This is a genomic window from Agromyces cavernae (assembly GCF_021044935.1).
In the GTDB taxonomy this organism is placed as follows: domain Bacteria; phylum Actinomycetota; class Actinomycetes; order Actinomycetales; family Microbacteriaceae; genus Agromyces; species Agromyces cavernae.
Window position 1 is genome coordinate 1 of record NZ_JAJNMP010000003.1, and the last position, 113,382, is coordinate 113,382.

Annotated in this window: 98 protein-coding genes, 1 tRNA gene and 1 other RNA gene (1 of these 100 only partly in view); 41 read left to right on the forward strand and 59 right to left on the reverse strand. The window is 70.5% G+C overall.

Going from position 1 to position 113,382, the window contains the following annotated elements; translation table 11 throughout:
* Nucleotides 1-124 precede the first annotated feature (124 nt).
* The 4 genes from LQ757_RS11335 to LQ757_RS11350 form a co-directional block, all read right to left on the reverse strand.
* The gene (locus LQ757_RS11335) at nt 125-1,951 is read right to left on the reverse strand and encodes an ATP-binding cassette domain-containing protein (RefSeq protein WP_231047358.1); all 1,827 of its coding nucleotides are present in this window, start codon (nt 1,949-1,951) and stop codon (nt 125-127) included.
* Nucleotides 1,952-2,285: 334 nt separating this feature from the next.
* Nucleotides 2,286-3,764: a malate:quinone oxidoreductase gene (locus tag LQ757_RS11340; RefSeq protein WP_308195621.1), complete on the reverse strand. Its 1,479-nt coding sequence runs from the start codon at nt 3,762-3,764 to the stop codon at nt 2,286-2,288.
* Nucleotides 3,765-3,990: 226 nt separating this feature from the next.
* The gene (locus LQ757_RS11345) at nt 3,991-4,431 is read right to left on the reverse strand and encodes a VOC family protein (RefSeq protein WP_231047359.1); all 441 of its coding nucleotides are present in this window, start codon (nt 4,429-4,431) and stop codon (nt 3,991-3,993) included.
* A 140-nt stretch (nt 4,432-4,571) separates the two neighbouring features.
* Nucleotides 4,572-4,988, reverse strand: coding sequence for a hypothetical protein (locus LQ757_RS11350; RefSeq protein ID WP_231047360.1), 417 nt, complete (start codon nt 4,986-4,988; stop codon nt 4,572-4,574).
* A gap of 114 nt (nt 4,989-5,102) precedes the next feature.
* On the opposite strand from LQ757_RS11350, the gene LQ757_RS11355 reads away from it, so the two are divergent.
* The 4 genes from LQ757_RS11355 (at nt 5,103) to LQ757_RS11370 (ending at nt 9,265) form a co-directional block, all read left to right on the forward strand.
* The gene (locus LQ757_RS11355) at nt 5,103-5,723 is read left to right on the forward strand and encodes a MerR family transcriptional regulator (protein ID WP_231047361.1); all 621 of its coding nucleotides are present in this window, start codon (nt 5,103-5,105) and stop codon (nt 5,721-5,723) included.
* A gap of 265 nt (nt 5,724-5,988) precedes the next feature.
* On the forward strand, nt 5,989-7,299 hold the full coding sequence (locus LQ757_RS11360) for an ABC transporter substrate-binding protein (protein ID WP_231047362.1): 1,311 nt from the start codon (nt 5,989-5,991) through the stop codon (nt 7,297-7,299).
* Between the two features lie 86 nt (nt 7,300-7,385).
* Nucleotides 7,386-8,360 carry a carbohydrate ABC transporter permease gene (locus tag LQ757_RS11365; RefSeq protein ID WP_231047363.1) on the forward strand — a complete coding sequence of 325 codons (975 nt, stop codon included), beginning with the start codon at nt 7,386-7,388 and terminating at the stop codon, nt 8,358-8,360.
* A complete protein-coding gene (locus LQ757_RS11370) occupies nt 8,357-9,265 on the forward strand; it encodes a carbohydrate ABC transporter permease (RefSeq protein WP_231047364.1) in 909 nt (302 codons plus the stop codon). Before LQ757_RS11365 ends, LQ757_RS11370 begins: the two co-directional genes overlap by 4 nt.
* Before the next feature lie 60 nt (nt 9,266-9,325).
* Here the strand turns inward: LQ757_RS11370 and LQ757_RS11375 are convergent, their stop codons facing one another.
* Nucleotides 9,326-11,092 (reverse strand): glycoside hydrolase family 35 protein, encoded by a 1,767-nt coding sequence (locus LQ757_RS11375; RefSeq protein WP_231047365.1) that lies wholly within the window; start codon nt 11,090-11,092, stop codon nt 9,326-9,328.
* 133 nt (nt 11,093-11,225) lie between these two features.
* Here LQ757_RS11375 and LQ757_RS11380 point away from each other — a divergent pair, with 133 nt between their 5' ends.
* Nucleotides 11,226-12,245, forward strand: coding sequence for a LacI family DNA-binding transcriptional regulator (locus LQ757_RS11380; protein ID WP_231047366.1), 1,020 nt, complete (start codon nt 11,226-11,228; stop codon nt 12,243-12,245).
* Between the two features lie 75 nt (nt 12,246-12,320).
* Here LQ757_RS11380 and LQ757_RS11385 read toward each other — a convergent pair whose 3' ends face one another.
* From LQ757_RS11385 to LQ757_RS11405, 5 genes are read right to left on the reverse strand one after another with little or no spacing between them, the layout of a single operon-like run.
* Nucleotides 12,321-13,079 (reverse strand): SDR family NAD(P)-dependent oxidoreductase, encoded by a 759-nt coding sequence (locus LQ757_RS11385; RefSeq protein WP_231047367.1) that lies wholly within the window; start codon nt 13,077-13,079, stop codon nt 12,321-12,323.
* Nucleotides 13,069-14,349 (reverse strand): ATP-NAD kinase family protein, encoded by a 1,281-nt coding sequence (locus LQ757_RS11390; RefSeq protein WP_231047368.1) that lies wholly within the window; start codon nt 14,347-14,349, stop codon nt 13,069-13,071. The genes LQ757_RS11385 and LQ757_RS11390 overlap by 11 nt, the downstream gene beginning before the upstream one ends.
* Before the next feature lie 2 nt (nt 14,350-14,351).
* A complete protein-coding gene (gcvPB, locus tag LQ757_RS11395; protein WP_231047369.1) occupies nt 14,352-15,968 on the reverse strand; it encodes an aminomethyl-transferring glycine dehydrogenase subunit GcvPB in 1,617 nt (538 codons plus the stop codon).
* Nucleotides 15,965-17,407, reverse strand: a complete 1,443-nt coding sequence (gene gcvPA, locus LQ757_RS11400) for an aminomethyl-transferring glycine dehydrogenase subunit GcvPA (protein ID WP_231047370.1) — start codon at nt 17,405-17,407, stop codon at nt 15,965-15,967. The genes gcvPB and gcvPA overlap by 4 nt, the downstream gene beginning before the upstream one ends.
* A gap of 7 nt (nt 17,408-17,414) precedes the next feature.
* A complete protein-coding gene (locus LQ757_RS11405; RefSeq protein ID WP_231047371.1) occupies nt 17,415-19,583 on the reverse strand; it encodes a beta-galactosidase in 2,169 nt (722 codons plus the stop codon).
* A gap of 204 nt (nt 19,584-19,787) precedes the next feature.
* On the opposite strand from LQ757_RS11405, the gene LQ757_RS11410 reads away from it, so the two are divergent.
* Nucleotides 19,788-20,444: a GntR family transcriptional regulator gene (locus tag LQ757_RS11410; RefSeq protein ID WP_231047372.1), complete on the forward strand. Its 657-nt coding sequence runs from the start codon at nt 19,788-19,790 to the stop codon at nt 20,442-20,444.
* A 337-nt stretch (nt 20,445-20,781) separates the two neighbouring features.
* Here the strand turns inward: LQ757_RS11410 and LQ757_RS11415 are convergent, their stop codons facing one another.
* From LQ757_RS11415 to LQ757_RS11445, 7 genes are all read right to left on the reverse strand, one after another.
* A complete protein-coding gene (locus tag LQ757_RS11415; RefSeq protein WP_231047373.1) occupies nt 20,782-22,509 on the reverse strand; it encodes an amylo-alpha-1,6-glucosidase in 1,728 nt (575 codons plus the stop codon).
* The gene (locus tag LQ757_RS11420; protein WP_231047374.1) at nt 22,509-23,459 is read right to left on the reverse strand and encodes a carbohydrate ABC transporter permease; all 951 of its coding nucleotides are present in this window, start codon (nt 23,457-23,459) and stop codon (nt 22,509-22,511) included. The genes LQ757_RS11415 and LQ757_RS11420 overlap by 1 nt, the downstream gene beginning before the upstream one ends.
* Nucleotides 23,456-24,445 (reverse strand): carbohydrate ABC transporter permease, encoded by a 990-nt coding sequence (locus LQ757_RS11425; RefSeq protein ID WP_231047375.1) that lies wholly within the window; start codon nt 24,443-24,445, stop codon nt 23,456-23,458. Before LQ757_RS11425 ends, LQ757_RS11420 begins: the two co-directional genes overlap by 4 nt.
* Nucleotides 24,442-25,680 carry an ABC transporter substrate-binding protein gene (locus LQ757_RS11430; protein WP_231047376.1) on the reverse strand — a complete coding sequence of 413 codons (1,239 nt, stop codon included), beginning with the start codon at nt 25,678-25,680 and terminating at the stop codon, nt 24,442-24,444. The genes LQ757_RS11425 and LQ757_RS11430 overlap by 4 nt, the downstream gene beginning before the upstream one ends.
* Before the next feature lie 178 nt (nt 25,681-25,858).
* Nucleotides 25,859-26,548: an SGNH/GDSL hydrolase family protein gene (locus tag LQ757_RS11435; protein ID WP_231047377.1), complete on the reverse strand. Its 690-nt coding sequence runs from the start codon at nt 26,546-26,548 to the stop codon at nt 25,859-25,861.
* Nucleotides 26,549-26,567: 19 nt separating this feature from the next.
* Nucleotides 26,568-27,623: an aspartate-semialdehyde dehydrogenase gene (locus tag LQ757_RS11440; protein WP_231047378.1), complete on the reverse strand. Its 1,056-nt coding sequence runs from the start codon at nt 27,621-27,623 to the stop codon at nt 26,568-26,570.
* Between the two features lie 117 nt (nt 27,624-27,740).
* Entirely contained in the window at nt 27,741-29,015 is a 1,275-nt protein-coding gene (locus LQ757_RS11445; RefSeq protein WP_231047379.1) for an aspartate kinase, read from the reverse strand.
* A 167-nt stretch (nt 29,016-29,182) separates the two neighbouring features.
* Here LQ757_RS11445 and LQ757_RS11450 point away from each other — a divergent pair, with 167 nt between their 5' ends.
* A complete protein-coding gene (locus tag LQ757_RS11450; protein WP_231047380.1) occupies nt 29,183-29,698 on the forward strand; it encodes a hypothetical protein in 516 nt (171 codons plus the stop codon).
* 56 nt (nt 29,699-29,754) lie between these two features.
* On the opposite strand, the gene LQ757_RS11455 is transcribed toward LQ757_RS11450, so the two are convergent.
* From LQ757_RS11455 to LQ757_RS11465, 3 genes are all read right to left on the reverse strand, one after another.
* Nucleotides 29,755-30,120: a YybH family protein gene (locus LQ757_RS11455; RefSeq protein WP_231047381.1), complete on the reverse strand. Its 366-nt coding sequence runs from the start codon at nt 30,118-30,120 to the stop codon at nt 29,755-29,757.
* 66 nt (nt 30,121-30,186) lie between these two features.
* Nucleotides 30,187-30,783: a recombination mediator RecR gene (gene recR, locus LQ757_RS11460; RefSeq protein ID WP_231047382.1), complete on the reverse strand. Its 597-nt coding sequence runs from the start codon at nt 30,781-30,783 to the stop codon at nt 30,187-30,189.
* Nucleotides 30,784-30,786: 3 nt separating this feature from the next.
* The gene (locus LQ757_RS11465; RefSeq protein ID WP_231047383.1) at nt 30,787-33,045 is read right to left on the reverse strand and encodes a DNA polymerase III subunit gamma and tau; all 2,259 of its coding nucleotides are present in this window, start codon (nt 33,043-33,045) and stop codon (nt 30,787-30,789) included.
* A 54-nt stretch (nt 33,046-33,099) separates the two neighbouring features.
* Here LQ757_RS11465 and LQ757_RS11470 point away from each other — a divergent pair, with 54 nt between their 5' ends.
* The gene (locus LQ757_RS11470; protein WP_231047384.1) at nt 33,100-33,495 is read left to right on the forward strand and encodes a TraR/DksA family transcriptional regulator; all 396 of its coding nucleotides are present in this window, start codon (nt 33,100-33,102) and stop codon (nt 33,493-33,495) included.
* 28 nt (nt 33,496-33,523) lie between these two features.
* On the opposite strand, the gene LQ757_RS11475 is transcribed toward LQ757_RS11470, so the two are convergent.
* From LQ757_RS11475 to ffs, 6 genes are all read right to left on the reverse strand, one after another.
* Complete coding sequence (locus LQ757_RS11475; protein WP_231047385.1) at nt 33,524-34,879, reverse strand: MFS transporter; 1,356 nt, start codon at nt 34,877-34,879, stop codon at nt 33,524-33,526.
* Complete coding sequence (locus LQ757_RS11480) at nt 34,876-35,502, reverse strand: ArsR/SmtB family transcription factor (protein ID WP_231047386.1); 627 nt, start codon at nt 35,500-35,502, stop codon at nt 34,876-34,878. Before LQ757_RS11480 ends, LQ757_RS11475 begins: the two co-directional genes overlap by 4 nt.
* A 299-nt stretch (nt 35,503-35,801) precedes the next feature.
* Nucleotides 35,802-37,028 carry an acetate/propionate family kinase gene (locus LQ757_RS11485; RefSeq protein WP_231047387.1) on the reverse strand — a complete coding sequence of 409 codons (1,227 nt, stop codon included), beginning with the start codon at nt 37,026-37,028 and terminating at the stop codon, nt 35,802-35,804.
* The gene (gene pta, locus LQ757_RS11490) at nt 37,025-39,163 is read right to left on the reverse strand and encodes a phosphate acetyltransferase (protein ID WP_231047388.1); all 2,139 of its coding nucleotides are present in this window, start codon (nt 39,161-39,163) and stop codon (nt 37,025-37,027) included. The genes LQ757_RS11485 and pta overlap by 4 nt, the downstream gene beginning before the upstream one ends.
* Nucleotides 39,164-39,172: 9 nt before the next feature.
* Nucleotides 39,173-40,528, reverse strand: a complete 1,356-nt coding sequence (locus LQ757_RS11495) for a DUF1254 domain-containing protein (RefSeq protein ID WP_231047389.1) — start codon at nt 40,526-40,528, stop codon at nt 39,173-39,175.
* Nucleotides 40,529-40,713: 185 nt separating this feature from the next.
* An RNA gene (gene ffs / locus LQ757_RS11500) (signal recognition particle sRNA small type) lies at nt 40,714-40,810 on the reverse strand.
* A 144-nt stretch (nt 40,811-40,954) separates the two neighbouring features.
* Here ffs and LQ757_RS11505 point away from each other — a divergent pair.
* The 3 genes from LQ757_RS11505 (at nt 40,955) to LQ757_RS11515 (ending at nt 42,871) form a co-directional block, all read left to right on the forward strand.
* Nucleotides 40,955-41,042 (forward strand) — tRNA-Ser (locus tag LQ757_RS11505).
* A 562-nt stretch (nt 41,043-41,604) separates the two neighbouring features.
* On the forward strand, nt 41,605-42,126 hold the full coding sequence (locus tag LQ757_RS11510; RefSeq protein WP_231047390.1) for a hypothetical protein: 522 nt from the start codon (nt 41,605-41,607) through the stop codon (nt 42,124-42,126).
* A gap of 154 nt (nt 42,127-42,280) precedes the next feature.
* Complete coding sequence (locus LQ757_RS11515) at nt 42,281-42,871, forward strand: hypothetical protein (protein ID WP_231047391.1); 591 nt, start codon at nt 42,281-42,283, stop codon at nt 42,869-42,871.
* Between the two features lie 43 nt (nt 42,872-42,914).
* Here the strand turns inward: LQ757_RS11515 and LQ757_RS11520 are convergent, their stop codons facing one another.
* Both LQ757_RS11520 and LQ757_RS11525 read right to left on the reverse strand, forming a co-directional pair.
* Nucleotides 42,915-43,529: a GNAT family N-acetyltransferase gene (locus tag LQ757_RS11520; RefSeq protein ID WP_231047392.1), complete on the reverse strand. Its 615-nt coding sequence runs from the start codon at nt 43,527-43,529 to the stop codon at nt 42,915-42,917.
* Nucleotides 43,530-43,543: 14 nt separating this feature from the next.
* Entirely contained in the window at nt 43,544-45,427 is a 1,884-nt protein-coding gene (locus LQ757_RS11525) for a helicase HerA-like domain-containing protein (RefSeq protein WP_231047393.1), read from the reverse strand.
* Between the two features lie 63 nt (nt 45,428-45,490).
* On the opposite strand from LQ757_RS11525, the gene LQ757_RS11530 reads away from it, so the two are divergent.
* On the forward strand, nt 45,491-46,072 hold the full coding sequence (locus LQ757_RS11530) for a TetR/AcrR family transcriptional regulator (protein ID WP_231047394.1): 582 nt from the start codon (nt 45,491-45,493) through the stop codon (nt 46,070-46,072).
* Nucleotides 46,069-47,319 carry a nucleotide disphospho-sugar-binding domain-containing protein gene (locus tag LQ757_RS11535; RefSeq protein WP_231047395.1) on the forward strand — a complete coding sequence of 417 codons (1,251 nt, stop codon included), beginning with the start codon at nt 46,069-46,071 and terminating at the stop codon, nt 47,317-47,319. The genes LQ757_RS11530 and LQ757_RS11535 overlap by 4 nt, the downstream gene beginning before the upstream one ends.
* A gap of 27 nt (nt 47,320-47,346) precedes the next feature.
* Here LQ757_RS11535 and LQ757_RS11540 read toward each other — a convergent pair whose 3' ends face one another.
* Nucleotides 47,347-47,823: a hypothetical protein gene (locus LQ757_RS11540; protein WP_231047396.1), complete on the reverse strand. Its 477-nt coding sequence runs from the start codon at nt 47,821-47,823 to the stop codon at nt 47,347-47,349.
* A gap of 67 nt (nt 47,824-47,890) precedes the next feature.
* Here LQ757_RS11540 and LQ757_RS11545 point away from each other — a divergent pair, with 67 nt between their 5' ends.
* The 4 genes from LQ757_RS11545 to LQ757_RS11560 are packed head-to-tail and all read left to right on the forward strand — an operon-like array spanning nt 47,891 to nt 51,469.
* Nucleotides 47,891-48,760, forward strand: a complete 870-nt coding sequence (locus tag LQ757_RS11545; protein ID WP_231047397.1) for an endonuclease/exonuclease/phosphatase family protein — start codon at nt 47,891-47,893, stop codon at nt 48,758-48,760.
* The gene (locus LQ757_RS11550; RefSeq protein ID WP_231047398.1) at nt 48,757-49,356 is read left to right on the forward strand and encodes a DUF2238 domain-containing protein; all 600 of its coding nucleotides are present in this window, start codon (nt 48,757-48,759) and stop codon (nt 49,354-49,356) included. Before LQ757_RS11545 ends, LQ757_RS11550 begins: the two co-directional genes overlap by 4 nt.
* A complete protein-coding gene (ligD, locus tag LQ757_RS11555; RefSeq protein WP_231047399.1) occupies nt 49,353-50,597 on the forward strand; it encodes a non-homologous end-joining DNA ligase in 1,245 nt (414 codons plus the stop codon). The genes LQ757_RS11550 and ligD overlap by 4 nt, the downstream gene beginning before the upstream one ends.
* The gene (locus tag LQ757_RS11560; protein WP_231047400.1) at nt 50,594-51,469 is read left to right on the forward strand and encodes an aminoglycoside phosphotransferase family protein; all 876 of its coding nucleotides are present in this window, start codon (nt 50,594-50,596) and stop codon (nt 51,467-51,469) included. Before ligD ends, LQ757_RS11560 begins: the two co-directional genes overlap by 4 nt.
* On the opposite strand, the gene menC is transcribed toward LQ757_RS11560, so the two are convergent.
* The 11 genes from menC to aceB form a co-directional block, all read right to left on the reverse strand.
* Nucleotides 51,459-52,646 carry an o-succinylbenzoate synthase gene (gene menC, locus LQ757_RS11565; protein WP_231047401.1) on the reverse strand — a complete coding sequence of 396 codons (1,188 nt, stop codon included), beginning with the start codon at nt 52,644-52,646 and terminating at the stop codon, nt 51,459-51,461. The two genes, LQ757_RS11560 and menC, sit on opposite strands and share 11 nt — an antisense overlap.
* The gene (locus tag LQ757_RS11570; protein ID WP_231047402.1) at nt 52,643-53,467 is read right to left on the reverse strand and encodes a hypothetical protein; all 825 of its coding nucleotides are present in this window, start codon (nt 53,465-53,467) and stop codon (nt 52,643-52,645) included. The genes menC and LQ757_RS11570 overlap by 4 nt, the downstream gene beginning before the upstream one ends.
* Nucleotides 53,464-54,738 (reverse strand): saccharopine dehydrogenase family protein, encoded by a 1,275-nt coding sequence (locus tag LQ757_RS11575; RefSeq protein ID WP_231047403.1) that lies wholly within the window; start codon nt 54,736-54,738, stop codon nt 53,464-53,466. Before LQ757_RS11575 ends, LQ757_RS11570 begins: the two co-directional genes overlap by 4 nt.
* A gap of 421 nt (nt 54,739-55,159) precedes the next feature.
* Nucleotides 55,160-55,909 carry a DUF559 domain-containing protein gene (locus tag LQ757_RS11580; RefSeq protein WP_231047404.1) on the reverse strand — a complete coding sequence of 250 codons (750 nt, stop codon included), beginning with the start codon at nt 55,907-55,909 and terminating at the stop codon, nt 55,160-55,162.
* A gap of 523 nt (nt 55,910-56,432) precedes the next feature.
* Entirely contained in the window at nt 56,433-57,413 is a 981-nt protein-coding gene (gene pucL / locus LQ757_RS11585; protein ID WP_231047405.1) for a factor-independent urate hydroxylase, read from the reverse strand.
* 3 nt (nt 57,414-57,416) lie between these two features.
* Nucleotides 57,417-57,758 (reverse strand): hydroxyisourate hydrolase, encoded by a 342-nt coding sequence (gene uraH, locus LQ757_RS11590; protein WP_231047406.1) that lies wholly within the window; start codon nt 57,756-57,758, stop codon nt 57,417-57,419.
* Between the two features lie 16 nt (nt 57,759-57,774).
* A complete protein-coding gene (gene uraD, locus LQ757_RS11595) occupies nt 57,775-58,281 on the reverse strand; it encodes a 2-oxo-4-hydroxy-4-carboxy-5-ureidoimidazoline decarboxylase (RefSeq protein ID WP_231047407.1) in 507 nt (168 codons plus the stop codon).
* Nucleotides 58,278-59,669 carry an allantoinase AllB gene (gene allB, locus LQ757_RS11600; RefSeq protein ID WP_231047408.1) on the reverse strand — a complete coding sequence of 464 codons (1,392 nt, stop codon included), beginning with the start codon at nt 59,667-59,669 and terminating at the stop codon, nt 58,278-58,280. The genes uraD and allB overlap by 4 nt, the downstream gene beginning before the upstream one ends.
* Nucleotides 59,669-60,532, reverse strand: coding sequence for a bifunctional allantoicase/(S)-ureidoglycine aminohydrolase (locus LQ757_RS11605; protein ID WP_231047409.1), 864 nt, complete (start codon nt 60,530-60,532; stop codon nt 59,669-59,671). Before LQ757_RS11605 ends, allB begins: the two co-directional genes overlap by 1 nt.
* Entirely contained in the window at nt 60,529-61,794 is a 1,266-nt protein-coding gene (locus LQ757_RS11610) for a DUF6986 family protein (RefSeq protein ID WP_372459656.1), read from the reverse strand. The genes LQ757_RS11605 and LQ757_RS11610 overlap by 4 nt, the downstream gene beginning before the upstream one ends.
* A gap of 2 nt (nt 61,795-61,796) precedes the next feature.
* Nucleotides 61,797-63,395, reverse strand: coding sequence for a malate synthase A (aceB, locus tag LQ757_RS11615; protein WP_231047410.1), 1,599 nt, complete (start codon nt 63,393-63,395; stop codon nt 61,797-61,799).
* A gap of 127 nt (nt 63,396-63,522) precedes the next feature.
* On the opposite strand from aceB, the gene LQ757_RS11620 reads away from it, so the two are divergent.
* The 3 genes from LQ757_RS11620 to xdhC are packed head-to-tail and all read left to right on the forward strand — an operon-like array spanning nt 63,523 to nt 68,224.
* Nucleotides 63,523-64,977: a xanthine dehydrogenase small subunit gene (locus LQ757_RS11620; protein ID WP_231047411.1), complete on the forward strand. Its 1,455-nt coding sequence runs from the start codon at nt 63,523-63,525 to the stop codon at nt 64,975-64,977.
* A complete protein-coding gene (xdhB, locus tag LQ757_RS11625) occupies nt 64,974-67,379 on the forward strand; it encodes a xanthine dehydrogenase molybdopterin binding subunit (protein ID WP_231047412.1) in 2,406 nt (801 codons plus the stop codon). Before LQ757_RS11620 ends, xdhB begins: the two co-directional genes overlap by 4 nt.
* Before the next feature lie 14 nt (nt 67,380-67,393).
* Nucleotides 67,394-68,224: a xanthine dehydrogenase accessory protein XdhC gene (gene xdhC / locus LQ757_RS11630; protein ID WP_231047413.1), complete on the forward strand. Its 831-nt coding sequence runs from the start codon at nt 67,394-67,396 to the stop codon at nt 68,222-68,224.
* On the opposite strand, the gene LQ757_RS11635 is transcribed toward xdhC, so the two are convergent.
* From LQ757_RS11635 to LQ757_RS11645, 3 genes are read right to left on the reverse strand one after another with little or no spacing between them, the layout of a single operon-like run.
* Complete coding sequence (locus LQ757_RS11635; protein WP_231047414.1) at nt 68,225-71,392, reverse strand: efflux RND transporter permease subunit; 3,168 nt, start codon at nt 71,390-71,392, stop codon at nt 68,225-68,227. It lies immediately after the preceding gene.
* A gap of 16 nt (nt 71,393-71,408) precedes the next feature.
* Nucleotides 71,409-71,867, reverse strand: coding sequence for an efflux RND transporter periplasmic adaptor subunit (locus LQ757_RS11640; protein WP_231047415.1), 459 nt, complete (start codon nt 71,865-71,867; stop codon nt 71,409-71,411).
* Nucleotides 71,864-75,097 (reverse strand): efflux RND transporter permease subunit, encoded by a 3,234-nt coding sequence (locus LQ757_RS11645; protein WP_231047416.1) that lies wholly within the window; start codon nt 75,095-75,097, stop codon nt 71,864-71,866. The genes LQ757_RS11640 and LQ757_RS11645 overlap by 4 nt, the downstream gene beginning before the upstream one ends.
* A 364-nt stretch (nt 75,098-75,461) precedes the next feature.
* Here LQ757_RS11645 and LQ757_RS11650 point away from each other — a divergent pair, with 364 nt between their 5' ends.
* From LQ757_RS11650 to moaA, 5 genes are read left to right on the forward strand one after another with little or no spacing between them, the layout of a single operon-like run.
* Nucleotides 75,462-75,869, forward strand: coding sequence for a TOBE domain-containing protein (locus LQ757_RS11650; RefSeq protein WP_231047417.1), 408 nt, complete (start codon nt 75,462-75,464; stop codon nt 75,867-75,869).
* Nucleotides 75,866-76,690, forward strand: coding sequence for a molybdate ABC transporter substrate-binding protein (gene modA, locus LQ757_RS11655; protein ID WP_231047418.1), 825 nt, complete (start codon nt 75,866-75,868; stop codon nt 76,688-76,690). The genes LQ757_RS11650 and modA overlap by 4 nt, the downstream gene beginning before the upstream one ends.
* Complete coding sequence (locus tag LQ757_RS11660) at nt 76,687-77,544, forward strand: ABC transporter permease (protein WP_231047419.1); 858 nt, start codon at nt 76,687-76,689, stop codon at nt 77,542-77,544. Before modA ends, LQ757_RS11660 begins: the two co-directional genes overlap by 4 nt.
* Nucleotides 77,541-78,701 carry an ABC transporter ATP-binding protein gene (locus LQ757_RS11665; RefSeq protein ID WP_231047420.1) on the forward strand — a complete coding sequence of 387 codons (1,161 nt, stop codon included), beginning with the start codon at nt 77,541-77,543 and terminating at the stop codon, nt 78,699-78,701. The genes LQ757_RS11660 and LQ757_RS11665 overlap by 4 nt, the downstream gene beginning before the upstream one ends.
* A 40-nt stretch (nt 78,702-78,741) precedes the next feature.
* On the forward strand, nt 78,742-79,863 hold the full coding sequence (gene moaA / locus LQ757_RS11670; protein WP_308195623.1) for a GTP 3',8-cyclase MoaA: 1,122 nt from the start codon (nt 78,742-78,744) through the stop codon (nt 79,861-79,863).
* A 204-nt stretch (nt 79,864-80,067) separates the two neighbouring features.
* Here moaA and LQ757_RS11675 read toward each other — a convergent pair whose 3' ends face one another.
* From LQ757_RS11675 to LQ757_RS11685, 3 genes are all read right to left on the reverse strand, one after another.
* Entirely contained in the window at nt 80,068-80,481 is a 414-nt protein-coding gene (locus LQ757_RS11675; protein WP_231047421.1) for a molybdenum cofactor biosynthesis protein MoaE, read from the reverse strand.
* 38 nt (nt 80,482-80,519) lie between these two features.
* Complete coding sequence (locus tag LQ757_RS11680) at nt 80,520-81,683, reverse strand: ThiF family adenylyltransferase (RefSeq protein WP_231047422.1); 1,164 nt, start codon at nt 81,681-81,683, stop codon at nt 80,520-80,522.
* Nucleotides 81,684-81,772: 89 nt separating this feature from the next.
* Complete coding sequence (locus tag LQ757_RS11685; RefSeq protein WP_231047423.1) at nt 81,773-83,182, reverse strand: HNH endonuclease signature motif containing protein; 1,410 nt, start codon at nt 83,180-83,182, stop codon at nt 81,773-81,775.
* A gap of 178 nt (nt 83,183-83,360) precedes the next feature.
* Here LQ757_RS11685 and LQ757_RS11690 point away from each other — a divergent pair, with 178 nt between their 5' ends.
* A complete protein-coding gene (locus LQ757_RS11690; protein WP_231047424.1) occupies nt 83,361-83,735 on the forward strand; it encodes a DUF1304 family protein in 375 nt (124 codons plus the stop codon).
* Here LQ757_RS11690 and LQ757_RS11695 read toward each other — a convergent pair.
* Nucleotides 83,716-84,210, reverse strand: a complete 495-nt coding sequence (locus LQ757_RS11695) for a DUF6194 family protein (protein ID WP_231047425.1) — start codon at nt 84,208-84,210, stop codon at nt 83,716-83,718. The genes LQ757_RS11690 and LQ757_RS11695 overlap by 20 nt on opposite strands.
* 43 nt (nt 84,211-84,253) lie before the next feature.
* Between LQ757_RS11695 and LQ757_RS11700 the strand changes: the two genes are divergently transcribed.
* From LQ757_RS11700 to LQ757_RS11725, 6 genes are read left to right on the forward strand one after another with little or no spacing between them, the layout of a single operon-like run.
* A complete protein-coding gene (locus LQ757_RS11700; protein WP_231047426.1) occupies nt 84,254-85,018 on the forward strand; it encodes a MerR family transcriptional regulator in 765 nt (254 codons plus the stop codon).
* A gap of 10 nt (nt 85,019-85,028) precedes the next feature.
* Entirely contained in the window at nt 85,029-85,277 is a 249-nt protein-coding gene (locus LQ757_RS11705) for a MoaD/ThiS family protein (RefSeq protein ID WP_231047427.1), read from the forward strand.
* A 15-nt stretch (nt 85,278-85,292) separates the two neighbouring features.
* Nucleotides 85,293-86,588 (forward strand): molybdopterin molybdotransferase MoeA, encoded by a 1,296-nt coding sequence (locus LQ757_RS11710; protein WP_231047428.1) that lies wholly within the window; start codon nt 85,293-85,295, stop codon nt 86,586-86,588.
* A 36-nt stretch (nt 86,589-86,624) separates the two neighbouring features.
* Nucleotides 86,625-87,872 (forward strand): molybdopterin molybdotransferase MoeA, encoded by a 1,248-nt coding sequence (locus LQ757_RS11715; protein ID WP_231047429.1) that lies wholly within the window; start codon nt 86,625-86,627, stop codon nt 87,870-87,872.
* A complete protein-coding gene (moaC, locus tag LQ757_RS11720; protein WP_231047430.1) occupies nt 87,872-88,348 on the forward strand; it encodes a cyclic pyranopterin monophosphate synthase MoaC in 477 nt (158 codons plus the stop codon). Before LQ757_RS11715 ends, moaC begins: the two co-directional genes overlap by 1 nt.
* 5 nt (nt 88,349-88,353) lie before the next feature.
* The gene (locus LQ757_RS11725) at nt 88,354-89,271 is read left to right on the forward strand and encodes an NTP transferase domain-containing protein (RefSeq protein ID WP_231047431.1); all 918 of its coding nucleotides are present in this window, start codon (nt 88,354-88,356) and stop codon (nt 89,269-89,271) included.
* 10 nt (nt 89,272-89,281) lie between these two features.
* Here LQ757_RS11725 and LQ757_RS11730 read toward each other — a convergent pair whose 3' ends face one another.
* From LQ757_RS11730 to LQ757_RS11740, 3 genes are all read right to left on the reverse strand, one after another.
* A complete protein-coding gene (locus LQ757_RS11730) occupies nt 89,282-89,788 on the reverse strand; it encodes a MogA/MoaB family molybdenum cofactor biosynthesis protein (RefSeq protein WP_231047432.1) in 507 nt (168 codons plus the stop codon).
* Nucleotides 89,785-90,519, reverse strand: coding sequence for a phosphatase PAP2 family protein (locus LQ757_RS11735; RefSeq protein WP_231047433.1), 735 nt, complete (start codon nt 90,517-90,519; stop codon nt 89,785-89,787). The genes LQ757_RS11730 and LQ757_RS11735 overlap by 4 nt, the downstream gene beginning before the upstream one ends.
* Nucleotides 90,520-90,611: 92 nt before the next feature.
* Nucleotides 90,612-91,898 (reverse strand): multidrug effflux MFS transporter, encoded by a 1,287-nt coding sequence (locus LQ757_RS11740; RefSeq protein WP_231047434.1) that lies wholly within the window; start codon nt 91,896-91,898, stop codon nt 90,612-90,614.
* Nucleotides 91,899-92,123: 225 nt separating this feature from the next.
* Here LQ757_RS11740 and LQ757_RS11745 point away from each other — a divergent pair, with 225 nt between their 5' ends.
* The 4 genes from LQ757_RS11745 (at nt 92,124) to LQ757_RS11760 (ending at nt 97,006) form a co-directional block, all read left to right on the forward strand.
* Nucleotides 92,124-93,464, forward strand: a complete 1,341-nt coding sequence (locus LQ757_RS11745; RefSeq protein WP_231047435.1) for a GNAT family N-acetyltransferase — start codon at nt 92,124-92,126, stop codon at nt 93,462-93,464.
* A 281-nt stretch (nt 93,465-93,745) separates the two neighbouring features.
* On the forward strand, nt 93,746-94,810 hold the full coding sequence (locus tag LQ757_RS11750) for a sugar ABC transporter substrate-binding protein (protein WP_231047436.1): 1,065 nt from the start codon (nt 93,746-93,748) through the stop codon (nt 94,808-94,810).
* A 127-nt stretch (nt 94,811-94,937) separates the two neighbouring features.
* A complete protein-coding gene (locus LQ757_RS11755; RefSeq protein WP_231047437.1) occupies nt 94,938-95,717 on the forward strand; it encodes an ATP-binding cassette domain-containing protein in 780 nt (259 codons plus the stop codon).
* Entirely contained in the window at nt 95,714-97,006 is a 1,293-nt protein-coding gene (locus LQ757_RS11760; RefSeq protein ID WP_231047438.1) for a sugar ABC transporter permease, read from the forward strand. Before LQ757_RS11755 ends, LQ757_RS11760 begins: the two co-directional genes overlap by 4 nt.
* Before the next feature lie 59 nt (nt 97,007-97,065).
* Here LQ757_RS11760 and LQ757_RS11765 read toward each other — a convergent pair whose 3' ends face one another.
* The 3 genes from LQ757_RS11765 to LQ757_RS11775 form a co-directional block, all read right to left on the reverse strand.
* The gene (locus LQ757_RS11765) at nt 97,066-98,190 is read right to left on the reverse strand and encodes an AI-2E family transporter (protein WP_231047439.1); all 1,125 of its coding nucleotides are present in this window, start codon (nt 98,188-98,190) and stop codon (nt 97,066-97,068) included.
* Between the two features lie 127 nt (nt 98,191-98,317).
* The gene (locus tag LQ757_RS11770; RefSeq protein WP_231047440.1) at nt 98,318-99,415 is read right to left on the reverse strand and encodes a glycerate kinase; all 1,098 of its coding nucleotides are present in this window, start codon (nt 99,413-99,415) and stop codon (nt 98,318-98,320) included.
* Nucleotides 99,412-100,155 (reverse strand): ThuA domain-containing protein, encoded by a 744-nt coding sequence (locus LQ757_RS11775; RefSeq protein WP_231047441.1) that lies wholly within the window; start codon nt 100,153-100,155, stop codon nt 99,412-99,414. Before LQ757_RS11775 ends, LQ757_RS11770 begins: the two co-directional genes overlap by 4 nt.
* A 124-nt stretch (nt 100,156-100,279) precedes the next feature.
* Between LQ757_RS11775 and LQ757_RS11780 the strand changes: the two genes are divergently transcribed.
* The 4 genes from LQ757_RS11780 to LQ757_RS11795 all read left to right on the forward strand — a co-directional run bounded on the left by LQ757_RS11780 (nt 100,280) and on the right by LQ757_RS11795 (nt 104,790).
* Nucleotides 100,280-101,344, forward strand: coding sequence for a LacI family DNA-binding transcriptional regulator (locus LQ757_RS11780; RefSeq protein WP_231047442.1), 1,065 nt, complete (start codon nt 100,280-100,282; stop codon nt 101,342-101,344).
* Nucleotides 101,345-101,504: 160 nt separating this feature from the next.
* Nucleotides 101,505-102,692, forward strand: coding sequence for a Gfo/Idh/MocA family protein (locus tag LQ757_RS11785; RefSeq protein ID WP_231048172.1), 1,188 nt, complete (start codon nt 101,505-101,507; stop codon nt 102,690-102,692).
* Nucleotides 102,692-103,909, forward strand: coding sequence for a dihydrodipicolinate synthase family protein (locus LQ757_RS11790; RefSeq protein WP_231047443.1), 1,218 nt, complete (start codon nt 102,692-102,694; stop codon nt 103,907-103,909). The genes LQ757_RS11785 and LQ757_RS11790 overlap by 1 nt, the downstream gene beginning before the upstream one ends.
* The gene (locus tag LQ757_RS11795; protein WP_231047444.1) at nt 103,906-104,790 is read left to right on the forward strand and encodes a sugar phosphate isomerase/epimerase family protein; all 885 of its coding nucleotides are present in this window, start codon (nt 103,906-103,908) and stop codon (nt 104,788-104,790) included. Before LQ757_RS11790 ends, LQ757_RS11795 begins: the two co-directional genes overlap by 4 nt.
* Nucleotides 104,791-104,903: 113 nt before the next feature.
* Here LQ757_RS11795 and LQ757_RS11800 read toward each other — a convergent pair whose 3' ends face one another.
* The 6 genes from LQ757_RS11800 to LQ757_RS11825 all read right to left on the reverse strand — a co-directional run bounded on the left by LQ757_RS11800 (nt 104,904) and on the right by LQ757_RS11825 (nt 112,503).
* Nucleotides 104,904-106,919, reverse strand: a complete 2,016-nt coding sequence (locus LQ757_RS11800; protein ID WP_231047445.1) for an outer membrane protein assembly factor BamB family protein — start codon at nt 106,917-106,919, stop codon at nt 104,904-104,906.
* A gap of 126 nt (nt 106,920-107,045) precedes the next feature.
* Nucleotides 107,046-108,017 carry a hydroxyacid dehydrogenase gene (locus LQ757_RS11805; RefSeq protein WP_231047446.1) on the reverse strand — a complete coding sequence of 324 codons (972 nt, stop codon included), beginning with the start codon at nt 108,015-108,017 and terminating at the stop codon, nt 107,046-107,048.
* Nucleotides 108,018-108,043: 26 nt separating this feature from the next.
* Entirely contained in the window at nt 108,044-108,988 is a 945-nt protein-coding gene (locus LQ757_RS11810) for a carbohydrate ABC transporter permease (RefSeq protein ID WP_231047447.1), read from the reverse strand.
* On the reverse strand, nt 108,985-109,917 hold the full coding sequence (locus LQ757_RS11815; protein ID WP_231047448.1) for a carbohydrate ABC transporter permease: 933 nt from the start codon (nt 109,915-109,917) through the stop codon (nt 108,985-108,987). The genes LQ757_RS11810 and LQ757_RS11815 overlap by 4 nt, the downstream gene beginning before the upstream one ends.
* Nucleotides 109,918-109,985: 68 nt before the next feature.
* Nucleotides 109,986-111,293, reverse strand: a complete 1,308-nt coding sequence (locus LQ757_RS11820) for an ABC transporter substrate-binding protein (protein ID WP_231047449.1) — start codon at nt 111,291-111,293, stop codon at nt 109,986-109,988.
* A 100-nt stretch (nt 111,294-111,393) separates the two neighbouring features.
* Nucleotides 111,394-112,503 (reverse strand): substrate-binding domain-containing protein, encoded by a 1,110-nt coding sequence (locus LQ757_RS11825; RefSeq protein ID WP_304504433.1) that lies wholly within the window; start codon nt 112,501-112,503, stop codon nt 111,394-111,396.
* A gap of 254 nt (nt 112,504-112,757) precedes the next feature.
* Here LQ757_RS11825 and LQ757_RS11835 point away from each other — a divergent pair, with 254 nt between their 5' ends.
* Nucleotides 112,758-113,382, forward strand: partial view of an MDR family MFS transporter gene (locus LQ757_RS11835; protein WP_231048174.1) — the 5' end (the start) only. It continues 761 nt past the right edge of the window; 625 of the gene's 1,386 nt are visible here — the first part of the coding sequence; its start codon is at nt 112,758-112,760; its stop codon lies off the right edge, out of view.

Below are 113,382 nucleotides of genomic sequence, written 5' to 3' on the forward strand. Positions count from 1 at the left end.
GCTGGCGCGCCTACTCGACCGACGGGCTGCGCTGGCGCGCCTACTCGACCGACGGGCTGCGCTGGCGCGCCTACTCGACCGACGGGCTGCGCTGGCGCGGCTACTCGACGACTGCGAAATGCGGCTACAGAGCCGGCGCGAGCGCGGCGGCGCGGCCGGCAGTGAGCTCGAGCCGCTCTCCCGCCCAGCGGTGGCGCAGCCAGCGGTCGTGGCTCGCGATCACGACGGCCCCGGGGTACGTGCCGAGCGCCTCCTCGAGGTCGGTCGCGAGACCGAGCGAGAGGTGGTTCGTCGGCTCGTCGAGCAGGAACACGTGCGGCGGCCTCGCGATCACGAGCGCGAGCGCGAGCCGACGCTGCTGCCCCACCGAGAGCGCTCCGACCGGGCGGGCTTCGTCGCGCGGGGCGATCAACCCGAGCGACCCCAGCGGCACCTGCTCGGCCCGGCGCTCGCCGAGCACCCGCGCGTAGTGCTCGCGCGGCGAGCGCCCGGGATCGGCGAACCGCACATCCTGCTCGAGCAGCTGCACACGCAGGCCCTTGCGCCGATGCACGACGCCGCGATCGACCGCGAGTGCTCCGGCGAGCACGTTCAGCAGCGTCGACTTGCCCGCCCCGTTGGCGCCCGTGACGAGCAGCCGCGTGAGCGGCGCCACGCTCAGCGCCCGCAGATCGAGGCGGCCGTCGACCGCGACATCCGACAGCTGCAGCAGCAGTCCCGACTGCTCGTCGAACGCGTGCGAGCCCGACGGAATCCCCGCGAACGCCAACGGCGACGGCGGCCTGCGCACCTGCTCGCGCTCGAGCGTCGCGAGGCGCTGCTCGGCGTTGCGCACACGACGCGCGACCGCATGCTCGACACCCTCGCGCTTGAAGTGCTTCAGGAACTTGTCGTTGTCGGTCGGTGCGCGCCCGTGCGCGACGTGGCGGGCACCGTCGTTCACCTCGCGCCGGAGGCGCGTGAGCTCCTGCTGCTCGTCGTCGAACCGGCGCTGCCAGCGCGCCCGCTCATCGGCCTTCACCGTGAGGAACTCGCTGAACCCGCCGCCGAACACCGTGCCGTCGGCACCGCCGAGCGCGCCGCGGCGCGCCGGATCGAGGTCGAGCAGGCCCGTCGCCACCCGATCGAGGAACGCACGATCATGGCTCGCGAACAGCACCGGCCCACGCCACGACCGCAGGCGTGATTCGAGGAACTCGGATGCCCCGTCGTCGAGGTGATTCGTCGGCTCGTCGAGCAGCAGGGCGTCCGGAGCGCTCAGCAACAGGGCCGCGAGCGCGAACCTGCTGCGTTGCCCGCCCGAGAGCTCGTCGATGCGGCGGTCGAGGCCGAGGTCCCCGACGCCGAGTCCGTCGAGGAGTTCGTCGCGGCGGGACTCGGCCGTCCAGATATCGGCACGCTCGGCGGCGTCGAGCGCGGCCGCGTAGCGTGCGGCGGAATCCATCGGTCGAGGAGCGCCGGGGGTGACACGTCTCGAGACCTCGTGCGAGGTCTCGCTACGGAGCTGCGCGCCGACTCGACCGGCGTCGGGGTCGGCACCATCGGCCAGGGCCGCCGCCGCAGCGTCGAGCTCGCGCTCGATCGCCCGAACGTCGGCGAGCGCCGACTCGAGCACATCGCCGACCCGGTCGGTCGGCTCGAACGGAAGCTCCTGTGCGAGCAGCCCCGTGCGCGGCGGACGCGTGATGCGGCCGACTGCCTGGGCGGGGCCGGCGGCGGATGGGACATCCGCCTGCTCATCGGCGCCTTCGGCCGCGGTGCCCGCACCCGCGGTCGTGCTCGCGATCAGGCGGAGCAGCGTGGACTTGCCCGCGCCGTTCTCGCCGATCAGGCCGAGGCGCTGGCCCGGCGCGACCGAGAAACTGAGATCGGCGAAGATGCGCCGGTCGGAATATGAGGCCGAGAGTCCGTCGGCGCGGAGGTAGTGGGAGGTCGAGACGTGTACAGCCAAGAGGGACGCCCTTTCATGGGTGCCCCCGAGCGGCCACCGGCGGTCGAGTGCGCGAAGCGTGCATCGAGACCTCGTACGAAGTCTCGAAACGGCGCTGCGCGCCGACTCGACCGGCGCGGCGACCGCCCGGGAGCGGGAGGGTGGATCCCGCCGGGCATGTTGCCGAGAGTCGGGTGTGCACGTGCTCGTGTGCTGTCGCGATCAGCGAGGAGGTTGTGGGCACACCCAGGGTCTACGGCGCCTCAGGCGCGGGACGATGGGGTGTGCTCACTTCATAGCGGGGACGACGCTAGCAGAGGTCGCCGCGAAAGGGAAGCGCGAGCGGATGTCGCGACTACGCGCTGAGGTGCAGGGTCGCGGCCGTGGCTGCGAGCGACGCCTCGGCGGCTGCCGGGTCATCCGACAGGTTCGTGCCGTAGCTCGGGATCATCTCGCGCAGTTTCGGCTCCCAGCCGGCCATGCGGTCTGGGAAGCAGCGCGACAGCACGTCGAGCATGATCGGCGCGGCCGTCGACGCGCCGGGGGAAGCGCCGAGCAGGCCCGCGATGGTGCCGTCGGCCCCGGTGATGACCTCGGTGCCGAACTGCAGCACGCCGCCCTTCTCGGGGTCCTTCTTCATGACCTGCACGCGCTGGCCGGCCGTGATGAGCTCCCAGTCGCGGTCCTTCGCGGTGGGCATGAACTCGCGCAGCGCCTTCATCTTCTTGGCGCGCGACGCGAGCAGCTCGGAGACGAGGTACTTGACGAGGTCGAAGTTCTTGAGCCCCACCTGCAGCATCGGCCCCAGGTTGTGGAACCTGATCGAGAAGGGCAGGTCGAACCACGTGCTCGACTTCAGGAACTTCGGCGTGAAGCCCGCGTAGGGCCCGAAGAGCAGCGCGGTCTCGCCGTCGACGACACGCGTGTCGAGGTGCGGCACCGACATCGGCGGGGCGCCCACGGCTGCCTTTCCGTAGACCTTCGCCTGGTGCAGCGCGACGATCTTGGGGTTCGTCGTCTTGAAGAACTGACCCGAGATCGGGAACCCGCCGAAGCCCTTGATCTCGGGAATGCCCGAGTGCTGCAGCAGCGCGAGCGCCCCACCGCCGGCGCCGACGAACACGAACCTGGCGCGCACCACCTTGGGCGTCTGGCCGACGGTCTGACGCAGCTTGAGCCGCCACGTGCCGTCTTTCTTGCGCTTGAGCGACGTGACGTGGTGGTTGGTCTGCACCTGGCCGCCGCGTCGTTCGAGGTCGCGAAGCAGGAACTTCGTGAGCGCGCCGAAGTCGACGTCGGTGCCGGCCTCGATGCGGGTCGCGGCGACCTTGACACCCGAGTTGCGCTTCTTCGCGAGCAGCGGGGTCCACTGGGCGATGCGCTCGAGGTCTTCGGTGTACTCGAGGTCCGCGAACAGCGGCTGGCCCTTCAGAGCCTCGACGCGCTTGCGGAGGTACTCGATGTTGGCCGCGCCCTTGACGAAGGTCATGTGGGGCGTCGTGTTGATGAAGTTGTGCGGCTCGGGCAGCGCACCATGTTCGACGAGGTACGCCCAGTACTGGCGGCTCACTTGGAACTGCTCGTTGATGGAGATCGCCTTGGCCGCGCTCACCGAGCCGTCGGGGTTCTCGGGCATGTAGTTGAGCTCGCAGAGGGCGGCGTGGCCGGTGCCCGCGTTGTTCCACGCGTTCGAGGACTCCTGTGCGACCTCGCCCAGGCGCTCGTAGAGCCGGATGCTCCAGTCGGGCTGGAGCTGCGAGAGGAGGGAGCCGAGCGTGGCGCTCATGATGCCCCCGCCGATGAGCACGACGTCGACGGTTTCCTCGGAATTCACGGATTCCACTCTAACGGCGCGTCAGGGGTCGCTTTTACCGCAAGGTGAGGCGTCGAGACAACTGCGGCGGGCCGTGTATTCGCCGAGAGTGCAGTTGCAGCCCTTTGAGGGGCGATGACTGCACTCTCGACGAGAGGCTGCGAGGGCATTCGCGCCGAAAGTGCCGTTGCAGCCCTCGGATGCGGCGACGAGTGCACACTCGGTGCGAAGGAAATCCGTGCCGGCCTCAGACGACCTGCGGCAGCCCTCGCTCGTCGAGGGGCCAGCCCGGATTGTGCGCGAGCTCCCAGAGGTTGCCGTCGGGGTCGGCGACGTAGGCGCTGTAGCCGCCCCACTCGGTCTCGGCCGCGGCCTTCGAGATCTGGCCGCCGGCGACCACCCAGTCGCCGATCGCATCGTCGACCTCCTCGCGCGATGCGAGGTTGATCGCCAGAGCCACCGCCCGGAACGCCGGCGCATTGGCGTGCATCGTCTGCACCGCGGCGTCTTTGGCGAGCTCGGCCGTCTCCCACAGCGCGATGACACCGCCGGGGGTCGCGAAGAACGTGACCTCGCCGACCTGCGACGAGCGCGCCGGGGTCCAGCCCAGCCGGTGGTAGAAGGCGGTCGCCGCCTCGACATCGTGGACGCCCAGCGTGACGAGGGAGAAGCGCTGCGGGATGCTCATGTGGCGAGGCTAGCCCAGCCCGGCGGCGTTCGTCACGAGTTCCCCCGCCGGTCGAGTAGCGCCCGACGAAGGAGGGCGCGTATCGAGACCCGCCCACCGGAGGTCTCGATACGGCGCTTCGCGCCTACTCGACCGACGGATCACAGGGCGGCGACGCCGCCCACGATCAGGCCGACGCCGGCGGTGATGAGGGCGGCGGTGAGCACGGCGGCACCGATCCAGATCAGCCAGATGAGGCGGTTGGGGCGCTGCGGGTCGCTGCCGATCACCGAGAGGAAGAACCCTGCGGGCATGAGGATCGCCGCCACCGGCACGCCGGTGCCGGCGAGCCAGAGCCAGAATCCGTCGAGCGCGGCGTTCGAGATCACCGCGAGGATCGCGATCGAGAGCACGAGCAGTACCGCGGCGTGGGCGTGGCCGGCGCGGAAGAAGCTCATCTGCAGCCGGTTCGCGGGCACGTTGCCCCGCACGACCTTCGTGAGGAAATAGCCGCCCGACTCGACGGTGACGAGTGCGAGCAGCAGGATGCCGACGAGGATGACGTCTTGTGCGGGCATGCTCGGTCCTTTCATTGAGGTACGACGGGAGGTGCGTCGGGGAGGTGCGACATGATTGGATAGTGTTACTCTCCAATATTAGAGAGTGTCACTATCCAATGCAAGGGGTCGCCGATGCGCATCTCCGCACTCGCCGCCGAAGCCGGCCTGCCCGTCGCCACCGTGAAGTTCTACCTGCGCGAGGGACTGCTGCACGCGGGCACGGCGACCTCTGCGACCCAGGCCGCCTACGACGAGAGCCACCTGCGGCGCCTGCGGCTCGTGCGCGCCCTGCTCGGACCGGTCGGTCTCAGCGTGCAGCAGGCCCACGCCGTGCTGCAGCTCGTCGACGACCCCGGCGACGATCTGTACGCGACCCTCGGGCGCGCGGTGAGCGCACTGCCCCCGGCCGCCGCCGAGCGGGGCGATGCATCCGATCCATTCCCACGAGCCCGCGCCGCCCTGGCCGCGCTCGGCCAGGTGTACGACCCCGACTTCCCCGCGGTCGCGCAGCTCGAGGGCGCACTCGCGGCCGCCGAGTCCGCGGGCATGCCGATCAGTGCGGAGCGCCTTGCGCATTACGGCCGGGCGCTGTCGGATGTCGCGGAGTTCGACCTCGCCCGCATGCCCGACGAACCCCACGCGGCGGTCGAGTACACGGTGCTCGGCACGGCGCTCTACGAACCGGTGCTGACGGCGCTGCGCCGGCTCGCCCACCAGGATGCCGCCGTGCGGCGCCTCCGCGGCGCGGGCTGAGGTGCGCGCCGATGGGCTCGCGGCGGGGCATCCGTTCGCTGAGTGTCGCGCGCGTCCTCGAACCGGGTGTTCGCGCTACCCACCGCCCGCATCTCGTGGATCAAGAGTCCCATTGATCGCTGGAGATTCCCGGGAATATTGCAGTTGTGAACGCAAACATTCTGGTGTTCAATAGATCGGGCCGGCTCGGACGACCCGCGTGCGTCGGTCCACCGACTCCGCCCGGGTACCCGAGCCGGCGACGAACACTCAACGAGGAGATCACATGCCATCACAGTTCCGCATGATCCGCACGGCTGCGTTCGTCGCAGTCGGCGCCATGTCCGCCTTCGGCCTCGCAGCGTGCAGCTCTGACGCCCCCTCGAACGGCGGCGACAGCTCCCCCGTCACGATCTCGTACCTGCACCGCCTGCCCGACGGTGAGGGCATGACCCCCGTCGCCGACATCGTGAAGAAGTGGAACGATGAGAACCCCGACATTCAGGTCGAGGCCACCAAGTTCGACGGGGCGTCCGGCGACATGATCCTGAAGCTCGAGACCGACATCAACGCCGGCAATGGCCCGTGCCTCGCGCAGCTCGGTTACGCCGAGGTGCCGCAGATGTTCGTCAAGGGCCTGGTCGAAGACGTCGCCGACGAGGCCGCCGAGTACGCCGACGACTTCTCCGCAGGCGCATACGGCATGATGCAGGTCGGCGACGCGGTGGTGGGCCTTCCGCAGGACACCGGCCCCCTCGTGTACTTCTTCAACGCGACCGAGTTCGAGAAGCTGGGCCTCGCCGTCCCCGAGACGATCGACCAGCTTGCGAGCGAAGCCGCAACCTCTGCCGCCTCCGGCAAGTACCTCGCCGCGTTCACGCCCGATGAGGCGATGTACTGGCTCTCGGCGCAGTCCGCCGCGGCCGGCGACACCTGGTTCACCACCGAGGGCGATGAGTGGAGCGTCGACGCCGAGGGCCCCGGCTCGCAGAAGGTCGCCGCATTCTGGCAGGGCCTCGTCGACGACAAGCAGGTCATCACGACCGAGCGTTGGGGCGAAGGATTCACTCAGGCGCTCAACGACGGCAGCCTCATCGGGCACGTCGGCGCCGCATGGGAGGCCGGCTTCCTGCTCGACTCGCTCGACGGCACGCCGGCCGAGGGCCAGTGGCGCGTCGCCCAGCTGCCCGACTTCGGCGCCGGCCAGGTCAGCGGCCCTGACGGCGGATCCGGCGTCGCGGTGATGAAGGGCTGCGAGCACCCGGCAGAAGCGATGGAGTTCAACGCGTGGTTCAACACGCAGATCGATGACCTCGCCTCGCAGGGCCTGGTCGTCGCCGCGAACGGCACGCCGCAGACCAGCGAGAAGATGCTGCGCCAGTTCGGCGGCCAGGACGTGCTCGCCGAGCTCGCAACGGCATCGGCGAACCTGAACCCCGATTTCACGTACGCTCCCGGCTTCGCCTCGCTGACCAAGATGAACGAGACCGCCGCCGGTGTACCCGACGGGACGAGCACGGTCGCCGATGTCTTCACCACGGCGCAGACCACGGCGGTCGCGACGCTGCAGGATCTCGGCCTTCCGGTCGCCGAGTGACTGGCCGAGACGATTGAACACCGCGCCGGCGGAGGACACGACACCTCGTGGCCTCCGCCGGCGCTCTTCACCCTGACGGGAGAACCATGACCCTGACCACCCCCGCAACCGCCTCTGCGGCCGTCGCTGTGGCCGCCCCCGGCCCTACGCGACGTCGCCGCGGTCGCCGTCGACGTGAGGCGGTGACCGGCTGGCTGTTCATGCTGCCGTTCGCGATCCTCTTCGTGGTCGTCTTCCTCATCCCGATCCTCGTCTCGATCCAGTCCTCGCTGTTCGCGCAGCAGTCGGCAGGCGACGGCCTGTACGGCGGCGGCGAGATCGTCGACACGTTCGTCGGGTTCGACAACTTCGCACTGGCGATCGGCAGCCAGACGTTCTGGGCCGGCATGGGCCGCGTCGTCCTGTACGCCGCCATCCAGATCCCCGTCATGATCATCGCTGCGCTCTTCCTCGCGCTGCTCCTCGATTCACTTATCGTCCGCCGGCCGGGCTTCTTCCGCCTCGCGTTCTTCCTGCCGTTCGCGATCCCCGGCATCATCGCCGCGATGATCTGGCTGTACCTGTACACGCCCGAGGTCTCGCCCTTCATGCAGTACCTGCCCGAAGGCACCGACCTCATGGCGCCGGGAACGATCCTCTTCTCGATGGCGAACATGACGACGTGGACCTACACGGGCTACAACATGCTCATCTTCCTGGCCGCGCTCCAGGCGGTGCCGCGGGAACTGTACGAGGCGGCGCGCATCGACGGCGCATCCGGCTGGCAGATCGCGACGCGCATCAAGGTGCCGCTCGTGCGCGGAGCCGCCCTGCTGGCCGTGTTGCTGTCGATCATCGGCACGATCCAGCTGTTCAACGAACCGGTCATCATGGAGAGCGCGAATCCGTGGATGGGCAAGGACTACACCCCGATGATGCTCACGTACAACTCACTGCTGGGTGCCGTCTCTCCGTCGGGCACGGGCATCGCCTCGGCCTATTCGGTGCTGATGGCGGTCATCGCCGGGGTGCTCGCGATCGTGTACGCGCTGTTGCAGCGCCGAAGGGGAGAAGCCGCATGAGCGCCGCGACGCAGATCAGGGCCGTGAAGCGGCTGAAGTCGAATCCCCCGTCTGACGCCCCGCCGAAGGCAGTCGCGCCGCCGCCGCTCGCGAGGGGGTTGGGCATCGTCGCCCTCGTCGTCGCCACGCTGTACTTCCTCGTTCCGGTGTACTGGGTCTTCGTCGCCTCGACCAAGAACAACCGCGACCTGACCTCGACGTTCGGGTTCTGGTTCGCCGAGTGGAACCTCGCCGAGAACTACGACAGCCTGATGGCCTGGACACAGGGGATGTTCTGGCAATGGGTCGGCAATTCGATCTTCTACTCGGTGACCGCGGGCGTCATCGGCACGCTGTTCGCCGTCATGGCCGGGTATGCGATCGCGAAGTTCGTGTTCCCCGGCAGGAGGATCGCCGTCGGCGTCATCATGGCGGGTCTGCTCATGCCGGTGGCGCTGCTCACGGTACCGCTGTACATCGAGTTCCACGCGCTCGGCCTGGTCGACACTGCGTGGGCGATCATCATTCCCTCGGCGGTATCGCCGTTCGGCGTCTTCCTCGGCATGGTCTATGCGCAGAGTTCGGTGCCGACGGAACTGCTCGAGGCTGCTCGCATCGACGGCGCCGGCGAGGCGCGCATCTTCTTCACGATCGTGCTGCGGCTGCTGGGGCCGGCGATGGTGACGATCTTCCTCTTCATCTTCGTGGCCACGTGGAACAACTTCCTGTTGCCGCTCCTGATGGTGTCCTCGCCCGACCTGAAGCCCGTCACGCTGGGCCTGTTCGGCATGGTGAGCTATTTCGCGCCCAACAAGGGGGCCGTCATGCTCGGCGCGCTGCTGGGCGTGATTCCGCTGATCGTGCTGTTCTTCAGCCTGCAGCGCTATTGGCGGTCGGGCTTGGCTGCGGGCGCGGTCAAGGGCTGACCCGGCCATGCAGAAGGCCCGCGGTGCGCTGTGCGCGCCGCGGGCCTTCTGCATCAGCGGTCAGGAGCCGATGAACTCCTCGGTCTCGCCGAACTCGGGTCGCTCGCGCACCTCGACGACGGCGCCGAGCCGCTCGAGGTCGAGCACCCGCACCTCGTTGCATCCGGCCCGCCACAGCGGAGCCGGCGCGTACAGCGTCACCTGCGGGCCGGCCTCCCAGTACCGGCCGAGCAGGAAGCCGTTGAGCCAGACCATGCCCTTGGCGCCGCCGGGGAAGGCGAGCCATGCGTCGGCGGGTTGCGCGACCTCGATCAGGGCGGAGGCCACGCCGTCGGTGCCGGCCGAGCCGATCGGCTGCCAGGTACCGAGTGGCAGCACGCGATGCGTCCAGCCGTGCACGAAGCGGCTGCCGAGCCTGACCCCGTGCAGAATGCCCTTTCGCTCGCCGAGGTGCGGGCCGTAGTTGATGCGACCCAGGCTCTCCACGGCGATCGTGATGACGGCTTCACGTGCGGCCCCGCCGATCGTGACGGATGTCTCGCGGTCGCGGTCGAGCGTCGCGATGCGCCGACCGTCGAGGAACACCCCGGCGCGATCGTGCAGGCCATCGATCGTGAGCACCGCGCCCTCGGGGACATCCGCCGTCGCCTCGTAGACGACGACGCCGTCGGCGACGCCGAGGTCCTCGAATGTGAGCGGGGCCACGTGTGATTCACCCGCCGGGATCGAGCGCAGCGCCTCGATGAGCGAGACCTCGGCGGTGAGGGGCACGGCCTGCTCGCGCTGGAATCGCGGCGCGGCGGGCACAGGCGGCAGCGCGCCGTCGTGGAACGGCGCGAACGACGCGCGCAACGCCTCGAACTTCGGGCCGAGCGTGCCGTCTTCAGCGATCGGCGCGTCCGAGTCGTAGCTCGTCACGGTGGGCTGCAGCCCGCCGTCCCAGTTGGCCCCGTTCCACAGGCCGAAGTTCGTGCCGCCATGCGCCATGTAGAGGCTGACCGAGCCGCCGGCCGCGAGCATCTCGTCGACCGTGCCGATCATGCCCTCGGCGCTGCGCACGTGATGGCGCTCACCCCAGTGGTCGAACCACCCGCCCCACAGCTCGCTGCACATGAGCGCGGCGCCCTCGGGAGCCAGGTTCTGGGCCACGGCGACGCCGGTGCCGAATGTGAAGGTCGGCAACGCACCCTCGACCGAGCCGTGTCGCAACATGTCGGCGGTGATGCCGTCGGCGGTCGTGAACATCTCGACGATGCCGTGCGCGCGCAACGAGTCACGCTGGTGCTCGAGATAGCCGCGATCCGACCCGAAGGAGCCGTACTCGTTCTCGATCTGCACGGCGACGATCGGCCCGCCGTAGGCGGCCTGCAGCGGCACCATGCGCGGCAGCAGTTCGCCGTACCAGGCGTCGACGGCAGCGAGGAATGCGGGGTCGCTCGTGCGCAGCGCCCGCACCCGGGCCGTGAGCCACGCCGGCAGGCCGCCATTCGACCATTCGGCGCAGATGTAGGGGCTCGGGCGCAGCAGCACACTCAGGCCCAGGTCTCCCGCGAGACGAACGAATCGTTCGAGGTCGCGCCAGCCGTCGAAGCGGCGGACGCCTTCGACCTCCTCATGGAAGTTCCATGCGACATAAGTGTCGACCGTGTTCGCGCCCATCGCCGCGAGTCGCCGAAGGCGGTCCTCCCACTGGTCGGGGTGCACCCGGAAGTAGTGGATCGCGCCGGAGAGCATGCGGTACGGCTTTCCGTCTCGCTCGAGCGTTCCGTCGCGCCATGTCAGCGCGGCCGCGGCTGCGGGAGGCGGCAGCACAGAGGTGTCGGTCATCTTGGGCCTTCTCGTTCGAACCACACGCGTCAATGCGGCAGCTAGGAATGTTTGCGTTCACATTATCGTGCCACACACCCACGCTGCGAAACGATTTCCCTCCCGGAAAGTGAGCGTTCACTATCATGGCGGGATGCCGCGCCGTCATAATCAGAAATCTGCACCGAGTCAGGTCGATGTCGCCCGCGCCGCCGGCGTGTCGACCCAGACCGTGTCTCGCGTGATATCCGGGCAGTCGAACGTGCGCCCCGAGACCGCGCGGCGGGTGCTCGCTGCCGTCGAGGAGCTCGGATACCGCGTCCACGCGGCGGCTGCATCACTCGCCTCCGGCCGAACCCGCATACTCGGCGTCATCGTCGTCTCCACCGCGCGATACTCGACGAGCGCGATCACCGTCGGCATCGAGGCCGTCGCGACTGAAGAGGGATATTCGGTCACGACGGCGAGCGTTGCCGATCACGCCACCCGCGATTCCTTCTTCGACGCGTTCGACCGCCTCGAGCGGCAGGGCGCCGAGGGCGTGATCCTGCTCGCTCCCTTCAGTTTCCTCGACCCTGGCATGGACACGCGCATCGAGCGCACCCCGACCGTGCTGATGCACCGCCTCACCGGCGGCGTCGGCACGGAGTCCGTCGTCGACCAGTCCGCGATCGCACGCCTCGCGACCGAGCACCTGCTGAGCCTCGGCCACCGCACGGTCTGGCATGTCTCCGGCGACGACTACTGGCTCGAATCGCGAGTGCGACGGGAGACCTGGGAACAGGTGCTGATCGAGCATGGCGTGACGCCTCCGCCCGTCATCCCCGCAGATTGGACGCCCGAGTCCGGCTATCGCGCCGGACGCACGATCGCCGCGATCCCCGACGCGACCGCCGTGTTCGTCGCGAGCGATGAGATGGCGTTCGGCGTAATCCGTGCGCTGCACGAGGCCGGACGCACGGTGCCAGACGACGTCTCAGTCGTGAGCGTCGACGACATCGCACTCGCGGCCTATGCCGCGCCCGCGCTGACGACCGTACGCCAGCCATTCGAAGCAGTCGGCCGAGCAGCGGCGTCCCGCATCATCGACATGATCGAGGAGCGGGAGCCGACCCCCGTCGAACCGATCCACCCCGAGTTGATCGTGCGCGCTTCAACGGCGCCGCCGGCGTGACACCGCACCGGGGTGCCGCGCGCGCGGCCGGGCCCGGGGCGCGCGCCCGGGGTGCCGTGAACCCGCCCTACGACGTCATGCGATGCCACCCCCGTCGACGACGAGCGCCGATCCGGTGACGTAGCTGGCGTCGTCGCTCGCGAGCCACACGACGGCGGCGGCGATCTCACGCGGCTCGCCCATGCGCTGCAGCGGCCGGTCGGCGGCCTCGGCGAGGAACGCATCCGCATCCTGCGAGAGCTGGCGTGCCTCGTCGCGCAGCATCCCGGTGTTCACGTCGCCGGGGTTCACCGAGTTCACGCGGATGCCCTGCGGCCCGTGGTCGATCGCGAGCGCGCGCGTCATGTTCACGACCGCGCCCTTCGAGGCGCAGTACGAGATCGCCCGGCCGCCGCCCTTGAGGCCCCAGCCCGAGCCGGTGTTCACGATCGAGCCGCCGCCCGCGGCCGCCATGACGGGCACGACGTGCTTGCACATCAGGAAGATCGAGCGCACGTTGACGCCGAACACCCGGTCCCACTCCTCGACCGTCGTCTCGACCGCGGTCGTGCGCCGGATGATCCCGGCATTGTTGAAGACGACGTTCACCCCGCCGAACTCGGCGACGGTCGTCCCGACCACCCGTTCGATATCGGTCTCGCTCGAGACATCCGCCCCGATCGCGATCGCGGTTCCGCCCGCCTCGCGGATCTCGGCGGCGACCGCCTCTGCGGCCTCGCCGTTCAGGTCGACGACCGCGACCGCGGCGCCCTCTGCGGCGAGCGCGATCGACGTCGCGCGGCCGATGCCGCCGGCGCCGCCCGTGACGATGGCCTGCTTGTTCTCAAGGCGCATGGCCTTCTCCTTCGTGTTCCGGTGCGTGGACAGGGTAGATGCTGGTGGTGCGCTGCCCGGTGATGACGCGGACGAAACCGGCGAGCGCGGCGTCGACATCGGCGTCGCCGGTGTCGACGAGCAGGGGACGCCCGCCGAGGTCGATGAGCTTCTGCTCGGGCGCGACGACGAGCAGCGGATCGTCGCCGAGCGCACCGAGCACGCGGGCGGAGAGTTGCTGGTTGCCGCGGCCGAGAAGGAAGCCCTGGCCACCGATCACGGTGACGACGGCCTGCGCCGGGCCGCGGGCGGCCTCGTCGAGGAGCTCCCGCTCCGATGCGTCGGCGAGCACGCGTCGCCCGTCGAGCACGACGTCGACGCCGAGCGGTGTCTTCGACACGCCGAGTTCGCGCGCGAGCTCGCTCATCGTGCCGCCGGGGCCGAGCAGGTAGCGAACGCCGGGTCGAAGGGCGGATGCCGCTCCCCGCGCCGCGGCGCGCACCGCGGCGAACTCGTCCGCGGGCGTCGCCGCCTTGCGCGCCTGGGTGCGTCCCGGCCGATACGGCACGGCGAGCGTGCCGTACAGCTGCGGCTCGACGCGGGCACGCCGCAGCGCGGCCTCGTCGACGTCGAGCACCTCGCGTTCGATCAGCGGAAGCGAGCCGTCTACGAGCCATGCCGCGGCGATGCCGCCCGCCGCCCGCGGGCTCACCGCGAACACCGGGGAGTACATCTTCACGCCCGCCGGGATGCCGATCGCCGCCACCCCGTCGGTCGAGTAGGCGCGCAGTGTCATATCGAGACCCCCGGCCACCCCGCCGGTCGAGTAGCGAGCGCCAGCGAGCGTATCGAGACCCTCGCCGTGCACGGGTCTCGATACGCGCCCTCCTTCGTCGGGTGCTACTCGACCGACGGATGCGAGACCTTCGGCGACATCGCGCGCGGTGCCGTCGCCGCCTGCGAACAGCACGAGCGACGCGCCCGCGTCGGCGAGCGCCCGCGCCGCGGCCGACGTGTCGCTCCCGGTCGTGTGCACCGGCGGGTGCGCCACCAAGACCGGCTCGAGACCCGCCTCGCGCACGACATCCTCGCCCATCGGCCCCGCCACCGTCAGCACGCGTATGCCGGGACGCGCCGAGGCGACCACGGCGAGCGCCGTGAGCGCACGTTCGGCCGCGCGTGACGCGCCACCGCGCTGACTCGCGCGCGCCTGCACGTCGGCGCCGTCGCTTCCGGCGAGCCCCGCGGGCCCGCCGATGCCGGCGACGGGGTTGACGATGAGGCCGAGCATGGTCAGGCGGCGGCCTCGGTGCTGTCGGCGGGAATCCCGAAGTACTTGCGCTGGTACGCGCGCCAGGTGATCGCCCAGCGCTCGGGGTCGTCGAGGTCGTCGTGGTGGGTGTGGTGCACGGTCTGCCGGTGGGGTGCGGTGCGCACGGTCTCGGCGTCTTCACGTGCCTCGCGGGCGATCTCCGCGAGCACGGCCGCGTACTCGTCGAGCTCAGCCATCGAATACGACTCGGTGGGCTCGAGGGTGAACGGCTGAGGCACGACGTAGGGGTGGTGGCTCGTCCAGTAGTGCATACCGAAGTCGCTCGCACGAACGCCGATCTCCTCGGAGGTGACGCCGGTCTCTTCGAACAGCTCCTGCCACGAGTACCGCACCTGCTCGATGCGGCGGCGCCCGGTCGCGTACGGCGCCGAGGCGCCCGGGATCTCGAGCACCTTCTTCAGCAGATAGTTGTTGTTCAGCACGGCGATCTCGGCGACCGCGCGCAGACCGTCGGCGCCGAGCGCCATCATCCACGCGTAGGCGCGCACGATGTTCGGCACCACCCCGAAGAACGGTGCGACGGCGCCGATCGACTGCTCGCCCGGCTCGCGCACGACGAACCGCGCCGAGCTGGCGGAGCCGTCGGCGCCGCCCTCGCGCACGACACGCGGGCCGGGCAGGAACGGCGCGAGCGCCGCGCTCACGCCGTTCGCGCCGGCGCCCGGGCCGCCGCAGCCGTGCGGGGTGCCGAAGGTTTTATGCAGGTTGAAGTGGCAGACGTCGAAGCCGGCGTCACGGGCCCGGGTGATGCCGAGGATGCCGTTGGCGTTCGCTTGGTCGTACGACGCGAGCGCGCCGACGCCGTGCGCCGCGTCGACCCATTCCTTGATCGCCGGGTTGTAGATGCCCGTGTCTTCGGGGTTCGTGACCATGATCGCGGCCGTACGCGGCGAGAGCGCGCGCTTCAGCGCGTCGAGGTCGGGATAGCCGTCGGCGTCGGGATACAGGGTGATGACGTCGTAGCCGGCCGCCTTCGCGGCCGCCGCGTTCGAGGGGTGGCTGAAGATCGTCGTGATGACCTCGCGACGCTGCTCGCCCTCGCCGTTGGCCTCGTGGTAGGCGCGGATCATGGCGATGTTCGACCAGATCGCGGCGGAGCCGCCCTGCGTGTGCAGCGACACCTCGTCCATGCCCGAGATCTCGGCGATCATGCGTTCGGTGTTCCAGACGATCTCGAGCACGCCCTGCGCGTCGGCCGGGTCCTGCAGCGGGTGCATCGCCGTCAGCGCAGGAGTGCCGACGAGCTGGTCGTTGACCTTCGGCGCGTACTTCATGGTGCAGGTGCCCTGTCCGATGTCGACATTGAAGTCGGCGCCGAGGTTCTCCTGCGAGAGCCGCAGGTAGTGCTTCAGCACTCGCATCTGGCCCATCTCGGGCAGGGCCGGCGGCACCGCACGGCGAAGGCCCGCCGGAAGGTCTCCGACGACGTCGCCGACGGCATCGCGAACCCCGGCCTCGAGTCCGGTCACGAGCACGCCGCGCTCACCGGGCGTCGAGAGCTCGAAGATGATGGGCTCGTCCCAGCTGGCCTGGTGGAAGCGGCGAAGGGCGGGCTTGGGTGCGACGGGGAGGCTCATGCGCTCTGCTCCTCGAGGGTCGGGATGGACACGGATGTCTGGTGGTCGGCGTCTCGCCGGTCGAGTAGGGCGGAGCCCGTATCGAGACCAGCGATCGCCTCGGCGAGCCGGTCGATGTCTGCTTGGCTCGTCATCTCGGTGATGCAGACGAGCAGTCGGTGCTCGCCGACGGGAACGCCGGGCTCGATGCCCTCGGCACGAAGCGCCTCGACGAGACCGGCCGCCGTGACTCCCGCGCCCGAGAGGTCGATCGTGAACTCGCGCAGGTGCACGGCGGTGTCGCCGAGCGCGATCCCGGGGATCGCCGCGAGCCGCTGCTGCGCGTAGCGCGTGCGGGCGAGCAGCACCTCGCCGAGATCGCGCATGCCCTGCGGGCCCATGAGCGCGAGGTAGACCCCCGCGGCGATGCCCCAGAGGGCGGCGGCGGTGCCGACCCACTCCTTGCCCTCCTCGCGGTGCGCGAACGAGGTTCGGTCGTACGCCACGTCGCCGAAGCCGTACTCCCCCGGCACGTCGGTCGTCGCGAGGCCGAAGAGCCGCGACGGCATCTCCATGATGAACTTCGGGTCGTCGTGCACCGCGATGAAACCGCCGTGCGCGCCGCCGAACCACTGGTGCAGGCCGAGCGACTGGATGTCGCCGCAGACGATGTCGGCGCCCTGCTCGGCGGGCGGCGTCAGCACGCCGTAGCCGATCGGGTCGGTGCCGACCACGAGCACGGCCCCGGCGGCGTGGGCCGCGTCGGCGATCTGCCGCAGCTGCGCCTCGACCGCGCCCGTGTGGCTCGGGGTCTCGACCCAGACGGCGGCGACGTCGTCACCGAGCCGCGAGACCAGCCCCGCGACATCCGCAACGCCGTCGATCGTCTCGACGAACTCGAGATCGAGGTGCACGCGCACGAAGTCGCGCACCTTCGAGAGCTTCGCGGGCAGCACGTCGCTCGCGACGAGGATACGGCGCCGGCCGCTCATGCGACCCGCCATCGAGAGCGCCGTCGCCGTGGCCTGGTACCCGTCGTAGGTGGGCACGTTCACGACGTCCATGGCGAGCAGCTCGGCCATGAGCGACTGGTACTGGAACAGCGCCTGGAAGCGGCCGTGGTCTTCGTAGGGCTCCCCGGCGTACGCGGTGAGAAACTCACTGCGCCCGATGACCTCGTCGACGACGGCAGGCACGTAGTGGTTGTAGGTGCCTGCGCCGAGGAAGCTCAGGCGCTGCCGGGTCGAGACGTTCTTCGCGAGCAGTCCCTCGACGTGGCGCACGAGATCCTGCTCGGCGGTGAACGGCGCCGGCAGGTCGAGCGCGCGGCCGAGGCGAAGCTCCGCCGGCACATCGGCGTAGAACTCGTCGACGGATGCCGCTCCCACGGCCGCGAGCATCGCCGCCTTCGATTCGGGGGCGGTGTTCGGAATGTACGGGTGTACGAATGGTTCGGTCATTGGTGCCTCAGTCGGTGGAGTCGGACAGGGTGATGAACGGGGCGTGCGCCGCGCGCGGGCTCGCGAGCACGGCCGCGCCGAAGCTCGGAAGAGTGAGCGTGGCGTCGGTCGAGTAGCGGAGCGTATCGAGACCCCCGCCGAGCAGGTCGACCGCCCCTTCGGGCACGTCGACCGTGAGCTCATGGCGGCCGTGGTTCAGCAGGAACGTGTAGTCGGTGGTCTCGTCGCTGCGCGTCACTGCTTCGAGGTCGGTGTCGGTGCGTTCGCGGGCGGGCAGGTTCGCGGCGGCGAGCACCGTGCGGAACACCGCGAGCATGCCCGCCGACTCGAGAACGGCACTCACGTACCAGGCGGTGCCGTCGACGTGCATGCGGCGCGTCACGGCCGCTCGGCCGGCCAGCTCGCCGCTCGCGTATCGCCCGACGACCTCGGTACCGTCGTGCACCTCGAGCCACTCGCCCCAGATCGGGTTCGCATAGCCCTCGCCGGTCGAGTAGCGAGCGCCAGCGAGCGTATCGAGACCCTCGCCGGCCGTGGTCTCGATACGGCGCTGCGCGCCTACTCGACCGACGGAAACCAGCTCGACGCGCTCGGCGTGCCCGTCGGGCACCGGCCAGTGCTCGTCGACTTCCACGCCGAGCAGGTCGCGCAGGGGCCCGGGCGCTCCCCCGTCGTGCACCTTCTCGGTGGCGTCGACGACCCCAGAGAACGGCCCGACGACGAGCTGCCCTCCGGCGGCGACGTAGTCGGCCAGCGCCGCGGCCTGCGCGACATCCGCAATGTAGAGGTTCGGCACCACGACGAGGTCGTACCCGTCGAACGGCCCGGTCGCCCGCACCGCGTCGACAGGGTGGCCGAGCTCGTAGAGCGCGGCATTCCAGGCGCGGGCCTGCGCGAGCCAGTCGAGTCGCTGCGACGGCAACGACTCGGGCGCCGACGAGCCCCACCACGAATCCCAGTCGACGACGAGCGCGACCCGCGAACGCACGCGAGTGCCGCGCACCGGCGCGAGCCGCTCGAGCTCGGCACCGAACGCCTTCGTCTCCTGGAAGCTGCGCGAGGCCTCGCCGCGGTGGCCGAGCATCGCCGAGTGGAACTTCTCCTGCCCGTACTTCGCCTGCCGCCACTGGAAGAACATCGCCCCGTCGGAGCCGTGCGCGATCGCCTGCAGGCTGTCGATGCGCATCCGGCCCGGCGCCTTCGGCACGTTGACGTCGCGCCAGCTGACGGCGCTCGCCGCCTGCTCGAGCAGCAGCCACGGCTGCCCGCCCTTCAGCGAGCGCATGAGCCCGTAGTTGAGGGCGGCCGGCACGTGGGCGTGCGGATCGGCGGGATCGGGGTAGGCGTCATCGGTCACGAGGTCCTCGACCTCGGCGAAGGTCCAGTAGTCGAGCTCGCGGAACAGGCTCATGAAGTTCGTGGTCACCGCGACGTCGGGGGTCACCTCGCGCAGCACGTCGATCTCGAGCTGGAAGAGCTCGAGCAGCGCGTCCGACGAGAACCGCTCGAAGTCGAGCAGCTGTGTCGGGTTCACCGGCCCGGTCGCCTGGCGCGGTGCCTCGATGTGCTCCCACGCGGTGTATCGCTGACCCCACACGTTCACGCCCCACGCGTCGTTGAGGCCGTCGAGGTCGCCGTAGCGCGCCTGCAGCCAGCGACGGAAGTGAGCGGATGACTCGGGGCACCAGCATCGCGCGACGTGATCGCCGTATTCGTTCGAGATGTGCCAGAGCGCGAGTGCCGGGTGCTCGCCGTATCGTTCGGCCATGGCGCGGGACATCCGCACGACGTGCTCGCGCCAGACCGGCGAGCTCGGGCAGTACGCCTGGCGCGACCCGAACTCGAGGCGCTGGCCCTGCTCGTTCCACGGCAGCATCTCGGGGTGGCTCCTGATGAGCCACGACGGCGGCGTCGCCGTCGCCGTCGCCAGGTCGATGCGGATGCCCTCGTTCCAGAGGATCTCGATGACGCGGTCGAGCCAGCTCCAGTCGTAGACGCCCGGCTCGGGCTCGAGTTGCGGCCACGAGAACACCGGAAGGCTCACGAGGTTGACGCCGGCCTCGCGCATGAGCCGCGCGTCTTCGAGCCAGACCTCTTCGGGCCACTGGTCGGGGTTGTAGTCGCCACCGTACGCGAGGGCGTCGAGTCGGATGCTGCGTGGAGCGCCGTCGGCCACATCGGCTCCTCTCTGAGTTCGCGGGTTTCGTTTTCCGGGGTGTTGCAAGTTCGTGGGTGTACAGGCTTACGTGCAGACTGTATTCTGTATACAGACACAGTATGTCGGATGCGGCGCACGGTCAAGCCGCCGAGCAAGCTCTAGGCTTGCCGCGACGGCCTCCGGCCCGAACCCGGCCCGCCAGGCCACGAAGGACGAGGACACATGGCGATCGAACGCAAGAACCTTCGCTCGCAGGTGCGCGACGAACTGCTCGCACGCATGCGCACCGGACTCGTGCAGCCCGGCGAGGGCATCAACGAGGTGCAGCTCGCCGCCGAGCTCGGGGTCAGCCGCACGCCCCTGCGCGAGGCGCTGATCGCGCTCGAGAGCGAAGGGCAGATCGAGAGCGAGAACGGCAAGGGCTTCCGCTTCGTGCCGCTGAGCGCCCAGGAGTTCGAGGACCTCGCGCCCGTCATGGCGACGCTCGAGGGCCTCGCGCTCGAGCTCAGCCCGCTCGACGAGCTTCGCCCGATCGGCGTGCGGCTCGCAGCGCTCGCCGCCGAGTTCGACCAGGAGCTCGCCCAGCACGCCCTCGTCGTCACGAAGGACGACGAGTGGCACGGAATCATGCTCTCGGCGTGCCCGAACCAGCGCCTGCTCGACGTGATCGCGAGCGTGCGCGGCGCCTTCCACCGCTACGAGTCGCTCCTCGTGCCGAACGACGTGATGATCGAGCGGGTCGCCGCCGAGCACGCCGCGATCGCCGAGCACCTCGCGGCCGGCGACGTGCCCGGCGCGACCGTCGCCCTGCGGGCGAACTGGATGAACGGCATGCGTCGCATCGTCGACAGCGCCTCGAGCGCCTACTTCACCGCCTAGCGTCGGTCCCCCTCGCCGAAATGCAGGAAGAACTGCGGCCAGCCCGGCGGGTCGCGGGGCAACACGCTGCAGACCGGTGAGTTCTTCCTGAATTTGCGTGGCGGCGGCGGGTCACCTATGCGTCATCGGATGTCCCCTGAGGAGGCCGAGGGCACCCTCGGCCACTACCCCCAATCGCGGCGCACCGAAAGTGCACTCGTCGCCTGAGAAGCGGCGGCCTCTGCACTCTCGGCAGGGGTTCACGGTCGATCGCGCCAGTTGAATCCACCGAGAGTGCACTCGCCGCCCTCATCTGGGCGATGTCTGCACTCTCGGCGGGGTGCCGTAAGGCGGCAGTTCAGGACCGCGCCGCCCCCGAGAGGCCGACCGCGAGGTCGACGAACAGGGCCGCCGACCAGCCGAACGCCGTCGTGGCGGTGGCCGCCTTCTCGCCCGTGATCGGGTTGAAGTACTCGTGCGGACCACCGCCGTGCATGACGAGCGCGACCGTGCGCTCCGCCAGGTCGAGTGCGAGCCCCGCGCGCCCCGACGCCCGCAGGCCGGCGACGACGAGCGCGTTCGTGTTCACCCACACCGGGCCGCGCCACATGCGCTCGGGCGAGAAGTCGGGGTCGTCGAGGGCGACCGTCGGCACCGCCCACGCGGCCCCGAATCGCCGCTCGTCGGCGAGCGCGGCCACCAGCCGGTCGACGATCCGCTCGGGAAGGTGCCCGGTGAGCAACGGCATCAATCCCACCACGGTGTCGCTCGCGACATCGGTGCCGGCCGCCCGCGCTCGGAACAGCCCGCGCTCGTCGTCCCAGAGGTCGAGGAGCAGCCCGAGCGTCCGCTCGGCGCGCGCACGGTGTGCTGCGGCATCCGCATCGCCGAACCGCTCGGCGAACCGCGCGAGCTCGAGATCCTGCAGCACGACGTACGCGCCGAGGTCAGGCGCCGTCGTCGGCAGCGGGCCGTCGAAGATCGGGCTGTCGTCGAGCCCCGACGAGTACGGATGACCGTACTCGGGCATGCCGTCGCCGTCGAGGTCCGACTCGGCGAACCACCAGTCCTGCGAGCGGCGGATCGTCGCGAGCTGCTCGCGCGCCCAGTCGTCGGCGGGCTCGACCTCGAGCACCTTCGCGAGCGCCCACGCGGCGAGCGGCGGCTTGGTCAGCGGCACCGGCGCCGAGGGATCCGCGATCGCCGAGCCTGCCCTGCGCAGGTTCTCGCGATCTCCGGGCGGCAGGTCGTCGCTCGTCGCGAGCACGCCCAGCTCGTGCACGACATCGGGCAACTGTCCGTCGGGGCTCGGGAACCGGAATGCGAGCTCGAGCTGCTCGCGGGCGAGATCGGGGTCGCCGTGCCGCAGGCCGACGGCGATGAAGTAGGCGTCCCACTGCCAGAGCCCGACGTACCCGATCTTCGAGGGCACGACTGCGCGTGCGCGCCCGAGCGTCGGCAGCTCGACGATGTTGGCCCCGAGCACCCACCAGCAGAACGCCGTCATCGCCTGCAGGTCGCGCCGCACGCGCGGGCAGCGAGAGAACCAGTCGAGCCAGATCGCCTCGGTCGCCGCCAGGTCGGCGAGGTGCGAGTCGGATGCCGCGTGCCGAACACCGCGGTCGGCGCCGATGTCGATGCGCACGGCGGTGTTTTCTCCATGGAGCTCAATTCGGGTGAGCGCGCCGTCGGGCGTCGTCCACTCGATGATCGCTGCGGCCTCGGCGCCAGCGCGGAGCCCTAGGGTGAGCGCGCCGGGACCGGCGAACGTCAGGTCGACCACGCCGCCGAACTCGATCACGTGCGGCAGCACCCGCGTGATCGGCTGCGCCGCACCGCCGCGGTCGCGCACGATGAGCGTGTCGAGCACCCGGCACTCGGCGAGCGACCGCTCGTACTCCGAGGTGTGCACGCGCACGCCGTCGCCCTCGCGGAAGACGAGGATGCGCGAGCGGGGCAGGGTGAACGGCGCCCGCACGAGGTCGAGGTGCTCGCCCGCGAGCGCGGCGATGGCAGCGGCATCCGTGGTCTCGATACGGAGCTGCGCGCCGACTCGACCGGCGAAATCTGCTCGATCGTCCGCCATCAACGCCCGCCGAGGCCCGATGCGGCCATGCTGTTGAGGATTCGGCGCTGGCCGATGACGAAGGCGATCAGCATCGGGATCGTCGCGACCGCCGACGCCGCCATCACGAGCCCGTAGTTGAGCGAGCCGAACTGCCCGCGGAAGCTCGACAGCAGCAGCGGCACCGTGAACAGGTCGGGCGAGTTCAGCAGCACGAGCGGGAACAGGAAGCTGTTCCACACGTCGAGCGCGACGATGATGCTGAGCGCGCCGAGCCCTGGCTTCAGGTTCGGCAGGATGACGCTCCAGAAGATCCGCCAGCGGCCGGCGCCGTCGACGAGCGCCGCTTCCTCGAGTTCCTTGGGCAGGGAGAGCACGAACTGGCGCATCAGGAACACCGCGAACGGGTTCACGAGCATCGCGGGCACGATGAGCGACAGATGCGAATCGACCCATCCGAACTGCGCCATGAGCAGGTAGAAGGGAACGAGCGTCACCTGCTTCGGGATCATCTGCGTCGCGAGGAACACGACGAAGATGATCCGGCTGCCGCGGAAGCGGATGCGCGCGAAGGCGTACCCCGCCATCGAGGCGGTCAGCAGCGTGCCGATGACCGCGAGCACGACGATGTAGATGCTGTTGAAGTAGGCCTGCGCGAACGGCGCGGCGTTCCAGGCTTCGACGTAGTTGTCGAGGGTCCATGGCGCCGGCCAGAAGCTCAGCGGATCCTGCAGCAGCTGCGGCAGCGTCTTGAACGACGTGATGAGCATCCACACGAACGGGAACACCATCGCGACGCCCGCCACGATGAGGGCGACGTGCAGCACGGTCGCGCTCAGCCGGCGCCGCCCGCGCCCGGGTCGACCGCCGCCCGGGCGGGGCTCGAGCTCGGGAGCCACGATCGCGATGGTCGAATCGGTCGGAACCGAGAGCTCGTCGCGGGTCAGTGAGGGAATCGGTTTGGCGATCATGCTGCGTCGTCCTCGTAGTGCACGAACTTCTTCTGGGCGCCGAACTGGATCGCCGTGATCACGAGCGTGAGCAGCAGCAGGATCACCGAGGCAGCGCTCGACGGGCCGAACTCGAAGCGCCCGAAGCCGAGGTCGTAGATGTGGTAGACGATGGTGCGGGTCGCGTTGTCGGGTCCGGCGTCGGCGGTGAGGATGAACACCGTGTCGAACGTCTGCAGCGACGAGATGAAGGCCACGATCGACGAGAAGAAGATGATCGGCGAGAGCAGGGGCAGGCGGATGCTGCGCAGCAGCCGGAATGCGCCGGCACCGTCGATGCGCGCCGCCTCGATGACCGACGGCGAGATGTTCTGCAGGCCCGCCAGGAAGATGATGACGTTGAGGCCGAGCGCCGACCAGATCGACACGATGCACACGGCGATGAGCGCGAGGCGCGGGTCGCCGAGCCAGTCGGGCGGCGCGATGCCGAAGATCGCCGAGATCGTCTGGCTCAGCACGCCGTCGACGCGGAACATCTGCTGCCAGATCATCGCGACGGCGACCGTGCTCGTCACGACCGGCGCGAAGAACAGGATCAGGTAGAGCGTGCGGGTCTTGAGCTTCTCGAGCGCGACGGCGATGACGACCGCGAGGCCGAGGCCGATGGGCACGGTGATGATCGCGATGAGCAGCGTGTTGACGATCGAGCGGAGCAGCAGTTCGTCCTGCAGCTGCGCGGTGAAGTTCTCGAGGCCGACCCACGTGAGCTCAGTGAGACCGTTCCACGAGGCGAATGCCAGCACCATGCTGGCGACGAACGGCAGCAGCACGAAGACCGCCATGCCCACCACCTGCGGGCCGATGAAGACGTAGCCCCATCGACGGTCGCGCCGCCGCCAGGCGGACTCCTTGTTGAGTCCGCCCGGCGCGGATGCCGCGGGGTCAGCGGGTGGCGCGACGGTCGTCGCGGCCGCGCCACCCGGCTGGAGCGTCATCTCGTCGCTCACTTACCCGTCTTGTCGGCCACGAGGTCGGCGACCGCGTCGAGCGTGCCCTGCGCGTCGGCCTTGCCATCGTAGAGGGCGAGGAACAGGTCGCTGATGTCGGTCGACAGGCCCGGCACCGCTGCCTCGCCCGGGTGGTTCGCGAAGCCGATGTCGCGCATGTCGAGGAAGGTCTGCGCGTGAGCCGGGTAGTCGGCCTCGAGCACCACGTCGTCGGCGCCCTGGATCGACGGCACGGCGTTGCCGCCGCCTTCGAGGCGGAAGGTCTGTCCTTCGGCGCTCAAGAACTCCGTCCAGAACGTGAAGGCGGCTTCCGACGCGTCGGTGCGACCGTTGATCGCGAGGTACGACGCGGCGACACCCGTCGGCGCCTCTGCGCCGTCGGGCGTGGGCCAGCGGACGATGTCGTAGGACTCCGCCACGCCGGCCGATTCGACCGTGCCGATCGTGTAGCGGCCCTGCGAGAAGAATCCGGCCTTGTGGGTCACGAAGGTGCTGTCGGCGCCGGCGCCCTCGGGCATCGTGTCCGCGACGACGAAGGTGCCGTCCTGGAAGTACTCGCCGAGGGTGTCGACCGCGGCGACCGTCGTCGGGTCATCGTTCCCGACGAACGCGCCCGACTCGTCGTACGCGGTGCCGCCCTGAGATGAGACCCAGCTCCAGTGCGTCGCCCAGTAGTTCCAGTACATGCTGCCGATGAGACCGGCCGCAGCGAGCTTGTCGTTCATCTCGAGGAACTTCTCGGTCGTCCACTCGCCGCTCTCGGCGAGGGCCGCAGGGTCCTCCGTGATGCCGGCGGCGGCGAGCGCCTCCTTGTCGTACCAGAGCACGTCGGGGTTCGAGTCGTTCGGGGCCGCGTAGGTCTCGCCGTCCTTCTGGGCGGCGCCGAACAGGCCGGGGAAGAAGTCGTCGGGCTTGGTCTGGCTCGCCTCCGACTCCATGAGCTCGTTCAGGGGCGCCAGCACGCCCGCGTCGACGAACTCGCCGATCTTGTCGTCGCCGACGTAGAAGACGTCGGGCGCGGTGTTGCTCGTGAGCTGGGCGAGCAGCTTCGAGTGGTAGTCGGCGTAGCTCGCGACGGGCTGGAGTTCGACCTTGATGTCGGGGTGTCGCTTCATGAACTCGTCGTTGAACTCCTCGAAGCGCGTGAGCTCCTCGGGGGTTCCCCACGTCGACCAGACGACGGTGTCACTGTCGGATCCACCTCCTCCCGCGCTGCATGCTGCCAGACCGATCATCAGGGCGCTCGCGGCTCCAACCGCGAGTAGGCGCCTCATCTTCGAGTTCGCGCGGGGCATTCCGCCACCTCTTTCGTCATTGCAGGGGTACCGGCGGGGGCCGGTAACAGGAAATCACTCGCTCGTATTCTGTATACAAAACGCAGAATCGTCAAGTGCAGAAGGACTGGTGGTCGGATCAGAGCCCCAGTCGCTCGAGCTCCTGGTCCATGCGACGGGCGATCTCGGCGTAACCGTCATCGTTCGGATGGACGGTGTCGGCGGACATCCACTCAGGGTGCCCCTCGATCCACCTCGACGCGCCGTCGATGTAGTCGGCGCCGACGAGTGCGGCAGCGGACTCGACCCACCCGATGATCTGCCCGACCGACTCGGGCCGCTCATCGAGGTGCCAGAAGGGCTCGACGACGACCAGTCGGGCATCGGGCAGCTCCGCCCTGAATCGCGTCAGGTCCGCCTCGATCGCGGACTCGATGTCGTCCGCGTCGGGCGGCAGCACGAAGTTGTCGTTGAGCCCCATCGTGACGATCACGACATCGGGCGGCGGCTCGTGATCGACGATCTGGTCGACGAGATCGTCACCGGCGAAGAAGTCGCGGTTGCTGACGTACCCGATCCCATCGACGCTCGGATTGAACTCGAACCAGCCGCGCCCGGCGCTCACGATCGTCGACCAGCGCCGCTCGGGCGAGCTCGCCCCGGTGCCGCGCGTGTACGAGTCGCCGTAGAAGGCGGCCACGACCTGACCCGCGGAAGGGGATGCCGCCTGCCCCGGCGCGGAGGTCACCGGCATCGTGCAGGCCGTCAGCGCGAGGCATCCGATCGCGACGACGATCGCCGTCGTTCGCCGGAAGCCTCGAGCGATCACGGCTCGAGCCGGGTCCGCCCTAGACGGCCGTCGGCAGCTTCGCCGCGACGAGCTCGGCGATCTGCACGGCGTTCAGGGCCGCGCCCTTGCGCAGGTTGTCGTTCGAGACGAAGAGCACGAGACCCGTTCCGTCGGGCGCCGACTGGTCTTGGCGGATGCGGCCGACGTAGCTCGGGTCGTTGCCCGCGGCCTGCAACGGCGTGGGCACGTCGGAGAGCGCGACGCCCGGGGCATCCGACAGCAGTTCGGTGGCACGCTCGGGCGTGATCGGGTTCGCGAACTCGGCGTGGATCGAGAGCGAGTGCCCCGTGAACACCGGCACGCGCACGCACGTGCCCGCGACTCGCAGGCCAGGCAGCTCGAGGATCTTGCGGCTCTCGTTGCGCAGCTTCTTCTCTTCGTCGGTCTCGAGGTCGCCGTCGTCGACGATCGAGCCGGCGAGCGGGATCACGTCGAAGGCGATCGGCCGCGGGAACTTCACCGGGTCGGGGAAGGTGACGGAAGTCCCGTCGTGCACCAGCCCGATCGTGTCCTGCTCGATGGCGGCGCGCGCCTGCTCGAGCAACTCCTCGCCGCCCGAGAGTCCCGCGCCCGACACGGCCTGGTACGTCGAGACCATGAGCCGCTCGAGGCCCGCCTCGTCGTGCAGCACCTTCAGCACGGGCATCGCGGCCATCGTGGTGCAGTTCGGGTTGGCGATGATGCCCTTGCGCGCCTCGTCGATGGCGTGCGGGTTGACCTCGCTGACCACGAGCGGCACGTCGGGGTCCATGCGCCATCCGCTCGAGTTGTCGATGACGGTGACCCCTGCGGCGGCGAAGCGCGGCGCCTGCGCCTTCGACGTCGTGGCGCCGGCCGAGAAGATCGCGATGTCGAGGCCCGTGGGGTCGGCGGTGGCGGCGTCTTCGACGACGACGTCTTCGCCCTTCCACGGCAGCGTCGTGCCGGCCGAGCGGGCCGAGGCGAAGTAGCGGATGCTCGTCACCGGGAAGTCGCGCTCCTCGAGCAGCTTGCGCACGACTGCGCCGACCTGTCCGGTCGCGCCGACGACGCCGATGTTCACTCCGTCAACCATGGTGTTCCTCACTTCGCGTACTTCAAGTCTGGAGGACATTTCGCGTTCAGGGGACGCTGGGCGGTGCCGTCGTCCCACGAAGGCCGGAATACCCTCGGATTCGTCAGGATGTTGTGGTCAGCGACCCGTGCCGCCGTGCACGACCGCATCGTCGTCGCCGTCGAGGTCGAACGCCGCATGCACCGCGCGCGCGGCCGCATGCACGCTGTCGGCGCGCGTGACGACCGAGATGCGGATCTCGCTCGTCGAGATCATCTCGATGTTGATGCCCGCGTCGTAGAGCGCCTCGAACAGGCCCGCCGACACGCCCGTGGCCGAGCGCATCGCGTTGCCGACGAGCGAGAGCTTGCCGATCTGGTCGTCGTACTGCAGCGACAGGAACCCGATGGCGTCCTGTGCGCCCGCGAGGGCCGTGAGGGCCTTCTCGCCCTCGGTCTTCGGCAGCGTGAACGAGATGTCGGTGCGGCCGGTCGACGCGGCCGAGACGTTCTGCACGATCATGTCGACGTTCGCGTTCGTGTTCGCGACGATCTTGAAGATCTTGGCGGCGACACCGGGCTTGTCGGGCACGCCGACGACCGTGATCTTGGCCTCCGAGAGGTCGACGGCGACACCGGCGATGACGGACTCTTCCACAGTTGCTCCTTCGGGAAGACGCGAGGGGTCGTAGACGATCGTCCCCTCGTTGTTGTTGAACGACGAACGCACGTGCAGGGTGACGCCGTGCCGGCGCGCGAACTCGACGGCGCGGATGTGCAGGACCTTGGCACCGGATGAGGCGAGCTCGAGCATCTCTTCGGACGTGATGCGTTCGAGCTTTCGCGCCTTCTTGACGACGCGCGGGTCGGCCGTGAACACGCCGTCGACGTCCGTGTAGATCTCGCACACGTCGGCCTCGAGCGCCGCCGCGAGGGCGACCGCGGTCGTGTCGCTGCCGCCGCGGCCGAGGGTCGTGATGTCGCGAGTGTCGCGGTTGAAGCCCTGGAAGCCCGCCACGATGACGATCGCACCGTCGTCGAGCGCCTCACGCAACCGCACGGGGGTGACATCGACGATACGTGCGGCGCCGTGCGTGGCATCCGTGATCATTCCGGCCTGGCTGCCGGTGAAGCTGCGCGCCTCGTGCCCCATGCTCTTGATGGCCATCGCGAGCAGCGCCATCGAGATGCGCTCACCCGCCGAGAGCAGCATGTCGAGCTCGCGCGGCGCCGGAAGCGGCGTGACCTCATTGGCGAGGTCGAGCAGCTCGTCGGTGGTGTCGCCCATCGCCGACACCGCGACGACCACGTCATTGCCCGCCTTGCGGGTCTCGACGATGCGCTTGGCGACCCGCTTGATGCTCTCCGCGTCGGCGACGGACGACCCGCCGAACTTCTGCACGATCAAGCTCACGTGGTCTCCTGGGGGTGGATTGCCCGCGCCGTGCTCTGCGATCGGCGCCGAAAGTCCAATCATACGGCGGGGTGCATGCGGCACCCTTCATGTGACGCCTGGGGTCGGTGCGTCCGGCTGACGACACGGCGGGTGCTTCCCCGCGGGTGCAGCGCTAGAGTGCGGTCATGGCCGACGCGATCGAAGGCTGGAGCGAGTTCAACGTGGCGATGCTCGGCGCCACCGCCGCGCTCGCCGGTCTGCTCATCGTGGCGATGTCGGTGAACATCGGCGAGATCATGAAGACGGCCACGCTCCCCTCGCGGGCCGCCGCCGCGATCGCGACGCTCGTGGTCGCGATCGTCGCGACCGCGCTCGGGCTCGTGCCCGGCCAGCCGCATTGGCTCTACGGCGCCGAGGTACTCGCGGCCACCCTCGTCGCCGGCGAGCTCGAAGTCCACGCGATGCGCACGATCCTCAACGAGCCGGGAACGAGCGGCGGGCAGCGCATCGCAAAATCGGTGGTCGGACTCCTGCCGCTCGCCTCGTTCATCGTCGGCGCGGTGCTGCTCATCGTGGGCGGCGCCGGCGGCGGGCTCGCCCTCGTCGCGGCCGGCCTCGCGTTCCTCGCCGCGGGTTCGGTGCTCGCGGTCGTGACGGCGATCCTGTACGCGTGGATCGTGCTCGTCGAGGTACTGCGCTGACCGGATGACCCGTAGCGCGGGCTGCCTGCGGCGCGCCGCGCGCCCTCGACGGGCGGTCAGTGCGGGCGGGGCATGTACCACTCGGTGTATTCGGTGGCACGGCCGCTGGGGTCGAGTCGGATGACCCAGAGGTTCAGGTAGTCCTTCTCGGCCGGGTACTCGGTGCGTCCTTGCACGATCACGAAATTGCCGGTGGGCGTCTCGTCTTCGTGGAGCAGCTTCCAGTCGAACGCCCACGTGCCCGGATCGTCGAGGTCTTCGAGCCACCCCGCGATGATCGCCTCACGGCCGCGCCTCGGCTGCGCATCGGGGGCGGTCAGGTACACGGCGTCGTCGGTGAAGAGCGCCCCGATCTGCTTGGGATCGTTCGACTCCCACGCGGCCACGTACCCTGCCACCCACTTCGCGCCCGCGCTCACCATCTCCCCGTTCTAGTGCCGCCGCCCGAGTGCGTCAAGCTCGGCGCACCGAGGGCCCCGCACCGCACGTCAGCCGACGATGCGGCGACCCTCGAACGCGCGCCCGAGGGTGACCTCGTCGGCGTACTCGAGGTCGCCGCCGACGGGCAGGCCGGAAGCGAGGCGGGTGACCTTGATCTCGAGGGTCGTGAGCAGCCGGCTGAGGTAGGTTGCCGTGGCCTCGCCCTCGAGGTTCGGGTCGGTCGCGATGATGACCTCGGTGACCGTGCCGTCGGCGAGCCGCTGCATGAGCTGGCGGATGCGAAGCTCGTCGGGGCCGATGCCGTCGATCGGGCTGATCGCGCCGCCGAGCACGTGGTAGAGCCCCCGGAACTCGCGCGTGCGCTCGATCGCGACGACGTCTTTCGCCTCTTCGACGACGCAGATGAGCGCGGGGTCGCGCCGCGGGTCGCGGCAGATCGAACACGTCGCCTGTTCGGACACGTTGCCGCAGATCTCGCAGAACCGCACTTTGTCGCGGATCTGCACCAGGATCTCGGCGAGCCGGCTGACGTCGAAGTGCTCGGTCTGCACGATGTGGAACGCGATGCGCTGCGCCGACTTCGGCCCGATGCCGGGCAGGCGCCCGAGCTCGTCGATCAACTCTTGGACGATGCCTTCGTACACGGGCTAGCCACGCTCCCCGAAGCCGGTGCGGGCCTGCGGGGCCTCGGTCTCTTCGATGAAGGTCGCCCCGAGCACCTCGCGCACGACCGCCTCGCCGTAACGTTGGATGCCGCCGTCGGTCGCTGCCGGCGCCGAGGGCGCGCGGCGCGACTTCGAGGGCGCGGCCTTGGTCGCCGATGCAGGGGCACTCTTCGGCGCGGATGCCTCGACCACGACCTCGGGCTCGGGACCCGGGTCGAACGGCGGCTCGAGGTCTTCAGGCGGGGCGGCGCTGTCGTCGAGCGGCGGTGCGTCGTCGGCCGCGGCCGGCACGACTTCACGCTCGGCGACCAAGGTCGTGACGCGTGCACGCGAATCGGGCTCAGCCGCTGCGTCGACAGCAGGATCGGTCGGGATCGCCACGGTCGCCCACGAGTCGACCGGACCTGCCGGCGCGCTCGGGGCGGTGGACATGGGAGCCTGTGCCTTCGGAGCCGCGGCCTGTTGCGCGGGTCGGTCGGCCGGCTGCGGAGCGGCCGCCCCGACTCGATCGGACCCGCCGTCGGCGGCGGGCGCGCTCGCCTGCGGCGGCCCGGCGGGACCGTCGGCGCCGGGACCGGGTGCGGCATTCGCGCCGATGACCCGCGGGAGGAACTTGACGGTCACGCCGAGCACGTCGTGGATCGCCGTGCGCAGGAGCTCGGCGGAGTTCTGGGTGCCGGTGCCCGAGCGCAGGCCCTGCACCTCGCTCGGGCTCGCGAAGCCGAGCACGAGCACGTCGTCGTCGGTGCGGTACTCGAGGACCTGCGCCGAGAGTGCGGCCATCCACGCGGTGCGCTTGGTGCGCTGCAGCGCCTGGAGCACCTCGGGCCACGCATCGCGGATCTGCTGGAGGGTCACCGGGCCGACCGGCTTCGCCTCGGCCGCAACAGCAGGTGCCGGTGCTGGGGCGGCGCGTGGCGCCGGGGCCGGGGCCGGGGCCCTGTCGGCCTCGGAAGCTCTTTGAGCCGCCGACGCATCGACGCCGACCGACGCTGCGCGGGCTGCCGGGGCCTCGGTGCGCGGCTCGGCCACTCGACCCGCCGCGGGCTCTGCAGCTCGCCCGGCGGCGAACTCGCCCCCCGCGACGCGCCGCTCGAGCTGCTCGACCCTCGCGATCGCTCCGCGCTCGGAGTCGTCGGCGCTCGGCACGAGCACTCGGGCGAGCATGAGCTCGAGGTGCAGGCGCGGCGAGGTGGCCCCGGTCATCTCGGTGAGGGTCTGGTTGACGAGGTCTGCCACGCGCGACAGTTCGGCGGAGCCGAACGCGCCGGCCTGCACGGCCATGCGGGCGAGCTCGTCTTCGGGCACCCCGCGCAGCACTGCCGCAGCCGCCGCGGGCGATGAGGCCGCGACGACGATGAGGTCGCGCAGTCGCTCGAGCAGGTCTTCGACGAACCGCCGCGGGTCTTGCCCCGTCTGCACGACGCGGTCGGCCGCGGCGAACGCCCCCGCCGCATCGCGTGCGCCGATGGCGTCGACGACCTCGTCGAGCAGTGCGCCGTGGGTGTAGCCGAGCAGCGCCACCGCACGCTCGTAGTCGATGGTCGTGCCCTCGGAGCCGGCGATGAGCTGGTCGAGCAGCGACAGCGTGTCGCGCGGCGAACCGCCACCCGCCCGCACGACGAGCGCGAGCACCCCCGGCTCGACCGTGATGCCCTCTTCGGCGCACAGCTGCTGCACGTACTCGAGCATGGGCGCCGGCGGCACGAGCCGGAACGGGTAGTGATGCGTGCGCGAACGGATGGTGCCGAGCACTTTGTCGGGCTCGGTGGTCGCGAAGATGAACTTCACGTGCTCGGGCGGCTCTTCGACGATCTTGAGCAGCGCGTTGAACCCGCCCGACGTGACCATGTGCGCCTCGTCGATGATGAAGATCTTGAAGCGGTCGCGCGCCGGGGCGAAGATGGCGCGCTCGCGCAGGTCGCGGGCGTCGTCGACGCCGCCGTGGCTCGCCGCGTCGATCTCGACGACGTCGAGCGCCCCGCCCCCGCCCCGCGACAGCTCGACGCAACTGGGGCACACGCCGCACGGGGCATCGGTCGGACCCTCGACGCAGTTCAGGCAGCGCGCGAGAATGCGCGCCGACGTGGTCTTTCCACACCCGCGCGGACCGCTGAACAGGTACGCGTGATTGACTCGATCGGTGCGGAGCGCCGTCATCAGCGGCTCCGTCACCTGGGACTGGCCGATCATCTCGGCGAACGTCTCTGGCCGGTAGCGGCGATACAGGGCGGTGACCACGCATCAATCGTAGTTGCCGCGTCTGACACGCCAGCGGATGCCGCGGGGCGTACGATGCTCGGACGGAAGGACGTGATGACGGTGACGATGATGACTCCGGCACAGCTCGAGCGGTTCCAGGCGCGTCTGCTCGCCGAACGCGCCGACGCAGAGGAACGGCTCGTCGAGTTCGACGACGCCATGACCGAGGTGCGCGCCGCCCGTGCGGGTGCCACGGCCGACGACGAGCACGACCCCGAGGGCCCGACGATGACGCAGGAATGGTCGCAGCGCACCGCCGTGCTCGCGGACGTCAACGGCGAGCTCGCCGACATCGACCGCGCCCTCGCGCGCATCGCGGACGGCACCTACGGCGTGTGCGCGCGGTGCGGCAAGCGCATCACGGTCGGGCGCCTCGACGCGAGGCCGACCGCGACACTCTGCATCGACTGCGCGCGCCTCGCGCGCTGACGCGAGGTCTCGATACGCGGCTGCGCCGCTATTCGACCGACGTGGCGGCAGCCCCGCGCGCGGCCGCGAGACCGCCGAACGAACGCAGGTAGAGCGGGCTCGAGCCGAGCACGAGGTACAGCAGGCCGCAGGCGACGAGCGTCGGGATCAGCCCCAGCTGCTCGGCGGCGAACCCGCCGAGGAACGCCCCGAGCGGCATCGTCGCCGCGACGCCGGCCGTCGTGGCGCCGAACACCCGCGCCCGCATGCCGTTCGGGATCAGCCCGTACATCGCCGTCGAGATCATCGGGTTCAGCGCTCCGGCCGCGAGTCCCGACGCTGCGAGCACCGGCAGCAGCACGTGCACCGGCGCGCCCGCCGCCATCGCCAGGTACGGCGCAGTGCCCGCCAGCACGAAGCACATCGCGAACATCACCCGCCCCGAGAACCGGTGGCCTACGACCCCGAACAGCGCCGACCCGGCGAGGGCGCCCGCTGCGAAGCATCCGACCATGAATCCCAGCAGCGCCGGATCGCCGAGCACCTCGGTCGCGTAGAGCGGCTTCAGCACCATGACCCCGGCCGCGTCGATCGCGTTCGTGAGCGTCACGAGCACCACGATCGCCCGCAGGAGCGGCGAGGTCACGACGAACCTGATGCCGGCGACGAAGCCGGGGCCCGAGGCATCCCCCGGCTCGTGCGCATCGGTTTCGTGCGAATCGGATGCCTCGACCCGGCGTGGCACGAAGCACAGCACGAGCAGCGCCGAGACCAGGAACCCGCCTGCGTCGACGACGAGCGCCGGCATCGGGCCGAGCAGCGCGACCAGGGCACCTGCGGCGCCCGCGCCCACCATCATCGCGGTGCGCTGCACGGCCGACTGGGCTCCGGCGGCGCGGGCGATCGGGGTGCGGGCGAGCGCCGCGAGGTCGGGCGTGATCGAGGTCTTCGCGGTGTCGCCAGGAGGGTCGAGCAAGCCGCCGAGGAAGACGAGCGCGAGCAGCACGCCGAACGGCAGGCCGACCGTCGCGTGCAGCACGGGGATCGCGAGGACCGTGAGACCGCTCGCGACATCGGCGACGATGCTCGACGTGCGGTAGCCGAAGCGGTCGACGAGGACGCCGCCGAAGGCTCCGCCGATGACGAGCGGCACCGTGGCGAACACGCCGACCACACCCGCCGCGAGCGGGGAGCCGGTCTGCGTCAGGGCGATGATCGGAATCGCGACGAGCGCGATCGCATTGCCGCCGAGCGAGAAGAAGGCCGCGGTGAGGTTCGCGATGAGCGGGAGGCGGCGGCGCTGCGGCTGCGTCGGTCGAATCGGGCGCGCAGCGCCCGTATCGAGACCACCCGAGGGATCGAGTGCGGTAGCGGATGTCCCGGCGCCGGTTGTCGCGCCTGTCATGATGCGCTCCTCGGGAACGTGTGCGTGATCCAGCGCACGAGGCGCGTCCCCTCGCGGGCGTCGTGGCGGCGGGCCCACCACTTCTCGCGCACCGCGGCGAGGTCGGCGTTGAGCTCGCGGAACTCGTCGAGTGTCAGGTGCGCAGCGCCGTCGCTCGAGTCGGACGCCGCGACCCACTCGGGCTCGAGGTCGATCTCGGCGTTCAGCGCGTCGACCAGCTCGCGGTGATACGAATCGAGCACGGTGCGGCGCATGGCCTCGGCCGCCTCTCGCCGCTCGGGGTCGCCGATGAACTCCTCGGTGCGCCAACTCGTCATCTCGTGCGCGGCGCGCCACCAGCGCTCGCGGCCGTCGCGCTCGAACTCGGGCGCCGGCACGACGAACCCGTGCTTCGCGAGCGTCGAGAGGTGGTAGCTCACCGAACCCGACGCCACGCCCGTCGCTTCGGCGAGCATGCCGACCGACTGCGGGCCGCCGCCGCGCAGCAGTCCGAGAATGCGCAGTCGCAGCGGGTGCGCGAGCGCTCGCATGGGCCCGGCGTCGTGCAGGTCGATGGCCCTGCGCTCGTGAGCGTCGCCGGACCGTGCGTCGCCCCCTTCGCGGGGTGTGATCGGTTCGCTCATGCTCTGATGGTACTTCTACAAGAGTCCTTGCACAATAGTTCTTGCACAATATCTCTTGCTGAACTTCGGCGAGCTGAAGGAGCACTGTGGGATGCGCCCAAGCCCGCTCACCCGTAAACCGAGAGTGCACCTGCCGCCCACCCCGGGGCGAGGACTGCACTCTCGGACAACGAGGCCCGGGAAGCCCGCTCACGCGCACACCCGAGAGTGCACCTGCCGCCCACGCCGGGGCGACGACTGCACTCTCGGACAACGAAGACGACTGCACTCTCGGACAACGAAGCCGAGCCGTGCCGCGCCTACGCCTCGACGACCTCGAGCGTCTGACGGGCGATCTCGAGCTCCTCGTTCGTGGGCACGACGAGCACGACGACCTCGGAGGCGTCGGTCGAGATCACCCGCGCCTCACGCGAGCGAACCTCATTCCGCGACGCGTCGAGCTCGATGCCGAGGCGCTCGAGTCCGGCGAGCGCCGCGGCGCGCACGGGCGCGGCATTCTCGCCCACACCCGCGGTGAACGAGATCACGTCGACGCCGCCGAGCTGGGCGAAGTACGCCCCGACGTACGCCTTGAGCCGATGCACGTACACATCGAAGGCGAGGGTCGCCGCCGGGTCTCCTGCGGCGCGGCTCTCGAGCACGTCGCGCACATCGTTGGTCCCCGCGAGCCCGAGCAGGCCGCTGCGCTTGTTGAGCAGCGTGTCGAGCGCGTCGAAGTCGTACCCGGCCCGACGGTGCAGGTGCACGAGCACAGCGGGGTCGATGTCGCCCGAACGCGTGCCCATGACGAGGCCCTCGAGCGGGGTCATCCCCATCGAGGTCTCGACCGACCGGCCGCCGTCGATCGCCGTGATCGACGCGCCATTGCCGAGGTGCAGCACCAACTGGCGCAGCTCGCCGAGCGGTCGCCCGACGAGCAGCGCCGCCTGCTCGGAGACGTACTTGTGCGAGGTGCCGTGGAAACCGTAACGCCGCACCCGGTACTGCTCGGCGACGTCGGCGTCGATCGCGTAGCTGTACGCGGCCGGCGGCAGCGTCTGGTGGAACGCCGTGTCGAACACCACGACGTGCGGCACGTCGGGGAACACGTGCTCGGCCGCCTCGATGCCCTGCAGGTTCGCCGGGTTGTGCAGCGGCGCGAGCTCGGCGAGATCGGCGATGTTGATCTTCACGAGCTCGGTCACGACGGTCGGCTCGAAGAACCGCTTGCCGCCGTGCACAACCCGATGGCCGACGGCGACCGGCCGGTGCTCGGCGAGCGACGGTCCGTGCGCCTCGAATGCGTCGAGCATGACCCTGAACGCAGCGACGTGATCGGGAATCGGAAGCTCGCGCTCGGTGGTCGAGGGTGCGTCGGCGCGGTCGACCGACGGCACCTCGTCCCACGGGATCGTGTGCACCGCCCGCCCTGCACCTTCGCCGATGCGCTCGATGAGCCCCGATGCGAGCGTGCGCTCGGTCGCCATCTCGATGAGCTGGTACTTCAGCGACGAAGAACCCGAATTGACGACGAGGATGTCGCTCACGGGGCATCGGCCGCCTGGATCGCGGTGATCGCCACGGTGTTGACGATGTCTTGAACGGTCGCGCCGCGCGAGAGGTCGTTGATGGGCTTGCGCAACCCCTGCAGCACCGGGCCGATGGCGACCGCGCCCGCCGAGCGCTGCACCGCCTTGTACGTGTTGTTGCCTGTATTCAGATCGGGGAATATGAACACGGTCGCTCGCCCGGCCACGTCGGACTCGGGCAGTTTCGTGCGCGCGACCGCGGCGTCGGCGGCGGCGTCGTACTGGATCGGGCCCTCGACCGCGAGCTCGGGAGCCCGCTCTCGCACGAGCGACGTCGCCCGCCGCACCTTGTCGACGTCGGCGCCGAATCCCGACTCGCCCGTCGAGTACGACAGCATCGCCACGCGCGGCTCGATGCCGAACTGCGACGCCGTCGCCGCCGATGAGACCGCGATGTCGGCGAGCTGCTCGGCCGTGGGATCGGGCACCACTGCGCAGTCGCCGTAGACGAGCACCCGGTCGGCGAGTGCCATGAGGAACACGCTCGACACCACGTCGACCTCGGGCGCCGTCTTGATGACCTCGAACGCCGGACGGATGGTGTGCGCCGTGGTGTGCGCGGCTCCCGACACCATGCCGTCGGCGAGTCCCATGGCGACCATCATGGTGCCGAAGTACGACACGTCTTGAACGGTGTCGCGCGCCTGCTCGAGCGTGACGCCCTTGTGCGCACGGCGACGCTGGTACTCGTCGGCGAGGCGGTAGACGAGCACGTGGTCGTGGTTCGAGAGCACGGTCGCCCGCGAGATGTCGAGGCCGAGCCCGATCGCCCTGGCGCGGATCTCGATCTCCTCGCCGAGGATCGTGAGGTCGGCGACGTCGCGCGCGAGCAGCGTGGCCGCGGCACGCAGGATGCGGTCATCGTATCCCTCGGGCAGCACGATGTGCTTGCGCACGCGTCGCGCGCGCTCGAGCAGGTCGTACTCGAACATGAGCGGCGTGACGACTTCGGGCCGTGCGATCTCGAGCCGGTCGAGCAGTGCGGCGCCGTCGACGTGCTGCTCGAACAGCGAGAGCGCGGTGTCGCGCTTGCGCTGCGATTCGGCGGCGAGGCGCCCGCGGGTGTTCCTGATCGCGAGCGCCGTGTCGTAGGTGCCGAGCGAGGTCTTGATGATCGGCAGGCCCGCCTTGAGGCCCTCGATGAGTCGCTCGATGTGCTCGGAGAGCGGGAATCCGCCGTTCAGCACGATGCCCGAGATCGACGGGAACGTCGCCGACGTGTGCGCTGTGAGCACGCCGAGCAGCACCTCGCTGCGATCGCCCGGCACGATCACGACCGAGCCCTCGATGAGCCGCGGCAGCACGTTCTCCATCGACATCGCCGCGATCACCACGCCGAGCGCCTCGCGATCGAGAAGGTCGGGATCGCCCGCGTACAGCTCGCCGTCGACGGCCTGCATGATCGTGCGCATCGAGGGAGCGACGAGGAACGGGTCCTCGGGGATCGCCCAGACGGCGACGCCGCCTCCACCATCCCATCGCGCCGCCACACGCACCGCCTCGACGATCTCATCGAGGCGTTCGGGGTCGGCCCGGTTGACGACGATGCCGAGCACGCTCGCGTGTTCGCGCTCGAGTTCTTCGGCGGCGAGTTCGGTGAGCTGCGCGAGGTCGCCGGAAGTGCGCGCATCGCTGTGCCCGAGTCGCTCGGTGTGGCCCAGAACCGTGCCCTCGCCGACTCGGCCCCCGAGCACGAGCAGCACGGGCGCCCCCAGGTTCGCCGCGATCCGGGCGTTGTAGGCGAGCTCGGTCGGGCTGCCGACGTCGGTGAAGTCGGAGCCGAGGATGACGACCGCATCGCAGCGATCTTCGACGGCCTTGAACCGGCGCACGATCGTGGCGAGGGCGGCATCGGGGTCGGCGTGCACGTCGTCGTAGCCGACGCCGATCGCCTCGTCGTACGACAGCTCGACCACCGCGTCGTGGGCGAGCAGCAATTCGAGCACGTAGTCGCGCTCATCGATCGAGCGCGCCACAGGCCGGAACACGCCCACGCGAGTGGCCCGGCGGGTCAGGGTGTCGAGGGTTCCGAGGGCGACCGTCGACTTGCCGGTGTTGCCTTCGGCCGAGCAGATGTAGATGCGGTGCGCCACTCCCCCAGCCTATTGGGCGGCACTCGACTCGGGGCTGGATCGTTCGATCGCTGGCAGCTCGTACGAGCCGTCGAACACGGCGGCCTCAGGGGCGTACATGCGCAGGATCGGGCGGAAGGGCGCGTTCGGCGCTGGGAGCCAATTCGCAACCGCGTTCGCGTCGCTCGGCCTTGCGTTGCTCATCGTGATCGTGAGCCCGCCGTCGTCGTCGAAGACGATTCCGGGGGTGCGGTCGCCGATCGAGTACCGGCGGATGTCGTTCGCGACGAGGAAGAAGTCGGGGATCGAGTACATGGTGAGCGACCAGAACGCCCCGACCGGCGGGGTCGGGCGCAGCCGCAACGTGTACTCGTTGGCGCCATCGAGCTGCTCACCATCGGAGTCGAGGTAGATCATCGCGTATGCGGCCTCGTAGCCGTGGTTGCCCCACAGGCCCGCGAGGGCTGCGGCCGCTCGCTCGCCGATGCGCACCTCCGGATCGGCGAGCTTCCACTCCGGTGCGTCGATGGTGCCGACCTCGAAGTAGTCGAGGTTGTAGTCGAACACGTGATACGTGAGGTTCCAGCCGTTCACCACGGGGCTGCTGCCCGAATGGAGGCTGTTCTCGAGGGTCGCCTTGCCCTCGATGAATCCCGCCTCGAGCACCGCCTTCGTCTCGTGGTCGGCGTCGGCGAGCGATGCCTCCCCAGTGAGGCCGAGAGGCGCGAACGATGCCTGCAGCGGCTCGTCGCGAGGCGCCGGCGGGAACTCCCGCGAGTACAGCCGCAGCTTCTCGTAGAACTCGAGCGCGTCACTCAGCCCGGTCGTGAGGTCGGGCAACCCGGTCGGCGGCATGAGCGAGCGCCGCAGCGGCGTGAGCGTCAACGCGTCCTGCATGGCGTGCACGGCGGGCAGGTCGTCGACGCCGTCGCAGGCCCATCGCCCCACGATCGACGCGATGCGGGTCGGGAAGCGGACCGCCGTGGCATCCCCCACGCCGTCGCCCTCCCAGTCGGGCGGAAGCAGCAGGAAGTCGCGCGCGCCCGTGCCGGTGGCGCGCTTGCCGACATAGGCGAAGTTGTCCGTCCACGCGTCGACGAACTGCAGTACGTAGTAGCGCCCGGCGGTATCGGGGACGCTCAGCAGCACCGGCCCGACGCTCAGGTCGACCTGAGCCATCGAGTACACGGTGTCGTTGTTGATCGACACGAACGTGTCGTCGGGCGTGGCAAGCTCGCGGGCGTGCCCGAACGTGTTGAACGGCGCGGCCGGATTCGACCCGACACCCGTGGTGACGAACCGTCGCACCTGGTCGAGATCGAACACGATCGGGAACCCGTACACGTACGCGTCTGCCGCCAGCTTCACGAGCCCTGCATCAACCATGATCTCCCCCATCACATCGGTGCTCGAAGCATATGGGGCGCGCCCGCTCACGGGCGAGACCCAACGCCGGGCACGAAAAGACCCCCCGCGCACCTCGCCCATGAACGCAGCCCCGGTTACCCCTGGGCACGAAAAGACCCCCGCGCACCTCGCCCATGAACGCAGCCCCGGTTACCCCCGGGCACGAAAAAGACCCCCCGCGCACCCGCCAGAGCCCGGTTACCCTTGCTGCGTTTCCGCCCTGGGGGAGTTGGCCTGGATGGCGCCACGCGGGGAGCCGTCGTCCATTCTACCTGCTCCCCGCTGCAACTGAGACACCGAGCGGATGTCGCGGCACGAGGCATCCGCTCGCCCGTGAACTGAACGCCGCCGGAAGTCGGGTAGCATTTCATGAGGTCGCGCGCGTGTTCGCATGCTCGCGCCCACGGAGGATTCGCCTAGTGGCCTATGGCGCACGCTTGGAAAGCGTGTTGGGTGAAAGCCCTCGGGGGTTCGAATCCCCCATCCTCCGCCAAGCAACACCCGCCGGGTCAGCGCGCAGCGCCCACTCACGGGGTTCGAATCCCCCATCCTCCGCCAAGGAACACCCGCCGGGTGAGCGCGCAGCGCCCACTCACGGGGTTCGAATCCCCCATCCTCCGCCATTTTCATCACGACGGCAGGTGCGCCCACTCGCCCGAATGGCTCTTCACTCAGGGTTGCACCTATGCTGTCCTGAGCCGGGTCGTGAGGGCCCGGGGTGTCGACGAAGACGAAGGCGTTTCGTAGACCCCACGACGCCGGCATCAGCTTCCTCCACCCATCCGTTCAACCCCCTCAGCGGGCGCCCTGCTCAGGAGAATTGCACCGAGCCCCCGGACCACGGGGGCATGCCGCCTCTTTTCCTCAGTCGCGGCGACCGAGAACGTCTCCACGTCGGCCAACTCGGCACCCGTGTCCTCATTAATGCCGAATAGCGGCCGTTCGCGGCCCGACGGATGATATGAGGGATGTCGGTTGCAGGGGTGGAAACACGGAGTGGGGATGCAGGGGGCTCCTCCGCTCGAGCAACGGCAGTAAGGGGCGAGGGCCTCAGGGTGATCACCCTGAGGCCTCGCCGTTCCCTCGGCTGGAGCGTCGGGCTCCCGGTCGCCGCACTCGCATTGCCGTTGCTCGCGGCCGAGCTGTGGATGCTCGACCCGAGCGGCGCCTGGCCGATCGTGGCGTGGACCGCTGCTGTCATCGCCGCACTCAGCCTTGCGGCGTGGATCGCGTACCGGCGAACGCAGGTGTCGATCAGCCGCTACGGCATCGTCGAGCGGGGTTTCTTCGGGGCCACGACCACGGTCGCCGCGCGCGACATCGACGAGGTGCTGCGCCTGCCGCTGTATCGCGCGAACAGCCTCGAGACCACGCGGGAGCTCTTCGTCGTCTGCCGCGGCGGACGTGGGCGGTTCCGCATGCGCGGCAAGTTCTGGGACCAGCGCTCGATGGACCTGGTCGCCGCGACCCTCGGCGCCGACGAGTCGATTCGCACCGAGCCGGTGACGCTCGCCGAGCTGCGGGCGAGCGACCCGAAGCTGCTGTATTGGTTCGAACGGCGCACGCTGAGCGCCTAGCCTCTCGCGCGCTGCGACTGCGACCAGCATCCGTTGACCCCCATCCGCCGCGAAACACCCCCCGAACAGGGGTCGCCGCCGCCGCTGCGTCGCGGGATGATTCGAGCGCGGCACTGCGGGCCCGGGCACTGTCGCCTGACGGAACGAGGGAACCATGTCTGCATCCACCCGGCACTCCGGCGCGCGCCGACTTCTCGCCACCGGAATCGCGGTCGGCCTCGCCGCGACGGCGCTGCTCGCGGCCCCGGCCACGGCCAAGCCACTCGAACACAGCTCCTTCTCCGAGGAGTTCTTCGAATCGATCGATGACTTCTGCGACGTGCCCGGTCTCACCATCGACCGGGAGGCGACGGCCGAGGGGAAGATCCTGTTCAACGCCCGCAAACCCGGCACCGCTCCCTACTTCCATCTGGTTGCCTCGTCCGAGGCGCGATACAGCAACGCCGAAGGCGATTTCGTGACCGAGAAGGTGAACATCGTCGAGAAAGACCTCAAGATCACCGACAATGGCGACGGCACGCTGACGATCCTGGTCCTCGTCACGGGCAACGCCACGACCTTCGGCCCTGACGGTAAGGCGATCGCCCGCAACCCGGGTCAGGTGCGGTTCGAGGTCCTGATCGACCACAATGGCACCGTCGACGACCCGTCCGATGACGTGTTCCTCGCGGACCTCGGTCTGGTGAAGGGCTCGACGGGGCGGAGCGACGACTTCTGCGCCGCCGTGGTCCCCATCCTCGGTTGAACCCGGGGCGCTCATTCGCCGAGCCGAATGCGCGGCTCCCGCGTCAGCTCGTCGCGATTCCGAGCAGCGGCGCGTTCAGTGTGCTCGACGGCAGCTCGTGGAAGCCGAGCCGGTCGTAGAACGCCCGCGCGCCGGTGTTCGCCGCGTCCATGCCGAGGTGAACGGCGGCGACACCACGCGCGGCGAGCGCGCCCCGCAGCGCGTCGATGAGGCGGCGCCCGAACCCCATCCCCTGCAACTCGGGCAGCAGGTCGATGTGCAGGTGGGCCGGATAGTCGGCGAGCTCGGCGATGCGCATGCGTTCGGGATCGAGGCCGGCCGCGATGAGGTCGGCCTCGGTGAACGACGGGTCGTGTCGGGTCGGCGATCCGGCCGACGGATGCCTCGCGGCGAACCCCGGGGTCCACTCGCGCTTCCACCACTCGATGAAGGCGGCGGTGTCGGCCACGGCGATCACGTAGCCGAGCACCCGGTCGGCGTCGGCGACGACGAACGCGAGCTCGGGCGCGTATTCGACGTAGGGCAGCGCGTAGACCTCGGGCATGAGGGTGTCGTCGGAGTACACGCCCGTCGCGTCGCCGCCGCCGGCTGCGGTGAGCAGGCAGATGCGGGCGACAGCCTCGCGGTCGGCGGGTCGGTAGGGGCGGATCTCGGGCACGAGCGTGTGTGGGCCTACTTGCGCTTGGCCATGCCGAAGATGCCCGTGATGACCTGCTTGAGGATGGTCTGCGTGGTGCGGGAGCCGAGCACCTCTTCGAGCGCCGACTTCTCGGGCGACTTCCGCGACCGGCTTCGCGACGAGCTCGACGTCTGCTTCATGAGCCGGTCGTACTCGGCCTGGGCCTTCTTGTCGGCCTTCGCCGCATCGGCCTGGATCTTCGCCTGCATCTTCGCGTACTCGGCGTCGGCCTCGGCCTTGGCGGCGGCCGCGGCTTCGGCGTCGACCTTGGCAGCGGCATCCGCCAGCTTCTTCGTCAGGATCTCGTGCGCCGACTCGCGGTCGAGCCCCGTGCCGTACTTCGCCAACAGCGGCGACGCGGCGACCGTGGCGTCGATCGACGCGTCGGGCGACGGCGACATCGACGCCTGCGGGGCGCGCAGGCGCGTCCAGGCCACTGGCGACGGCGCGCCCTTCTCGTTCATGACGGTGACGATCGCCTCGCCGGTGCCGAGCACGGTGAGCGTCTCTTCGAGGTCGTAGCCCGACTTCGGGTAGGTCGACACGGTGGCGCGAAGCGCCTTCGCATCGTCGGGGGTGAACGCCCGCAACTGGTGCTGCACGCGCGAGCCGAGCTGGGCGAGTACGTCGCCGGGCACGTCCTTCGGCGTTTGCGTGACGAAGAACACGCCGACGCCTTTCGAGCGGATGAGGCGCACGGTCTGGGTGATCTGCGCGAGGAACTCCTTCGAGGCGTCCTTGAACAGCAGGTGCGCCTCGTCGAAGAAGAAGACGAGCTTGGGCTTGTCGAGGTCGCCGACCTCGGGCAGGTCGGTGAACAGGTCGGCGAGCAGCCACATGAGGAACGTCGAGTAGAGCGCCGGCTTGTCGGCGACGCCCGGCACCTCGAGCAGGCTGATGATGCCGCGGCCGTCGGGTGCGGTGCGAAGGAACTCGGCCGTGTCGATCTCGGGCTCGCCGAAGAACACGTCGGCGCCCTGGTCGGCGAAGGTGATGAGCTCGCGAAGGATGACCCCGACGGTCGCCTTGGAGAGGCCGCCGAGGCCCTCGAGTTCGCCCTTGCCCTGGTCGCTCACGAGGTAGGCGAGCACGGCCCGGAGGTCTTCGAGGTCGAGCAGCGCGAGGTTGTTCTTGTTGGCGTAGTGGAAGACGAGCCCGAGGCTCGACTCCTGCGTGTCGTTGAGGCCGAGCACCTTGCTCAGCAGCAGCGGGCCGAAGCCCGAGATCGTCGCCCGGATCGGCACGCCGCGGCCGACGCCGCCGAGGGAGAAGTACTCGGTGGGGAAGCTCGCGGCCGCCCACTGCTGGCCGATGCCCTCGGTGCGCTTCAGCAGCTTCTCGTTGCCCCCGCCCGGGGTCGCGACGCCCGACAGGTCGCCCTTGATGTCGGCGGCGAACACCGCGACCCCGGCGGCCGAGAGCTGCTCGGCGAGCACCTGCAGGGTGCGGGTCTTGCCGGTGCCGGTCGCACCCGCGACGAGCCCGTGGCGGTTGGTCATCGCGATGGGGATGCGCACCGGCACATCGGGCATCGCCTCGCCGTTGACGAGCGCGCCCATCTCGAGCGCGGGCCCCTCGAAGGCGTAGCCCGCACGGATCGCGTCGACGTGCTCGGCGTCGAGCGGGCCGCCGGATGTCGCGGACGCGGCCTGCTTCGCCGGCTCGGGCTTCGCCGGCTCGGGCTGCTCGGGCTCGGCCTCGGCAGGGACATCCGCTGCCGGTTCGCTCTGCTCTGCCTGTTCGGCCGCCGCCTTCGCGAGCGCTGCCGCCTCTTCGGCCGCCTTGATGGCGGCTTCGGCCTGCGCCTGCAGCGCCTTCGCCGCTTCGGCCGCAGCGGCGGCCGCCTCCTGTGCCTGCTTCACCGCGTCATCGGCCATGGGCACGATCCTATCGACGGACACCACTTCCCCATCCGGGATTTTCATGTCAAGCTGATTAACATGAAAACTCGCTCGTACACGATGTCGACCCGCGCGCACTCCGTGCGGGCGACCGGCGAGCGGATCCTCAAGGCTGCCCTCGCACGGTTCTCCACCGACTACTACGACGACGTCACCCTCGACGCGATCGCAGCGGATGCGGGGGTGACCGTGCAGACCGTCATGCGCAGGTTCGGCTCGAAAGAAGGCCTGGCACGCACGCTCACCGAGTCGACGGTCGCGTCGGTGACCGCCCAACGCGCGGAGGCGCCGGCCGGCGACGTCGCGGGTGCGATCGCGAACCTCATCGAGCACTACGAGCAGGTCGGAGATCTCGCCATGCTCCTGCTGCGCCAAGAGGAGCGCGTCCCCCCGATCGCAGAGACGACGACGATCGGCAAGCGCGTCCACCTCGACTGGGTCACCCGCGTCTTCGCACCATGGCTCGACGAGATGTCGAACCCAGGCCGCGAACTGCTGCATGCGCAACTGACTGCGACGTGCGACGTCTACACCTGGTACCTGCTACGCCGGCAGGCGGGGCTGTCCCGCGACCGCACCCAGCAGGCTCTGACCGAACTCGTGAAGGGAGTACTGCCATGAAGGTCCTCGCCTACACCACGCCCGCTCGCGGGCATCTGTACCCCACCGTGCCGATCCTCCTCGAATTGCGCCGCCGTGGTCACGCCGTCACCGTGCGGACGCTCGGCGCGGAGGTCGGGCACCTGCAGCAGCTGGGCTTCACCGCCGAGCCGATCGATCCGCGCATCGAGGGCATCGAGTTCGACGACTACCTCGCGCGATCGTCGGTCGGGGCCATCAGGCGCTCGATCCGCACCATGTCGGCACGAGCGGTATTCGAGGTCGACGACCTGCAGCAGGCGATCGAGACCGAGTCGCCCGACGTGCTCCTGATCGACGGCAACGCAGCTGGGGCCGTCGCTGCCGCCGAGGCGTGGGGAGGTCCGTGGGCGCTGCTGCAGCACTTTCCCACACCCCTGCCGGCCGACGAGATCCCGCCGTTCGGTCCGGGGTTCCCTCCCGCGCGCGGCTGGTTGGGGCGAATGCGCGATCGGATGCTGCGGCCGGCGATCCTCGGCGGCTTCGAGCGCGTGCTGCTCCCTCCGCTCAACGAGATCCGCCGCGGGCTCGGCCTGCGGCCGGTGCACGATGCAACCGACCTGTACACGCGCGCACCGCTCACCCTGTACCTGACGTCGACGACATTCGAATACCCACGCGAAGCCTGGCCCGACTCGTTCTGCCTCACAGGCCCGATCCTGTGGGAGCCGCCTGCGGACCGGCCGGAATGGCTCGCCGCAGTTCGACGCCCGCTCGTACTCGTCACGACATCGTCCGAATACCAAGACGACGGCGCGCTGGTCGCTGCGGCGCTCGCGGGACTCGCGGGCGACGAGTACGAGGTCGTCGCGACGGTTCCTGCCGGAGCCGTCCCCGACGATGCGCCCGCGAATGCCCAGGTCGAGAGATTCCTGCCGCACACGCCGTTGCTCGGGGCGGCCGCGGTCGCCGTCACCCACGGCGGCATGGGCGCGACGCAGAAGGCGCTCAGCGCGGGCGTTCCCGTCGTCGTCGTTCCGTGGGGTCGCGACCAATCCGAGGTCGCCCGCCGCGCCGAGACGGCAGGGGTGGGGGTGCTGCTGCCCAAGCGCAAGCTCTCGCCGCGGGCGCTGCACGGGGCCGTCGAACGGGCGCGCGCGCTCGGCCCTGCGGCATCCGCGTTCGCCGAAGCCATGCGCCGAGAGGGCGGCGCACCACTGGCGGTCGACCGACTCGAGCACCTCGCGATCGAGAACGCGCAGGTCCGCGGGGCGCCGCACGCCGGCTGAGCGGTGCCCGCCCGTCAGCGTGTGTGATCAGAGCCGCAGTCGAGGCGGCGGCCGTAGCCGCTCGGGCTTCGCGAAGCCCCCTCGGGTCAGTCGCACCGCCGAGTTCAGGTACAGGAACGCGAGTACCGCGAACTGCAGTGCGCCGATGATCGAGTCGACGACCGAGAACATCTCGACGGCCCCGACGGCCCGCACCGCGAGGAATACGAACGACACCGCCATGAACGCGAACAGGATGCCCAGGTTCTTGCTCAGCGTCGGCCACGCGGTCATGCGCCACCACGGCCGGGGCGGCGCGACCGCCTCACCGGCGCCACGGAACCACCGCGCCCCGAGCACGAACGCGCCGATCGTCACGGTCGCGTCGACGAGGCCGGGCACGAACGGCGCCGCACCCGCCGCGAAGAGCAGTGCGCGGATCGGGTACCCGATGCCGTAGGCCACGGCGACGTAGAGCAGCTTCAGCTCCCAGCGCACGATGCGCAGGCCGAGGATGCGCCGCATCGGGGTCCTCTCGTTCGGGGCAGGTGGCACCACGCTACCGTGCGGCTTCCGCGCGTACGCTGAACAGATGACGGATGCCGCCCTCATCGGAGGGGTGACCGCGCCCGAGGTGCACGTGATGACGTACAACATCCGTCGACGTGTGTCGGGAAATCGACCGGGCAGCCCCGACCGGTGGGCGACGCGAAAGGTCCTGGTCGAGCGGATCCTCGCCGCCGAGCAGCCCACGATCGTCGGTGCGCAGGAGGCCCTCGCCGATCAGGCCGACTTCGTCGCCGAGGCCCTCGGCTCTCGATATCGCTGGGTCGGCGACGGCCGAGACCCCTCGGGGCGCGGCGAGAAGTGCCCGATCTACTACGACGCCGAGCGCCTCGACCTCACCGGGTGGCGTCAGCGTGCGCTCTCGTCGACACCCGACCACCACGGATCGCGATCTTGGGGCAACGTGACGCGGCGGATCCTGGTTTCCGCCGAGTTCACCGACGTCGAGACGGGCACCCGCCTGTTCGTCTTCAACACCCATCTCGACCATCTGTCGCGGCGCTCGCGGCTGCACTCGGCGCACATGATCGTGCGCCTTGCGCGGGCCGCCACGACCGCCGAGCCCGACGCGGCGATCGTCGTCATGGGCGACTTCAACGCCGATGAGTCGTCGCCCGTGTACCAGACACTCATCGCCGGCGGCACACTGCACGATGCATGGGAGGCTGCCGCAGAACGGGTCACGCCGCCGTTCGGCACCTTCTCGAACTACCGGGGCCGTCGACCCGGCGGGCGGCGCATCGACCACATCCTCGTCGGCGGCGCCGTCGAGGTGACCCGCACCGGCATCAACACGACGAGGTTCGACGGCAGGGCGGCCTCCGACCACGAACCGGTGCAGACGGTGCTGCGTGCAGGCTCCGCGACGGTGGACGGGTCTAGAGTGCTGCCATGATGCGCACGGCGCTGCGTGCTCCAGACGGTCCCGCCGAGGTGATCGCCGACGTGCTGCGCCTGCTCGCCGTGCTGAGCATCGTGGTCGCCGCCATCGGTTGGGGTCCGCTCTCGGGCCTCAGCTTCCTCGCCGTCCTCGCCGTGATGCTCATCCCGCGACTGCTGCACCTGCGGGCCGGCTTCGACATCGCGTTCGGCATCGCCGTGCTGTTCTCGACCTGGAGCAGCGTGCTGGGCGTCTATCACACGACCCGCTGGTGGGATGTGCCGATGCACTTCCTCACCAACGGGCTCCTCGCGGCGCTGGCCTTCGTCGTGCTCGTGCGGCTCGGCGTGCTCGCCGACCCCGCGACACTGCCGCACCCGATGCTGTCCGCGACCGTGGCGACCACCGCGCTCGGACTGACGATGGGGGTGATCTGGGAGCTCTTCGAGTGGTTCGGCCGCGCGTTCATCGACGACGACATCCTGGTCGGATACGCCGACACGCTCGGCGATCTCCTCGCCGGCGGCCTCGGCTCGGTGGTCGCAGGCCTCAGCATGCGGTTCCTGATGGCCCGACCACGTGCGCGAACGCAACCCGAGGTGAAGACATGAGTACCGCGAACGGCGACGCCCGCGTGCTCGAGATCGGCGGCCGCGAGGTGCGCATCTCGAACCCCGACAAGGTGGTGTTCCCCGAGCCCGGGCTCACCAAGCTCGACCTCGTGCAGTACTACCTGGCAGTCGCCGATGGCGCCCTGCGGGGCGTCGACCGCCGGCCGATGGTGCTCAAGCGCTTCGTGAAGGGCATCTCGCAGGAGGCGTTCTTCCAGAAGCGGGCACCCGAGAAACGCCCCGAATGGATCGAGACGGCGACGCTGCACTACGCGTCGGGCAATTCGGCCGAAGAGGTCGTCGTGACGGATGCCGCGGCCCTCGCCTGGGTCGTGAACCTCGGCTGCCTCGACCTCAATCCGCACCCGGTGCGCGCCGACGATCTCGAGCATCCCGATGAGCTGCGCGTCGACCTCGACCCCATGCCCGGGGTCGACTGGAGCCAGATCGTCGACGTCGCCATGGTCGCGCGCGAGGTGCTCACCGACCACGGGCTCGTGGGCTGGCCCAAGACGTCGGGTTCACGAGGCATCCATATCTATGCGCGCATCGAGCCGAGCTGGGACTTCCGCCAGGTGCGACACGCGGCCGAGACGCTCGCCCGTGAGGTCGAGCTGCGAGCGCCCGGCCTCGCGACGGCGCGCTGGTGGAAGGAGGAGCGCGGCGAGAGCGTGTTCGTCGACTTCAACCAGAATGCGAAGGACCGCACGGTCGCGTCGGCGTACTCGATCCGGCCGTTGCCCGACGCGCGCGTCTCGACGCCCCTCGACTGGGGCGAGGTGCGGGACAGCCGCCCCGAGCGCTTCACCGTCGCGACAGTGCTCGAGCGGTTCGCCGAGCGCGGCGACCCCGCCGCGGGGATCGACGAGGCGGTCGGCAGGCTCGACGGGTTGCTGGCGCTCGCCGAGCAGCTCGGACCTGCCGAGAAGCCGCCGCGGGCGTCGGGTGCGGCAGGGGGCACGGGCCGGCGCCAATCGACCATGCCGCTCATCGAGATCGCCCGGGCCAAGACGAAGCCCGAGGCGCTCGAAGGGCTCGAGCGTTGGAAGGCCCGGCACCCCGACGTGGTCGCGCTGCTGCAGCCTGCCGACGTGCTCGTCGACGGCATGCGCGGCAGTTCGTCGCTGTGGTACCGCATCCGCGTGAACCTGCAGCACGTCCCCGAGGCGCAGCGCCCCGCGCAGGAGCCGCTCGAAATCGACTACGACCCGTGGGCCGGCAAGGAGTGGAACCGCTCGTGAGCGACCTGGGTCCGGTCAATCCCGGTCATGCCGCGGAGGCCGCCTGGGTGCGGCGCTGGCGCCTGCGCCCCGACGCCGATCCGGTCACCACGTCGTCGAGCACCCTCATCCCGGTGCGCACCGAGTTCGGCGAGCCGGCGATGCTCAAGCTCGCGCAGACCGACGAAGAGGCACGCGGTGCCGACCTGCTCGTCGCGCTCGACGGGCGCGGCGCCGCCCGGGTGCTCGAGCGCGACGGTGCGGCGGTGCTGCTCGAACGAGCCACCGGCGGTCGCGACCTCGTGCGCATGGTCGAGGCAGGCCACGACGACGAGGCCACGCGCATCGTCTGCGCCGCGGCCGAAGTCATCCACGGTGCATCCGCGCTGGTGCAGGCGGCCGACGACCCGCCCGAGCTCATCGGCCTGCCGACCTGGTTCCGGCACCTGTTCTCGAACGCCGACGAGCTCGGCGCGTTCCATCGGCGCGGTGCCGACACCGCCGCGAGGCTGCTCGACGACCCGCGCGAGGCCGTGGTGCTGCACGGCGACCTGCACCACGGCAACGTGCTCGACTTCGGCGAGCGCGGCTGGCTGGCGATCGACCCGAAGGGCCTCCTCGGCGAGGCCGCGTTCGACTACTGCAACCTGCTGTGCAACCCCTCGCACGAGCGGGCCCTCGCCCCCGGCCGACTCCAGCGGCAGTTCGGCGTCGTCGTCGACGCGACCGGCGTCGACGCCGCGCGGCTCGCCGACTGGCTCGTCGCGTGGTGCGCCCTCTCGTCGACGTGGTTCGAGATCGACGACGATCCGCGACTCGCGGCCTCGGCTGCGGCGATCGGCCACGCGGCGGTCGAGCTGCGTCGCGAGGCGGGGGCGCCGTTCAGCGCGTGAGCGTCACGGGCTGCGCCGACGCCCACTCGCGAATCAGCTCGTCCCGCACGGTGACACCCGTGCCCGGGCCATCCGGAACCTGCAGCTGGCCGTGGTGCTCGCCGGTGCCGAGCACGAACGGCTCGGTGAGGTCCTCGGCGTAGTAGCGCGATGACCCCGACGTGTCGCCGGGCAGCACGAACCCCGGCAGCGCGGCCAGCGCCACGTTGGCCGCGCGGCCGACCCCGGTCTCGAGCATGCCACCGCACCAGGCCGGCACGTCGAGCTCGACGCAGATGTCGTGCACCCGCAGCGCCTCGAGATAGCCGCCCATGCGGCCCGGCTTGATGTTGATGATCGACGTGGCGCCGCGCTCGATGGCGTCGATCGCCGTCGAGACGCCGAGGATCGACTCGTCGAGGCACACGGGCGTATCGCACTCGGCGGCGAGCCGCGCGTGCGTCGCGAGGTCCTCCTCGGCGAACGGCTGCTCGATGAGGAGCAGGTCGAGATCGTCGAGGCGGGCGAGCAGCGGGATGTCATCGGCCGTGTAGGCCGTGTTCGCATCGACCTGCAGCATTCCGGCGGGCCCCATGAGCTCGCGCACCGCGCTGACGGGCACGAGGTCCCATCCGGGCCGGATCTTCAGCTTGATGCGCCGGTACCCCTCCTCGAGGTAGCCCGTGACCTCGTCGAGCAGCTCCTCGAGGGTGGGCGCGATGCCGACGGACACGCCGCAGTCGACCCAGTCGCGCTCGGCGCCGAACGCCGCGCCCATCGACCGTCCCTGCGCACGCAGTTCGGCGTCGAGCACCGCCGCCTCGAGCGCGCCCTTCGCCATGCGGTGCCCGGCGACGAACGCGAGCGCAGGCGCGACCGCGGCCGCGAGCGGCACCGAGGCGCCGCGCGGCATCAGGTCGCGAGGCGCCGGCTGCGGTCCCTCGACCCGCAGCCGGTCGAGCAGGGCCGGGCCGAGATGGCGTTCGATCACGGATGTCGCGCCGTCGACGTACTCCGACGAGTAGAACGGGTCGCGACCGGCCACGCACTCGCCCCAGCCGTCGCCCGCATCGGTGCGCACCCGCACCATGAGCACCTCGCGCACCGTCTCGCGGCCGAAGCTCGTCTCGAACGGGCGGATGAGCGGCACCTCGATGCGGTGCAGCTCGATCGCGTCGATGCGGGTCGTCTCGCTCATCGGGCCTCCCGGTCGGGGTCGTCGGTCGTGAAGACGTAGTCGCCCGCGGCGTCGAGCTCGACGCGGAGCCCCAGCCCGCGGTCGCCCAGGGCGGCGAAAGCCGAACGGGACTGCTCGCGCAGGCGCGCGGCCTCGGCCGGGTCATCCGACCGCAGCCCCTCGAAGTCGGGGACGAGCGCGAGGCCGCCGCGCGCCGACCAGACGGGCTGCGGTTCGCCGGCGAGCGCGCGCGTCGTGCGCGGCGAGTCGAGGCGCCAGCGCACCTCGAAGCGGTCGCTGCGGTCGGCGCCCGTGATGGCGTCGTCGAGCCGACCGTAGAAGTCGGGGTGGTACGCGATGACCTCGGCGCCGAGGCGCACCAGGTTCATGCGGGCGTTGCGGCGGATGAGGGGATCGTAGGTCCAGCGCACCTCGTCGATGCCGTGCTCGAGGCAGATCGCGCGCTGGCGCAACTTCAGGGCCAGGCCGATGCCTCGGCCGCGCGCGGCCGGGTCGACGGCGTTCATGTGGGAGTGCAGGTGCACGCCGTCGCCCCAGCCGAGAAAACCGAGGAGTGCACCGAGGGCTGGGACGGGTGCGCTACCCGGCCCCGTCGGGATCGCGATGAGCAGCGTGTTGCCCGCATGGTCGAGCGCCTGCAGCATCGACCGGTCGGGGCCGCGGCCCACGCCCCACGTCACCGTGAAACGGGCGAGCACGGCATCGAGCTCATCACCCACGGCCGGGCGCGTGATGACGGCGGCGCGCCGATCGGCGACATCCGCCGCCGCATGCGCCTCGCGAACGATCGCGGCGACGACGTGTGGCGGAGCGGCGGTCACGCGGCCCGGTCCTCGATGCGCCACGCCTGACCGTACCCGCCGTCGGTCACCGGGCGCGCCATGAGCTCGAGGAACGGCGCGGCGTCGAACGCCTCGGGTCCGAGCACTCCGCGGCCTTCCCACACGCCGGTCGCGAGCAGTTCGAGCGCGATCACCGGGTTCAGGGCGGTCTGCCACACGACGCACTGGCTGTCGTACTCGCGCATCGTCCACTCGTTGTCGGCGACGTGGTACAGGTACGACGACCTCGGGGCGCCGTCGGTGCCCGTGCCCGTGACCCACAGGCTCGCACAGGTCTTGCCAGTCATGCGCGGGCCGATCGTGGCCGGGTCGGGCAGCGACGCCGCGACCACGTCGCGCGGCGCGACGTGGACCGGCCCGTTCTCGCTGCGCACCCGCACCGGACTCGTCGAATCGAGCCCGAGCAGGTGCAGCACCTGCAGCACGTTGATGAACTCGGCGCCGAGGCCGTACTTGAATGTCACGCGCTTCGCGTCGACCCATCGCGGCATGAGCAGCACCTCTTCGTGCTCGACGTTCACGCACTCGACCGGCCCGATGCCCTCGGGGAACTCGAACACCTCGGGCTCGCTGAACGGCGCCGTCGTGTACCAGCCGGTGTCCTCCTCCCAGATCACCGGCGGGTTCAGGCACTCCTCGATCGTCGTCCAGATCGAGAACGACGGAGCGAAGATCTCATTGCCCTCGTCGTCGGTCACGACGAGGTTGGCGCCGTCGCGCACCCCGAGCTCGTCGATCTCGCTGAAGAGGTGGTCGGCGGCGAAACGGGCGAACACGTCGGAGAGGCCGGGCTCGACCCCCATGCCGACGAGTGCCAGCCTCCCCGCGGCATCCCAATCGGTCGTCTGCGCGAACTGGTCGTCGCCCAGTTTCACGCCCGTCTTCTCATATGGGTCGGTCGGATGCGGCTCGCTCAGGCTCATCGCCATGTCGAGGTAGTCGGCCCCGGCCGCAAGCGCGCCCGCGAAGATCGCCGGCACGAACTTCGGCTCGACCGCGTTCATCACGTGGGTCGCCTCGTACTCGCGAGCGACGGACGTCACGACCTCGGGATCCGACGCGTCGATCTGCGCCGTGGCGAACCGGGCCGCGACCTCATCCCCGTGCCTGGCCCTGATCCAGTCGACCGTGCGTTGCGCACGGGACTCGTCGTAGTCGCTCACCACGAGCAGCTCGTAGAAGTTTCGACGGGCCGCGATCTTGGCGATGGCGTCTCCGACGCCTCCGGCGCCGACGAGGAGGATGCGCATGCCTCGACGCTAGCGCGGCAGCGCCCCGCGGTCGAGGGTCGGGGGGTGGGCGGCCGCTCCCGGGCGCCGCCTGCTGCTCCCCTTCACACCTCCCCTTCACACCTCCCTTTCACACCGAGAGTGCACGCCCCGCCCTGCCATACTCACCGAACGTGCACTCGCCGCCCTGCCATACTCACCGAACGTGCACTCCCCGCCCGAAGGAGGGCGCCAACTGCACTCTCGGCGCGGGCCCAGCTCACCCGCTCCTTCCCGAGAGTGCACCCCCGGCCCCTGGAACGGCGGCAACTGCACTCTCGGCGCGGGCCCAGCTCACCCGCTCCTTCCCGAGAGTGCACCCCCGGCCCCAGCAACGGCGGCAACTGCACTCTCGAAACCGCGGAGCGAGCGCAGCCTTGCAAGGGCGGGACCCGAAGACGGACTACGCGCGAGACCAGCCGCGAAGTTCGAGCGCCTCACTCAGCTGACGTGCGATCGAATCGAATGCGGAGTGCTTGTTCACTCGAATCACGAGCCACCCGTTCGCCGCCAACTCGTTCAGGCGATCGACATCCTTCTCCCATTGCGAATCATCCTCGCGGTGGTGATCGCCGTCGTACTCGAGCAGCACCTTCCAGCGGCGGAAGACGAGATCACCATGAGTCGTGCGACCTGAGCGCAGCACGATGACCCCGTTCGGCTCGTGATCAGGGAACCCCGCCGCGACGACCTTGAGGCGCAACTGCGTCTCTTTCGGCGATTCGGAGCCAGCACGGAGGTGTTCGCGCGCAGCTCTGAGCACGCGACATCCGCGCCGCTTGCCGTACCGTGCGACCGCTTCGTCCACCTCCGCAATCGTGGCAAGCGGATGGGGGCGGCCGAGCAGCCTGTCCCCCGCTTGGATCAACTCGAGTTCGGTCAGCTGCGTTGACAGCTGACACCACGTGTCGGCCGGACTCACGAGCAGCAGCCCACCCTTGCGCTGCGTGCGCGGCCGCGATGCGGAACGATGGCCGACGACGTTGCGAACCCTGGGCGGGTACACGCCGCCCCAGACGATCACGTGCACAATGCTCGCGGTCTGCAGGCGGGATGGAAGCGGCAGCCCCCAGAGCAGCGCAGCGGTGGCGTGGCTGAAGGCTGAGGTGTCGTGGGGTAGATGCAGGGTGAGGGCACCGCATCTCGCCATCATCGAGGACGCTTCAGCCCGCGGAAGCCTCACGCCTCGCACCGGAATCATGAGGTCGGAGCCCCGGAGCCGCTTGTCACTCAACCCCCGCGCGAGACCCGCGTGCCGCGTGAATGGCCCAAGCGAGAAGTCGAGCGGGAGTGGATGTCGGGCGACCATCACTCAAGGGTGGCCGGTATGTCTCGGTCAAACACGGAATCGCGCGGGCCCGTGAACGACTCGTTCGAAGTCGGGGGTGTTGAGGAGGGGTCGAGGCTTGGTGTGCCGCAGTCGAGATTGCATCGGGTGGGCCGAGAGTGCACTTCAGGCCTGAAGAATGGCGGGGGGGTGCACTCTCTACGCGAGGTGCCGCAGATGTCCAGAAGGGCCGGGGAGACGCAGGGCATCGAAAGTGCAGTCGACGCCCGGGGAACGGCGAGGAGTGCCCTCTCGATGGGAGGGCGCTCGAGCGGTGGCGCCGAGAGTGCATCTGACGCCCGATGGAGGGCGAGGAGTGCACTCTCGACTGCGGGGTGGTCCGTGCGCGTCAGCAGAAGCCCGCGACCGCCTCCCATGCCGCGGCGGGCGAGTCGACGCCCTCGCGGACGACGGCGGCCTCGATGAGACCGTAGGGGCGGTCGGCGGCGTAGAACACCTCGTTGGGGTTGTCGAGCCCGAACGGCGAGAGGTCGACCACGAAGTGGTGCTTGTTCGGCATCGAGAGGCGGATCTCGGCGATCTCATCGTGCCGTTCGAGCACCCGGCGGCCCATGTCGAAGAGCGTGGTCTGCAGCGCCGCCGAGTACCCCTCGGTGAACGTCTCGAGCAGCAGCCCGCGCACGCTGTCGTAGGCGGCGTCGTAGTCGAAGCCCGCGTCGACGCCCGCCCCGCGATACAGCCACCTGGCTGACACGTCGGTCGCGAGGATGCGGTCGCGGGTCTCGGGCAGCGTCGTGTACCGGTCGCGCGGGTACCCCTCGAACCCCGATTCGGTGGTCTTCAGCACGGTGAGCTCCTTGAGCCCGGCGAGGACGTGCCGGGTGCGGTCGCCACCACCGCCGCCAGTGCCTCCAGTGCCGCCGACCCCACCCCCGGCGCCCTCCACCACGACGAGCGCGGTTCGCACTTCCTGCCCCGACCGCACGAACGAGTGGTCGTGCGGTTCGCCGTGCGCGACGATGCGCTGCCACGCGAACTTCTCGGCCTCCCACCGCCCTCCGGTCACCCAGTCGAACGAGCCCGTGAAGTGGTCGGCGAGGCGCAGCAGGAACGCCTCGGGCGACCCGATGCCGTCGCGCGCGAACGCGAAGATCGTGTTCTTCTGCGTGTCGGTGGGCACGACGTGCGCGTTGTCGCCGGCGAGGTGCGCGGCGGAGAAGTCGCCGCGCAGCTGCGAGGTCACGTTGAGGTCGTCGATCTCGTGCCGGGCGGTGTCGCGCGTGACCTTGACGACTCGCACCTCGGCCTTGCCGTACTGGTTGGCGCCGAGGACGATGCCGGATGCCGCGGACGATTGCTGCTCGGTCATGGATCAGCTCCCTCGGTAGGTCGAATAGGCGAATGGGCTCAGCAGCAGAGGGGCGTGCACGTGCCGGCCGTCGTCTTCGATGCGCACGGTGATGACGACCTCTGGGTAGAACGTGTCGACGCCCCGCGCGGCGAACCAGGCTCCCGTGTCGAATCGCAGCCGGTATTCCCCGGGCAGCAGTTCGTCGGGTCCGAAGTGCGAGATGCGGCCGTCGTCGTCGGTGACGGATGCCGCGACGCGGCCCCACTCGTCACCCGAGGGGCCGAGCAGCTCGACGGTGAGGCCCGCGGCCGGCCGGCCGGTCGTCGCGTCGAGCACGTGGGTGGTGATGCGCGAGGTGCTCATGATTCGAACAGTCCCTTCATTCGAACAGTCCCTTCAACCGCAGTACGGCGATCTGGCGCAACTGCTCGGCGACCACGGGCAGCTCCTCGTCGTCGGTGTGCCCGAGGCGCTCGTTGAGCGCGCCGAGGATCTCGGTCGCCGACCGTCCCGCCACCCGGATCAGGAAGACCCGGCCGAATCTCCGCTCGTACGCGAGGTTGCCCTCGGCGAGCGCGGCGGCGACCGCCGTCTTGGGCGTGCCCACTCCCGCCTGCTCGGCGCGCGACATCCGTGCCTCGGCACTCGAACCGCCCGCGCGCTCGCCGATGCGGGGATGCTGCGCGAGGGCGCCGTCGACCTCGGCGGTGGTGAACGGCGATGCGGCCACCTCGGCCGCCGCCACGAGGTCGCCCGCTGAGGCGTACGGACGGCCGTCGACGAGCGATTCGCACCAGCGCGGGATGTCGAGGCACGGCCGCAGCGACGCGATCGCCTCGTCGCGCGCGGCGGAGTTGAACACGTGCAGCGCGTGCGCCGGGCTCACCGCGCCACCTCCCTTCGCAGCAGCCGCCCGCGCGGGGCCGACCGGTCGACCGGCTCGCCAGCGAGCAGCGTCGACCGCACGACCCCGGTGAGCTCCTGCCCGTCGTACGGCGAGATCGGGTGCCGATGCTCGAGCGTCTCGGCGTCGACCGTGAACAGCTCGTCGGGCGCGAACACCACGAGGTCGGCGGCGCGGCCCGCGGCGATCGCTCCCTTCGCGTTCAGGCCGACGCGACGGGCCGGGGCCTGAGACATCCATTCGACGACCTGGGTCAGCCCGATGCCGCGCCCGCGCGCCTCGGTCCACACGAGCGGCAGCCCGAGCTGCAGCGAGGCGATGCCGCCCCATGCCTCGACGAAGTCGCCGTCGCCGGCGAACTTCACGGCGGCCGGCGCGGGCGAGTGATCGGAGACGACGAAGTCGATGATCCCGGACTCGAGCCCGCGCCAGAGCGCGTCGCGGTTGCCCGCCTCGCGGATCGGGGGGCAGCACTTGTATGCCGTCGCCCCGGGGGGAACGTCCTCGGCGCACAGCGTCAGGTAGTGCGGACAGGTCTCGACGGTGAGCCGCACGCCGTGACGTTTCGCGGCGTCGATGCGGTCGAGCGCGTCGGCGTCGCTGAGGTGCAGGATGTGCGCGCGCACCCCGGTGCGGGCGGCCCGCTCGATGACCGCGGCGATCGCTGCGCCCTCGGCCGCGCGGGGACGTGACGCGAGGAAGTCGGCGTACGACGAGCTGTGCGGGTGCGCTGCGCCCTCGATGAGTGCCGCGTCCTCGGCGTGCACGATGATCAGCGAGTCATCGGCCTCGACGAGCACCCGCATCGCCGCCTCGAGTTCGTCGACCGTGACGGGCGGGAACTCGTCGACGCCCGAGTGCACGAGGAAGCACTTGAACCCGAACACCCCGGCCTCGACGAGCGGCACGAGGTGGCCGTCGTTGCCAGGCACGACGCCGCCCCAGAACCCGACGTCGACGAACACCTCACCCTCGGCCGCCGCACGCTTGATCGCGAGCGCGTCGACCGTCGTCGTCGGCGGGATGCTGTTGAGCGGCATGTCGACGATCGTCGTGACCCCGCCGGCCGCGGCGGCCCGGGTCGCCGACGCGAAGCCCTCCCACTCCGTGCGCCCCGGCTCGTTGACATGCACGTGCGTGTCGACGAGCCCGGGGATGAGCACCTCGTCGTCCGCGAGCTCGAGGGTGCGCACTGCGCCCGACTCCGACACTGATGCCGAAACAGCATCAGTGTCGGAGTCGCCGACCCACGCGATGACTCCTCCGCGCACTCCGACCGTCGCGGGCACGAACTCTCCGCCGACGAGCACCCGCTCGCCCTTGACGACGAGATCGAACGGTTGGGATGTCGCGACGGGGGCTTCGGTCATCAGAATCCGCTCTTCCCGGCGCCGGTGAGCCGGACTTGGCGGTTCACGTCCTTGTAGAGCAGGTAGCGGAACGGCCCGGGGCCGCCCGCGTAGCAGGCCTGCGGGCAAAAGGCCCGCAGCCACATGAAGTCGCCCGCCTCGACCTCGACCCAGTCGCCGTTGAGCCGGTAGACGCCCTTGCCCTCGAGCACGAACAGCCCGTGCTCCATGACGTGCGTCTCGGCGAACGGGATGACGCCGCCGGGCTGGAACGTCACGATGTTCACGTGCATGTCGTGCGCGAAGTCGTCGGGGTCGACGAACCGGGTGGTCGCCCAAGCGCCGTCGGTATCGGGCATCGGCCGCGGCGCGACATCCTGGTCGCGAGTGACGAACGAGGCGGGCGGTTCGATGCCGTCGACGGGCTCGTACGCCTTGCGGATCCAGTGGAAGCTCGTCGGCGCGCCGCCCTCGTTCGCGACCGACCACGTCTCGCCCGCGGCGAGGTAGGCGTAGCCGCCGTGGGCGAGCACATGCCGCTCGCCGCCCGCTCCCGCGCCCGCGCCCGCGCCCCCGCCGAGCGTCAGCGTGAGCTCGCCCGCCGTGACGAACACGACGCCCTCGACCCCGGCCTCGACCTCGGGCCGCTCGGCGCCGCCGCCGGGCGCGATCTCGACGATGAGCTGCGCGAACGTCGTGGCGAACCCGGCGATGGGTCGCGCGAGGATCCACGAGCGGGTGCCGGTGAACCCGGGCAGGTTGCTCGTCACGATGTCGCGGAGCACGCCCTTGGGGATGACCGTGTACGCCTCGGTGACGATCGCCCGGTCGGTGAGCAGTTCGCTCTGGGCGGGCAGGCCGCCCGGCGGGGTGTAGTAGCTCATGTCGCCTCCTGGTGACGCGTGGGGTGTGCGAGCGCGACGAGGGTCGCCTCGTCGATGCCGGTGGCGTCGGCGACCTCGTCGGCCGAGATGGCGCCGCAGCGCACGCCGCGCAGCACGAATCCGGCGAGCGCGCGAACCGTGGCCGGTTCGTCGAGCACCGCCCCGGTGGCGGTACCGCGGCGGGCGTCGCGAAGGCGTTCGGATGCCTCGGGCCAGCCTTCGCGGTAGAAGGCGTAGGTGGCGAGGTACCGCGTGACGAGCTGGTTGGGGTGCAGGTCCCACCCTTGGAAGAATCCGCGCTCGAGCGACCTGCGGACGAGCCGTGCGTGCAGCCGCCACGCGTCGGCGGTGCGCCTGCCGACGGGCAGGATGTTGGTCGACCCGTCGGAGAGCCGGATGCCCGTGCCGGCCGCCGCGAGCTGCATGATGCCCTTCGCGAGGTCGGCCGCCGGATGCTCCATCGACTGGTAGCGCGCCGCGATGCCGAGCGCGGCGCTGTAGTCGTACGTACCGTAGTGCAGCCCGCTGATGCGGCCGGGCACGGCGAGTGCGAGTTGCGCCACGGGCGAGGAGCCGTACACGCCGAGCACGAGCTGCGGGGTCTCGACCTGCACCTCGAAACGCAGCCGCCCGTGCGGCAGTCCGTGCGCCCGCTCGAGGACGGTCATGACCTCGGCGGCGGCCTCGACCTGGGCGACCGTCGACACCTTCGGCAGGGTGAGGGCCAGCCCCTCGGGCAATCCGCCGTGCTCCATGAGAGTGCCGATGAAAAGATCGAGCGTTCGGATGCCCCGGGCCCGGGTCGCGGCTTCGAGCGACTTGAACCTGATGCCGATGAAGGGCGGCGCGAACCCGGCACCCGCCGCGGCGGCGACGCGCTTGGCGGCGCGCATCGCCTCGGCGTCTTCGGCCTCGTCGCCGTGGTCCCCGTACCCGTCTTCGAAGTCGATGCGCAGGTCTTCGATGGGCTCGACGGCGAGCTTCTCGCGCACGCGCGGCACGACGTCGGAGGCGAGCGCGGCATCGAGGCCGATGAGCGACGCGACCGCATCGAGCCCGCCGGCGTCGTCGACGGCGTCGCGCACCGTGCGTCGCCACACGGTCGCCAGCTCGGGCGTGAACCGGTCGGCGGGCACGTAGACGGTGTGCACGGGCTGGCGCGATCCGTCGTCGCCGGGGTACGCCGTGCGCAGCAGGTCGTCGGTCGTGGAGAGGCGAGCGTCGATCGCGGCGAGATCGGCCGGGGTGAGCGAGGTGACCACGCTCAGTCCAGCATCTCGTAGGCGGGCAGGGTGAGGAAGTCGACGTACTCGTCGGCGAGGCACAACTCGGCGACGAGTTGCGCGGCGGGCTCGGTGTAGGCGGCGAACCACTCGGGCGGGGTGTCTGCGCGCAGGTGCTCGACTTCTTCGTCGAAGACCTCGCGCACGAGTTCGGGCGTCATGGTCCGTCCCGTGTCGGCGAGCACGACGTCGTGCTGCACATGCTGCCACACCTGCGAGCGCGAGATCTCAGCCGTGGCGGCGTCCTCCATGAGGCTGTGCAGTGCGACGGCGCCGCTTCCGGCGAGCCAGGCGGCGGTGTAGGCCACGCCGACCGACAGATTGGTGCGAAGGCCGGCCTCGGTGACGTGACCGCCGCCTGCCGCGATGTCGAGCAGTTGCCCGGCCGTGACCTCGACTTCGGGACGCTGCCGGTCGAGCTGGTTCGGCCGGTCGCCGAGCACCGCGTCGAACACCTCGCGACAGACGGGCACGAGGTCGGGGTGCGCGACCCACGACCCGTCGAATCCATCGTTCGCCTCGCGGGTCTTGTCGGCGCGAACCTTCTCGAACGCGACGGCGGTGGCCTCGGGGTCGGCGCGGTTCGGCACGAACGCCGCCATGCCGCCCATCGCGACGGCGCCCCGGCGGTGGCACGTCTTCACGAGCAGGTCGGTGTACGCGCGCATGAACGGAGCCGTCATCGCCACCGACGCGCGATCGGGCACGATGAACTCGGGACCCGCGTCGCGGAACACCTTGATGATGCTGAAGAGGTAGTCCCACCGGCCGGCGTTGAGCCCCGACGCGTGCTCGCGAAGTTCGTAGAGGATCTCGTCCATCTCGAACGCCGCCGGGATCGTCTCGATGAGCACGGTCGCCCGAACGGTGCCGCGCGGGATGCCGAGCGCCTCCTGCGCGAACACGAACACGTCGTTCCAGAGCCGTGCCTCGAGACGGCTCTCGAGTTTCGGCAGGTAGTAGAAGGGGCCGTCGCCGTCGTCGATGAGCAGTTGCGCCGTGTGGAAGAAGTGCAGCCCGAAGTCGACGAGCGATCCCGAGGCGCGCTCGCCGTCGATGAGCACGTGCTTCTCGGGGAGGTGCCAGCCGCGAGGACGGGTGACCACGGTCGGCCGGCGCAGGTCGGTGCGCAGTGCGTAGGCCTTGCCCTCGGGCGAGGTGTAGGCGAGCGTTCCGCGCGCCGCATCGCGCAGGTTGCGCACGCTGCCGACGACGTTCGCCCAGGTGGGGCTCGACGCGTCCTCCATGTCGGCGAGCCAGACGCGCGCACCCGAATTGAGCGCGTTGATGGCCATCTTCGCGGGCATCGCGGGCCCCGTGATCTCCACTCTTCGGTCGGTGAGCGCATCGGGCGGGGGCGGCACGTGCCAGTCGGCCGCACGCACGTCGGCGGTCTCGGCCAGGAAGTCGAGCGGCTCGCCCGCGGCGATGCGATCGCGACGCGCGTGCCGCGCGGCGAGCAGCTCGCGACGCCGCGCGTCGAATCGCTGGTGCAGTTGCTCGACGAAGGCGAGTGCCTCATCCGTGAGGATCTCACGGCTGCCCGCGACTTCGTCGTCGCGGGCGATCTCGATGCTCATGCGGCTGCCGCTCCCTTCCGGGGATGTCGCTCACACGCTCTGCTTCATCTTCGCGCAGATGCGACCGCGTCGGTACCGGAACACCGGGTACGGCGCGGCGTAGACTCCGATCACGAGGAGTTCGACCATGGATCACATCGTTGTGACGGTCAACGGGCAGGCCCGCCCGCTGCCGGGTGCCGCCGCGCACACGACCCTGCTCGATGCGTTGCGCGACCTGGGGCTCACGGGCTGCAAAGAGGGTTGCGCCGAGGGCGAGTGCGGCGCGTGCGCCGTGATGCTCGCCACGTCCGACGAACGCGGCGGCACCGAGTGGACGGCCGTGAACGCGTGCCTCGTGCCGGTCGCCGCGGTCGACGGTCAGGAGGTCGTCACCGCCGAGGGCCTCGGCACGCCCACGGCGCCGCACCCCGTGCAGGCCGGTCTCGCCGCAGGTGGCGGCTCGCAGTGCGGGTACTGCACGCCCGGCTTCGCGTGCAGCATGGCCGCCGAGTTCTACCGCGCCGGGCGAGCGCCGACCGACGGCGCTTCGCAGGACGGCGACGGCGAGCTCGGGCCGAACGGCTTCGACCTGCACGCGCTCAGCGGCAATCTCTGCCGGTGCACGGGCTACCGGCCGATCCGCGACGCCGCCTTCGAACTCGGCGCGCCCGAGCCCACCGACCCGCTCGCCGAACGCCGTTCCCGGCCGGCGCCCGATCCCGTCGGCACCGACCTCGGCGACGGCAGCGCCCGCTTCGTGCGCCCGGTGTCGCTCGACGGGGCGCTGCGTCTCCTGCACGACGAGCCCGACGCGGTGGTCGTCGCCGGATGCACCGACTGGGGTGTCGACGTCAACCTCCGCGGGCAGCGGGCCGAGCTCGCGATCGCGATCGAGCGGCTGCCCGAACTGCGCGAACTCACGGTCGGCGACGCCTCGATCGAGATCGGCGCCGCACTCTCGCTCTCCGAGATCGGGCGGCGCCTGGCGGGCGAGGTGCCGCTGCTCGACCAGGTCTTCCCGCAGTTCGCGTCGCCCCTCATCCGCAACCGGGCGACGCTCGGCGGAAATCTCGGCACCGGCTCGCCCATCGGCGACACGCTTCCCGCCCTGCTCGCCCTCGAGGCGCGCGTCGTGCTCGCATCGGTCGACGGCGAGCGCGAGGTCGACCTCGCCGACTACTTCACCGGGTACCGCACCACGGTGCGCCGCCCCGACGAGCTCATCCGGGCGGTTCGCATCCCACTGCCGATGGCCCATGTCACGGCCTTCCACAAGATCGCGAAGCGCCGCTTCGACGACATCTCGAGTGTCGCCGTCGCGTTCGCACTCGATTTCGATGACGGTGTCGTCGCCTCGGCGCGCATCGGGCTCGGCGGCGTCGCCGCCACCCCCATCCGGGCTCGAGCCACCGAGGCGGCCCTCTACGGGCAGCCGTGGAACGACGAGATCGTCCGCAATGCGGCATCCGTGCTGGGATCCGAGGGCACGCCCATGTCCGACCATCGCGCGAGCGCCGAGTACCGCGCGCTCATGCTCGAGAGCGCCCTGCTGAACCTGCACCGCACCCACCCGATGGCGAGCGAGGAGGTGCCCGCATGAGCGAGCTCGCTGCACGCCCCGCCGACCCGGTCGTGGGAGTGCCCCTCCCCCACGAGAGCGCTGTCCTGCACACCACGGGCACCGCGATGTACACCGACGACCTCGCCGCCCGCACGAGTGGCGTGCTCACCGCGTGGCCGGTGCAGTCGGTGCAGGCTCACGCACACGTGCTGCTCGACGTCCGCCCCGCGCTCGAGGTGCCCGGCGTCGTTCGGGTGCTCACCGCCGCCGACGTTCCGGGCGTCAACGACGCGGGCGTCAAGCACGACGAGCCGCTGTTCCCCTCAGAGGCGATGTTCCACGGCCATGCCCTCGCGTGGGTGCTCGGCGAGACCGCCGAGGCCGCGCGGCTCGGGGCGGCCGCCGTGCGCGTCGAGTACGAGACGCTGCCGTCGATCGTCACCGTGCCCGAGGCCATCGAGGCGGGCTCCTTCCAGGGCATCCCGCGAACGATCCGCCGGGGCGATCCCGAATCCGTGCTCGCGACCGCGCCGCACGTGTTCGAGGGTGTCGTCGAGATCGGCGGCCAGGAGCACTTCTACCTCGAGACGCACGCGTCGCTCGCGCGCATCGACTCGGAGGGGCAGGTGTTCGTCGACTGCAGCACGCAGCACCCCTCCGAGACGCAGGAGATCGTCGCGCACGTGCTCGGCCTGCCGAACAACCGTGTCACCGTGCAGGCGCTGCGCATGGGTGGCGGCTTCGGCGGCAAGGAGATGCAGCCGCACGGCTTCGCGGCGGTGGCCGCGCTCGGCGCCATGCTCACGGGCCGTGCAGTTCGGCTGCGACTGAACCGCACGCAGGACCTCACGATGACCGGCAAGCGGCATCCGTTCCACATCGTGTGGAAGGCGGGGTTCGACGACGACGGCCGGATCCTGGCCCTCGCGACCACCCTCACGTCCGACGGCGGCTGGAGTCTCGACCTGTCGGAGCCGGTCATGGGGCGTGCGCTCTGCCACGTCGACAACGCCTACTGGATCCCGAACTTCGTCGCGCAGGGGCGGATCGCGAAGACGAACAAGACGTCGCAGACGGCGTTCCGCGGGTTCGGCGGGCCGCAGGGGATGTTCGTCATCGAGGACGTGCTCGGCCGGGTGGCGCCCGCGCTCGGCATCGATGCTGCGACCCTGCGGGAGCGAAACCTCTATCAGCCCGGCCAGACGACACCGTACGGCCAGCCCGTGCGGCACGCCGAGCGGATGCACGAGATCTGGGGCCGAGTGCTCGACGAGAGCGCGTTCGACGAGCGGCGGGCGCAGATCGCCGAGTTCAACGCCGCCCACCCCGACACGAAGCGAGCCCTCGCGATCACGCCCGTGAAGTTCGGCATCTCGTTCACGCTCACCGCGTACAACCAGGCCGGCGCGCTCGTGCACGTCTACAAGGACGGCTCGGTGCTCATCAACCACGGCGGCACCGAGATGGGGCAGGGCCTGCACACGAAGATGCTGCAGGTCGCGGCGACCGCGCTGGGCGTGCCGCTCGAGACCGTGCGCCTCGCGCCGACTCGGACCGACAAGGTGCCGAACACGTCGGCGACCGCCGCCTCATCGGGCGCCGACCTGAACGGCGGCGCCGTCAAGGACGCCTGCGAGCAGATCCGTCGGCGCCTTTCCGCGGTAGCGGGGCGCTTGCTCGGCGTCGACGAGCGCGATGTGCGGTTCTCCGACGGCCGGGTCGCAGGGCTCGGTGCATCCGGACCCTGGTTCACCTTCGCGCAGGTCGTGCAGGCGGCGTACGACCAGCGCATGCAACTCTCGGCCGCCGGCTTCTACCGCACCGAGGGCCTGCACTGGGACACCGAGCGCATGCAGGGCTCGCCCTTCAAGTACTTCGCCTACGGCGCCGCGGCGACGGAGGTCGAGGTCGACGGGTTCACGGGCGCGTACAAAACCCTGCGCGTGGACATCGTGCACGACGTGGGCGACTCGCTCTCGCCGATCGTCGACCGCGGGCAGGTCGAGGGCGGCTTCGTGCAGGGGGCCGGATGGCTCACGCTCGAGGAACTGCGATGGGACGAGTCCGACGGCCCCGGCCGCGGCCGCCTTCTCACGCAGTCGGCGAGCACCTACAAGCTCCCGAGCTTCTCGGAGATGCCCGAGGTCTTCAACGTGCACTTCTTCGAACGCGCCACCGAAGACGGCGCCGTCTACGGTTCGAAGGCGGTCGGCGAGCCGCCGCTCATGCTCGCGTTCAGCGTGCGCGAGGCGATCCGCGAGGCGGTCGCCGCGTTCGGGCCCGCGGGGCACTGCGTCGAGCTGGGCTCGCCCGCGACGCCCGAGGCGGTGTTCATGGCGATCCGCGCGGCGCGGGGTGCCGCCCCGAGGCGCGACGACGCCGAATCGGATGCCGCAACCGCGCGCACGACGTCGCAACGGCTCGTCGCATCCGACACCTGAGCCGGAGGCCTGCCGTGGACTGGGTCGACGCCGTGCAGGGGCTGCGCGCCGCGCGCACGCCGTTCGTCATCGTCACCCTCGCGATGGTGCGCGGGCATGCGCCCCGCAACGGCGGCGCGAAGATGGTCGTCGCGGCCGAGTCGCTCTTCGGCACCGTCGGCGGTGGCAATCTCGAGGCGACCGCCGTCGACCGCGCCCGGACGATGCTCGGCGCGGGCGCCGCCGAGCCCGAACTGCTCACGCTGACCCTCAGCGACCGGGCCGTCACCGATTACGGCGTGCAGTGCTGCGGAGGAGAGGTCACCATGCTCTTGGAACCCGTGCGGGTCGTCCCGTCGGTCGCGATCTTCGGCATCGGCCACGTCGGCCTCGAGCTCGCTCGGGTGCTGGGCCGGCAGCAGCTCGAGCTGCACCTCGTCGACTCGCGCGCCGAGATGCTCGCACCTGTGCGCGTCGGGGTGCTCGCGGATGCGGTGGCGACGGTGCACCTGCATCACCTGCCGGTGCCCGAGGCGGCCCTGGCCGACCTCCCCGACGGCGCGCACGTGCTCGTGATGACGCACGACCACGGCGAGGACCTCGCGATCGTCGAGGCGGCGCTGAACGTGCCGGGCCTCGGCTCGATCGGGCTCATCGGCTCCCGCTCGAAATGGGCGAGGTTCCGCTCGCACCTCGTCGAGGCTGGTCACGATGAGGCCGAGCTGGCCAGGGTCACGACGCCGATCGGCATCGACGGCATCGCGTCGAAGGACCCTGCCGCGATCGCGGTGAGCGTCGCCGCACGCATCCTGCAGCTCGTCGAGGAGGCGGCGGTCCGCCCCCCTGGACCGCCGCTCCCCCGCTGATCAGACCGCGGCCGGCTCGGGCGCCGGCGGGGCCGGCTCGGGCTCGCTGTCCGCGGGCGGCGGGCTCTCGCGCTGCGACTTCGGCTTGGCGAACCGCAGGTACAGCGACGGCACGACGAAGAGGTTGAGCAGCGTCGAGGTGATGAGCCCGCCCAGGATGACGACGGCCATCGGGTGCTCGATCTCGTGGCCGGGGATCTCGCCCATGACGACGAGCGGCACGAGCGCGAGCCCCGTGGCGAGCGTCGTCATGAGGATGGGCGACAGTCGCTCGGCGGCGCCGCGCATCACCAGTTGCTTGCCGAACTTCTCGCCCTCGTAGCGTTCGAGGTGCTGGCAATGGTTGATGAGCAGGATGCTGTTGCGCGCGGCGATACCCATGACCGTGAGGAATCCGACGATCGAACCGAGCGAGAGCACGCCACCGGTGAGGAACGCCGCGAAGACACCGCCGACGAGCGCGACGGGCAGGGTGAGCAGGATCAGGGTCGCCAGTCGCCAGCTCGCGAACGCCGCCTGCAGCAGCAGGTAGATGACGAGGGTCGCGGCCACGGCGAGCAGGAGCAATCGGTTGGTCGCCGCCTCGCGCTCCTCGGCTTCGCCGATGATCTCGGCGTGGAAACCGGCGGGCAGGTCGATCTCGCGCAGCCCCTCCTCCATCGCCGCCACGACCGAACCGAGCTTGCCCTCTTCGACGTTGGCCTCGATGTCCATGCGGCGCGAGTTGTTGTCGCGCTCGATCGCGTTCGGGGTCGCCCGCAATGACACGTCGGCGACCGCCGAGAGCGGGATGACCTCGCCCGACGGCGTATCGATCGGCAGGTTGCGGATGCTCGTGACATCGGATCTGATCTCGACCGGGCTCCACACCTGTACGTCGTAGGCCTTGCCGTCGCGGAAGACGTCGCCGACCTCCTCACCCGCGACGAGCGTCGCCGCGGCGCGACGCACGTCACCCGGCTTCAGTCCGTGCTCCTGCGCGGCCTCGAGATCCACCGTGACCTCGAGCTGGGGAACGTCGACCTGCAGCGACATGTGCTCGTCGATCGCCCCGTCGGTCTCCAGGAAGACGTCGAGGATCTCCTCGCCCGTGTCTCTCAAGGTCTGCAGGTCATCGCCGTACAGCCGGACGACGACCGCGGTGTCGCCGCCCGTGAGGACCTCGCGGATGCGTTCCTTGAGGTAGGTCTGCACGTCGCGGCGGATGCCCGGGTAGCCCTGCACGAGCTCCTGCACCTTCTTGAGCGTCGCGTCGTAGTCGACCGCCGGATCGATGCTGATCCAGTTCTCGCCGAAGTAGACGCCGTAGACCTCGTCCCCGTTGTACGCCTGCCCGATGTGCGCGCCGCAGTTGCGCACGCCCTCGATCTCGAGCAGTTCCTGGCAGGCCCGCTCGCTGATGCGCACCTCCTCGGGGGCGGAGGTTCCGGGTTGCGTGACCCAGTGCATCAGGAAGTCGCGCTCCTTGAAGTCGGGCAGCAGCGACTGACCGAGGAACGGCACCGTGACCGCGCCGACGACGATGAGCGCGCCGAAGAACACGTACCCGGGCCATGGGCGGTCGACGATGGGATCGAGCGACTTGCGGTAGCCGCGCTTGAGCACCCGAACGACCGGCGGATCGCGCGGGTCGAGCGGCGCCTTGCGCAGCAGGATCAGCGCGAGTGCGGGCGTCACCGTGAGCGCGACGACCATCGACGAGAGCACGGCGAGGGTGTAGGCCAGCGCGAGCGGACGGAAGAACGCCCCGGTGAGGCCCTCGAGGAAGAAGATCGGCACGGCGGCGACGATGATGATGAGGGTCGCGTAGATGATCGGACCGCGCACCTCGAGCGAGGCCTCGAGCACGACTTTCGCGGTGGATCGCTGCCCGCCCCCGGCGCGTTCCTGGCGCAGGCGTCTCACGATGTTCTCGATGTCGATGATGGCGTCGTCGACCACGACGCCGACGGCGATCACCAGCCCCGCGAGGATCATGGTGTTGATCGGCGTGCCGGTCAGGTAGATGACGAGCGCGGCCGAGACCAGGGAGAGCGGGATCGCGATGATGCTGATGAGCGCGGTGCGCCACTGGAACAGGAACAGGGCGAGCACCATCATCACGAGGAGGATGCCGAGCAGCAGCGCGAGCGAGAGGTTGCCGATCGATTCCTCGATGAAGGTCGCGGGGCGGAAGATCTCGGTGTCGATCTCGATGCCGCGCAGGCCCGGAGCCAGCTCCTCGAGCACCGCCTCGACGCCCTTCGTCACCTCGAGTGTGTTGCCCCAGGGCAGCTTCTCGACGATGAGCATGAGCCCTTCGCCCTCGTTGATCACCGCGTCGCCGATGAGCGGCTGGTGATCCTCGACGACGCGGGCGACGTCGCGCAGCCGCAGCGGATCGCCGCCTCGCTCCTCGATCGTCACCTCGGCGAGTTCTTCGGGGGTGGTGATCGGCAGAACATGCTGGATCCCGAGTCGCTGCTGGGGCGTGGCGATGTACCCGCCCGTGCCGATGACGGAACCATTCGAGAACTGCAGCAGCCCGGCGTCGAGCGCGTCGGCGGTCACCGTCATGACCTGCTCGAGGCTGACCCCCTCGGCGGCCATCTTCTCGGGCTCGGCCTGCACCTGCAGCATCTGCAGCCGCTCGCCCCAGATGGGAACGTTCGCGACCCCTGGGACGCGCAGCAGGTGCGCACGGATCTTCCAGTACGTGATCATCGACATGTCGATGACCGAGTGCTCTTCCGAGGTCAGGCCGATCTTCATCACCCGGCTCGTCGACGACAGCGGCTGCAGCATGATCGGGGGCGATGCCCACGTCGGCAGGGTCGGGGTGGCGTTCGTGAGGCGCTCGGCCACGAGCTGTCTCGCCTTGAGCAGGTCGGCACCCGGCTCGAAGATCAGCACGATCGACGAGATCTGGCTGACCGACTTGGATCGGATCTCGTCGAGTCCCTCGACGCCGTTCAGCGCCTCCTCGAGCGGCACCGTCACGAGCTGTTCGACCTCGCTTGCGGTCAGGCCGATGCACAGCGTCTGGATCTCGACCCTCGGCGGCGCGAATTCGGGGAACACGTCGACCTGCGCCGAGCTGAGCTGCACGCCGCCGAACACCATGATGCCGATGGCCAGCGTCATCACGATGGTCCGGAACTGGAGGCTGAACCCGATGAGGCGTCGCATGTCAGTGCCGTCGCGATCAGTGCGCGGTGTCGAATTCCGCACCGAAGAGCTCGGCCGCGCCGAGCGTCACGACGCTGGTGCCCGGCTCGGGGCCCTCCGAGAGGAAGGCGGTGTCGCCCTCGATGCGATCGACCACGACCGCCGCCCTGACGAACACCTCGGGTTCGGTGGTGGTGTACACCCACGTGTCGCCGTCGTGATCGTAGATCAGCGCGGCGTAGGGGACGGTGAGTCCGCCATCGCCCGCTTCGACCTCGGCGGTCTCGAGACCGAGCCGCTCGATGGCCTGGGGCGTGAGGGTGAGACTGCTGAGCTCCTCCGAGATCTCCTCCTTGACGGCCGGCTCGGGTCCGGCTGCGGCACCGGCCTCCGTGACCTCGGCGCAGCCGGTCAGGCTGAGCGCGCCCCCGACGATGGCCAGTCCTGCGAGGACCGTCGCGGCCCCCCGCCGGACCTTCAGCGTTGCATCGTTCATGACGGTTCCTGCCTCCATTCCGCCACTGGAGCATTCAAGTTCACGAGCGAACTGTCGGCGGCCCTCGTGCCGCCCCACGCGAGCACGAGCAGCGGCAGCACGATCAGCGAGACGAGGATCGACGTCACCGTGCCGCCCCAGATCACGGCCGCCACCGGCAGCACGGTCTCGACGCCGACCGTGCCGCCGAAGAACGCGGGCGGCGCGAGCAGTGCGACGGATGCCGCGAGCGCGACCAGTGCCGGCCGGATGCGGGCGCCCGCCGCTGCCCACATGGCCTTCGCGGGAGACTCGGCCTGCCGGCCGGCCACAGCCGTCTGGTACGCGCCGATGAGCATGCCCGCCTCGCGCACGGCGAAGGCGAGCACCGGCACGAGGGCGATGATCAGGACGAGCGAGTCGAGGCCGCCGGCCAGCCACGCGCCGATGAGACCGCCGGCGAGTGCCAACGGGAGAGTCAGCAGTGCGATCGCCCCGAGCCGCCACGAACCGAGCACCGTCTGCAGCAGCACGAGGATGACGACGGCTGCGGCCGCGAGCAGCCACCACGTGAGCTGGCCCGAGGCCTGCTGTTCGCCGTACTGCTTCGGGATCTCGGCGTGGTACTCGACGGGGAACTCGACGTCGGCGATCGCCGCACGCACATCGGCCTCGACGTCGGCGAGGCTGCGGCCCTGCACGTCGGCGGTGATGTTGATGCGCCGATGGGTGTCGTCGTGCCGGATCACCGCGAGGTTCGGGCTGATGCGCACGTCGGCGACCTCGCTCAGTGCGACCGTGTCGCCGCCCGGCGTGTTGATGATGAGATCCTCGACCGACGTGAGGCTGTGGCGGGTGTCTTCGGTGCCCTTGACGACCACCTGGAAGACCTTCTGCTCCTCGAACATGTAGCCGACCTCGAAGCCCTGCAGCACCGCGGCTGCGGCTCGGCGCACGTCGCCGGGCTTCACGCCGAACTGCTTCGCCTTCTCGAGGTCGACCTCGATCTCGGTGATCGGCTGCACGAGGTCCTGCTGGATCGTCGGTTCGACGAGCCCGTCGATCCCGGCCATCGCGGCCTGCAGCTCGGCGGCCTTCTCCCGCAGGATGTCGATGTCGATGCCGTACACGCGCACCTGGAAGTCGCGTTCCTGGGCGGCGCGCACCCGCTCGACCTGCCGCTCGGGGTACGACATGACGCGGTTCGCGAGTCCGGGATACCCGTCGATGACCTGCTGCACGTCCTCCTTGACCGCGGCGTAGTCCGCGCCGTCCTCGAGGGTGACCCACATCTCGCTGCCGCTGACGTCGGACTCCGTGTCCGACGTGATCGCACGACCGACGTGTCCGCCGACCGCCGCGACCCCGGCCAGGGTGCGCAGCTCATCGGCCGCGCGTGCGGTGATGCGGCTCATCTCGTCGTTCGAGGTTCCGGCGACGGAGTTCCACTCGACCAGGATCGTCCGGTCGGGCACTGAGGCGAGCACGGGCGCGTCGGTGGTCGTCAGCGGGATGGTTCCGAGTGCGAGCACGCCGAGCACGACGGCGACGAGCGCGCCGATCCAGCCGCCTCTGCCGGCGGACGCGCGTTCCATCGCGCCGGAGAACTTCGTCGTCATCCCGGTCACCGCGGCGGGCTCGCGCGCCGCCTCCGTGTCGTCCTTGCGCCGCAACAGCAGGCTGGCGAGCGCCGGGGTCACGGTCAGCGCCACGATCATCGCGACCAGGAGGGTCACGAGGTAGGCGATCGCCACGGCCCGCAGGATCTCGCCGTCGAGACCGGGCACGAAGAAGCTCGGCGCGATCGCCACCGCGGAGACGAGGGCGCCGAACAACGCGGGCAGCCTCGAGCGGCGCAGCGCCGTGGTCAGGATGCCGGTGCGACGGGCGGCGGCATCCGTCGACGACTCCGGAGACGAGTCCGGCGCCGAGTCCGGCGCCGATTCGGCGGCGTCACCACGCGAGCGCGCAAAGGCGCCCCGTGTGCGCAACGACTCGAGGTCGGCGACGACGTCGCCGATGGCGACCGTGAGCGCGAGGGCGAGCCCCACGAGGGTCATGGTGTTCATGACCGTGCCGGTCAGCTGCAGGGTGAGCGCGGCGGCCGTGCCCGAGACGAGCATCGCGAGGGCGGCGATCAGCGCGTACCGCCACGAGCCGAGCCCGAGCCCGATCACGAGCGCGGCGAGCAGCAGCCCGGCGAGCGCCGCCCACCCGAGTTGGCTGACCGCGGTCTCGAGGAAGGTCGCCGGCTGGAACACGGTGGTGTCGACCTCGATGCCGGCCAGGCCCGGTGCGAGATCGGCCATGGCGGCCTCGATGCCGCGGGTGACCTCGACGACATCCGCCTCGGGGAACTTCTCGATGACGATGAGCAGGCCGGGCGCATCCCCGGTGATGGCGTCGCCGATGAGCGGCTGATGGTCTTCCTTCAGGTCGGCGACGTCGGCCAGTGTGAGCTTCTCCGGGTTGCCCTCGATGACGACCTTTCCGAGGTCTTCGGGCGTCTGGATCGGCAGCACGTGCTGGATGCCGATGCGCTGGTTCGCGGACTCGATGAAGCCGCCGGTGCCCGGCGTCGAGGCCTCGAGGAAGCTGAGCGGCGACACCCACACCGCATTGCCCGCCGTCGTGATGACGTCGTCGAGCGTCACGCCCGCCGCATCGAGCCGTTCGGGCTCGACCTGCACCTGGACCTGCTGCTCGCGCTGCCCCCAGGTCGAGACGTTGGCGACGCCGGGGACGCCCATGAGGACGGGCTTCACCGTCCATCTGGCGAGCACCGACATGTCGATGAGCGACACGTCCTCCGAGGTGAGCTCGATCATCATGACCCTGCTCGTCGACGACAGCGGCTGCATCAGCACGGGCGGCGCCGACACGTTAGGCAGCGCGTGGGCCTGCGTGAGCCGTTCGGCGACGAGCTGGCGGGCGCGCAGGAGATCGGTGCCCGGCTCGAACACGAGCTCGATCGATGAGAGGCTGGGAACCGAGACCGAGCGGATCTCATCGAGCCAGGCCACGCCGTTGAGCAGGTCGGCCTCCATGGGGCTGGTGATCAGCTGCTCGACCTCTTCGGCCGACAGGCCGAGCGCCTCGGTCTGGATCTCGACATGCGGCGGGGCGAACTCGGGCAGGTTGTCGACCGCCATCGTCGGCAGGCTGACGAGCCCGAACCCGAGCACCCCCGCAGCCACGGCCGCGACGAGCAGCCGGAATCGCAGGCTCCAACGCACCAGCCACGAGATCATGACGTCCCCCACGCCTGCGCCTGGTGCCGCGTCGGCGTCGCCGGCAGCACCTGCGCTCCCCCTGTACCCCTGTGCAGACCGCGTCAGCCGCGAGTCTGGGCGCGTGGATCGCCTCGGAATGTGCCGGCGGCCGCGCGCCGCATGCTCGATTTCCGAATAGTGCCGCGCTGGAAACTGAGCAATCGTCGTCAGTGTGGCACAGCCCGTCTGGCACTACAACTTTTTCGATTGACGAAATCGACACCGATAAGTTAGGATAGCCAATCCTTCATTCGGATGACGCTTTCCGGCCCTGCTCCAGCGCTCCGCTGATTCGGTGTGATTCGACTGTTGTTCCCGCAGTTGCGGTCGTATTGTCGTTCTCATGACGCAGTATCGGATCAGTGAGGCTGCGCAGCTCATCGGCGTCAGCGATGACACGATACGTCGATGGTTGCGAGATGGCCTCCTTAATGGGGGTACCGACGAGGCTGGGCGACAGGTCGTCCCCGGCGGCGAGCTCGCGGCGCGCGCAGTGGCCATCGCGACGGCCGTCGACGATCGCGGGACCGTGCGGCGCAGCGCACGCAACCGGTTCGTCGGCCTCGTGACCCGCGTCGAGATCGAGGGGCTGATGGCCCAGGTCGAGCTGCAGTGCGGGCCGCATCGGGTCGTCTCGCTCATGTCGGCCGAGGCCGCGCGCGAACTCCGCCTCGAGGTCGGGTCCCGGGGCGTCGCGGTCGTGAAGGCGACCATGGTCGTCATCGAGACCGACGGGGAACCTCGCGCATGAGACATCCGATCGTTCGAACCGTGCTGCCTGCCGCGCTCGCCGCGTTGGCGCTCACCGCGTGCGCCGCCCCCGGCGACCACGCGCCCGACGGCGGCACCTCCACCGCGGCGGCCGACGGACTCGCCGGAGAGCTCACGATCTTCGCCGCGGCCTCGCTCGCGGCGGCGTTCGACGAGCTCGCCACCGCATTCGAGGCGCGGCACCCGAACCTCGACGTGCTGCCCATCACCTACGACGGCTCGTCGGTGCTCGCGACGCAGCTCATCGAGGGTGCGCCGGCCGACGTGTTCGCCTCGGCCGACGAACGCAACATGACGCGGCTCGTCGATGGCGGCCTCACCGTCGAACCTGTGGACTTCGCGACCAATGTGCTGACGATCGCGGTCGCTCCCGGCAACCCGCTCGGCATCGATGACCTCGACGATCTCGCCGACGGCGCGACCGAGACGGCCCGCGGACTGCCGGCGACGGTCGTGCTGTGCGCCCCAGAGGTGCCGTGCGGCAACGCCGCCCAGACCCTCTTCCGTGATGCCGGCATCACCGTGACCCCCGCGAGCGAAGAGCAGAACGTCACCGGCGTGCTCACCAAGGTGAAGAACGGAGAGGCCGACGCCGGCCTCGTCTACGTCACCGACGTCGAGGCGGCAGCGGGCGAGGTCGACGGCGTCGAGATCGAGAACGCGGATGTCGCGACCAACGTGTACCCGATCACCGCGCTCTCCGACGCGGCGAACCCCGAGGCGGCGAGCGCGTTCGTCCAGTTCATCGCGTCCGACGAGGGCCGAGCGGTACTCGCATCGTTCGGCTTCGGCGCGCCATGACGACCACAGCACCAGACGGCATCAGGGCCGGCGCGAGTGACACCCGTCGCGACGACCCCGTGGCTGCGCGACGCTTCCCCCTGTGGCTGTACGTTCCGGCGGCCGTCGGGGTGGCGGTGCTCGCGCTGCCCCTCGTCGCCCTGCTCGTGCGCCTCGACTGGAGGCAGGTGCCCGGCGCGGTCGCCTCACCGGCCGCGTTGCAGGCACTCACCCTGTCGCTCGCCACCGCCGCGATCGCGACGGGCGTCTGCATCGTGCTCGGCGTTCCGCTCGCCATGGTCATCGCCCGCAGCTCGAAGGGCGTGGCCGCCGTGCTGCGCACCCTCACCACGCTGCCGCTCGTGCTGCCCCCGCTCGTCGGCGGTATCGCCCTGCTCGCGCTGCTCGGGCGCAACGGACTGTTCGGCGAGACGCTCGGCGTCCTGGGCCTGCGCATCCCGTTCACCACGACCGCGGTCGTGATCGCGCAGACGTTCGTCGCCCTGCCGTTCCTCGTGATCACGGTCGAGGGGTCGCTGCGCACGGCGGGCACCCGCTACGAGACGGTCGCTGCCGGCCTCGGAGCCAGACGGTTCACGGTGTTCCGGCGCATCACGCTGCCGCTCGCGGCGCCCGGCCTCATCGCCGGCACCGTGCTGTGCTTCGCGCGCGCACTCGGCGAGTTCGGCGCGACCGCGCTGTTCGCGGGCAACTCGGCCGGCACCACCCGCACGATGCCCCTCGCCATCTACACGGCGTTCAATGGCGCAGGCGTCAGCGAAGACACAGCCATCGCGCTGTCGCTCATGCTCGTGCTCGTGGCCGTCGCGGTGCTGGTGCTCATGCGCAGCTGGCGTGAGGACGCCCCCCGATGACCAGTGCGGCCGGTGGTGGGCTCGACGCCCGGGTGGTCGCCGGGGTGGGCGACTTCAGGCTCGATGTCGAACTCGCCGTCGCGGCATCCGAGGTGCTCGCGGTGCTCGGCCCGAACGGGTCGGGCAAATCCACGCTGCTCGCCGCCATCGCCGGCCATCGCGCGCTCACGGCCGGCATCGTGCGCGTCGGCGAGCGCGTGCTCTCGCGCGCCCCGTCGATCGGCGGCGACGACGAGCCCGGCGGGGTCGATGACAGCGGCGCCGCCGACGTCGACCTGGCCGAGCGTTCCGTGGGCCTGCTCGGCCAGCACCCGCTGCTGTTCCCGCACCTGACCGCGCTCGAGAACGTCGCGTTCGGCCCGCGCGCGCAGGGCAGCGCGAGGCGCGAGGCTCGCGACGCGGCATCCGCGTGGCTCGACCGGGTCGGACTCGCGGGACTCGAGCGGAGGCTCCCGTCAGCGCTGTCGGGCGGGCAGCAGCAGCGGGTCGCGCTCGCCCGCACGCTCGCAGCGCGCCCCGACGTGCTGCTGCTCGACGAACCGTTCGCGGCGCTCGACGTGCAGACGGCCGCGGCGATGCGCCGACTCGTCGCCGAGCAGCGCGCGACACTCGCGATCCCGACGCTGCTCGTCACCCACGACCCGCTCGACGCGATCGTGCTCGCCGACCGCGCCGCCATCCTGCACGACGGGCGCATCGTGCAGCAGGGGCCGACCGCCGAGGTGCTCGGGCACCCGCGAACCCCGTTCGCAGCCGCGCTCGCCGGCGTCAACCTCCTCACCGGCGTCGCCGTCGCGCGCGACGCGGTACGCGTGGCGAGTGCGAGCGGGCCCATCGTGCTGCGCGGAACGGGCGAGACGCTGCGCGTGGGCACTCCCGCCTCGGTCGTGTTCAGTCCGGCGTCGGTGCATGCGCGGGCCGCGGCATCCGCCGACCCCTCGCAAGCGGCCGACTCGGCGCCCGCCGACAACGCGTGGTTGGGCGCCGTCGCGTCGCTCGAGCCCTCCCGCGGGGGCGTGCGCATCGTCACCGACCAGCATCCCGACCTCGCGATCGACGTGCCGTCGACCACCGCCGTCGCCCTCGACCTGAGCACCGGCGCGACCCTCGCGTTCCACGTCGCGCCCGCCGACGTCTCGGTGCGAGAGCTTTCATGATGCGGTGTTAGCGTAGACGCCACCGAAGAGGGGGTGACCCGTGACCACCCTGCTGCCCGTGCGCGCAGTCGATGCACCTGCGAGTGCGGTACCGCGAGCCCGCCGCCTGCCGTCGACGGGAACGACCCTCGGCGCGCTCTCCGACGCGTTCTCCCGGCCGATGCGCGACCTGCGCATCTCGGTGACCGACCGGTGCAACTTCCGCTGCGTGTACTGCATGCCGAAGACGGTCTTCGGGCGCGACTACGCGTTCCTCGACCGCGACGAGCTGCTGACCTTCGACGAGATCACCCGCATCGCCCGCGTGGCGGTCGCGCACGGCGTGCACAAGCTGCGGCTCACGGGCGGCGAGCCGCTGCTGCGCCGCGGCATCGAGGAGCTCATCGAGCGTCTCGCCGCATTGCGCACCCCCGACGGCCGGCCTGTGGAGATCGCCCTGACGACCAACGGTTCGGCGCTCGCGGTCAAGGCGGTGTCGCTCAAGGCGGCCGGGCTCACACGCGTCACGGTCTCGCTCGACTCGCTCGACGACGCGGTGTTCCAGTCGATGAACGACGTGCGGTTCCCGGTCGACCGCGTGCTCGCGGGCATGCAGGCCGCGCACGACGCCGGGCTCGGCCCGATCAAGGTCAACATGGTCGTCAAGCGCGGGCTGAACGACCACGAGGTGCTGCCGATGGCCCGGCACTTCAAGGACTCCCCCTTCACGTTGCGCTTCATCGAGTACATGGACGTCGGCACGTCGAACGGCTGGCGACTCGACGAGGTCGTGCCCTCGGCAGAGATCGTCGGGGTCATCGGCGCCGAGCTGCCGCTCGAGCCCATCGGCGGTGCGGCGCCCGGCGAGACCGCCGCCCGATGGCGCTATGTCGACGGCGGCGGCGAGATCGGCGTGATCTCGAGCGTCACGAACGCCTTCTGCGGCACGTGCAACCGGGCGCGCATCTCGACCGAGGGCAAGCTCTTCACGTGCCTGTTCGCGTCGGAGGGGCACGACCTTCGGGCGTTGCTGCGCGGTGGCGTCGACGACGACGGACTCGCCGCGGCGATGGCCTCGATCTGGGGCGCGCGCGACGACCGCTACTCCGAGGTGCGTGCGACGCTCACGCCCGAGCTGCGGGCTTCCCGTCCGAAACCCGAGATGTCGTACCTCGGCGGCTGACGCCCGCCGGGTCACCGTCCTCTCTCGTCCCCGAGAGTGCACTCCCCGTCATCCCGTGGGCGACACCTGCACTTTCGACCCCGGTGCGACGCGTGCAAGCGCCGACCCCTCCCGCCGAACGTGCACTCCCCGCCCTCCCCCCGGGCGACAATTGCACTTTCGACGACGTCGTGCGCACCGGTGGCGGCGATGAAGCCGCACGCCTCAGAGCCCGACCCACTCCGACACGCCGTCGGTGAAGTGCTGCCGCTTCCAGATGGGCACCTGTTGCTTGATCAGGTCGACGAGGCGTTCGCACGCGTCGAACGCCTCGGCACGATGCGGGGCGGATGCCGCGGCAACGAGTGCCACGTCGCCGATGCGCAGTTCGCCCACGCGGTGCGCGGCGGCGACGGCGAACCCGGTCTCGTCGGCGATGCGTCGCACGCACTCGGCGAGGAACCGCTCGGCCTCGGGATGGGCCTGGTAGTCGAGCGCGAGCACGTCGCGACCGGCGTCGTGGTTGCGCACGACCCCGTGGAACATCACGACCGCCCCGCTCGTCTCGGCCTCGACGGCGGCGCGCACGGCGGCCTCGTCGATGGGTTCGGCGGTCACGACGGCCGTGTTCGCGTTCATGCGTGCCTCTCTCGTGGTCATCGTCGGGAGTTCGGCCGTCAGCGGTGCACGAGTTCGCCGGCCACCGACGAGAACGCGTCGATGCCGCCGGCGAGATACACGACGTCGACGTACCCGCGTTCGCGGAGGAGCCGCGCCGCGCGGCGCGACCGGGTGTCCTGCTCGCAGTAGACGACGAGCGCGCCGTCGCCCGACCCGGGATCGGCGCCGGCGGCGAGCGCGCCGAGCGGCACGAGTTCGCTACCGCTGATACGTCGCAGCGCGGCCTCGACGGGTTCGCGCACGTCGAGCAGCCGCAGCGGCTCGCCGCTGCGCATGCGCCGCAGCAGCTCGGCCGCCGAGATCGGAGCGGCGGATGCCTCGGCCTGCGCCGTGCTCGCGGCGCCGTCGACCCCGCAGAAGACCTCGTAGTCGATGAGCGAGGTGATCGCCGGGGCATCCGCTATCGCCTCGTATGCGATCTCGCGGCTGCGACCCGAGAGCGCATCGATCGTCGTGACCCGGCCGAGCAGCAGCTCGCCGATGCCGGTGACGACCTTGACGACCTCGGTCGCCATGAGCGCGCCGACCGTGGCGCAGAGGGTCGGCAGCACGCCGCCGAGTTCGCACGAGAGCACTTCGTCGGGTGCCGGCGGCACCGGGAAGAGGTCGCGGTAGGTGGGACCGTGTTCGTGCCACGAGAGGCCGACCTGGCCGTGGTAGCGCAGGATCGCGCCCCAGACGAGCGGCTTTCCGTCGAGCAGCGCGGCGTCGTGCGTGAGGTAGCGGGTGGGGAAGTTGTCGCTGCCGTCGACGACGAGGTCGTAGGGCGCGAGGATGTCGCGGGCGTTCGCCGCCGTCATTCGCGCGGGGTGGCGCACGACCCGGCATTCGGGGTCGATCGCGGCGACGGTGTCGGCGAGCGAGTCGACCTTCGGGCGTCCGACATCGGCGAGGCCGTGGCTCACCTGTCGGTGCAGGTTCGAGAGCTCGACGACGTCGTCGTCGGCGAGGCCGATCGTACCGATGCCCGCGCCCGCGAGATAGGGCACGAGTGCGCTGCCGAGTCCGCCCGCACCGACGACGAGCACGCGTGCTGCGGCGAGTCGACGCTGCGCGACCTCGCCGAATCCGGGCAGCATGATCTGCCGGCTGAACCGGGCGATGCGCTCAGGGCTGAGCGGCGCCGACGGCTCGACCAGTGGTGCCGGACGCGCGCGCATGCGGCAATTGTACGTTCGGCCCGAGGCCGGCGCGGCGACCTGGCGCACTCGACCCACGCCAGCGCACCCGACCATGCGCACCCGACCACTCAGAAGTTCGGTTCATCGGGCAGCGGGGGCTGCGCGAGGTCTGGTGGCGGGTCGGGGATCGGATTCGCCGCATGCGTCAGGTGCGTGGCACCGGCCGGTGAGGTCCATTCGAGGGTGCCTGCGCCGGTGTGGCGTGCCGACCATGCGGTTTCGTGTTTGAGGTGGTGGTGCGCAGCGCACAGATGGGCGAGGTTGTCGAACGCGGTGCGACCTTCGTCGTTCCAGTCGATCGTGTGGTCGAGGTCGCTGCGTCGTGCTGCTCGGTTGCAGCCGGGGAATCGGCAGGTGCCGTCGCGGACCTGGAGCCACCGGGCGAGGTCAGCCGGGGGTCGGTAGCTCTGGCGGTCGATGTCGAGCACGGTGCCTGAGACCGGGTGGGTGAGGATACGGGTGAACGACGGGGCCTGGGCGGCGAGTCGTCGCGCGGTGTCGGCGTCGATCGGGCCGTATCCGTCGAGCATGCCCGGGGTGTCGGCTTCGCCCATGAGGGTGAGCACCGGGACGGTGACGTGCACGCTCGGCCGTACCCGGTCGACGGCGTCGGCGAACTCGGATCCGGATGCGGCGTCGAGTGTGCCGTACAGCAGCAGGTCGCGGGCCGCGTCGGCACGCACCTGGTCGGCGGTGAGCAGTTCGGCACGGAGCCGAACGGAACTGCGGTCGGTCTCGGCGACGGCTGCCCCGGCGTCGCGGTTCGCTCGGGCCACGCCGTCGAGCCGGTCGAAGATCAGCGCAGCGTCGGCGGCAGGCAGGAACGCATGCAGCCAGGCCATGCCGTCGGCGGCGGGCTCGAACTCGATCCGCCGCTTCGCCCGTGCACGGCGCTGTCGCTCGGCAAGGTTCTCGGACACGACCTCGTCACGCAGATGCCGGGCCTTGCGGCGCACGGTCGCGGCCGTGTTCGACTTCGAGAACTCAGCGAGCAGTTCGTCGAGCCTCGCCACCGCTTCGCGGTCGTCGCCGAGATCGCACGTGTGCTCGATCACGACCCGGGCGTGCGCCATGGTGATCGCCCCGTCACGCATCGCCGCCAGCGTCGCCGGCAGCCGGGTCGACAGCGCGGTCGCGTCGTCGAGTTGCCGCTGCATCGTGCGCTCGGGCACGTGCAACGCGGTCGCAAGCTCGGCGGTCACGGCACGGTGCGCCATCTCCCGACGCCGCTCGGGGGTCAGGGACGCCGCGACGAACGCCTCGGCGGCGCGCACCGCGTAACTCACCGTGAGGAACAGCACATCGACCCGCATCGCCGCGTTCATCGCCTCGACCCGTTGCGCCTGCACCGACGCCCCGATCAGCTCGGACAGCCCGTCTTGCGCGATCGCGTACGGCGACCGGTCATCGAGCACCGCCACCGCGTGTGAACCCTCAAAATCACCAGCTGATCTGGCCTTCGAGGGTTCATCGCTCATATCCCAAGTGTAACTGAACTCGTATCCACATTCTAGAGTCGATCATGTCTGCATTGCTTGATTCGAATCTTTATTCGAGTAGTTCATTCGTGAGACCACGCGAACGTCCAGCCGCAGCCGTCCCGCGTGCGAGTCCGCAGGTTTGCGTCCAGGGTGATCGGAGGCAGAGAATTCGGGCATGAACGCCGTGGCATTGGTGTTGGCAGCGCTGTTGGGGCTGGTGCTCATCGGAGTCGGCTCCCTGGAAGCGTTCCAGTATCGGAATCAACGGTGGTTCTCGATGTTCCGCATTCGACCACAGGATCATGATGCTGTGCGCATCTGGGTGATGTTCGTCGGGTTCTACAACATCGTCTATGGACTCGGCGCACTCACCGGCGTGATTCTGACTATGAACGGGCAGACCGCCGCGGGCGCGGCACTCGTCGCGTTCGTGTGCATCTCGCACATCGTTCTGGCGGTCGTCCTGCTGGTGGTCGAACGGAAGCTCTGGCGAAACTCGATCTCCGAGGCTGTTCTGCCGGTCGCGATCCTCATCGCGATGGCCTTCTGACCGCCGGAAGGTCGTCGGCGCCGGACCGACGCTCGGCGCGTCCACGATCGTCAGCGTGCGCGTCGCGCAGCAGCGCCAGCGCGGTCGTGGTCGTGCGAATTCCGGGGTTGACGATGGCGATCCAGCCGAGCGACCCGTAGACGGGGTGCGGGAGGATCACGTCGGGCTCGGTGAAGTCGCGAGCAGTGAAGTCGCGCGGCGACTCTCCCGTGAGCTCCGCGAATCTCGCCGTGCCGACATGGATGTTCAGCCTCCAGCGGCCTGGCGGATCGAGATTCGACAGCGCATCGTCGGGATAGTCCTTCGTGACGATCGTCGCGTAAGGCTGCCGGTTGCTCGGGATCGAACCGTCGGGTGAGGCGTAGAAGAAGTGGTCGCCCCACGCGATCTCGGGGAAACCACTGCCGGGTCCGGGAGCGAGCTCCAGCACGCCGTCGAAGGCTCGAACGGTTTCGAGGATCAGCTGCATACTCATAGTTGAAGTGTGACGTTGAAGTGCTTATGGAGGGTTCCAGACCGTGCCTGATGCGGAGACCGACCTCGGCCTGATGTCGACTGCGGAGCTGGCGGGCTTGTCGGGATACTCGGTGCAACAGGTGCGCGACCTCGAACGCCTCGGCGTCATCCCGCCGGCGCGTCGTGGCGCCAACGGGTATCGGCAGTTCTCCTCCGTCCACATCGTGGCGTTGCGCGCATATCGCGACCTTGCGCTCGCTGTCGGACCGGTCGAGGCACGCCAGGCGCTGCGCGCGATCCGCAGGCTGCCGCTCGACCCCGCTGCCGCACTCATCAACTCCTTCCACGTCACGCTCGCCCGGGCGCGAGATGAGGTGCTTGCGGCGCTACGAGCACTCGACCAGATCAGGGCGGAGTCGACGACGGATTCGCCTCCCGACGCGGACGACGCGATGACGATCACCGAGCTCGCCGCCGCGTTGGGGGTGCGATCGTCCACCCTCCGATTCTGGGAACGACAGGGACTGGTCGCGCCAGAGCGGGTGACCCGGCTGAACGTGCGGCGATACCCCGGATCTTCCATCCGCGAAGCACGGATCACCGCTGCGCTCCGGTCCGGCGGCTACGGCATTCCCGAGGTCCGAGCGCTCCTCCACTCCATTCGCGAGTTCGAAGGAGTCGACGACCCGCACACTGCCCTTCACGAGCGACTCGACACCATCGCGAAGAAGACACTGGCGTTGCTGACGGCGGGGACCGACATCGTCTCACTCATCGCAGACGAGACCGCCGACCGCCCGCCGACGGCCTCGTCGCCTGCGGGGTAGCATCATGGCCATGGCGCTCGTGACCGTTCGGTACTTCGCGGCGGCCGCAGAGGCGGCCGGCGTCGACGAAGAGCGACTCGAGTTCGCCGACACGGCGACGCTCGGAGCATTGCGCGATGAACTCGTCGCCCGGTACGGCACCTCGATGGAGCGCGTGCTGCGGTCGGGTTCGTTCCTGGTCGACGGCACGGTACAACGCGAGGCGGGTCATCCGCTCGCCGACCGGGTCGACATCCTGCCGCCGTTCGCCGGCGGCTGAGCCTCGGAGGCCACGATGCGCACGTTCGTCGAACACCAGCGCGCGGTGCGCGAGTTGCTCGCCCCGCTGCACGCGTCGCTCGAGGCTGCCGAGGGCGCCGAAGTGCTCGCACTCGACGCCGTCGCGGGACCCCACGGTCGGGTTCGCGCCCATGGTCGGGTACTCGCCCACGATGTGCTCGCGCCCGGCGACCTGCCGGCGTTCGCGAACTCGCAGATGGACGGCTATGCGGTCTCCTCGACAGATCTCGCCGCAGCGCGGCCCGAGAAGCCCGTCGAGTTGCCCGTCGGTCGCACGACCGCGGCCGGCGACCCGATCCGCACGCACGCGCGCGGAACCGCGTCACCCGTGATGACGGGTGCGGCCGTACCGCACGGCGCCGACGCCGTCGTGCCGATCGAGGCGACCGATCCACCGCGGTTCCCGGGGCTCGGCGGGGACGCCCACGACGTGCCGCCGGGCACGACCGCACGCTTCGCAAACCCCGTCGCGGCGGGCGCGTACGTGCGGGCGATCGGCACCGACGTCGCCCGTGGCGAGGTGCTGCTGCCCGCGGGCGCACGCCTCGGACCGCCCCAGCTCGGCACGCTCGCCGCGGCCGGCATCACCGAGGTCGCGGTGCGCCGCCGCATCACGGTGCTGCTGCTCTCGACCGGCCACGAGCTGCGAACGGCCGGGGCCCCGCTCGAGCCCGGACAGATCCACGACGCGAACACGCCCATGCTGCGCGCGGCACTCGACGAGGCGGGTGCGCTCGTGCGCGACGCGCTGACGCCCGACGATCCCGACGCCGTCGTCGAGGCGCTCGAGGGCTCGGCCGGGCTCGTCGACCTCGTGATCACGACGGGAGGGGTGAGCGCCGGCGCGTTCGAGGTCGTTCGCGACGCGCTCGCGGCGCGCGGCGTCGAATTCGTCAGCGTCGCGATCCAGCCCGGCGGTCCGCAGGGGCTCGGCCGGGTCATCCTCTCGCCCGGAACGCCCGGGGTGCCCGTCGTGACCTTCCCCGGCAACCCGGTGAGCGCGCTCGTCTCGTTCGAGTTGTTCCTGCGGCCGGTGCTGCGGGCGTTCGCCGGGCTCGCTCCCGACCGCCCTCGCGCCCATCTCAAGCTCGCGCACCCGGTGACATCGCCGATCGGCAAGCACCAGGTGCGCCGCGGCGTCATCGACGGCGATGGCGCGGTCGAGGTCGGTGCGCCGAGCTCGCACCTGCTGCACGCCTACGCGAACGCGACCGTGCTCGTGCACCTGCCGGTCGGCGTCGACGCGCTGCCCGCGGGCGCACCCGTCGACGTCTGGCGGATCGATGACTGAGCCGCGCCCGGCAGTGCGACGCACCCCGTTGGCCCGATGAGCGCCGGCGACCTCGAGACGGTCGACGCGCACCTGGCGCGGGTGCTCGGCGCGGTGCATCCGCTCGCCCCCGTCGAGGTGCCGCTCGCGGAGGCCGACGGGCGCGTGCTCGCGGTCGACGTGCGCAGCCGGCTCGACATTCCGCTGTTCGACAACTCCGCGATGGACGGGTACGCCGTGCGCCACGCCGATGTCGCCGCGGCGAGCGCCGACCACCCGGTGACGCTTCGGGTCGTCGCAGAGGTCGCCGCAGGCAGCGCCGACGATCCCGCGATCGGCCCGGGCGAGGCGGTGCACATCATGACCGGGGCGCCGCTGCCGAGCACGGCCGACGCGGTCGTGCCGGTCGAGCACACCGATGCCGGCCACTCGGCCGTCGCCGTGACCATGGCGCCGAGACCCGGGGCGCACGTGCGGCGCTCCGGCGAAGACCTGCACGCCGGCGATGCCGTGCTCGCGTCGGGGGTGCGGCTCACCGCGATGCGCGTGTCGGCCCTCGCCGCCGCGGGGCACGCCCTGGCCACGGTGCATCCTGCGCCCCGCGTGGGCGTCGTCTCTACCGGCAGCGAACTCGTCGCCCCGGGACATCCGCTCGCGCGCGGACTGATCCCCGAGTCGAACTCGCTGCTGCTCGCCGGCCTCGTCCGCGAGGCGGGCGGCGAAGTCGTGCACGTCACGAGCGTGCCCGACGACGAGTCGGTGCTCGACGACGAGCTCGCCCGCTGCCTCGACGCCCGCCTCGACCTCATCGTGCTGTCGGGCGGCGTGAGCGTCGGCGCTCACGACGTCGTGAAGGCGACGCTCGCGCAGCTTCGCACCGTCGGATTCCACACGATCGCGATGCAGCCCGGCAAGCCGCAGGCGTTCGGGATGCTGCACCGCGACGCCGAGACGCCGATCCCCGTGTTCGGGCTGCCGGGCAACCCGGTGGCGACCGCCGTGTCGTTCGAGGCGTTCGTGCGGCCGGCGCTGCTGCGCCTGCAGGGGGCGGCCGACGTGCATCGGCCCCGCATCACGGCGGTCGCAACCGAAGGCTGGCGGGTGCCGCGCGCGAAGCTGCAGTTCATGCCCGTCGCGGTCGTCGCGGCCGCTGACGGCCGGCCTCGCGTACGGCCCGCGACCCGCGGCGGGTCGGGCTCGCATCTCGTCGGCGGCCTCGCCGCGGCCGACGGGTACGCGATCGTGCCCGCCGAGGTCGACGAGGTTCGCGCGGGCGACCCCGTGACTGTCATGCTGGTGACCTGATGAGCAAGCAGCCATTCACCCACCTCGATGCCCGCGGCGAGGCCCGCATGGTCGACGTGACGCAGAAGAATCCCACGGTGCGCAGCGCCACCGCGACGGGCCGCGTCGTGTGCGGGCCCGAGGTCGTCGCCCATCTGCGCGACGGCAGCGCGCCCAAGGGCGACGTGCTCGCGGTCGCGCGCATCGCCGGCATCCAGGCCGCCAAGCGCACCGCCGAACTGCTGCCGCTCGCGCACGTCATCGGCGTGCACGGCGTGGTCGTCGACCTGACCGTAGGCGACGCCGGCGTGGACATCGCCGCCACCGTGCGCACGGCCGACCGTACCGGCGTCGAGATGGAGGCCTTCACCGCCGTGTCGGTCGCCGCGCTCGCGATCGTCGACATGGTCAAGGGCATCGACAAGTCGGTGTCGATCGAGGGCATCCGTCTCGAGGCGAAGACGGGCGGCAAGTCGGGCGACTGGCACCGCCCGTGAGCGTCATGCCCGTCGCTGGCATCGTGCTCGACGCCGTCATCCTCGCCGGGGGCAGGTCGTCGCGTCTCGGCGGTTCGTCCAAGGCCGAGCTCGTCGTCGGCTCGCGGCGGCTCGTCGACCTCGCCGTCGATGCGGCGGCCGCTGTGGGGGCGCGCACCACCGTCGTCGTCGGCCCTCACGGGCTCGTCGCGCCCCCAGTGCTCATCACGCGCGAAGACCCGCCCTTCGGGGGGCCCGTCGCCGGCATCGCCGCCGGCCTGGCCGCACTCGACGGCGTCGACGCCGGCGACGATGCATCCGACCGTCCCGCCGACCGCTGGGTGCTCGTGCTCACGTGCGACCTGCCGCTCGCCCGCCCAGCTGCGGCCGAACTCGTCGCCGCCGTGCCCCGCGCCCCGCTCGACACGCACGGCATCCGCCTCGACGACGGCCGACCGCAGTGGCTGCCCGCCGTCTACCGGCGCGACGCGCTCGCGCGGACACTCGCCGCCCTCGGCGACCCGCAGGGGGCCTCGATGCGCGCGCTCGCCGAACACCTGACGCTGATGACGATCGCCGACCCGGGCGGGCTCACCGCCGATGTCGACACCTGGCAGGACCTCGAGGACGCCCGACGTGCGCATGCGCACCCTGAACCGCCCACGGAAGGATCGAGCATGCCGAACACGCCGAACTCCCCCGAGTCGCTCGACCGGTGGCTCGTCGCCCTCGCGACCGAACTGGGGGTCGATCCCGCCACGGTACCCGTCGGCGACATCCTCGACCTCGCGCGCGACGTCGCGCACGGCGTGGCACGGCCGGCCGCCCCGCTCAGCACGTTCGTGCTCGGGCTCGCGGTCGGAGCCGGCAACGGCTCGCTCGCCGAGTTGTCGGTACGTACGAGCGCCCTCGCCGACGGCTGGTCGCCCGACGAGACCGCCTGATCGCCGAACGTCAGTGATCGCCGCCGTCGAGCTGCGCGATCAGGTGCGGCATCAACGGGATGAGCACGTCGAGCCCGTCGGCGACGCCGCCGGTCGAGCCGGGCAGGTTCACGACGACCGCGCGCGGCAGCCCCGCCGGTGCGGCGACGCCGGCGAGCCCGCGTGAGAGCACGGCGGTGGGGACGACGGATGCCCCGCGCCGGCGGATCTCGTCGGAGACCCCGGGCAGTTCGGCCGAGAGCAGTGGCCTCGTGCCCTCGGGGGTGAGGTCGCGCGGGCCGATGCCGGTGCCGCCCGTCGTGACGACGAGGCGGAACCCCGCCGTGAGCGCCGCCGCGATCGCCGCCTCGACCGAGGCGGCGCCGTCGGGCACGGTCGCGACGTGCACCGCCTCGAACCCCGCGTCCGTCAGCCGGTCGGTCGCGGCCGGCCCCGAGACATCCGCCCGCTCGCCGCTCGCCGAGCGGTCGGAGACGGTGATCACCGCCGCCCGGATTCGCTTCCCCCCGTCGGTCACAGCCTGCCCGATCCCTGCTCGGGCGGCGAGACCTTCGCCTGTGCGCGGGACTCGCTGCGGTCCGAGACGCGTTCGAGTCTCGCCAGCCGTTCGCTTTCGAGCGGCCGCGCGAACGCGGCCCACAGCACGAGCGCGACCCCCGCGCCGACGAGCATGCCGCCGACCGTGTCGCTGAGCCAGTGCGCACCGAGGTACGTGCGGCTGAGCGCCATCAGCACCGCGTACACGGCGCCCAGCACCCACACCCACACGTGCGGGAAGAGCACGCCGAACACCACCGCGATCGTCGCCGCGTTGGCGGCGTGGCCCGACGGGAACGAGCCGAAGTCCGACGCGACGATCATGTCTTCGGGGCGGCCCCGGTCGAAGGTGTTCTTCAACAGTTGCACGACGCCCGCGCTCGCGGCCGAGCCCACGATGAAGTAGCCCGCCGCCCACGGCCGGCGCACGATGAGCAGCACGACCGCCGTGGTGACCGGCACCGCGAACACCGCGAACCGCCCCCCGCCGATGAAGTTCATGAAGTACGAGGTCGTGTCGCCGACGGGCCCGCGCACGCCCAGCATCACGGCGGCCCACCATTCGTCGACGGCGAGCACGATGCCGGCCTGGCCGAACGTGATCGCCGCGCCGAGCAGCACCGCTGCCACGAGCGCCGCGCTGCCGATCGCGAGCGGCATCCGCCACTCGTGTCGTCGATACCACGCCGCACGGTCGTCGCGTTCGGCCATGCCTTCACGCTAGCGGCGCGAGCGCCCGGATGTCAGGAACGGATGCCCCGGCGCGCGGGCCGTGTCGATCCCCCGCGACATCCGATCGCCGTTCAGTCGCTGAGCGCGGGAACCGATCGCGGCCGAACCAGCGCCCACAGCGCAACGATCGACACGAGGGCGGCGAGCGCCATGACGAACGCCATCGGCACGGCGCTGCCGACGCCCATGAGTCCGATGAGCGGTGAGATGGCGCCGGCGAGGCCGAAGTTCAGCGCACCGAGCAACGACGCGGCCGTTCCGGCCTCGGCACCGTGGTGCGCGAGTGCGAGCACCTGCACCGCGGGGAACGCGAAGCCGCACGCGAGGATGAAGAACCAGAGCGGGATCAGGGTGCCCCAGAGCCCCGTGCCCGACATGTCGAGCAGCATGATGGCGCCCGCGAGCAGGAACTGCGCGGTGGTCGTGCCGGCGAGGATCCATTGCGGCGGAACGGGCCCGCGCATCAGTCGCGAGCTCGTCTGCACGCCGATGATGACGCCGACCGAGTTCACGCCGAAGAGGATGCCGTACTCCTGCGGGCTGAAGCCGTAGACCTCCTGGAAGAGGAACGACGACGTCGAGAGGTAGCCGAACAGGCCCGTGAAGGTCATGCCGCCGATGAGCGCGGCACCCAGGTAGACGCGGTCGCGGAAGAGCACGGCGTACCGCTGGCGGAGCGTCGAATGCCCGGCGACGTGTCGCTTCGACGCGGGCAGCGTCTCGACGATGAAGAACGCGACGCAGGCGACGACCACGGCACCGTAGACCGCGAGCACGACGAACACGCCGCGCCAGTCCATGACGGCGAGCAGTTGCGAACCGATCACCGGTGCGAGCACGGGTGCGAGGCCGTTGACGAGCGCGAGGCGCGAGAGCATGCGCACGAGCGGCTTGCCGCCGAACAGGTCGCGCACCATCGCCATGGCGACGACACCGCCCGCGGCCGCACCGAAGCCCTGAAGTAGACGGAACACGCTGAGCCAGATGATGTCGGGGGCGAGCGCCGCCGCGACCGATGCCGCGATGTGCAGCGTGGTCGCGAGGATGAGCGGCAGCCGTCGGCCGACCTTGTCGCTCCACGGGCCGACGATGAGCTGGCCGAGCCCGAAGCCGATCATGGTGCCGGTGAGCGTGAGCTGCACGGCCGTCGCAGATACGCCCAGCTCGGCCTGCATGACCGGGAACGCCGGCAGGTAGAGGTCGATCGTGAACGGGCCGAGCGCGGTGAGCGCGCCGAGCACGAGCACGTACACGAGTCGCTGCCGGCTCGTGAGCAGCTCGCCCGGATGCGACGACACGACGGGGGTCGACCGGGTGTCGTCGGGCCGGACGATGGGGATGGAGCTGGTGACGGACATGCGCGTTCCTGATGGAGGTCTCGTGATGGCGACGCGCATCGTCGGGCGCCGGGAGTGCGGAAGGCGGCGCACGCGGCGCCGCCCTCGGGATCCGATTATCGCGATACGAGTCTCGAATCGATTCGACAGGCTTGTCAGTCTAGCGGGTGGGAAGGGCTCGACGCGACACGACCCGACGGGCGATCGACCGGCTCGGCGCCGTCGCGGCGCGGATAGGCTGGGGTGATGTCGTTCGATCTTCGGGGTATTCCGCTCGACGCCACGGCCGCCCGCACCCTCGCCGCGAAGGGCCTCGAGTATCGACTGGTCGACACGAGCGACGTCGCCGCCGCCACGGCGTGGATCGCGGCCGACTTCCGCGGGTTCCACCATGCGCGCCCACGGCAGGTCAGCGTCGACTACGACCTCGCCGTGATCGCCGAGCGGCGGGTGCAGGGCGTCTACGACCCCACGATCAGCGACCCCGCGATCCCGGTCGCAACCGTCTCGAGCTGGCCCACCGGGCTCAGCGTGCCCGGCGGGCGCAGCGTCGACGCCTGGGCGGTCAGCTCGGTCACGGTCTCGCCCACCCACCGCCGGCGCGGCATCGCCCGGGCGCTCATGCTCGCCGAACTCGAGAACGCCCGCGCCGCGGGCGCCGCGCTCGCGGTCCTCACCGCCACCGAGGCGACGATCTACGGTCGCTTCGGGTACGCCCCGGCTGCGCGAGCCGCCACCGTGCACGTCGACCGACGGCGCACCCACTGGATCGGCCCCGACGCGCCGGGGCGCGTGCAGTTCGTCGAGGCCGAAGACCTGCGCAGGATCGCTCCGGCGCTCGCGCGGCGCGCGGTCGCCCGCACGCCGGGCGAGATCGACCGGTGGCCCGGCATCCTCGATCGGGCGCTCGGCCTCGTCGACCCCGAAGGCGAGCACTCGCGGCGCAAGCGCGTCGTGCGCTACGACGACGAGCAGGGCAACCCGCAGGGCTTCGCCGTGTTCCAGGTGGTTCGCGAACCCAATGAGCACGGCGTCGTCGAGTTCGACTTCCTCGCCGCCGCGACCGACGACGCCGAGCGGGCGCTCTGGCGCTTCCTCGTCGAACAGGACTTCGTCACGAGCGTTCGGGGTCTGCTGCGCTCGGTGGACGAGCCGCTGCCATGGCTGCTCGAAGACCCGCGGGCGATGACCGTGTCCGACGTGGTCGACCACCTCTGGGTGCGCGTGCTCGATCCGGTCGCCGCGCTCGGGTCGCGCCGCTACGGCACGGCCGGCACGCTCGGCATCGACGTCACCGATCCGCAGGGTCATGCGGCCGGCCGATTCGAGCTCGTCGTCGACGAACGCGGGCGCGCCGAGGTGCAGCGCGCCGATGGCGCCGGAGCCGGTGCCGGCGGGTCGACCGCGAGTTCGACCCCGGGCATCCGACTCGGCGTGCACGAGCTGGGCGCGATCTTCCTCGGCGGCGTGCGACCGTCGGTCCTGGCCCGAGCGGGTCGGCTGACCCTCTCGGCGCCCCGAACGGCCGAGCTCGCCGACCGCATGTTCCTCGGCCCGCGCACGCCGCACCTCAGCATCTGGTTCTGATCGCGCGACGTTCGCCGGCCTGCCGCCGGTGTCGGCATGCGGCGTAGGCGGCCGGCGCCGGCCGCCGACACGCACCCCCAGAACGAGGGCTTGCGTGAGAGCGCTCCCCCGCCGTTCCGCGCGACAGTGGGGATTCGTCCGCCGACCGGGTCGTTCAGTTATCCAAGCGTTACCTTCGGAAATGTTCGGCACGGAGACAAATGCGGGATCATGGCCTTGCCTCCGCCAATGCCGACGGAGACACCCGGAGGGGTCACCTCACCTTGAAGAAGGGGAGAGCCATGAAGACGTCTTCATTGGTCTCTACTGCCGCGGTCGTCGGTGTCTCGGCGCTACTGCTGGCAGGCTGTGCAACCGGTGACGGGGGCGGTGGAGAGAACACGGGCGACGCGACGGCATCGCGCGCTTGCGTGATCCTCCCCGACGCGGCCTCGTCGCCTCGCTGGGAGAACAACGACCGTCCGTACCTGCAGGAAGGACTCGAGGCTGCAGGCTTCGAGACGGACATCCAGAACGCGCAGGGCGACGTCAACAAGTACGCCACCATCGCCGACCAGCAACTCAGTCAGGGTTGCGGCGTGATGCTGCTCGTCGACTACAACGGCGCGGGCGCCGCGGTCGCCGAGAAGGCCAAGGCCGAGGGCATCCCGGTCATCGCCTACGATCGCCCGATCGCGGGCGCCGACTACTACGTGTCGTTCGACAACGCCGAGGTCGGCAGGCTCGAGGGCCAGTCGATCCTCGACGGCCTCGCCGCGGCCGGCAAGGATCCGGCGACCGCGATCGTCGTCTACATGGGCGGCGACCCCGCCGACGGCAACGCGAAGATGTTCCATGACGGTGCCGTCGAGGTCATGGAGGCCGCCGGCATCAAGCCCGCCGCCGAACCGCCGGGCGTCTGGGACGGCGAGAAGACCGCGACGAACTTCGAACAGGCCCTCACCGGGCTCGGCGGCAAGGTCGACGCGGTCTGGGTCGCCAACGACACGAACGCCGCGGGCGTCATCACGATCCTCGACAAGAACGGCCTCGTCGTTCCCGTCTCGGGTCAGGACGCGTCGATCGCCGGCCTGCAGAACGTGCTGCTCGGCAAGCAGACCGCCACGGTCTACAAGCCGATCAAGCTCGAGGCCGACGCCGCGGTCGAACTCGCCATCGCACTGCTCGGCGGCGAGACCCCGACGGCCGACCAGGAGCTCGAAGACGGCACGCCCTATGTGGCGGTGACGCCGCAGCTCGTCGGACCCGAGGAAGTCGTCGACGTCGTCGACGCCGGCGACGCCGACCCGGCCGAGCTCTGCCAGGGCGAAGTCCAGGCGAAGTGCGCCGAGTTCGGCATCGAATAGTCGCACCATCACGGGGTCCCGCCTTCGGCAGCACGAACGCCGGGCGCGGGGCCCCGGTTCCCCTCTCCCATGCTCCGCATCCGAGTGCCACACTGAGAGCCAGACAGCGTCGTCGAAAGGAATCGACATGAACATGGGCGCAGATCCAGGCGGCGTGGGCGCGCCGATCATCGAGCTCGAAGGGGTCGTCAAGAGCTTCGGCCCCGTCAGCGTGCTCAAAGGTGTCGACCTCGCGGCCTACCCGGGAAAGGTCACGGCTCTGGTCGGCGACAACGGCGCCGGCAAGTCGACGCTCATCAAGGGGCTCGCGGGAGTGCAGCCCTACGACGACGGCGTCGTGCGCTTCGACGGCGATCCGATCACCCTGCATACGCCGCGCGATGCGGCCCGACTCGGCATCGAGGTGGTGTATCAGGATCTCGCGCTCTGCGACAACCTCGACATCGTGCAGAACATGTTCCTCGGGCGCGAGGAGACCGGCCTCGGCACGTTCGACGAGGGCCGCATGGAGAAGGAGGCATCCGACACGCTGCGCTCGCTCTCGGTGCGCACCGTGAAGTCGGTGCGCCAGAAGGTCGCGAGCCTCTCGGGCGGCCAGCGGCAGACGGTGGCGATCGCCCGCGCCGTGCTCAAGCGGGCGCGCGTCGTCATCCTCGACGAGCCGACGGCGGCGCTCGGCGTCGCCCAGACCGAACAGGTCCTGCACCTCGTGCAGCGGCTCGCCGAGCAGGGCGTCGCCGTCATCATCATCAGCCACAACCTCGCCGACGTGTTCGAGGTGGCCGACCACATCAACGTGCTCTACCTCGGCCAGATGGTCGCCTCGCTCGACGCGAAGCAGACCACGCGCGACGACGTCGTCGGGTACATCACAGGCACCAAGACCCAGCAGGGAGCGAACGCATGAACGCGAACCCGACGCCTCCCGGCACCATCGCACCCGACACTTCTGCGAGTGATGTCGCACCCGACCTGATCGGCAGCGGTCAAGAGGGAACGATCGGCGACCAGGTGCGAGCCTATTTCCAGCGCCTCCGCAGCGGCGACATGGGCGCGTTGCCCGCCATCGGCGGGTTCGTGGTGTTGACCATCCTGTTCAGCTTCCTCAGCCCGTTCTTCCTCACCGAGCGCAACTTCGCCAACCTGCTGACGCAGGCGGCCACGCTGGTCATGCTCGGCATGGCCCTCGTGTTCGTGCTGCTGCTCGGTGAGATCGACCTGTCGGCTGGCGTGACGAGCGGCATGACCATGGCGCTGTTCATCGTGCTCGTGAACGTGCACGCCGTGCCGTGGATGCTCGCCCTCGCCATCGCGTTCGCGGCCGGCATCCTCACCGGTGCGCTCATCGGGTTCTTCGTCGCGAGGGTCGGCATCCCCTCGTTCGTCGTGACCCTGGGCCTGTTCCTCGGGTATCAGGGCATCACGCTCATGATCATCGGCGCCGGCGGCCTCTACCGCGTGCAGATCTCCGAGATCACCGCCATCCAGAACCGCAACCTCCCCGTGTGGGCGGGGTGGGCGATGCTCGTGGTCATCCTCGCGGTCTCGGCGGCGACATCGTTCTGGGACCGCGCACGGCGCACCCGCGCAGGCGTGCCGAATCGCACGATCTCGCTCGTGTGGGTCAAGCTCGGCGTCATCGCCGTGATCGGCGGCGCCGTGGTCGCGATCCTCAGCCGCAATCGCGGTCAGTCGGTCGGGGTCGTCGAGGGCGTTCCGATCGTCGTTCCGATCGTGCTCGTCATCCTCTGGATCGGCACGTTCGTGCTCGACCGCACTCGGTTCGGCCGGTACCTCTACGCGATCGGCGGCAACGCCGAGGCTGCTCGTCGCGCCGGCGTCAAGGTCATGCTCATCCGCTGGAGCGCCTTCATCGTGTGCTCCACACTCGCCGTCGTGTCGGGGCTGTTCTCGATCAGCAAGGTCGGCTCGGTCGACGCGGCCGCGGGTCGCGAGATCGTGCTCTCGGGCGTGGCCGCGGCGGTCGTCGGCGGCGTGAGTCTCTTCGGCGGCCGCGGCCGCCTGCTGCATGCCGCGATCGGCGCACTCGTGATCGCCGTGATCACGAACGGGCTCGGCCTGCTCAACCTGCCGGCCGGAGTGAACCTCGTGGTCACCGGCGGCGTGCTCATCCTCGCAGCGACGGTCGACGCGCTCTCACGGGTTCGCGCCGGCGGTTCGATCATGCGCACGTGACCGCGAGACGACGATGACGGATGCCGCGGCACGGCGCCGCGGCATCGGTCATGAGACCGCTACGCCGAGTCCTGCCGGGGGAACAGCACCTTCTCGATGACGATGATGAGCGACGCGGCCACCGGGATCGCGACGAGCGCTCCGAGCACGCCGCCGAGCGTGCCGCCCGCGACCGCCGCGATCACGACGAGCGCCCCGGGCACGGCGACCGCGCGGCTCATGATGCGCGGGCTCAGCACGTAGGCCTCGACCTGCATGTAGATCAGGTAGTAGATCGCCGCGGCGATCGCGGTCGCGGGCGATGCCGCGAGCGAGACGAGCGTGATGATCACCGCGCCGGTCAGGGTACCGACGAGCGGCACGAGCGAGAACAGGAACGCGATGAACGCGAGCAGGATCGGCGCGGGCGCGCCGATGATCGACAGGTAGATGAGGCTCAGCACGCCGTTGATCGAGGCGAGGCTGACCTGCCCGATGACGTAGCGGCCGACCGAGCCCGTGATCTCCTCGGAGACCTCGCGGTAGCCGCCGCGCGAGCTCGCCGGCACGAACCTGGCGGCGTAGCGCTTCATCGAGTCGAGCGAGGCGAGGAAGTAGAGGGTGAGGATGAGCACGATCGTCGCACCCGTGAACCCGCCGGCGATGCCGGCGCCGACCGCGAGGATGCCGCCCCCAAGGGCCCCGATGTTCGCGGGGTCCGCGAGCCAGTCGCCGAGCGAGGCGATGCCGTTCTGGATGGCGTCGTCGCCGACGATCGAGTTGAGCCAGACCACGAAGTCGCTCTGCTCGACATTCGCGACGATGTCGTCCCAGTTCTCGATGAGGTTCGTCGTCTCGCGCACCACGATCGGCACGATCGTGGCGATGAGACCCACGAAGAGGCCGATGACCGCGGCGAAGACGATGAGGATCGCGACCCACCTCGGCATGCCGCGCCGCTGCAGCCAGCTGACGACGGGATCGAGGCCGAGCGCGAGGAAGAGTGCGAGGGCGACGTAGAGGATGACCGTGCCGAGCTGGCCCACGATGCCGCCCAGCAGCACCGCGAGCAGCACGCCGAGCGCGCCGACGAAGCCGATCTGGAACGCCCGGATGCGCACCTCGGGCACGCGGGTGTTCGCGTCGCTCGTGACCTCGGCGCGCGGCGCCTCGGGTGCGACCCTCCGCTTCGTACGAATCCGCATGGTGCCGACGCTACACAGGGGCAGGGACATCCTCGTGGAATGAAAGCGCACGCCGTCGGATGCCGAAGATGGGAACCTCGCCCCGTTGGGCCGTCTTGAGGATTCGCCGGCCGAGTGGGCCGGCCCCTCACGCCGCCCGCGCGAGTTCGGCGCCCGCCCGCTCGAGCCACTGCACCGCATCGGACATCGCGGCTGCGCCGCTTCCGGCGAGAACAGAGAGCGAGGCGGATGCCGCGAATCCGGCCGCCTCGGGATCGGCGTCGATCGCTCCCGCGGCGAGCGCAACCGGCACCCCCGCCGCCCGCGCGAGCCGGGCGACTTCCGACGGCACCTTGCCGGCAGCCGACTGGCCGTCGAACCTGCCCTCGCCGGTGATCACGAGCGCTGCACCCTCCATCGCCTCCGGCAGTCCGATCGCCTCGGCGACGACTCGCGCCCCACCGCCCATCTGCGCGCCCCACGCGAGGAGACCGAACCCTGCCCCGCCCGCTGCACCCGCGCCGGGCGTGGCCGGGTCCACGGTCGGCACGAGCCCGGCCAGCCGCGCGAGGTTCGACTCGAGCGCTCCGACAACAGCGGGAGTCGCGCCCTTCTGCGGCCCGAACACGGCGGCGGCCCCGGCGGGACCGAGGAGCGGATTGGTCACGTCGCCGAGGATGACCGCACCGCCGCGCGGCAACGGGCGGAGGGTCGAGAGGCGAACCTGCGCAAGGGCGCCGAGTCCACGACTGCCGAGCCGGATCGGACGACCCGCGGCGTCGAGGAGCCCCGCGCCGAGCGCGGCGAGCGCGCCGGCACCGCCATCGGTCGACGCGCTGCCACCGAGCGCCAACAGCAACCGTTGTACGCCGTGATCGAGTGCCGCGGCGATGGCCTCGCCGAACCCTGCCGTGTGTGCGTCGAGGGGTGCCAGCGAATCGAGAAGGGTAATGCCCGACGTCGAGGCGAGCTCCACGACTCCCGTGCGGTGGGGACCGGGAAGCAGCAGCCACGACGACTCGACCGGCTCCGAGACCGGACCGCGCACCGTGACCGGCATGCGCACCGCGCCAGGAACAGCGGCGGCGAACGCGTCGAGGGTCCCCTCGCCGCCGTCGGCCATGGGGCGCTGCACCACGTCGTCGCCGGGACGCACGGTGCACCACCCGCGGGCGAGGGCGGCCGCGGCATCCGTCGCGCTCACCGTGCCCTTGAACGAATCGGGAGCGAAGACGATACGACTCACGCGACACCGGTGGTCAGTGCGGGGACGCGGGAGAGCCAGTCGAGCGCGCGGGCCAGGAGCGCGCGATGCCCCGCCGACTCATACGAGCGCGCGTCGTGGCCGAGGGCGTCGTAGACGAGCCTCGAACGGCCGAACTCCCGAGCCCAGATGAGCGGATGGCGAACTCCCTCTTCCTCGTGCTCGGCGATCGGCTCGATGACGTCGAGGAGGCGGAATCCCGTGTAGCGCTCGTCGAACACGCTGAAGTCATCGAGCCCCTCGGCGATGACGTGATTGCCGACGATGTGCACAGTGGCGTCGCCGATCGGCGGATGCCAGGACACGTCACGAACCCAGCGGGCGCCGAGCGCGCGCTCGAACGCCGTGTAATCACGAAGGCTCGCGGCCGCCGTGTGCATCGCGAGGATGCCGATGCCGCGATCGATGGCCGCAGCGAGCGCGTCGTTCGCGGCCGCGACGGTCGCGGAGTCGACGATCGCGCCCGGTTCGGCGCGCTCGCTCACGGGTATGGGCGAATCGAGTACGTCGGGCGGCACCGGCCCCTCGGAGTCGCCCGCATTGACGATGACGAGGCGGACGTCGGCGCCGAGCCCCGCGAGTGCGGTATCGGGCTCATCGGCGACCTTCACCGTGAATCCCGCCGCCCGCACGATCTCCGCCAGCGCTGCACTCGTCTCGGTGAACGGATGCCATGGGTCCCGGTATCGCCCGGAGCCGCTCAGGATGATCGCCTCGGCCATGTCAGCTCCCTCGTCGATGCCTCCAGCGTGCCACGCACCGCGATTCGTTTGACGCTGGAAAGCGCTATCCATCGTACCAGCCCTGCGCCCGCCCGCATCCCGACCGACGTGGAAGAATGAGGTCGTGGACCGCGAGACGACCCGATCGGGTGCGACCCTGCAGGATGTGGCGCGCGAGGCCGGCGTCTCGCTCGCAACCGCTTCGCGCGTGCTCAACGGCAGCACGCGCACGGTGAACGACAAGTACCGTCGACTCGTCGTCGACGCCGCCGCACGGCTCGACTACTCGCCCAACCTCTCGGCACAGGCGACCGCCCGCGGCATGACCACGACGGTCGCCCTCCTCGTCGCCGACATCGCCGACCCCTACTTCTCGTCGATCGCCGACGGCGTCGTCAGCGAGGCAGACCGCGAGGGCCTGATCGTGCAGATCGCGGCGACCGGCCCCGAGCCTGCTCGGGAGCTCGAGCTGGTCCGTACGCTGCGAGGGCAGCGCCCTCGAGTCATGATCCTGGCCGCCTCTCGGCACTCCACCCACGCCGCGCCGGCGCTCTCCGACGAGCTCGCCTCGTTCGAGGCGAACGGCGGCCGCGTGGCCATCGTGGGCGGTAACGAGCTGCCGTTCCGCACCCTGCCCGTCGACAACGCCGCAGGCGCCGACGCGCTCGCCCGCGCCCTGGCAACGCTCGGCTACCGGCGCTTCGCGATGATCGCGGGCGACGAGGGCCTCACCACCTCCGACGATCGGCTGCGCGGATTCGCCGCCGGCCTCGAGGGCTCGGGTCTCACCCTCGATTCCGAACGAGTCGTCCGGTCGGACTTCACCCGCGATGGCGGCTACGAGGGCATGCGGCGACTCGTCGAGGCCGGACTCGACGACATCGAGCTCGTATTCGCCGCGAACGACGTCATGGCGGTCGGCGCACTCGCGGCGCTTCGCGACGCCGGATTCGAACCCGGCCGGGATCTCGCCATCGCGGGATTCGACGACATCCCGACCGTGCGCGACGTGACGCCGGCACTCACCACCGTGCGCATCCCCCTCGACGAGGTGGGGCGTCGCGCGCTCCGGCTCGCACTCGACGACTTCGAGCCCGCGACCACCGCCGCCGTGCCGACCGCGGTGGTGCTGCGTGGCAGCACCCCGGCGATCTCCGCGCTGACCCCGAGGCCCCCGTCGGGCCCCTGATGCCCACCGCGAGGCACCGGCGAAGCACACTTGCGGCCCTCTCGCTTCCCCTTTACACTCCCCGGTAAGCGCTTTCCAATGCTCTGCACGTTGCGAGCATCGGCGCCGATCCACACCCCGAAGGAGTCACACCTTGTCCGCACCCACCATCGGCATCATCATGAACGGCGTCTCCGGGCGCATGGGCTATCGTCAGCACCTCGTCCGCTCGATCCTCGCGATCCGCGAGCAGGGCGGCGTGCTCCTCGCCGACGGCGAGACCCGCGTGCAGGTCGAGCCGATCCTCGTCGGCCGCAGCGAGAAGAAGCTCGCCGAGCTCGCCGCCCGCCATGGCATCGAGCACTACACGACGAACCTCGACGAGGCCCTCGCGGACCCGCGTTGGCAGATCTACTCCGACTTCCTCGTCACGAAGGCCCGCGCCGCAGCGCTCAGGAAGGCCATCGCCGCCGGCAAGGCCATCTACACCGAGAAGCCGACCGCCGAGTCGTTCGAGGAGGCACTCGAACTCGCGCGCCTCGCCGAGGCCGCCGGCATCAAGAACGGCGTCGTTCACGACAAGCTCTACCTTCCCGGGCTGCAGAAGCTGAAGCGGCTCATCGACTCGGGCTTCTTCGGCCGCATCCTCTCGGTGCGCGGCGATTTCGGCTACTGGGTGTTCGAGGGCGACTGGCAGCCCGCCCAGCGCCCCAGCTGGAACTACCGCGCCGAAGACGGGGGCGGCATCATCGTCGACATGTTCCCCCACTGGAACTACGTGCTCGAGAACCTCTTCGGCCGAGTCGAATCGGTCTACGCGAAGGCCGTCACCGAGATCCCCGAGCGCTTCGACGAGCAGGGCGAGCCCTACCTCGCGACCGCCGACGACGCCGCCTACGCGATCTTCGAGCTCGAGGGCGGCATCACTGCGCAGCTGAACTCCAGCTGGACGACGCGCGTGAACCGCGACGAGCTCGTCGAGTTCCACGTCGACGGCACCCACGGCTCGGCGGTCGTCGGCCTCTTCGGCTGCAAGATCCAGTCGCGCAACGCCACGCCGAAGCCCGTGTGGAACCCCGACCTCGCCGACCAGCACGACTACGCCGGCGACTGGATCGAGTCTCCCGGCAACCGCGAGTTCGAGAACGGCTTCAAGTCGCAGTGGGAGGAGTTCCTCCGCCACGTCATCGAGGACGCCCCCAACCGCTTCGACTTCCTCGCCGGTGCCCGCGGCGTGCTGCTCGCCGAGGCGGGCCTGCGATCGAGCGCCGAGGGCCGGCGCGTCGAGCTGCCCGTCGTCGGCGCCGACGCGGCGGATGCCTCGGCCGAGCGTGCGGGCGAGGCATCCGCCCTCGCCGGGGTGCGCTGATGACCGCGCTGACCCTGCTCGGGCCACTCGGCGAGCTGCGCACCGCGCCGCTCGCCGAGGCACCCGCCTTCCGCAAGCCGACCCGGCCGCTCACGAGCCGCGTCGCCTACGCCGCCGCGCACGTCGTGCCGAAGCCGTTCGCCGACAACACGCCGGGCCGCCCCGCCGAGATCGACTGGGAGGCGACGCTCGCGTTCCGCCACCACGTGTGGTCGTGGGGGCTCGGCGTCGCCGACGCCATGGACACGGCGCAGCGCAACATGGGCCTCGACGCCGCCGCCACCCGCGAGCTCATCACCCGCAGCGCCGCCGAGGCGGCCTCGGTCGGCGGCGCGCTCGTCGTGGGCGTGAACACCGACCATGTCGAGGCCGAGACGATCTCGCTCGACGAGGTCGTCGCCGCCTACACCGAGCAGCTGCACCACGCCGAAGACGCCGGCGCGGGGGTCGTGCTCATGGCGAGCCGGCACCTCGCCCGCGCGGCAGACGGCGCAGCCGACTACCTGCGCGTGTACCGCGAGGTGCTCGCCGCCGCGAGCGCGCCCGTCGTGCTGCACTGGCTCGGCACCGCCTTCGACCCGGCCCTCGCGGGCTACTTCGGCTCCGACGACGCCGCGACCGCCTCGGACACCCTGATCGAGATCATCGCGCAGGCGCCCGACAAGGTCACCGGGGTCAAGATGAGCCTCCTCGACGCCGACGCCGAGATCGCCGTGCGGCGCCGCCTGCCCGAGACGGCGCGCATGTTCACGGGCGACGACTTCCACTACGTGGGGCTCATCGAGGGCGACCAGGTCGGACACTCCGACGCCCTCCTCGGCGCCTTCGCCGCCGTCGCGCCCAACGCCTCGGCCGCGATCCAAGCGCTCGACGCGGGCGACGTCGCGGGCTACCGCGCGATCCTCGGCCCGACCGAGGAGCTCTCGCGCCAGGTCTTCGCCGCCCCGACCTACTACTACAAGACGGGGGTCGCGTTCCTCGCGTGGCTCAACGGCCACCAGGCCGCGTTCCAGATGGTCGGCGGGCTGCACGCCGCCCGCAGCCTCCCGCACCTCTCGCGCATCGTCGAACTCGCGAACGACTCGGGCTCGCTCGAGCGCCCAGAGCTCGCCGCGGCGCGCTGGCATGCGCTGCTGACGCTGAACGGCATCGACGCGTCGAGCGGGCCGGATGTCTCGTCGCCGGCCTCCCAGGCCGGGCTCGAGGTGTTCGCATGAGCGCCCACCCCCGGCTCTCGATGAACGTCGGCACGATCAAGCACGCCGCCTTCGACGAGTCGCTGCAGGTGCTCACCGGCGCTGGCTACGAATCGGTCGGCCTGTGGCGCGAGCCCATCGCGGAGGTCGGGCTGCGCGTCGCGGCGAAGCGCTTCCGCGAGAGCGGGCTGCGCCTCTCGACGCTCTGCCGGCAGGGCTTCTTCACCATGCGCGAGGGGCCCGCCCGCCGCGCCTCGATCGACGAGAACCGCCGCGCGATCGAAGAGACCGCGGCCCTCGCCGAGGCGGGCGCCCCGGGTTCCCGCGCGGTGCTCGTGCTCGTCGCCGGCGGGCTGCCCGAGGGCTCGACCGACCTCATCGGCGCCCGGGCACGTGCGGCCCAAGCGCTCGAGGAGCTCGCGCCCGAGGCATCCGCCGCGGGGGTCACACTCGCCATCGAGCCGCTGCACCCGATGTACGCCTCCGACCGCGCCGTGGTCTCGACGCTGAAGCAGGCGCTCGACCTCGCCGCGCCGTTCGAGGCGTCGGCGGTCGGCGTGACGGTCGACACGTTCCACATCTGGTGGGACCCCGAAGTGCTGCCGCAGATCGCCCGCGCCGGCGCCGAGGGCCGCATCGCGAGCTACCAGGTGTGCGACTGGAAGACCCCGCTGCCCGCCGATGTGCTGCTCGGCCGGCACCAGCCGGGCGACGGCGTGATCGACTTCGCGACGCTCACGCGGGCCGTCGAGGCAGTGGGCTACACCGGCGACGTCGAGGTGGAGATCTTCAACCAGCGAATCTGGGACGCCCCGGCGCACGAGACCGCCCGGCGCACCGCCGAGGCGTTCGCCGCCGCGGTCGCGCCGCACCTCGCCGGCGAACGCGCCGACGCGGCCTGACGCATGAAGGGTGGGCTCGAGACGAGGTCTCGGGCCCACCCTTCGTGGTACTCGCTCAGCGGCGCGCGAGCCGGTCGATTCCGGTGCCCGGGAGCAGCACGGCGCGCACGCGATCAGCCCAGATGCGGGAGGTCGTCGACGCGCACGAGTGTGCGGCCCCGCAGCGTGTAGACCGCGCCCTCCTCGTCGACGTTGAGGTGCGGGCCGCTGTACCAGCCGCCGTTGATGCCGGGCACGACCACGGTGACGGCGAACGTCTTCGGGTCGATTCGGAAGAGCGTCGTGTCGGAGACGCCGTAGATCACCCCTCGCGCCGACTTCAGCGCCGCGAAGCCCGGGCAGAGTGCACGGTGGTCGGCGGTGTGCACGATCGCCCGAGTCGCCCGGTCGATGACGATGAGCGTGCCCTTGATCGTCCAGGCGAAGAGGTGGCGCCCGTGGCTCTCGAGCGCGGCGATGCCGTTCGGCTGACCTGTCTCGACGCGCCAGAGCTCGGCGCCCGCGACGTGGTCCCACGCGACGACGGTGCCGCGCGGGCCGGTCTTCTGCGCGTTGTCGCCGCCGAGGTAGGCGATGCCGTCGACCGCGATGACCGCCCGCACGAGTTGCGCCTCGTCGATGGGGTTCACGGCGATCGTCGACGCCCTCGTCAGGGGGTCGAAGGCCCACAGCGAACCGCCGCCCTCGGTGTCGGCCTGGGCTGCGACGAGCAGCAACCCGTTCTTCGCATCCCAGTTGGTGTCGAGCGGGCGATTCTGCTCGGAGGGGAAGCTCGCCACCCGGTGGATCGGCTCGCCCGAGCGCGGATCGTACGACCAGATGCCCTGCGAGCTGTACTGGCCCGTGTAGAGCACCCCGTCGACGACCTCGGCGTCCTTCGCCTCGCCGGGCGCGGCGAGGTTCACGACCCCGCCGCCGGTGAGCGAGTGGCGGGCGATGCCGCCGTTGCCGCCGACGTAGGCGAAGCCGCCGCCGACCGCGATCCCCATGCACGTTTGCGGGCTGACGGGCGCGCCGGCCTCGCCGAGGTCGATGCGCCGGCGCACCGTTCCGCTCGACGCGATGTCGGCCACGAAGCCGTAGCCCGAGACGACGAGGAGCCCGTCGCCGTGCGGGTCGAGCCCCCAGATCTCGCCGAGGTCCACCGAGCCGGTGTCGAGCTGTTCGATCGTGCCGGCGCCCGGCCGCCAGCGCAGCACCCCGCTCTCGTTCGCGCAGTACACGGCGTCGCCGAGCACGGCGAAAGTCTTCGCCGTCTTGCCGATGGAGGTCGCGATGGCGGTGACGGAGTGATCGGCGAGCGAGATCGCCGCGAGCTTCGTCGGCTCGGTCGAGCCCGCCGTCGAGACGAGCAGGCGGTCGCCGTCGACCGCGAGTTCGCGGATGCTCGGGTCGCGCCGCATCTCGGCGGGGGTGATGTCGGTGAAGGTGCCCGCGGCCCGGTCGTAGGCGAAGAGCGCGGCCCGCCCCGTCGACCCGCCGCCGCCGAACGTCGTGCCCGCGCCGAAGTACACGGTCGTATCGGTCGCCGCGACCGCCCGAGCGAGGTTCACGCTCGAGTCGGGCACCCCGAGGCTCGTCAGCTGCCCGGTCGCCGGGTCGAACTGCCACAGCGCCGGCGCCGTCGGCCCCGAGCCGCCGACCGCGAACAGGGTGCCGTCGGGCGCGACCGCGAGGTCGCGCACATCGCGGTCGCCGCCGATGCGGCCGATCGGCTGGGCCGGCACCTCAGGCGTGTCGAGCGCCCAGCGGTAGACGTTCGGCTGCCCGGCCGACTTCTGCAGCACCCCCAGGTAGAGCACCCGGCGCGCCCGGTCGAGCGCGAGGGCCTGCACGCTGTGCCCCGAGGTGAGGGTGGTCGAGGCGATCACGGTGCCGGTCGCGACATCCACTCCGATCGCCCCGGTCGGTTCGAGGTTGCGCGAGCCGATGTACGCGACCCCGCCGTCGAACACCCCGCTCATGAGCGAGTACTGCTGCATGCCGGGCCCGAGCTCGGTGATGCGGGTGCCGGCGGGCGGCGCCGCGACGGCGCGCGGCGGCGCTGCGAACTGCGTGAGGGCCACGAGACCGCCGGCCACGCCTGCGGTGAGGACGGCACGACGCGTGAAGCTGGGGGGAACGGACATCGGAAACTCCTTCGGTCGATCGATGCGGGGGAACGGCGCTGACGCGAACGGCAGCACGGTGCCGCGAACGGCAGCACCGGGTACCGCGACGCACGGACGGCGCGCCGCGGGGTGGGTCGGGTGGGATCAGGCGGTGATGGCGAGGCGCTCGACCTCGACGCGGTGCGCCAATTCCTCCCCGTCGGTCAGTCGACGCAGCTCGTCGAGCACCGAGCGGGCGAGCCGGCCGAGCTCGGTTCCGAGGGAGCCCGCGATGTGCGGAGTGAGCAGGACACGGTCGGACGAGTAGAACGGATGCCCCGCCTCGAGCACCCAGGGCACGGTGACGTCGAGGATCGCATACAGCTCGCCCGCCGTCACCCGGGCGACGAGCGCATCCTGGTCGATGATCTCGCCGCGCGAAGTGTTCACGAGCGTGGCTCCCGTGCGCATCCGCCCGATGAGGGCCGCGTCGAGAAGGCCCCGCGTCGAGGGCAGCGACGGCGCATGCACCGAGACGACATCGCTCGTCGCGCAGAGCTCCTCGAGTCCGACCGAGCGGACGCCGAGCCGAGCCGCTTCCTCGACGTCGAGGAACGGGTCGTAGACGACGACCTCCAACGAGTACGGCCGCAGCAGCTCGATCACGAGTCGCCCGATCGTCGACGCGCCGACGATGCCGATCCGCTTGTCGTAGTTGCCGAGCGGAAACTCCGCCTCGACGTCGAACTCCGCCTCGAGCACGCGGTAGCGCGCCGCGATCGGCAGGACGTGCTTGTTCGCGAGCAGGATCATGGCGACCGTGTACTCGGCGACGGGCGCGGCGTTCGCCGCGGCCGCCGAGCTCACCCGGATGCCACGCGCGAGCACCTCCTCCGTCAGGTACGGCTTGACCGTGCCCGCCGAGTGGAGGATCGCTTCGAGCCGGGGAGCCGCCGCGAGCACCGCTGCGTCGATGCGCGGCGCACCCCACCCCGTCACGAGCACGTCGACCTCGGAGATCACCCGCCGCGAGGCATCCGACTCGAACTCGGTGAGGAAGCCGGCGACGTCGGCGACCGCTTCGAACTCGGCGATGCGCTCGGCCGGGAACACCCGGCGCCGTACCGGCTCGGACATTGCGAACGCGATCCGTCGCCGCCCGCTCACTTGACGCTCCCGGCCGAGAGGCCCGCCCGCCAGAAGCGCTGCAGCATGACGAAGGCGATCACGAGCGGCACCACCGAGACGAAGGAGCCGGCGATCACGAGGGTCGAGAACTCGGGATTCTGCTGCACCTGGCTCTGCCAGAGCGCGATGCCGACGCTCGAGGGGAACAGCTCGCGGTTCTGCAGCATGATGAGCGGCAGCATGAAGTTGTTCCAGATGCCGACGAACTGGAAGAGCGCGATCGTGACGAACCCGGGCACGAGCATCGGCAGGCCGACCTGCAGGAAGCTCCGGATCGGGCCGGCGCCGTCGACGCGCGCCGCCTCGAGGGTCTCGCCCGGCAGGTAGCCCGAGCTGAACACCCGGGCGAGGTACACGCTGAACGGGTTGCAGAGCACCGGGATGATGACCGCCCAGATGGTGTTCGTCGCGCCGGCCGCCGCGGCCAGCAGGTAGAGCGGGATGACGGTGGCGGTGTTCGGGATGAGCACACCGACCAGCACCATCGCGTAGAGCGGACGCTTGCCGCGGAACTCGAACTTGTCGAAGGCGTACCCGGCCATGAGCGCGATGAAGCCACCCACGATCGCGCCCACGCCGGCGTAGAGGATGCTGTTGGCGAGCCAGCGGAGGAAGATGCCGTCGTCCTGCGCGAGCAGGTGCTGGAGGTTCGCGATGAACTCGCCGCCGAAGGCGAAGGCATCGCCCGAATAGAGCCCCGTCGTGCTCTTCGTCGCGGCGAAGACCAGCCACAGGAGTGGGAGCACCATGTAGGCGGCGCCGAGGATCAGCAGTCCGTTGACGCTCGCGACGGCGGAGATGCGGCGGCCCGAGCGGCCGCGGCGCCGCGCCTTCTGCTCGCCCGCGGAGTTCGCATGCGCCGCGCGCGCGGCGGACGCTCGCGGGGCGTCGAGCGTCGCACGGTCGGTCACGGTGCTCATCGGGTGCGCTCCTTGGAGATGAACCGGGTGACTGCCCACGAGAGCACCCCGGCGAGCAGCGCCAGGATGATCGAGGCAGCTGCGGCCTGCGGCAGGTTGTTGCGGTTGAACGCAGCGTCGTACGCCCACATGTTCGGCACCCAGGTGCTCGTGACCGCGGTCGTCGCGGAGGAGAGGATCTTCGGTTCGGTGAACAGCTGCAGCGAACCGATGACCGTGAAGAGGAGCGCGACGCCGAGCGCGGGCCACACGAGCGGGGTCTTGATCGAGAGGGCCGTGCGGATCTCCCCCGCACCGTCGACGCGCGCCGCCTCGAGGATCTCTCGCGGCACGGCCTGAAGCGCCGTGAACAGGATGATCACGTTGTAGCCGGCCCACTCCCACACCGCGATGTTCACCATCGAGGGGAGCACCATCTGCACGGAGAGGAAGTCGATCTGGATGCCTCCGGAGGCGAGCGCCTTGACGATGGGACTGACCCCGGGCGTGTAGAGGTACGCCCAGATCAGGGCGGCGATCACGCCCGGTACCGCGTGCGGCAGGAACAGCAGGAGCTGGAAGGTGCGCCGGGCGAAGGTGACGGTCGCATCGAGCAGCAGGGCCAGGAGGAGCGCAACACCGAGGAGCGCCGGAACGTACATCAGGCAGTAGAGCGCGAGTCGACCGAAGCCCTCGACGAAGTTCTGGTCCGAGAGCACCTCGACGTAGTTGCCGAGTCCGACGAACTCGACTGTGGCGCCGCCGAAGCCGAGGCCGCTGCGCTGTTCGGCGAAGAGGCTCATGCCGATCGCGTAGGCGACGGGGGCGATCATGGTGACGGCGAAGAGGGCGAAGAACGGGATGAGGAAGATCGCGGCGGTGCGGCCCCCGGTGCCCGGAATGGACCGGGCGCCGCGCGAGCTGCGACGGACGCTCGTCTGGGAAGTCATGATGCTGTTCCTTCGATGGGGCCGACGGCCGGGCGGCGATGCGCACGCGCCCGGCCACCGGCGGCCTACTACTCGGAGATGTCGAGACCGAGCTGCTCGAGACCGTCGACCGTGGCGTCCTGCGTCGCCACGAGGGCCTCGCCGAGGGTCGGGTCGGCGGTGACCGCGTCCTTCATGGCCGTGTTGGTGATCTCGTAGTTGGGACCCCATGCCCACGCGCCGAGGTTCGCGGATGCCTCGTCGAACACCGCGTAGATGTCGTTCGCGAAGTAGTCGACCGGCGCGACCGCTGCCGCGATCTCGTTGAGCCCCGGATAGGCGAGGTAGGCGGTGCCGACGGCGCCGCGGGCATCCACGGCCTCCTCGGTGGTCGTCAGCCATTCGGCGAACACCGCGGCGGCGGCTTGGTTCTCCGAGTTCTCCGTGATGGCGAAGCTCGTGCCGCCGCTCAGCGCCGCGCTCGGCTCGCCGTCCCAGGTCGGGGGCACGGCGGCGACCCACTTGCCGGCCTGACCCGAGCCCTCGGTGCGGGTCATCAGCCCCGAGGCGCTCCAGGAGCCGCCGACCCAGCCGTTGACGACGCCGCTGTTGAGGTCGGCGGTCCACTCGTCGCTGAAGCCGATCTGCTTCTTCACGAGGTCCTCGTCGATGAGCTTCTGCCAATAGTCGGCGACCTTCGTCGAGGCCTTGTCATCGATGGCGACCTGCCAGTGGTCGTCCTCGACGCTGAACCATTCGGCGCCCGCCTGCCACGACAGCGGCGCGAGCTGGGGCTCGTTCGTGAAGAAGCTCGTGAGGTACGCGTTCGGGTTCTCGGCCTTCACGGCGCGTGCCGCGGCCTCGAACTCGTCCCAGGTCGTGGGGACGTCGACGCCCGCCGCATCGAGCACATCCTGGCGGTACCACATGACGAGCGGCGGGGCGTCGTAGGGCAGCGCGTAGGCGGCGTCGCCGAAGGAGACCTGACCACGCACCTGCTCGTCGTATGCGCCGAGGACCTCCTCGTCGACGAGGCCGTCGAGCGGCAGCAGCTGCTCGGCGGCGACGAAGCCGGGGAGGCGCTGGTACTCGATGCCGACCACGTCGGGGCCGGTGCCGGATTCGATGGCGGCGGCGAGCTTGGTGTAGCCGCCGTTGGCACCGTTCGGGATCTCCTCGAAGTCGACGGTGATGTCGTCCTGGCTCGCGTTGAACGCGGCGGCGACATCGGCCATGCCGCTGAGCGATGACCAGAACGTGATCTCGCCCGTGGCCGGGCCCGCCGACGGGGCGTCGGCGTCGGCGCTGCCGGAGCCGGAGCCGGATGCGCAGCCGGCCAGCAGGGTGCCGGCGGCCAGCAGTGCTGCCGCGGCGAGGGGGAATCGACGCAGGGACATGAACGGGTTCTCCTTTGAATCTGTGACCGTGCGGAATCGATCATCTGCCCTGCCGCGAGTTGCCACAATCTGCGAACGCCCAAACGAACAGATTCGCACATCAGTGCGCGCGTTCGGTCGATTCCCTGACGACGAGCGCGGGCAGCAGGATCATCCGCACGATCGTGTGAGGAGTGCCCTCGGCCTGCCGGAGGCGGTCGAAGCACAGGCGGAGCGCGGCATGCCCGAGTTCGTGCTTCGGCGGCGCGACCGCCGTGAGGGGCACGGCCGCCAGCTCGGAGATCTCGTCGTCGTACGCGACCACCGCGAACTCCTCGGGGATGCGGATGCCGCGCTCGAGGACGAGATCAGTGAACGCCATCGCGTCGGCGTCGCCGAGCACGACGGCGGCGGTCACGCCGTCGATGAGGCAGTCGTCGAGGAAGGCCGACAACTGGGATGCCGCCACGTTCTCCCCGACGAGGGGCGTCGAGAGCACGCGCCGCAGCCGGTGGCCCTCGGCACCCAGGCCCGCCATCACGCGCTCGTACCCCTCATCGAGGCCGGCCGCAGTCGCAGACTGGCGCGCGCCGAGCGCGATGCGGCGGTGACCCTGGGCGACGAGATGACGCACGGCCAGCTCGGCCCCGTAGGCGTGATCCGACCTGACCCATTCGAGGCGCCCGGCGATGCGGTCATCGACGGTGCGTTCGACGAGCACCACCGGGATCCGCGCCGCGGCGAGAACCTCCTGCAGCGGGGAGGCATCCCGCATCGCGTCGTGCGGGGTGATCATGAGCGCGTCGACGCCCGCGGCGATCAGCCGCTCGGCCTGGCGCAATTCCTCCTCAGGCGAATAGTTCGTCGCACCGACGACGAGTCGGCAGTTCAGCTCACGCGCGGCCTGACTCGCCCCGCGGATCACCTCGGGGAAGTAGTAGTTCGCGGTCGGCACGATCATGCCGATCGTCGCGACCGGGCGGCTGGCCGCGCGGGCGCCCCGATCGGCCCGGTCGGCACGATCCCCCGCCCGCTCCTGCTGCGCGGCGACCGAGCTCGAGATCGCTCCCCCGTGCACCCGAACGAGCAGGCCTCGCAGCTCGAGTTCGAGGAGGTCGCGGCGGAGCGTCATCTGCGACACCCCGAGTCGCGACGCGAGGGCGGCATTGGCGAGCGAGCCGCGGAGTTCGAGCTCGCGCAGGATCGCGTCATGTCGGGCGGCGGCAACCATCGCACTCCTCGGGGGACGTTGGATGTGTGAATTCACGAACGAACGAATTCAAACACACTCGGGACCCGGGGTCCGTCTCGCTGGGTGCGAGCAGCTGGCGATCCGGCGACGATGAGCGCTGTCAGGAATGAATCCCACCCCGACGCGTTCTACCTCAGCGGGGCCGGCACCGTGCGCCCCGGCGAGGAGCGAGCGTGGCCGATGTGACGGGTGTCGGATTCCGTTCGGAGCGCGGGCCCGTGCTCGTCGCCGTGATGCTCTCGACCGCGCTGATCGCGATCGATTCGACGATCCTCGCGACAGCCGTGCCGTCGATCGTCGCGGACATCGGCGGGTTCGCGCAGTTCCCGTGGCTGTTCTCGATCTACCTGCTCGCCCAGGCCGTCTCGGTACCGGTGTACTCGAAGCTCGCCGACACGGTCGGCCGCAAGCCGATCATGCTCGTCGGCATCGGGCTGTTCCTCGTCGGGTCGATCCTCTGCGGGTTCGCGTGGGACATGACCTCGCTCATCGTGTTCCGCGCCGTGCAGGGCCTCGGCGCGGGCGCCGTGCTGCCCGTCTCGATCACGATCACCGGCGACATCTACTCGGTTCGCGAGCGCGCTCGGGTGCAGGGGTACATCGCGAGCGTCTGGGCGGCGTCATCGGTGGTCGGCCCGACCCTCGGCGGCGTGTTCGCCGAGTTCGCCTCATGGCGGTGGATCTTCTTCGTGAACATCCCGCTCTGCCTCATCGCCGCGTTCATGCTGATGCGCAACTACCACGAGTCGGTCGGACGCGAGAGGCACCGCATCGACTACGCCGGCGCCACGGTGCTCACCATCGGCCTCACGCTCGTGATCCTCGCGGTGCTCGAGGGCGGGCAGGCGTGGGAGTGGC

What these genes read in the sequence shown, in the direction of transcription:
- allB (WP_231047408.1), bottom strand. Translation starts at nt 59,669, where the DNA reads ATGACCGAAGCCCCCGTCGCGACATCCCAACCGTTCGATCTCGTCGTC.
- LQ757_RS11665 (WP_231047420.1), top strand. Translation starts at nt 77,541, where the DNA reads ATGACCAGTGCGGCCGGTGGTGGGCTCGACGCCCGGGTGGTCGCCGGG.
- LQ757_RS11725 (WP_231047431.1), top strand. Translation starts at nt 88,354, where the DNA reads ATGCCCGTCGCTGGCATCGTGCTCGACGCCGTCATCCTCGCCGGGGGC.
- LQ757_RS11750 (WP_231047436.1), top strand. Translation starts at nt 93,746, where the DNA reads ATGAAGACGTCTTCATTGGTCTCTACTGCCGCGGTCGTCGGTGTCTCG.
- LQ757_RS11410 (WP_231047372.1), top strand. Translation starts at nt 19,788, where the DNA reads ATGGCGATCGAACGCAAGAACCTTCGCTCGCAGGTGCGCGACGAACTG.
- LQ757_RS11420 (WP_231047374.1), bottom strand. Translation starts at nt 23,459, where the DNA reads ATGATCGCCAAACCGATTCCCTCACTGACCCGCGACGAGCTCTCGGTT.
- LQ757_RS11515 (WP_231047391.1), top strand. Translation starts at nt 42,281, where the DNA reads ATGTCTGCATCCACCCGGCACTCCGGCGCGCGCCGACTTCTCGCCACC.
- LQ757_RS11455 (WP_231047381.1), bottom strand. Translation starts at nt 30,120, where the DNA reads ATGGTGAGCGCGGGCGCGAAGTGGGTGGCAGGGTACGTGGCCGCGTGG.
- LQ757_RS11645 (WP_231047416.1), bottom strand. Translation starts at nt 75,097, where the DNA reads ATGATCTCGTGGCTGGTGCGTTGGAGCCTGCGATTCCGGCTGCTCGTC.
- gcvPA (WP_231047370.1), bottom strand. Translation starts at nt 17,407, where the DNA reads ATGACCGAACCATTCGTACACCCGTACATTCCGAACACCGCCCCCGAA.
- LQ757_RS11495 (WP_231047389.1), bottom strand. Translation starts at nt 40,528, where the DNA reads ATGGTTGATGCAGGGCTCGTGAAGCTGGCGGCAGACGCGTACGTGTAC.
- LQ757_RS11470 (WP_231047384.1), top strand. Translation starts at nt 33,100, where the DNA reads ATGCTCGGACGGAAGGACGTGATGACGGTGACGATGATGACTCCGGCA.
- LQ757_RS11550 (WP_231047398.1), top strand. Translation starts at nt 48,757, where the DNA reads ATGATGCGCACGGCGCTGCGTGCTCCAGACGGTCCCGCCGAGGTGATC.
- LQ757_RS11775 (WP_231047441.1), bottom strand. Translation starts at nt 100,155, where the DNA reads ATGGCCGAGGCGATCATCCTGAGCGGCTCCGGGCGATACCGGGACCCA.
- LQ757_RS11800 (WP_231047445.1), bottom strand. Translation starts at nt 106,919, where the DNA reads ATGTCCGTTCCCCCCAGCTTCACGCGTCGTGCCGTCCTCACCGCAGGC.
- LQ757_RS11580 (WP_231047404.1), bottom strand. Translation starts at nt 55,909, where the DNA reads ATGATGGCGAGATGCGGTGCCCTCACCCTGCATCTACCCCACGACACC.
- LQ757_RS11350 (WP_231047360.1), bottom strand. Translation starts at nt 4,988, where the DNA reads ATGCCCGCACAAGACGTCATCCTCGTCGGCATCCTGCTGCTCGCACTC.
- LQ757_RS11480 (WP_231047386.1), bottom strand. Translation starts at nt 35,502, where the DNA reads ATGAGCGAACCGATCACACCCCGCGAAGGGGGCGACGCACGGTCCGGC.
- LQ757_RS11760 (WP_231047438.1), top strand. Translation starts at nt 95,714, where the DNA reads ATGAACGCGAACCCGACGCCTCCCGGCACCATCGCACCCGACACTTCT.
- LQ757_RS11745 (WP_231047435.1), top strand. Translation starts at nt 92,124, where the DNA reads ATGTCGTTCGATCTTCGGGGTATTCCGCTCGACGCCACGGCCGCCCGC.
- LQ757_RS11430 (WP_231047376.1), bottom strand. Translation starts at nt 25,680, where the DNA reads ATGATCGGTCTGGCAGCATGCAGCGCGGGAGGAGGTGGATCCGACAGT.
- LQ757_RS11345 (WP_231047359.1), bottom strand. Translation starts at nt 4,431, where the DNA reads ATGAGCATCCCGCAGCGCTTCTCCCTCGTCACGCTGGGCGTCCACGAT.
- xdhB (WP_231047412.1), top strand. Translation starts at nt 64,974, where the DNA reads ATGAGCGAGCTCGCTGCACGCCCCGCCGACCCGGTCGTGGGAGTGCCC.
- LQ757_RS11685 (WP_231047423.1), bottom strand. Translation starts at nt 83,182, where the DNA reads ATGAGCGATGAACCCTCGAAGGCCAGATCAGCTGGTGATTTTGAGGGT.
- LQ757_RS11790 (WP_231047443.1), top strand. Translation starts at nt 102,692, where the DNA reads ATGACCGCGCTGACCCTGCTCGGGCCACTCGGCGAGCTGCGCACCGCG.
- LQ757_RS11815 (WP_231047448.1), bottom strand. Translation starts at nt 109,917, where the DNA reads ATGACTTCCCAGACGAGCGTCCGTCGCAGCTCGCGCGGCGCCCGGTCC.
- LQ757_RS11765 (WP_231047439.1), bottom strand. Translation starts at nt 98,190, where the DNA reads ATGCGGATTCGTACGAAGCGGAGGGTCGCACCCGAGGCGCCGCGCGCC.
- LQ757_RS11390 (WP_231047368.1), bottom strand. Translation starts at nt 14,349, where the DNA reads ATGCTCGGCCTCATCGTCAACCCCGTCGCCGGCATCGGCGGGCCCGCG.
- LQ757_RS11650 (WP_231047417.1), top strand. Translation starts at nt 75,462, where the DNA reads ATGACGCAGTATCGGATCAGTGAGGCTGCGCAGCTCATCGGCGTCAGC.
- gcvPB (WP_231047369.1), bottom strand. Translation starts at nt 15,968, where the DNA reads ATGAGCCTCCCCGTCGCACCCAAGCCCGCCCTTCGCCGCTTCCACCAG.
- LQ757_RS11825 (WP_304504433.1), bottom strand. Translation starts at nt 112,503, where the DNA reads ATGGTTGCCGCCGCCCGACATGACGCGATCCTGCGCGAGCTCGAACTC.
- LQ757_RS11545 (WP_231047397.1), top strand. Translation starts at nt 47,891, where the DNA reads ATGACGGATGCCGCCCTCATCGGAGGGGTGACCGCGCCCGAGGTGCAC.
- LQ757_RS11475 (WP_231047385.1), bottom strand. Translation starts at nt 34,879, where the DNA reads ATGACAGGCGCGACAACCGGCGCCGGGACATCCGCTACCGCACTCGAT.
- LQ757_RS11660 (WP_231047419.1), top strand. Translation starts at nt 76,687, where the DNA reads ATGACGACCACAGCACCAGACGGCATCAGGGCCGGCGCGAGTGACACC.
- LQ757_RS11370 (WP_231047364.1), top strand. Translation starts at nt 8,357, where the DNA reads ATGAGCGCCGCGACGCAGATCAGGGCCGTGAAGCGGCTGAAGTCGAAT.
- LQ757_RS11525 (WP_231047393.1), bottom strand. Translation starts at nt 45,427, where the DNA reads ATGGCCGATGACGCGGTGAAGCAGGCACAGGAGGCGGCCGCCGCTGCG.
- LQ757_RS11820 (WP_231047449.1), bottom strand. Translation starts at nt 111,293, where the DNA reads ATGTCCCTGCGTCGATTCCCCCTCGCCGCGGCAGCACTGCTGGCCGCC.
- LQ757_RS11385 (WP_231047367.1), bottom strand. Translation starts at nt 13,079, where the DNA reads ATGCGCCTTGAGAACAAGCAGGCCATCGTCACGGGCGGCGCCGGCGGC.
- ligD (WP_231047399.1), top strand. Translation starts at nt 49,353, where the DNA reads ATGAGTACCGCGAACGGCGACGCCCGCGTGCTCGAGATCGGCGGCCGC.
- LQ757_RS11540 (WP_231047396.1), bottom strand. Translation starts at nt 47,823, where the DNA reads ATGCGGCGCATCCTCGGCCTGCGCATCGTGCGCTGGGAGCTGAAGCTG.
- aceB (WP_231047410.1), bottom strand. Translation starts at nt 63,395, where the DNA reads ATGAGCATCGAGATCGCCCGCGACGACGAAGTCGCGGGCAGCCGTGAG.
- LQ757_RS11715 (WP_231047429.1), top strand. Translation starts at nt 86,625, where the DNA reads ATGAGCGCCGGCGACCTCGAGACGGTCGACGCGCACCTGGCGCGGGTG.
- LQ757_RS11360 (WP_231047362.1), top strand. Translation starts at nt 5,989, where the DNA reads ATGCCATCACAGTTCCGCATGATCCGCACGGCTGCGTTCGTCGCAGTC.
- LQ757_RS11380 (WP_231047366.1), top strand. Translation starts at nt 11,226, where the DNA reads ATGCCGCGCCGTCATAATCAGAAATCTGCACCGAGTCAGGTCGATGTC.
- LQ757_RS11605 (WP_231047409.1), bottom strand. Translation starts at nt 60,532, where the DNA reads ATGAGCTACTACACCCCGCCGGGCGGCCTGCCCGCCCAGAGCGAACTG.
- LQ757_RS11785 (WP_231048172.1), top strand. Translation starts at nt 101,505, where the DNA reads ATGAACGGCGTCTCCGGGCGCATGGGCTATCGTCAGCACCTCGTCCGC.
- LQ757_RS11535 (WP_231047395.1), top strand. Translation starts at nt 46,069, where the DNA reads ATGAAGGTCCTCGCCTACACCACGCCCGCTCGCGGGCATCTGTACCCC.
- LQ757_RS11805 (WP_231047446.1), bottom strand. Translation starts at nt 108,017, where the DNA reads ATGTCCGAGCCGGTACGGCGCCGGGTGTTCCCGGCCGAGCGCATCGCC.
- LQ757_RS11690 (WP_231047424.1), top strand. Translation starts at nt 83,361, where the DNA reads ATGAACGCCGTGGCATTGGTGTTGGCAGCGCTGTTGGGGCTGGTGCTC.
- LQ757_RS11635 (WP_231047414.1), bottom strand. Translation starts at nt 71,392, where the DNA reads ATGCGACGCCTCATCGGGTTCAGCCTCCAGTTCCGGACCATCGTGATG.
- LQ757_RS11735 (WP_231047433.1), bottom strand. Translation starts at nt 90,519, where the DNA reads ATGGCCGAACGCGACGACCGTGCGGCGTGGTATCGACGACACGAGTGG.
- LQ757_RS11415 (WP_231047373.1), bottom strand. Translation starts at nt 22,509, where the DNA reads ATGGCGGACGATCGAGCAGATTTCGCCGGTCGAGTCGGCGCGCAGCTC.
- LQ757_RS11530 (WP_231047394.1), top strand. Translation starts at nt 45,491, where the DNA reads ATGAAAACTCGCTCGTACACGATGTCGACCCGCGCGCACTCCGTGCGG.
- LQ757_RS11675 (WP_231047421.1), bottom strand. Translation starts at nt 80,481, where the DNA reads ATGAACGCGAACACGGCCGTCGTGACCGCCGAACCCATCGACGAGGCC.
- LQ757_RS11695 (WP_231047425.1), bottom strand. Translation starts at nt 84,210, where the DNA reads ATGAGTATGCAGCTGATCCTCGAAACCGTTCGAGCCTTCGACGGCGTG.
- modA (WP_231047418.1), top strand. Translation starts at nt 75,866, where the DNA reads ATGAGACATCCGATCGTTCGAACCGTGCTGCCTGCCGCGCTCGCCGCG.
- LQ757_RS11440 (WP_231047378.1), bottom strand. Translation starts at nt 27,623, where the DNA reads ATGGTTGACGGAGTGAACATCGGCGTCGTCGGCGCGACCGGACAGGTC.
- LQ757_RS11755 (WP_231047437.1), top strand. Translation starts at nt 94,938, where the DNA reads ATGAACATGGGCGCAGATCCAGGCGGCGTGGGCGCGCCGATCATCGAG.
- moaC (WP_231047430.1), top strand. Translation starts at nt 87,872, where the DNA reads ATGAGCAAGCAGCCATTCACCCACCTCGATGCCCGCGGCGAGGCCCGC.
- menC (WP_231047401.1), bottom strand. Translation starts at nt 52,646, where the DNA reads ATGAGCGAGACGACCCGCATCGACGCGATCGAGCTGCACCGCATCGAG.
- LQ757_RS11355 (WP_231047361.1), top strand. Translation starts at nt 5,103, where the DNA reads ATGCGCATCTCCGCACTCGCCGCCGAAGCCGGCCTGCCCGTCGCCACC.
- LQ757_RS11740 (WP_231047434.1), bottom strand. Translation starts at nt 91,898, where the DNA reads ATGTCCGTCACCAGCTCCATCCCCATCGTCCGGCCCGACGACACCCGG.
- LQ757_RS11365 (WP_231047363.1), top strand. Translation starts at nt 7,386, where the DNA reads ATGACCCTGACCACCCCCGCAACCGCCTCTGCGGCCGTCGCTGTGGCC.
- pucL (WP_231047405.1), bottom strand. Translation starts at nt 57,413, where the DNA reads ATGACCGAGCAGCAATCGTCCGCGGCATCCGGCATCGTCCTCGGCGCC.
- LQ757_RS11640 (WP_231047415.1), bottom strand. Translation starts at nt 71,867, where the DNA reads ATGAACGATGCAACGCTGAAGGTCCGGCGGGGGGCCGCGACGGTCCTC.
- LQ757_RS11620 (WP_231047411.1), top strand. Translation starts at nt 63,523, where the DNA reads ATGGATCACATCGTTGTGACGGTCAACGGGCAGGCCCGCCCGCTGCCG.
- LQ757_RS11710 (WP_231047428.1), top strand. Translation starts at nt 85,293, where the DNA reads ATGCGCACGTTCGTCGAACACCAGCGCGCGGTGCGCGAGTTGCTCGCC.
- LQ757_RS11705 (WP_231047427.1), top strand. Translation starts at nt 85,029, where the DNA reads ATGGCGCTCGTGACCGTTCGGTACTTCGCGGCGGCCGCAGAGGCGGCC.
- LQ757_RS11680 (WP_231047422.1), bottom strand. Translation starts at nt 81,683, where the DNA reads ATGCGCGCGCGTCCGGCACCACTGGTCGAGCCGTCGGCGCCGCTCAGC.
- LQ757_RS11375 (WP_231047365.1), bottom strand. Translation starts at nt 11,092, where the DNA reads ATGACCGACACCTCTGTGCTGCCGCCTCCCGCAGCCGCGGCCGCGCTG.
- LQ757_RS11795 (WP_231047444.1), top strand. Translation starts at nt 103,906, where the DNA reads ATGAGCGCCCACCCCCGGCTCTCGATGAACGTCGGCACGATCAAGCAC.
- LQ757_RS11450 (WP_231047380.1), top strand. Translation starts at nt 29,183, where the DNA reads ATGGCCGACGCGATCGAAGGCTGGAGCGAGTTCAACGTGGCGATGCTC.
- LQ757_RS11575 (WP_231047403.1), bottom strand. Translation starts at nt 54,738, where the DNA reads ATGCGCATCCTCCTCGTCGGCGCCGGAGGCGTCGGAGACGCCATCGCC.
- uraH (WP_231047406.1), bottom strand. Translation starts at nt 57,758, where the DNA reads ATGAGCACCTCGCGCATCACCACCCACGTGCTCGACGCGACGACCGGC.
- LQ757_RS11810 (WP_231047447.1), bottom strand. Translation starts at nt 108,988, where the DNA reads ATGAGCACCGTGACCGACCGTGCGACGCTCGACGCCCCGCGAGCGTCC.